The 115343-nt window shown below is 59.2% G+C and carries 116 protein-coding genes and 2 pseudogenes (2 of these 118 only partly in view); 77 read left to right on the top strand and 41 right to left on the bottom strand.

All coding sequences use genetic code 11. From position 1 onward, the window contains the following. Nucleotides 1-1928: the 3' portion of a DEAD/DEAH box helicase gene (locus IEW73_RS01500; RefSeq protein WP_188670005.1), read on the top strand. The gene continues 1234 nt to the left of window position 1, outside the view; 1928 of the gene's 3162 nt are visible here — the last part of the coding sequence; its start codon lies beyond the left edge, outside the window; it ends in the stop codon at nt 1926-1928. 21 nt (nt 1929-1949) lie between these two features. Here IEW73_RS01500 and IEW73_RS01505 read toward each other — a convergent pair whose 3' ends face one another. Beyond that, nucleotides 1950-2492: a hypothetical protein gene (locus IEW73_RS01505; RefSeq protein ID WP_188670007.1), complete on the bottom strand. Its 543-nt coding sequence runs from the start codon at nt 2490-2492 to the stop codon at nt 1950-1952. Nucleotides 2493-2850: 358 nt separating this feature from the next. Here IEW73_RS01505 and arc point away from each other — a divergent pair, with 358 nt between their 5' ends. The 5 genes from arc to prcA all read left to right on the top strand — a co-directional run bounded on the left by arc (nt 2851) and on the right by prcA (nt 8164). After that, entirely contained in the window at nt 2851-4605 is a 1755-nt protein-coding gene (arc, locus tag IEW73_RS01510) for a proteasome ATPase (RefSeq protein ID WP_188670009.1), read from the top strand. Between the two features lie 48 nt (nt 4606-4653). Continuing rightward, entirely contained in the window at nt 4654-6153 is a 1500-nt protein-coding gene (dop, locus tag IEW73_RS01515; RefSeq protein WP_188670011.1) for a depupylase/deamidase Dop, read from the top strand. A gap of 222 nt (nt 6154-6375) precedes the next feature. Further along, a complete protein-coding gene (locus IEW73_RS01520) occupies nt 6376-6570 on the top strand; it encodes a ubiquitin-like protein Pup (protein ID WP_188672704.1) in 195 nt (64 codons plus the stop codon). Next, entirely contained in the window at nt 6567-7442 is an 876-nt protein-coding gene (gene prcB / locus IEW73_RS01525) for a proteasome subunit beta (RefSeq protein ID WP_188670014.1), read from the top strand. Before IEW73_RS01520 ends, prcB begins: the two co-directional genes overlap by 4 nt. Nucleotides 7443-7447: 5 nt before the next feature. Continuing rightward, complete coding sequence (gene prcA, locus IEW73_RS01530; protein WP_188670015.1) at nt 7448-8164, top strand: proteasome subunit alpha; 717 nt, start codon at nt 7448-7450, stop codon at nt 8162-8164. Here prcA and IEW73_RS01535 read toward each other — a convergent pair. After that, entirely contained in the window at nt 8148-8789 is a 642-nt protein-coding gene (locus IEW73_RS01535) for a phosphatase PAP2 family protein (RefSeq protein ID WP_188670018.1), read from the bottom strand. The two genes, prcA and IEW73_RS01535, sit on opposite strands and share 17 nt — an antisense overlap. Before the next feature lie 111 nt (nt 8790-8900). Here IEW73_RS01535 and pafA point away from each other — a divergent pair, with 111 nt between their 5' ends. From pafA to amaB, 7 genes are all read left to right on the top strand, one after another. Continuing rightward, nucleotides 8901-10259, top strand: coding sequence for a Pup--protein ligase (gene pafA / locus IEW73_RS01540; protein WP_188670020.1), 1359 nt, complete (start codon nt 8901-8903; stop codon nt 10257-10259). Between the two features lie 81 nt (nt 10260-10340). Then, entirely contained in the window at nt 10341-11333 is a 993-nt protein-coding gene (locus tag IEW73_RS01545; RefSeq protein WP_188670023.1) for a helix-turn-helix transcriptional regulator, read from the top strand. Further along, on the top strand, nt 11330-12379 hold the full coding sequence (locus IEW73_RS01550) for a helix-turn-helix transcriptional regulator (RefSeq protein ID WP_188670025.1): 1050 nt from the start codon (nt 11330-11332) through the stop codon (nt 12377-12379). Before IEW73_RS01545 ends, IEW73_RS01550 begins: the two co-directional genes overlap by 4 nt. Beyond that, nucleotides 12379-12669, top strand: coding sequence for a Sec-independent protein translocase subunit TatA (tatA, locus tag IEW73_RS01555; RefSeq protein ID WP_188670027.1), 291 nt, complete (start codon nt 12379-12381; stop codon nt 12667-12669). Before IEW73_RS01550 ends, tatA begins: the two co-directional genes overlap by 1 nt. A 79-nt stretch (nt 12670-12748) precedes the next feature. Next, nucleotides 12749-13651 carry a twin-arginine translocase subunit TatC gene (gene tatC / locus IEW73_RS01560; RefSeq protein ID WP_188670029.1) on the top strand — a complete coding sequence of 301 codons (903 nt, stop codon included), beginning with the start codon at nt 12749-12751 and terminating at the stop codon, nt 13649-13651. After that, the gene (locus IEW73_RS01565) at nt 13648-16377 is read left to right on the top strand and encodes a DEAD/DEAH box helicase (RefSeq protein WP_188670031.1); all 2730 of its coding nucleotides are present in this window, start codon (nt 13648-13650) and stop codon (nt 16375-16377) included. Before tatC ends, IEW73_RS01565 begins: the two co-directional genes overlap by 4 nt. An 81-nt stretch (nt 16378-16458) precedes the next feature. Then, nucleotides 16459-18021, top strand: coding sequence for an L-piperidine-6-carboxylate dehydrogenase (amaB, locus tag IEW73_RS01570; protein WP_188670032.1), 1563 nt, complete (start codon nt 16459-16461; stop codon nt 18019-18021). A gap of 7 nt (nt 18022-18028) precedes the next feature. Here amaB and IEW73_RS01575 read toward each other — a convergent pair whose 3' ends face one another. Further along, nucleotides 18029-18976 (bottom strand): 5'-3' exonuclease, encoded by a 948-nt coding sequence (locus tag IEW73_RS01575; protein WP_188670034.1) that lies wholly within the window; start codon nt 18974-18976, stop codon nt 18029-18031. Nucleotides 18977-19032: 56 nt separating this feature from the next. Here IEW73_RS01575 and IEW73_RS01580 point away from each other — a divergent pair, with 56 nt between their 5' ends. Together IEW73_RS01580 and IEW73_RS01585 are read left to right on the top strand one after the other, a co-directional pair. After that, the gene (locus tag IEW73_RS01580; protein WP_188670036.1) at nt 19033-20175 is read left to right on the top strand and encodes a M24 family metallopeptidase; all 1143 of its coding nucleotides are present in this window, start codon (nt 19033-19035) and stop codon (nt 20173-20175) included. A gap of 17 nt (nt 20176-20192) precedes the next feature. Then, nucleotides 20193-20924, top strand: a complete 732-nt coding sequence (locus IEW73_RS01585; protein ID WP_188670038.1) for a DsbA family protein — start codon at nt 20193-20195, stop codon at nt 20922-20924. A 105-nt stretch (nt 20925-21029) separates the two neighbouring features. Here IEW73_RS01585 and IEW73_RS01590 read toward each other — a convergent pair whose 3' ends face one another. Then, on the bottom strand, nt 21030-21449 hold the full coding sequence (locus tag IEW73_RS01590) for a TIGR03618 family F420-dependent PPOX class oxidoreductase (protein WP_188670040.1): 420 nt from the start codon (nt 21447-21449) through the stop codon (nt 21030-21032). Nucleotides 21450-21480: 31 nt separating this feature from the next. Between IEW73_RS01590 and dprE2 the strand changes: the two genes are divergently transcribed. From dprE2 to IEW73_RS01615, 5 genes are all read left to right on the top strand, one after another. Beyond that, nucleotides 21481-22269: a decaprenylphospho-beta-D-erythro-pentofuranosid-2-ulose 2-reductase gene (gene dprE2 / locus IEW73_RS01595; protein ID WP_229675654.1), complete on the top strand. Its 789-nt coding sequence runs from the start codon at nt 21481-21483 to the stop codon at nt 22267-22269. A gap of 2 nt (nt 22270-22271) precedes the next feature. After that, complete coding sequence (gene cbiE, locus IEW73_RS01600; RefSeq protein ID WP_188672707.1) at nt 22272-23489, top strand: precorrin-6y C5,15-methyltransferase (decarboxylating) subunit CbiE; 1218 nt, start codon at nt 22272-22274, stop codon at nt 23487-23489. Further along, nucleotides 23486-24235, top strand: coding sequence for a precorrin-4 C(11)-methyltransferase (gene cobM, locus IEW73_RS01605; RefSeq protein WP_188670043.1), 750 nt, complete (start codon nt 23486-23488; stop codon nt 24233-24235). Before cbiE ends, cobM begins: the two co-directional genes overlap by 4 nt. Further along, a complete protein-coding gene (locus IEW73_RS01610) occupies nt 24235-24984 on the top strand; it encodes a cobalt-precorrin-6A reductase (RefSeq protein ID WP_206050430.1) in 750 nt (249 codons plus the stop codon). The genes cobM and IEW73_RS01610 overlap by 1 nt, the downstream gene beginning before the upstream one ends. Nucleotides 24985-25131: 147 nt before the next feature. Next, a complete protein-coding gene (locus IEW73_RS01615) occupies nt 25132-25839 on the top strand; it encodes a DUF1906 domain-containing protein (protein WP_188672713.1) in 708 nt (235 codons plus the stop codon). A gap of 22 nt (nt 25840-25861) precedes the next feature. Here IEW73_RS01615 and IEW73_RS01620 read toward each other — a convergent pair whose 3' ends face one another. After that, nucleotides 25862-26416 carry a carboxymuconolactone decarboxylase family protein gene (locus IEW73_RS01620; protein ID WP_188670046.1) on the bottom strand — a complete coding sequence of 185 codons (555 nt, stop codon included), beginning with the start codon at nt 26414-26416 and terminating at the stop codon, nt 25862-25864. A gap of 110 nt (nt 26417-26526) precedes the next feature. On the opposite strand from IEW73_RS01620, the gene IEW73_RS01625 reads away from it, so the two are divergent. The 4 genes from IEW73_RS01625 to IEW73_RS01640 all read left to right on the top strand — a co-directional run bounded on the left by IEW73_RS01625 (nt 26527) and on the right by IEW73_RS01640 (nt 30509). Then, nucleotides 26527-27783 carry an MFS transporter gene (locus IEW73_RS01625; protein WP_229675656.1) on the top strand — a complete coding sequence of 419 codons (1257 nt, stop codon included), beginning with the start codon at nt 26527-26529 and terminating at the stop codon, nt 27781-27783. Between the two features lie 156 nt (nt 27784-27939). Further along, a complete protein-coding gene (locus tag IEW73_RS01630) occupies nt 27940-28458 on the top strand; it encodes a hypothetical protein (RefSeq protein ID WP_188670048.1) in 519 nt (172 codons plus the stop codon). A gap of 27 nt (nt 28459-28485) precedes the next feature. After that, nucleotides 28486-29475, top strand: coding sequence for a COG1361 family protein (locus IEW73_RS01635; protein ID WP_188670051.1), 990 nt, complete (start codon nt 28486-28488; stop codon nt 29473-29475). Then, entirely contained in the window at nt 29475-30509 is a 1035-nt protein-coding gene (locus IEW73_RS01640) for a hypothetical protein (protein WP_188670052.1), read from the top strand. The genes IEW73_RS01635 and IEW73_RS01640 overlap by 1 nt, the downstream gene beginning before the upstream one ends. Here the strand turns inward: IEW73_RS01640 and IEW73_RS01645 are convergent. Next, nucleotides 30490-31725, bottom strand: a complete 1236-nt coding sequence (locus IEW73_RS01645) for an RsbRD N-terminal domain-containing protein (RefSeq protein WP_188670054.1) — start codon at nt 31723-31725, stop codon at nt 30490-30492. The genes IEW73_RS01640 and IEW73_RS01645 overlap by 20 nt on opposite strands. A 135-nt stretch (nt 31726-31860) precedes the next feature. Here IEW73_RS01645 and IEW73_RS01650 point away from each other — a divergent pair, with 135 nt between their 5' ends. Together IEW73_RS01650 and IEW73_RS01655 are read left to right on the top strand one after the other, a co-directional pair. Beyond that, nucleotides 31861-32688 (top strand): SDR family oxidoreductase, encoded by an 828-nt coding sequence (locus IEW73_RS01650; RefSeq protein WP_188670056.1) that lies wholly within the window; start codon nt 31861-31863, stop codon nt 32686-32688. 33 nt (nt 32689-32721) lie between these two features. Beyond that, complete coding sequence (locus tag IEW73_RS01655; protein ID WP_188670059.1) at nt 32722-34275, top strand: succinic semialdehyde dehydrogenase; 1554 nt, start codon at nt 32722-32724, stop codon at nt 34273-34275. Between the two features lie 55 nt (nt 34276-34330). On the opposite strand, the gene IEW73_RS01660 is transcribed toward IEW73_RS01655, so the two are convergent. Then, nucleotides 34331-34999, bottom strand: coding sequence for a hypothetical protein (locus IEW73_RS01660; RefSeq protein WP_188670061.1), 669 nt, complete (start codon nt 34997-34999; stop codon nt 34331-34333). A 201-nt stretch (nt 35000-35200) separates the two neighbouring features. Here IEW73_RS01660 and IEW73_RS01665 point away from each other — a divergent pair, with 201 nt between their 5' ends. Further along, on the top strand, nt 35201-36061 hold the full coding sequence (locus IEW73_RS01665; protein ID WP_188670062.1) for an alpha/beta fold hydrolase: 861 nt from the start codon (nt 35201-35203) through the stop codon (nt 36059-36061). Between the two features lie 108 nt (nt 36062-36169). On the opposite strand, the gene IEW73_RS01670 is transcribed toward IEW73_RS01665, so the two are convergent. Beyond that, complete coding sequence (locus IEW73_RS01670) at nt 36170-36799, bottom strand: hypothetical protein (protein WP_188670064.1); 630 nt, start codon at nt 36797-36799, stop codon at nt 36170-36172. A 189-nt stretch (nt 36800-36988) separates the two neighbouring features. On the opposite strand from IEW73_RS01670, the gene IEW73_RS01675 reads away from it, so the two are divergent. Continuing rightward, complete coding sequence (locus IEW73_RS01675; RefSeq protein ID WP_188670066.1) at nt 36989-37516, top strand: pyridoxamine 5'-phosphate oxidase family protein; 528 nt, start codon at nt 36989-36991, stop codon at nt 37514-37516. Here IEW73_RS01675 and IEW73_RS01680 read toward each other — a convergent pair. From IEW73_RS01680 to IEW73_RS01695, 4 genes and pseudogenes are all read right to left on the bottom strand, one after another. Beyond that, a pseudogene (locus IEW73_RS01680) lies at nt 37491-38758 on the bottom strand (multidrug effflux MFS transporter). The gene IEW73_RS01675 and the pseudogene IEW73_RS01680 overlap by 26 nt on opposite strands. 109 nt (nt 38759-38867) lie before the next feature. Further along, the gene (locus IEW73_RS01685) at nt 38868-40688 is read right to left on the bottom strand and encodes a neutral/alkaline non-lysosomal ceramidase N-terminal domain-containing protein (RefSeq protein ID WP_188670068.1); all 1821 of its coding nucleotides are present in this window, start codon (nt 40686-40688) and stop codon (nt 38868-38870) included. Between the two features lie 21 nt (nt 40689-40709). Continuing rightward, entirely contained in the window at nt 40710-41441 is a 732-nt protein-coding gene (locus IEW73_RS01690; protein ID WP_188670070.1) for a TauD/TfdA family dioxygenase, read from the bottom strand. Between the two features lie 6 nt (nt 41442-41447). Next, entirely contained in the window at nt 41448-42512 is a 1065-nt protein-coding gene (locus tag IEW73_RS01695) for an alkene reductase (protein ID WP_188670072.1), read from the bottom strand. Nucleotides 42513-42620: 108 nt separating this feature from the next. Between IEW73_RS01695 and IEW73_RS01700 the strand changes: the two genes are divergently transcribed. After that, the gene (locus IEW73_RS01700; protein ID WP_188670074.1) at nt 42621-43037 is read left to right on the top strand and encodes a MarR family winged helix-turn-helix transcriptional regulator; all 417 of its coding nucleotides are present in this window, start codon (nt 42621-42623) and stop codon (nt 43035-43037) included. A 144-nt stretch (nt 43038-43181) separates the two neighbouring features. Beyond that, nucleotides 43182-44027, top strand: a complete 846-nt coding sequence (locus IEW73_RS01705; RefSeq protein WP_229675660.1) for an NUDIX hydrolase — start codon at nt 43182-43184, stop codon at nt 44025-44027. Nucleotides 44028-44029: 2 nt separating this feature from the next. Here IEW73_RS01705 and IEW73_RS01710 read toward each other — a convergent pair whose 3' ends face one another. Genes IEW73_RS01710 through IEW73_RS01725 form a run of 4 tightly spaced genes read right to left on the bottom strand, consistent with a single transcriptional unit; the run spans nt 44030 to nt 48218 of the window. Next, complete coding sequence (locus tag IEW73_RS01710) at nt 44030-44491, bottom strand: SRPBCC family protein (protein WP_188670076.1); 462 nt, start codon at nt 44489-44491, stop codon at nt 44030-44032. A 14-nt stretch (nt 44492-44505) separates the two neighbouring features. After that, the gene (locus IEW73_RS01715) at nt 44506-45573 is read right to left on the bottom strand and encodes a saccharopine dehydrogenase family protein (protein ID WP_229675662.1); all 1068 of its coding nucleotides are present in this window, start codon (nt 45571-45573) and stop codon (nt 44506-44508) included. Nucleotides 45574-45613: 40 nt separating this feature from the next. Further along, a complete protein-coding gene (locus IEW73_RS01720; RefSeq protein ID WP_188670078.1) occupies nt 45614-47422 on the bottom strand; it encodes a DUF2339 domain-containing protein in 1809 nt (602 codons plus the stop codon). A gap of 43 nt (nt 47423-47465) precedes the next feature. Continuing rightward, nucleotides 47466-48218 carry a hypothetical protein gene (locus IEW73_RS01725; protein WP_188670080.1) on the bottom strand — a complete coding sequence of 251 codons (753 nt, stop codon included), beginning with the start codon at nt 48216-48218 and terminating at the stop codon, nt 47466-47468. A 238-nt stretch (nt 48219-48456) separates the two neighbouring features. Here IEW73_RS01725 and IEW73_RS01730 point away from each other — a divergent pair. Next, a pseudogene (locus IEW73_RS01730) lies at nt 48457-48642 on the top strand (pyridine nucleotide-disulfide oxidoreductase); the annotation flags it as partial. Between the two features lie 55 nt (nt 48643-48697). Next, a complete protein-coding gene (gene moaA / locus IEW73_RS01735) occupies nt 48698-49750 on the top strand; it encodes a GTP 3',8-cyclase MoaA (RefSeq protein ID WP_206050429.1) in 1053 nt (350 codons plus the stop codon). An 80-nt stretch (nt 49751-49830) separates the two neighbouring features. On the opposite strand, the gene fdxA is transcribed toward moaA, so the two are convergent. Next, nucleotides 49831-50151 carry a ferredoxin gene (gene fdxA, locus IEW73_RS01740; protein ID WP_188670084.1) on the bottom strand — a complete coding sequence of 107 codons (321 nt, stop codon included), beginning with the start codon at nt 50149-50151 and terminating at the stop codon, nt 49831-49833. A 10-nt stretch (nt 50152-50161) separates the two neighbouring features. After that, nucleotides 50162-52654 carry a molybdopterin-dependent oxidoreductase gene (locus IEW73_RS01745; RefSeq protein WP_188670086.1) on the bottom strand — a complete coding sequence of 831 codons (2493 nt, stop codon included), beginning with the start codon at nt 52652-52654 and terminating at the stop codon, nt 50162-50164. 309 nt (nt 52655-52963) lie between these two features. Here IEW73_RS01745 and IEW73_RS01750 point away from each other — a divergent pair, with 309 nt between their 5' ends. After that, nucleotides 52964-55120, top strand: coding sequence for a transglycosylase domain-containing protein (locus tag IEW73_RS01750; RefSeq protein WP_188670088.1), 2157 nt, complete (start codon nt 52964-52966; stop codon nt 55118-55120). 62 nt (nt 55121-55182) lie between these two features. Next, a complete protein-coding gene (locus IEW73_RS01755) occupies nt 55183-56925 on the top strand; it encodes a patatin-like phospholipase family protein (protein ID WP_188672721.1) in 1743 nt (580 codons plus the stop codon). Between the two features lie 7 nt (nt 56926-56932). Here IEW73_RS01755 and IEW73_RS01760 read toward each other — a convergent pair whose 3' ends face one another. Next, entirely contained in the window at nt 56933-57664 is a 732-nt protein-coding gene (locus IEW73_RS01760; RefSeq protein WP_188670089.1) for a hypothetical protein, read from the bottom strand. A gap of 187 nt (nt 57665-57851) precedes the next feature. Between IEW73_RS01760 and IEW73_RS01765 the strand changes: the two genes are divergently transcribed. After that, entirely contained in the window at nt 57852-58382 is a 531-nt protein-coding gene (locus IEW73_RS01765) for a small multi-drug export protein (RefSeq protein WP_188670091.1), read from the top strand. 129 nt (nt 58383-58511) lie between these two features. Continuing rightward, complete coding sequence (locus IEW73_RS01770; protein WP_188670094.1) at nt 58512-58673, top strand: DUF5302 family protein; 162 nt, start codon at nt 58512-58514, stop codon at nt 58671-58673. A 60-nt stretch (nt 58674-58733) separates the two neighbouring features. On the opposite strand, the gene IEW73_RS01775 is transcribed toward IEW73_RS01770, so the two are convergent. Next, entirely contained in the window at nt 58734-58907 is a 174-nt protein-coding gene (locus IEW73_RS01775; RefSeq protein WP_188670096.1) for a hypothetical protein, read from the bottom strand. A 109-nt stretch (nt 58908-59016) separates the two neighbouring features. Between IEW73_RS01775 and IEW73_RS01780 the strand changes: the two genes are divergently transcribed. The 4 genes from IEW73_RS01780 (at nt 59017) to ppc (ending at nt 62943) form a co-directional block, all read left to right on the top strand. Further along, a complete protein-coding gene (locus IEW73_RS01780) occupies nt 59017-59484 on the top strand; it encodes a QcrA and Rieske domain-containing protein (RefSeq protein ID WP_229675666.1) in 468 nt (155 codons plus the stop codon). 147 nt (nt 59485-59631) lie between these two features. Next, on the top strand, nt 59632-59823 hold the full coding sequence (locus IEW73_RS01785) for a hypothetical protein (protein ID WP_188670098.1): 192 nt from the start codon (nt 59632-59634) through the stop codon (nt 59821-59823). Between the two features lie 83 nt (nt 59824-59906). Beyond that, nucleotides 59907-60125 (top strand): RNA-binding S4 domain-containing protein, encoded by a 219-nt coding sequence (locus IEW73_RS01790; protein ID WP_372433597.1) that lies wholly within the window; start codon nt 59907-59909, stop codon nt 60123-60125. A gap of 37 nt (nt 60126-60162) precedes the next feature. Next, nucleotides 60163-62943, top strand: coding sequence for a phosphoenolpyruvate carboxylase (gene ppc, locus IEW73_RS01795; protein ID WP_372433596.1), 2781 nt, complete (start codon nt 60163-60165; stop codon nt 62941-62943). A 4-nt stretch (nt 62944-62947) separates the two neighbouring features. Here ppc and IEW73_RS01800 read toward each other — a convergent pair whose 3' ends face one another. Beyond that, nucleotides 62948-63316, bottom strand: a complete 369-nt coding sequence (locus tag IEW73_RS01800; RefSeq protein ID WP_188670102.1) for a hypothetical protein — start codon at nt 63314-63316, stop codon at nt 62948-62950. 11 nt (nt 63317-63327) lie between these two features. On the opposite strand from IEW73_RS01800, the gene IEW73_RS01805 reads away from it, so the two are divergent. Continuing rightward, a complete protein-coding gene (locus IEW73_RS01805) occupies nt 63328-64809 on the top strand; it encodes an amidase (protein ID WP_188670104.1) in 1482 nt (493 codons plus the stop codon). Here IEW73_RS01805 and IEW73_RS01810 read toward each other — a convergent pair. Beyond that, nucleotides 64802-65278 carry a hypothetical protein gene (locus IEW73_RS01810; RefSeq protein ID WP_188670107.1) on the bottom strand — a complete coding sequence of 159 codons (477 nt, stop codon included), beginning with the start codon at nt 65276-65278 and terminating at the stop codon, nt 64802-64804. The two genes, IEW73_RS01805 and IEW73_RS01810, sit on opposite strands and share 8 nt — an antisense overlap. A 189-nt stretch (nt 65279-65467) precedes the next feature. Between IEW73_RS01810 and IEW73_RS01815 the strand changes: the two genes are divergently transcribed. Next, entirely contained in the window at nt 65468-65794 is a 327-nt protein-coding gene (locus IEW73_RS01815; RefSeq protein ID WP_188670109.1) for a hypothetical protein, read from the top strand. A gap of 3 nt (nt 65795-65797) precedes the next feature. On the opposite strand, the gene IEW73_RS01820 is transcribed toward IEW73_RS01815, so the two are convergent. From IEW73_RS01820 to IEW73_RS01835, 4 genes are all read right to left on the bottom strand, one after another. After that, the gene (locus tag IEW73_RS01820) at nt 65798-67093 is read right to left on the bottom strand and encodes an ABC transporter permease (RefSeq protein ID WP_206050427.1); all 1296 of its coding nucleotides are present in this window, start codon (nt 67091-67093) and stop codon (nt 65798-65800) included. Continuing rightward, on the bottom strand, nt 67090-67701 hold the full coding sequence (locus IEW73_RS01825; protein ID WP_229675668.1) for an ABC transporter ATP-binding protein: 612 nt from the start codon (nt 67699-67701) through the stop codon (nt 67090-67092). Before IEW73_RS01825 ends, IEW73_RS01820 begins: the two co-directional genes overlap by 4 nt. 62 nt (nt 67702-67763) lie before the next feature. Then, the gene (locus tag IEW73_RS01830; RefSeq protein WP_206050426.1) at nt 67764-68954 is read right to left on the bottom strand and encodes a peptidoglycan-binding domain-containing protein; all 1191 of its coding nucleotides are present in this window, start codon (nt 68952-68954) and stop codon (nt 67764-67766) included. A gap of 60 nt (nt 68955-69014) precedes the next feature. Further along, nucleotides 69015-70070: a hypothetical protein gene (locus tag IEW73_RS01835; protein WP_188670113.1), complete on the bottom strand. Its 1056-nt coding sequence runs from the start codon at nt 70068-70070 to the stop codon at nt 69015-69017. A 187-nt stretch (nt 70071-70257) separates the two neighbouring features. On the opposite strand from IEW73_RS01835, the gene IEW73_RS01840 reads away from it, so the two are divergent. Beyond that, on the top strand, nt 70258-71445 hold the full coding sequence (locus tag IEW73_RS01840) for an FAD-dependent monooxygenase (RefSeq protein WP_188670115.1): 1188 nt from the start codon (nt 70258-70260) through the stop codon (nt 71443-71445). On the opposite strand, the gene IEW73_RS01845 is transcribed toward IEW73_RS01840, so the two are convergent. Then, on the bottom strand, nt 71442-71675 hold the full coding sequence (locus tag IEW73_RS01845; RefSeq protein WP_188670117.1) for a hypothetical protein: 234 nt from the start codon (nt 71673-71675) through the stop codon (nt 71442-71444). The genes IEW73_RS01840 and IEW73_RS01845 overlap by 4 nt on opposite strands. Nucleotides 71676-71747: 72 nt before the next feature. Here IEW73_RS01845 and uraH point away from each other — a divergent pair, with 72 nt between their 5' ends. Continuing rightward, nucleotides 71748-72071, top strand: coding sequence for a hydroxyisourate hydrolase (gene uraH, locus IEW73_RS01850; RefSeq protein ID WP_188670119.1), 324 nt, complete (start codon nt 71748-71750; stop codon nt 72069-72071). A gap of 44 nt (nt 72072-72115) precedes the next feature. On the opposite strand, the gene htpG is transcribed toward uraH, so the two are convergent. Both htpG and IEW73_RS01860 read right to left on the bottom strand, forming a co-directional pair. Beyond that, nucleotides 72116-74059, bottom strand: coding sequence for a molecular chaperone HtpG (gene htpG, locus IEW73_RS01855; protein ID WP_188670121.1), 1944 nt, complete (start codon nt 74057-74059; stop codon nt 72116-72118). Nucleotides 74060-74187: 128 nt separating this feature from the next. Further along, entirely contained in the window at nt 74188-74424 is a 237-nt protein-coding gene (locus IEW73_RS01860; protein WP_188670123.1) for a hypothetical protein, read from the bottom strand. Between the two features lie 231 nt (nt 74425-74655). Between IEW73_RS01860 and IEW73_RS01865 the strand changes: the two genes are divergently transcribed. The 5 genes from IEW73_RS01865 (at nt 74656) to IEW73_RS01885 (ending at nt 78810) form a co-directional block, all read left to right on the top strand. Continuing rightward, a complete protein-coding gene (locus tag IEW73_RS01865; RefSeq protein WP_188670125.1) occupies nt 74656-75447 on the top strand; it encodes a GNAT family N-acetyltransferase in 792 nt (263 codons plus the stop codon). Nucleotides 75448-75643: 196 nt separating this feature from the next. Beyond that, nucleotides 75644-76594: an NAD(P)/FAD-dependent oxidoreductase gene (locus IEW73_RS01870; protein WP_188672733.1), complete on the top strand. Its 951-nt coding sequence runs from the start codon at nt 75644-75646 to the stop codon at nt 76592-76594. Between the two features lie 113 nt (nt 76595-76707). Continuing rightward, on the top strand, nt 76708-77565 hold the full coding sequence (locus tag IEW73_RS01875; RefSeq protein WP_188670127.1) for a type IV toxin-antitoxin system AbiEi family antitoxin: 858 nt from the start codon (nt 76708-76710) through the stop codon (nt 77563-77565). Nucleotides 77566-77660: 95 nt separating this feature from the next. Beyond that, a complete protein-coding gene (locus tag IEW73_RS01880) occupies nt 77661-78260 on the top strand; it encodes a CHAP domain-containing protein (protein WP_188670129.1) in 600 nt (199 codons plus the stop codon). 124 nt (nt 78261-78384) lie between these two features. Continuing rightward, nucleotides 78385-78810 carry a hypothetical protein gene (locus IEW73_RS01885; protein WP_188670131.1) on the top strand — a complete coding sequence of 142 codons (426 nt, stop codon included), beginning with the start codon at nt 78385-78387 and terminating at the stop codon, nt 78808-78810. A gap of 45 nt (nt 78811-78855) precedes the next feature. On the opposite strand, the gene IEW73_RS01890 is transcribed toward IEW73_RS01885, so the two are convergent. The 3 genes from IEW73_RS01890 to IEW73_RS01900 form a co-directional block, all read right to left on the bottom strand. Next, a complete protein-coding gene (locus IEW73_RS01890) occupies nt 78856-80070 on the bottom strand; it encodes an MFS transporter (RefSeq protein WP_229675670.1) in 1215 nt (404 codons plus the stop codon). 178 nt (nt 80071-80248) lie between these two features. Beyond that, nucleotides 80249-81307, bottom strand: coding sequence for a beta-ketoacyl-ACP synthase III (locus IEW73_RS01895; protein ID WP_188670135.1), 1059 nt, complete (start codon nt 81305-81307; stop codon nt 80249-80251). A 132-nt stretch (nt 81308-81439) separates the two neighbouring features. Continuing rightward, nucleotides 81440-81937 (bottom strand): DUF4442 domain-containing protein, encoded by a 498-nt coding sequence (locus tag IEW73_RS01900; protein WP_188670137.1) that lies wholly within the window; start codon nt 81935-81937, stop codon nt 81440-81442. 120 nt (nt 81938-82057) lie between these two features. Between IEW73_RS01900 and IEW73_RS01905 the strand changes: the two genes are divergently transcribed. After that, a complete protein-coding gene (locus IEW73_RS01905) occupies nt 82058-82444 on the top strand; it encodes a VOC family protein (RefSeq protein ID WP_188670139.1) in 387 nt (128 codons plus the stop codon). 4 nt (nt 82445-82448) lie between these two features. Here the strand turns inward: IEW73_RS01905 and IEW73_RS01910 are convergent, their stop codons facing one another. Next, nucleotides 82449-84065 carry a glutamate synthase-related protein gene (locus IEW73_RS01910; RefSeq protein WP_229675672.1) on the bottom strand — a complete coding sequence of 539 codons (1617 nt, stop codon included), beginning with the start codon at nt 84063-84065 and terminating at the stop codon, nt 82449-82451. Between the two features lie 172 nt (nt 84066-84237). Here IEW73_RS01910 and IEW73_RS01915 point away from each other — a divergent pair, with 172 nt between their 5' ends. After that, entirely contained in the window at nt 84238-84678 is a 441-nt protein-coding gene (locus tag IEW73_RS01915) for a DoxX family protein (RefSeq protein ID WP_188670143.1), read from the top strand. Between the two features lie 115 nt (nt 84679-84793). Here the strand turns inward: IEW73_RS01915 and IEW73_RS01920 are convergent, their stop codons facing one another. Continuing rightward, nucleotides 84794-85714 carry a HEAT repeat domain-containing protein gene (locus IEW73_RS01920; RefSeq protein WP_206050425.1) on the bottom strand — a complete coding sequence of 307 codons (921 nt, stop codon included), beginning with the start codon at nt 85712-85714 and terminating at the stop codon, nt 84794-84796. Nucleotides 85715-85769: 55 nt separating this feature from the next. Here IEW73_RS01920 and IEW73_RS01925 point away from each other — a divergent pair, with 55 nt between their 5' ends. The 6 genes from IEW73_RS01925 to IEW73_RS01950 all read left to right on the top strand — a co-directional run bounded on the left by IEW73_RS01925 (nt 85770) and on the right by IEW73_RS01950 (nt 91828). Further along, a complete protein-coding gene (locus IEW73_RS01925) occupies nt 85770-86537 on the top strand; it encodes a MerR family transcriptional regulator (protein WP_188670145.1) in 768 nt (255 codons plus the stop codon). 333 nt (nt 86538-86870) lie between these two features. Continuing rightward, nucleotides 86871-88031: an AAA family ATPase gene (locus IEW73_RS01930; protein ID WP_188670147.1), complete on the top strand. Its 1161-nt coding sequence runs from the start codon at nt 86871-86873 to the stop codon at nt 88029-88031. Next, entirely contained in the window at nt 88028-89206 is a 1179-nt protein-coding gene (locus tag IEW73_RS01935) for a MarR family transcriptional regulator (protein ID WP_188670149.1), read from the top strand. Before IEW73_RS01930 ends, IEW73_RS01935 begins: the two co-directional genes overlap by 4 nt. A gap of 90 nt (nt 89207-89296) precedes the next feature. Continuing rightward, a complete protein-coding gene (locus tag IEW73_RS01940; RefSeq protein WP_188670151.1) occupies nt 89297-90670 on the top strand; it encodes an NAD(P)/FAD-dependent oxidoreductase in 1374 nt (457 codons plus the stop codon). Nucleotides 90671-90680: 10 nt separating this feature from the next. After that, complete coding sequence (locus IEW73_RS01945; protein ID WP_188670153.1) at nt 90681-91109, top strand: VOC family protein; 429 nt, start codon at nt 90681-90683, stop codon at nt 91107-91109. Then, nucleotides 91106-91828 carry an alpha/beta fold hydrolase gene (locus IEW73_RS01950; protein WP_188670155.1) on the top strand — a complete coding sequence of 241 codons (723 nt, stop codon included), beginning with the start codon at nt 91106-91108 and terminating at the stop codon, nt 91826-91828. Before IEW73_RS01945 ends, IEW73_RS01950 begins: the two co-directional genes overlap by 4 nt. A gap of 10 nt (nt 91829-91838) precedes the next feature. On the opposite strand, the gene IEW73_RS01955 is transcribed toward IEW73_RS01950, so the two are convergent. Next, nucleotides 91839-92495: an HAD family hydrolase gene (locus IEW73_RS01955; RefSeq protein WP_188670157.1), complete on the bottom strand. Its 657-nt coding sequence runs from the start codon at nt 92493-92495 to the stop codon at nt 91839-91841. 218 nt (nt 92496-92713) lie between these two features. On the opposite strand from IEW73_RS01955, the gene IEW73_RS01960 reads away from it, so the two are divergent. Further along, nucleotides 92714-93436, top strand: coding sequence for a lysophospholipid acyltransferase family protein (locus IEW73_RS01960; RefSeq protein ID WP_188670159.1), 723 nt, complete (start codon nt 92714-92716; stop codon nt 93434-93436). 53 nt (nt 93437-93489) lie between these two features. Beyond that, nucleotides 93490-94215, top strand: coding sequence for a DUF998 domain-containing protein (locus tag IEW73_RS01965; protein ID WP_188670161.1), 726 nt, complete (start codon nt 93490-93492; stop codon nt 94213-94215). Here IEW73_RS01965 and IEW73_RS01970 read toward each other — a convergent pair. Next, nucleotides 94170-95156 carry an SRPBCC family protein gene (locus IEW73_RS01970; protein ID WP_188670163.1) on the bottom strand — a complete coding sequence of 329 codons (987 nt, stop codon included), beginning with the start codon at nt 95154-95156 and terminating at the stop codon, nt 94170-94172. The genes IEW73_RS01965 and IEW73_RS01970 overlap by 46 nt on opposite strands. 20 nt (nt 95157-95176) lie before the next feature. Next, a complete protein-coding gene (locus IEW73_RS01975) occupies nt 95177-95539 on the bottom strand; it encodes an ArsR/SmtB family transcription factor (RefSeq protein WP_188670165.1) in 363 nt (120 codons plus the stop codon). 116 nt (nt 95540-95655) lie between these two features. Between IEW73_RS01975 and IEW73_RS01980 the strand changes: the two genes are divergently transcribed. The 16 genes from IEW73_RS01980 to IEW73_RS02055 all read left to right on the top strand — a co-directional run bounded on the left by IEW73_RS01980 (nt 95656) and on the right by IEW73_RS02055 (nt 110949). After that, nucleotides 95656-95886: a hypothetical protein gene (locus tag IEW73_RS01980; protein ID WP_188670167.1), complete on the top strand. Its 231-nt coding sequence runs from the start codon at nt 95656-95658 to the stop codon at nt 95884-95886. A gap of 12 nt (nt 95887-95898) precedes the next feature. Next, the gene (locus IEW73_RS01985; protein ID WP_188670169.1) at nt 95899-96633 is read left to right on the top strand and encodes a hypothetical protein; all 735 of its coding nucleotides are present in this window, start codon (nt 95899-95901) and stop codon (nt 96631-96633) included. Nucleotides 96634-96724: 91 nt separating this feature from the next. Further along, nucleotides 96725-97009 (top strand): hypothetical protein, encoded by a 285-nt coding sequence (locus IEW73_RS01990; protein ID WP_188670171.1) that lies wholly within the window; start codon nt 96725-96727, stop codon nt 97007-97009. Between the two features lie 65 nt (nt 97010-97074). Then, a complete protein-coding gene (locus IEW73_RS01995) occupies nt 97075-97740 on the top strand; it encodes a HEAT repeat domain-containing protein (protein WP_206050424.1) in 666 nt (221 codons plus the stop codon). Between the two features lie 13 nt (nt 97741-97753). Beyond that, entirely contained in the window at nt 97754-98752 is a 999-nt protein-coding gene (locus IEW73_RS02000) for a MerR family transcriptional regulator (protein WP_188670173.1), read from the top strand. A gap of 51 nt (nt 98753-98803) precedes the next feature. Then, nucleotides 98804-99379: a hypothetical protein gene (locus IEW73_RS02005; RefSeq protein WP_229675674.1), complete on the top strand. Its 576-nt coding sequence runs from the start codon at nt 98804-98806 to the stop codon at nt 99377-99379. A gap of 18 nt (nt 99380-99397) precedes the next feature. Beyond that, nucleotides 99398-100399, top strand: a complete 1002-nt coding sequence (locus IEW73_RS02010) for a helix-turn-helix transcriptional regulator (RefSeq protein ID WP_188670175.1) — start codon at nt 99398-99400, stop codon at nt 100397-100399. A 34-nt stretch (nt 100400-100433) separates the two neighbouring features. Then, complete coding sequence (locus IEW73_RS02015) at nt 100434-101294, top strand: VOC family protein (RefSeq protein WP_188670177.1); 861 nt, start codon at nt 100434-100436, stop codon at nt 101292-101294. Continuing rightward, nucleotides 101291-101872, top strand: coding sequence for a GNAT family N-acetyltransferase (locus IEW73_RS02020; protein WP_188670179.1), 582 nt, complete (start codon nt 101291-101293; stop codon nt 101870-101872). The genes IEW73_RS02015 and IEW73_RS02020 overlap by 4 nt, the downstream gene beginning before the upstream one ends. Before the next feature lie 94 nt (nt 101873-101966). After that, a complete protein-coding gene (locus IEW73_RS02025; protein ID WP_188670181.1) occupies nt 101967-102416 on the top strand; it encodes a PaaI family thioesterase in 450 nt (149 codons plus the stop codon). A gap of 7 nt (nt 102417-102423) precedes the next feature. Then, a complete protein-coding gene (locus tag IEW73_RS02030; RefSeq protein WP_188670184.1) occupies nt 102424-104931 on the top strand; it encodes a molybdopterin-dependent oxidoreductase in 2508 nt (835 codons plus the stop codon). Between the two features lie 8 nt (nt 104932-104939). Continuing rightward, nucleotides 104940-105629 carry a DNA alkylation repair protein gene (locus tag IEW73_RS02035; RefSeq protein ID WP_188670186.1) on the top strand — a complete coding sequence of 230 codons (690 nt, stop codon included), beginning with the start codon at nt 104940-104942 and terminating at the stop codon, nt 105627-105629. Nucleotides 105630-106164: 535 nt separating this feature from the next. Next, complete coding sequence (locus IEW73_RS02040; protein WP_188670188.1) at nt 106165-107724, top strand: ABC transporter substrate-binding protein; 1560 nt, start codon at nt 106165-106167, stop codon at nt 107722-107724. After that, on the top strand, nt 107721-108680 hold the full coding sequence (locus tag IEW73_RS02045; protein ID WP_188670190.1) for an ABC transporter permease: 960 nt from the start codon (nt 107721-107723) through the stop codon (nt 108678-108680). The genes IEW73_RS02040 and IEW73_RS02045 overlap by 4 nt, the downstream gene beginning before the upstream one ends. Continuing rightward, the gene (locus IEW73_RS02050) at nt 108677-109513 is read left to right on the top strand and encodes an ABC transporter permease (RefSeq protein WP_188670192.1); all 837 of its coding nucleotides are present in this window, start codon (nt 108677-108679) and stop codon (nt 109511-109513) included. Before IEW73_RS02045 ends, IEW73_RS02050 begins: the two co-directional genes overlap by 4 nt. Then, nucleotides 109510-110949, top strand: a complete 1440-nt coding sequence (locus IEW73_RS02055) for an ABC transporter ATP-binding protein (RefSeq protein WP_188670194.1) — start codon at nt 109510-109512, stop codon at nt 110947-110949. Before IEW73_RS02050 ends, IEW73_RS02055 begins: the two co-directional genes overlap by 4 nt. Nucleotide 110950: 1 nt before the next feature. Here the strand turns inward: IEW73_RS02055 and IEW73_RS02060 are convergent, their stop codons facing one another. Next, nucleotides 110951-111217 (bottom strand): hypothetical protein, encoded by a 267-nt coding sequence (locus IEW73_RS02060; RefSeq protein ID WP_188670197.1) that lies wholly within the window; start codon nt 111215-111217, stop codon nt 110951-110953. Between the two features lie 53 nt (nt 111218-111270). Here IEW73_RS02060 and IEW73_RS02065 point away from each other — a divergent pair, with 53 nt between their 5' ends. Both IEW73_RS02065 and IEW73_RS02070 read left to right on the top strand, forming a co-directional pair. Beyond that, nucleotides 111271-111714, top strand: coding sequence for a GNAT family N-acetyltransferase (locus tag IEW73_RS02065; protein ID WP_188670200.1), 444 nt, complete (start codon nt 111271-111273; stop codon nt 111712-111714). Continuing rightward, nucleotides 111711-112415, top strand: a complete 705-nt coding sequence (locus tag IEW73_RS02070) for a hypothetical protein (protein ID WP_188670202.1) — start codon at nt 111711-111713, stop codon at nt 112413-112415. Before IEW73_RS02065 ends, IEW73_RS02070 begins: the two co-directional genes overlap by 4 nt. A 12-nt stretch (nt 112416-112427) precedes the next feature. Here the strand turns inward: IEW73_RS02070 and upp are convergent, their stop codons facing one another. The 3 genes in view from upp to IEW73_RS02085 are tightly spaced (at most 13 nt apart) and all read right to left on the bottom strand, a layout consistent with a single transcriptional unit that may run on beyond the window. After that, nucleotides 112428-113057, bottom strand: coding sequence for a uracil phosphoribosyltransferase (gene upp / locus IEW73_RS02075; protein WP_188670204.1), 630 nt, complete (start codon nt 113055-113057; stop codon nt 112428-112430). A 13-nt stretch (nt 113058-113070) separates the two neighbouring features. Further along, entirely contained in the window at nt 113071-114255 is a 1185-nt protein-coding gene (locus IEW73_RS02080; protein WP_188670206.1) for a URC4/urg3 family protein, read from the bottom strand. Beyond that, nucleotides 114248-115343, bottom strand: the 3' portion of a protein-coding gene (locus IEW73_RS02085) for a GTP cyclohydrolase II (RefSeq protein ID WP_188670208.1). It continues 188 nt past the right edge of the window; the window shows 1096 of its 1284 coding nt (coding positions 189-1284); its start codon lies beyond the right edge, outside the window — the gene reads right to left on this strand; the stop codon is at nt 114248-114250. The genes IEW73_RS02080 and IEW73_RS02085 overlap by 8 nt, the downstream gene beginning before the upstream one ends.

Raw genomic sequence — 115343 nt, forward strand, 5'->3', positions numbered from 1 at the left:
CCGAAACGATGTCTTTTAATGCCATCACTACCGTCAATTTCATCACCGAAGTGCTGCCGGAGTTAAAGCAGCATCCAGGGATAAAAGTGACTATTGTCGGCGAGGAACCCGATTTTCACGATGCCAATGACGCTGTCACCATCACACTCGCCACAGCCCACCTCACGGGCCAGTCGGACTGGTTCGATCTGAATGTTGCACTGACGGTGGGAACCACAGTTGTATCCTTCCCCGACGTGTTCCGGGCACTCGATGGCGGCGAAAGTCATATGGTGCTCCCCACCGGAGCGTTCTTTTCCCTCGACAATCCGGAACTGACAAAGCTGCGCAACCTCATCACCGAGGCGAAAATGCTTGATGATTCGCCGGGCGATGATGCGCAGGACCGTTTGCGCATCAACAGGTATCAAGCCACTTTGTGGGAGGAACTGGTGGGCCTCGGGGTCGTCACCGACCAGGCTGCCGAATGGTCGCGACAAGTGGACGGCCTGCTCAATTACAACCCCGTCGACATCCCACCGCCTCCGCGACTCCACGCAACATTGCGGCCGTATCAACACGACGGGTACTCGTGGCTGACTTTCCTCTGGGAACACCGACTGGGGGGAATACTCGCTGATGACATGGGGCTTGGAAAGACGATTCAAACACTGGCCATGATCAGCCAGGCCCGAACCACAAATCCGGGTGGGCCACCGTTCCTCATCGTCGCACCCACCAGCGTCGTACCAAACTGGGCGCACGAGGCTTACCGGTTTACCCCGGATCTCACCGTTGTGACCCTCAGCGACACCCTGAAAAAGCGCGGCGCCAACCTGGCGGACACCATCGCAGGCGCCGACATTGTCGTCACCTCGTACACCTTGTTTCGGCTCGACTTCGACGCACACGAAGCCAACACATGGTCAGCGCTGTTTCTCGACGAAGCGCAGATGGCCAAAAATCAACGATCCAAGATTTACCAATGTTGCCGACGCCTCCCGGCACCGATGAAAGTCGCCATTACAGGCACTCCCATCGAAAACAACCTGATGGAGTTATGGGCACTACTCTCCATCACCGCGCCGGGCCTGTTTCCCAATCCCAAACAGTTCAAACAGCTCTACGCCGAGCCCATCGAAAAGCTGGGCGACAAGGAGCTTCTCCACCAGCTCAAGCGACGTATCGCACCGCTCGTGCGTAGGCGCACCAAAGAAATGGTCGCCGACGACCTACCTCCGAAGCAGGAGCAGGTCCTTGAGATTGACCTGCATCCCAAGCACCGCAAAGCGTACGAAACTCAACTGCAAAACGAACGCCGCAAGATCCTCGGACTTGTTGACGACATCGACAAGCACCGCATCACTATCCTGCGGTCGCTCACAACGCTTCGACAACTAGCACTCCACGCCGGACTGGTGGACGACACCCACGCGAGTGTGCCGTCGGCAAAGATCGACGCACTCCTTGAACACCTCGAAGATGTCGTGGCCGGCGGGCACCGAGCGTTGGTGTTCAGCCAGTTCACCGGGTTTCTCCGCCTAGTACGCGACAGGCTTATGTACGACGGCATCTCTTACAGCTACCTCGACGGCAGCACCCGCAACCGGGCCGAAGTGATCGACGGATTCAAAAACGGTTCAGCACCCGTTTTCCTGATCAGCCTCAAGGCGGGCGGGTTCGGGCTCAACCTCACCGAGGCCGACTACGTTTTTATTCTCGACCCCTGGTGGAACCCCGCCACGGAAGCGCAGGCCGTTGACCGCACGCACAGAATCGGTCAGAACCGAAACGTCATGGTGTATCGGCTTCTGTCGCACAACACCATCGAACAAAAAGTTAATGCACTCCAGCAACGTAAAGCGCAACTCTCCAGCAGCGTCCTAGACGATGGCACCACCTTCGGCAGCACCCTCACCGCCGACGACATCCGCGGGCTATTCGACTAACAACGCACACACCGACCGCAGCTACGGCACTGTTCCGTTGACATCGAACATCACCGCTGCGGTACACACCAATGTTTCGCCCTGCTGCGGCTTCAACGCCTTTCGTATCGCAGACAAAACCAGCGCCCACTCACGATGCTCGGCATGGTGCTCAACCTCTTCCCGCCACGCACGAGGCTGCTTGCCCAACGGGGCCAAATGCTCGAATGGCCCAGATGAACCCGGCCCATCATGGTCGAATGCCTGCCACGCCAACCACCGCTCGACGCCACGGACAAGCAACGGAGTGGTGAGCGTGGTCGGTGCCACGATGACTGAATCCATGTGCCCGTCATGGGCTCGCTCGGGAATCTCAATGTGGACGCGCTGGCCTTGGGTCAAGATCAGGACCATCGACAGGCACTGATCATCCCAAGTGCAGTCCACGATGATGGAGTCGTGCGTCGTTTCGCCGTCGTCGTTGCGAAAGGTGGCAGTGACACGTTCGCTACTGCCGGGGGTGTAGCGCAACGCCGCCGCGCGGAACACTTCGGGTGGGGTTAGACATGAAACGGTGAGGCCCATTGGTTTCGCCAACCTCCTTGGCGGTGATAGCGGCAACGACCTACTTTGGTCGCATCGAACAATCACCGTGCTCAGCGTTTAAGGTCATTTTTATACTCCGCGTGGTGCTTTGTGTCCTGTTTGAGGTAACGAAACTGATAAGACGGTGCGAACAAAGTCCCAGAATGTTGGAGAAAACTAGGGCGTATCGAATACAAGCGTAGGGGGCACGCCGAGCGGTATCTGTGATGATCCTGAGGAGATCTTGAGTATGGAATCTTGTATGACACAACGTCGTTATACGAAGTAGACCCGCGTCACACCCCAGACTGGGTGAATCGCCGGTAGCGTTGAGGGTTCAGATCGGGAGGAGACGCCCATGAGTACGTCAGAACGTCCCCATGACAGGGAAGAACTGACCCGTGAGATCACGGCCCTGCAAACAGAGGTCGGCTCATTGCGCCGTCAACTCGCTAACGACCCTCACAAGGTGCGCGAACTTGAGGTGCGCATTGAGGCGCTAACAGCGAGAAACGCCAAGCTTCTAGAAACCCTTAAAGAAGCCCGCCAGCAATTGTTAAACCTCCGCGAGGAAGTTGACCGTCTCGGCCAGCCACCGAGCGGATACGGCGTGGTAGTTGGTCTCCACGATGATGACACCGCTGACGTCTTTACCTCGGGCCGTCGGATGCGGCTGCAATGCTCACCCAATGTTGAGGGTGCATCGCTGCGCAAAGGTCAAACAGTGCGCCTCAATGAAGCGCTTACGATCATCGAAGCCGGATCATTCGAGCAAGTCGGCGACATTTGTTCGCTGCGTGAACTGCTCGATGATGGTCATCGTGCGCTGGTCATAGGCCATGCGGATGAAGAACGAGTGGTGTGGCTCGCGGAACCGTTGGTTAACCCTCCACAGACCGACCCCCAATTGCCGCCGCGGAAACTGCGGCCAGGCGACTCTCTCCTTGTTGACGTCAAGGCGGGCTACGCATTCGAACGAATTCCCAAGGCCGAAGTCGAAGACCTGGTTCTCGAAGAAGTGCCCGACGTCGATTACCACGATATTGGTGGCTTGACTCGGCAGATCGAACAGATCCGTGATGCTGTGGAATTGCCATTTCTCCACCGAGATTTGTTCCTCGAATACTCGTTACGTCCACCCAAGGGTGTTTTGCTTTACGGGCCTCCGGGGTGCGGTAAAACGCTGATCGCTAAGGCTGTCGCGAATTCGTTGGCGAAGAAAATCGCTGAGACGCGCGGTGAAGACACCAAAGAGGCCAAGTCGTTCTTCCTCAACATCAAGGGCCCCGAGCTCCTGAACAAATTTGTTGGAGAGACTGAACGTCATATTCGACTGATCTTCCAGCGGGCGCGAGAAAAAGCATCCGAAGGAACACCCGTGATCGTCTTCTTCGACGAAATGGACTCGATCTTCCGCACCCGCGGTTCCGGTGTTTCGTCGGACGTCGAGACCACCGTGGTGCCTCAGTTGCTGAGCGAAATCGACGGCGTTGAGGGACTCGAAAATGTCATCGTGATTGGCGCTTCCAACCGCGAAGACATGATTGATCCCGCAATCCTTCGCCCCGGACGACTCGACGTCAAAATCAAGATCGAACGCCCCGACGCCGAAGCAGCTATCGACATCTTCTCCAAGTACCTCACCGCATCGCTGCCCATCAGCGACGACGATATCGGCGAGTTCGGCGGTGACCGTGAAGCATGCATCAAAGGCATTATCGAGCGTGTTGTCGAACGCATGTACGCCGAAAGCGACGACAATCGCTTCCTCGAAGTCACCTACGCCAACGGTGACAAGGAAGTTCTTTACTTCAAGGATTTCAACTCCGGTGCCATGATTCAGAACATCGTGGACCGTGCCAAGAAATTCGCGATCAAAGAACAATTAGATACCGGTAAGCATGGGCTGCGGGTGCAGCACCTGTTTGACTCCATCGTCGACGAGTTCTCCGAGAACGAGGACTTGCCCAACACCACAAACCCGGATGACTGGGCGCGAATCTCAGGTAAAAAGGGCGAACGCATCGTCTACATCCGCACGTTGGTGACAGGAAAGAACGCGAGTGCAAGCCGCGCAATCGACACAGAATCGAACACGGGGCAGTACCTGTAGACGCTGCGGCGGGCGCCAAACCCGCAGCGTCGCCTAGGCTTGGTTTCTATGCAACGCATCATTGGCACCGAAGTGGAATACGGGATCAGTTCGCCGGACGACAGATCGGCGAACCCCATCCTGACGTCGACGCAAGCTGTGCTGGCCTATGCGGCAGCGGCGGGTGTCCCACGTGCGCGGCGCACACGCTGGGACTACGAGGTCGAATCCCCACTGCGCGACGCTCGAGGGTTTGACCTCGGGCGTTACGGCGGCCCCGCACCCACCATCGATGCGGACGAAGTGGGTGCGGCGAACATGATCCTCACCAACGGTGCTCGCCTGTACGTCGACCACGCGCATCCTGAGTACTCAAGCCCAGAAGTGGTTGATCCTCTCGATGCCGTGATCTGGGACAAGGCAGGCGAACGGGTCATGGAGGCCGCAGCGCGCTACACCGCTTCCGTGCCAGGCAACCCACGGTTGCAGCTGTACAAGAACAACGTCGATGGCAAGGGCGCCTCCTACGGCACCCACGAAAACTATTTGATGAAGCGTGAAACTCCCTTCGCGCACGTCATCTCGGGTTTGATCCCCTTTTTCGCGTCGAGGCAAATCATCAGCGGACAGGGGCGCGTGGGAATCGGCCAGCACGGTGACCGCGAAGGATTCCAGCTGTCACAACGCGCTGACTACATCGAAGTCGAAGTGGGCCTTGAGACGACGCTGAAGCGCGGGATCATCAACACACGAGATGAGCCCCACGCAGATGCCGATAAGTATCGGCGCTTGCACGTCATCATCGGCGATGCGAACCTAGCTGAAACAGCCACGTATTTGAAGCTCGGCACCACAGCACTAGTCCTCGACATGATTGAAGCGGGTAACGACTTTGGCGACCTGCAGTTGCGCTACCCTGTCGATGCGGTTCACGAGATCAGTCACGATCCGACGTTGCAGAAGAAGGTGGAGTTGGCTGACGGTCGGAACTTCACGGCCGTAGAACTGCAACAGGCATATGCGGAGAAGGTGGGCACCTTCCTTGAGCGTCGCGGCGACACCGATGAGCGTGCGCAGCACATTCTGACCCTGTGGCGTGAGGTTCTCGAGAAATTGAGCCGCGATCCGATGGAATGCGCCGACATCCTTGATTGGCCCGCCAAGCTTCGGCTGCTAGAGGGGTTCCGGCGGCGGGAAAACTTGTCGTGGTCGGCTCCTCGCCTGCATCTCGTTGACCTGCAGTATTCGGACGTTCGCCTCGACAAGGGGCTGTATAACCGTTTGGTGGCGCGCGGTTCGATGAAGCGGCTTGTCACTGAGGAGCAGGTGTTGCATGCGATGACTAATCCGCCTGAGACTACGCGTGCCTACTTCCGCGGTGAATGCCTCCGGCGTTTTGGTGCGGACATTGCTGCGGCGAGTTGGGATTCGGTCATTTTCGATCTCGGCGGGGAGTCGCTCGTTCGCATTCCTACACTTGAGCCGCTGCGGGGCACTCGGGCGCATGTCGAAAAGTTGCTCAACTCAGTGACGTCGGCGCGCGAACTGGTTACCAAACTGGGTTCGTGACTGTCGTTTGCTGACGCTCCCGGTTTTGCTGTTCGCTCCCGCTTTTTCACTGCAAAAGTGGGAGCGTCGGGACAAAGTGGGAGCGTCGAGCAAAAACACACACAGCGCCAGTTCCAGAGGTTCATCGCCCCCAATGTCGGTGTGTGGCGGTACTGTTGAATTATCGCTTCGGCTCACCGTAGGTGCGCGTGGCGACGCGAACCCAGCGAGGAGGTGGTCATGATGGCGCAGGAGCAGGTCAAGCGTGGCGGTGGTGGCGATGAGGACGATGCCACACAAGGTCCTGGTGCAGGTGGTCAGGAGCGCGTAGAGAAGATCACTGACGAAACTGACGATCTTCTCGACGAGATTGATGACGTGCTGGAAGAAAACGCTGAAGACTTCGTGCGCGCGTACGTGCAGAAGGGTGGACAGTGAGTTCGGATGAGTCGTGGCGTTTGACGCATCGCGAGAGTGCGCCACATCTGCGTTTTTCGCCATTGTCGTCGTTCACTGACTATTTGCGCACGCAGGCCCCAGAGTTGTTGCCAGGGAATCGCAGTTTTGTCGGTTCGCACACTGAGATTGCGCCGCATGGCACAACGATCACTGCAGTGACGTTTGACGGTGGTGTGCTGATTGCTGGCGATCGGCGAGCGACGATGGGCAATGTTGTGGCGAGCCGTGACATTGAGAAGGTGTTCATCACTGATGAGTATTCCGCTGTAGGGATTGCTGGCACTGCCGGCATTGCGGTGGAGCTGGTGCGCCTGTTCACGGTCGAACTCGAACATTACGAGAAGATTGAAGGCGTCGCGCTGACGTTGGATGGCAAGGCGAATCGGCTGGCAACAATGGTGCGGGGCAACCTTGGTGCGGCCATGCAAGGCCTGGCCGTGGTCCCGCTGTTTGTCGGGTTTGACGAGCATGCCGCTGATCCGAGCGGGGCCGGACGGATTGTGTCGTTTGATGTCACCGGCGGCAGGTACGAGGAACACACCGGGTTCTACGCAGTAGGTTCTGGTTCCTTGTTTGCGCGCTCGTCTCTGAAGAAGCTCTACCGGAAGGGCCTTTCGCAATCCGATGCGGAACGAATCGCAGTGGAGGCCCTGTACGACGCGGCTGACGACGACACTGCCACCGGTGGTTTTGACCAGATGCGTGGTTTGTACCCGACGATGGCGGTCATAACTCGGGAGGGTGCCGCGTTTGTCGATGAGGGACGGTCGGCTGAGATCGCACGCGGCATTGTGCGAACCAGGACTGAACTAGAACAGCACGGGGCGCCGCCACACGAGGGTAAGGAATAGTGTCCATGACTTTCCCGTACTACGCATCGGCCGAACAGGTGATGCGGGATCGCTCCGAGCTTGCTCGTAAAGGCATTGCTCGTGGGCGCAGCGTCGTGGTGCTGACCTTCGCCGGTGGTGTGGTGTTCGTAGCGGAAAACCCTTCGACTGCATTGCATAAGGTCAGCGAATTGTACGACCGTCTTGGTTTTGCTGCGGTAGGTAAGTACAACGAGTTCGAAAACTTACGGCGTTCCGGAATTTTGCATGCGGACATGCGTGGTTATTCGTATGACCGTCGTGATGTGACTGGTCGGGCATTGGCGAATGCGTACGCGCAGCTGTTGGGCACAATTTTCACGGAGCAGCCGAAACCGTATGAGGTGGAACTCTGCGTCGCCGAGGTAAGTGCTCCGACGTCGGTGAAGCCCCCGCAGTTGTACCGCATTTCGTACGACGGCTCCATTGCCGACGAACGCAACTTTGTTGTGATGGGTGGTTCGACCGAACCGATCGTGAAGGCGTTGAAGGAAACCTTTGAACCGTCGCTGCCGATGGATCGGGCTGTGTCACTCGCGGTCGCAGCGCTAAACAAAGCTCCGGCCGCTGGCGGACAGAATGAAACACGCGTTCTTGGTCCCCAGGCGCTAGAAGTTGCTGTACTGGATCAAAGTCGGCCGCGCCGGGCGTTTCGGCGCATCCGCGGCGACGAACTTGAGGGGCTGCTTAGCAGTCAGTCGTAGCCGGTTCGTTGAGGGGCGCGCTCCATAGCTGTCGAGTTAAGAGCGCGACACTCACCCCAACAACCCCGCCAGCGACAACATCGGACGGCCAGTGCACTCCAGTGTGAACCCGTGAATAGGCAACTGCGGCGGCGAGCGGGGCGATGAAATATCCAGCGATTGGTGACTCGATTGCGACACCTGTAGCGAATGCGGCGGCGAGCGCTGCGTGCGCCGACGGAAATGACGGTGTTGTGGGCAGTTCCCCGAACCGTCGGGTGCCTGGAATGGAGTGTTCTGGTGGGCGATTGCGGGGAAATAGCGGTTTGAGCAATCTGCTTGCCACCAAGGTGCTAGCGCCAAGGACTATTGCACCGCGTACCGCACCTCGTCGGGCATTGCCGCCGGACGCAACAAGTATGGCTGCGACGCCAATCCAGAGTTGACCTTTGTTGGCGGATCGGCTCAGGGTGATCATGGCACGGTCCATCGGTGTGGGACGCCACTGTGCAGACCTGGCGACAAAACGACGGTCGACCTGCCCAACAGCTCGACGCACGGCGCGGGGAGCCGCGACGTGGCGTGGCACACTCGCGTCGTGTACGTGGTGTTCTAAATCAGCCTCGGCGGGGCCTGCGGCATCCATACCCCAAGAGTAGGCATTTGCGCGCGCGGTGCAACGTGAAACCCGCGAGTAGTGATCATTTGTTGATCGAGATACCGCAGCATGATCGCTGATCCCGGTAGTGTGGCGAGAGTGCAGCGACGAATCATGGGGATCGAAACTGAGTTTGGTGTCACGTGTACTTTTCACGGGCATCGGCGGTTAAGCCCAGACGAGGTGGCGCGGTATTTGTTCCGCCGCGTGGTGTCGTGGGGCCGAAGCTCCAATGTGTTTCTCCGCAATGGCGCTCGGCTGTATTTGGACGTGGGTTCACACCCGGAATACGCCACCGCTGAGTGTGATGGGTTGCGCCAACTGGTGGCCCATGACAGGGCTGGGGAGCTTATTCTCGAGGATCTCCTCCTTGATGCGGAGCGTCGACTCGTCGACGAAGGTATCGGCGGCGACATTTACCTGTTTAAGAACAACACTGACTCGGCTGGTAATTCGTATGGGTGTCATGAAAACTTCCTGGTCGCGAGGGTGGGGGAGTTTTCACGCATTTCCGATGTGCTTTTGCCGTTCTTGGTGTCGCGTCAGCTGATCTGCGGTGCAGGGAAGGTGCTCAATACCGCCAAAGCGCCGATATTTTGTTTGTCGCAGCGCGCTGAGCACATTTGGGAAGGTGTGTCGTCGGCGACGACGCGTTCACGACCAATCATCAATACTCGCGATGAGCCTCACGCGGATGCCGAGAAGTACCGTCGCCTGCATGTGATTGTGGGCGATTCGAACATGGCCGAAACGACGACACTGCTGAAGGTGGGTTCGGCGGCGCTGGTGTTGGAAATGATTGAGGCCGGTGTACCGTTCCGGGATTTTGCTCTCGACAACCCGATTCGTGCTATTCGAGAAATCAGCCATGACACGACAGGCGCAAAGTTGGTGCGCCTAGCGGGTGGTCGCCAGGCAAGCGCACTGGATATTCAGCGCGAATACCATGCGCGCGCTGTGGAATACATGGCGACCCGTGAGCCGAATGCTGACCTAGATCGGGTGGTGGATCTGTGGGGTCGCATGCTCGATGCTGTCGAGTCGCAAGATTTTTCATCCGTGGACACCGAGATTGACTGGGTTATTAAACGCAAACTTTTCCAGCGGTACGAAGAGAAGTTTGGGCTTGACCTGGGTGATCCGAAGATCGCACAGATTGATTTGGCGTATCACGACATCAAACGTGGTCGAGGGGTGTTTGATGTGTTGCAGCGCAAGGGTCTTATTGCCCGGGTGACAACTGATGAGGAGATCGTGGAGGCCACTTCGACGCCACCTCAGACGACTCGGGCGAAGTTGCGCGGAGATTTCATTACTGCCGCACAAGATGCGGGCCGCGACTTTACTGTGGACTGGGTGCATTTGAAGCTCAATGATCAGGCCCAGCGGACGGTGCTGTGTAAGGACCCTTTCCGGTCGGTGGATGAACGGGTAGAACGGCTCATCGCAAGTATGTGACGAGCAAGTATGTGACGAGCAAGTTTGAGACGCGCAAGTACGTGACGGCAGGACCATGCTGAAGGCGGGAGGTGTGATCAAGTGGCGGTGGCGCGTGCGGAACGACTCGTTAACCTGGTGATCGCCTTGCTGTCGACGCGGCAGTTTTTGACGGCGGACCAGATTCGGGACACGGTTGCGGGGTATCCCAGGTCGGGGTCAGACGATGCGTACTACCGCATGTTTGAACGCGACAAGTCAGAGTTGCGGGACTTGGGTATTCCGCTGGAGACGGGCCGCGCGTCGTGGCATTCGACGACGGAGGGCTATCGCATCAATCGGGATGCCTACGAACTGCCCGATATTCAGCTTGATCAGGATGAAGCTGCCGCCGTGGCGGTGGGTGCTCAGTTGTGGAGGTCGCCTGAGCTGAATTCGGCGACGCAGACGGCGCTGCTGAAGTTGCGGGCCGGTGGTGTCAATGTGGAGGAGCATTTCCCGGTGGTGTCGGTGCCTCAGCGCACCCGCGGCTCCGAGTTGGTGTTAACCAAATTGCTAGCGGCCATCGATGCCGGGAGTGCCGTGCGCTTTTCGCATCGTCGCAATCCTGGTGAGGATTATCGCGAACGTGTAGTGGAACCGTGGGGGATTGGTACCTGGAATGGCCGCTGGTATTTGGTGGGTTTTGACCGCGCCAAGGATGACATTCGCACATTTCGGCTGTCCCGCATAGGCGATGACGTGTCTACGGTGGGGCGCCCCGGATCCGTGGTGAAACCTGAGGATTTCGACATTCGTGAACATATTGAGCGTGCCGTCGCTAGCGACGGGTCGGTCCAGGGGACAGCGCGGGTGTGGGTGGCGGACGAGCGGGTACATGAGTTGCGGAGGATGGCGACTGCTCGCATCCCAAGCGAGCGAGACGGTGTTGCTGGTGATGAATTGACACTGCCGGTGAACTCGTGGGAGTGGCTTGCGCGGGTGATCGCGGGGCACGGCCCCGATGCGGTGGCGTTAGGACCTCCCAACCTCGTTGACCATGTTGTTGATGTGTTGCGTGGTGCGTTTGAGGCTGCCCGCGGGGGTGGGTCATGAGTGGCTCTCGACTATCAAATCAGCTAGTGCGGCTACTGAACTTGGTGCCGTATGTGAAAGCGAACCCCGGGATTTCCAAGGCTGCTCTTGCCGCGGAACTAGGGGTGACAGAGAAGGAACTCGTTCGCGAGTTAAATCTCTTGTGGATGTGTGGTTTACCTGGTTATGGGCCGGGTGACCTCATTGACTTGTCGTTCGATGGCGAGACTGTGTCTGTCGTGTACACGGCGGGAATGGAACGCCCGTTGAGGTTGACGTCCCCGGAAGCGACAGCGTTGCTCGTGGCGCTGCGTGCGTTGTTAGATCAACCGGGGATGGCGGATCCGGCAGCGGTTCAGCGCGCTATTGCGAAAATTGAGGCTGCTGCTGGGATCGCGGCCAAGGCGGTAGCACCGGCGACGACTAACGTGGTTGAGGATGCGCAGTACTCGGTGGTTCGCGAGGCCGTGCAGCAGCAGAAAGCTGTCCAGCTGCGGTACTACTCGGCTTCGCGAGATGCTCTGACTGACCGTGTTGTTGACCCGATTCGTCTCATGCTTGTTGATGACCACACGTATTTGCAGGCATGGTGCCGCATGGCTGAGGCCGTTCGACTGTTCAGGCTTGACCGCATTGAAAATGCAGACATCACTGGTGAGCCCGCGCAGATCTCCGACAGGGTGCGCTCGGAGGTGGTGGACGGATTGTTCAGTGACGCCGACGATATGCGGGTGGCCGTGTTAGAGATTGATCCATCGGCTGCGTGGTTCATGGACTACTACCCGGTGGAGAATCCGCAGCGAGACGATGACACCGGTTGGATTCGCGGTGAGATGACCTACGCCTCGACCGAGTGGATGGCCCGACTGCTGCTCGGATTTGGAGGCGGTATTCGTGTGTTGTCTCCACCGGAACTTGTTGAGGCCATTCATTCTCGCGCCCACGCAGCGTTGGTCCGCTATGTTGGCCAAGGTGAAGCCGAGGTGAACGGCGTGTTCTCACGTGACAGTTCTGGCGGGAACTCGGGTAGCATCGAAGGCGTCAACAATGTGGGAGGCAAATCGTAATGGGATTCACAAGCCCGTGGCACTGGTTAATTCTGCTGCTCGTCATCGTGGTGTTGTTTGGTTCAAAACGGCTCCCGGACGCTGCCCGCGGTTTGGGTCGTTCTATGCGCATCTTCAAGAGTGAGATCAAGGAGATGGGCAACGATGGCGACGAATCGCCGAAGCGGGAGTCCACGCCTCCTCAGCAACTCGCTGCTCCGCCGCTGTCGACACCAGCGCCTGAAGCGCAGCCAGGAACTGGGCAACCACAGGCACAGGGCCAAGGCGATACACAGTCTGGCCAGTCATAGTTGGTGATGTCCCCAGCGTCACCCGTGGGTGGCGCAGTAGTGCCGCGACTGCGTGGCTGAAGTGAGAAGACAATCTGCGGTGCGTATTCCTTTAAATCCGCGGCGCCGAAAGCGCAGGCTTAACCCAGACGGAACCATGCCGCTCGTGGAGCATCTTCACGAGTTGCGCACTCGGCTGCTGGTCTCGATGGCTGCGGTGGTCGTGACCAGTATTTTCGGTTTTATTTGGTACTCGGTGGAGATTCTTGGTATCGAATCACTGGGTGAGCTACTGCGGGGCCCATACTGTGATCTGCCTGCGGAAAGCCGAGCGTCGATAACGCAGGATGCTGAAGAATGTCGCCTGCTCGCCACGGGGCCGTTTGAGCAGTTCATGCTCCGACTTAAGGTGGCGGTGACAGCCGGAATCGTGCTCGCTAGCCCGGTGTGGCTATACCAAATCTGGGGATTCATCGTCCCCGGGCTGCACCGCAACGAACGTAAGTTCGGGATCACTTTCGTCGCCATCGGAGCTTTCCTGTTCATGCTCGGTGCTGTGATGGCGTACGTCCTGGTGTCGTTCGCTTTGAGCTTCCTCCTCACCATTGGTGACAATGTCCAGATCACTGCTCTGAATGGGCAGGAGTATTTTGGCTTCATCATCAGCTTGATCGTGATTTTTGGTGTGAGTTTCGAACTGCCACTGGTGGTCGTCATGCTCAATGTGGTGGGCATTTTGCCGTACGAGAAGCTGAAAAGCTGGCGTCGGGGAATCATTTTCTCACTGTTTGTTTTCGCGGCCTTCATCACACCGCACGACCCGTTTTCAATGTTGGCGCTTGCGTTCGCCCTAACCTTGCTGTTTGAGCTCGCCATCCAGTTCACCCGTCTCAACGACAAGCGGCGAGCCAAGAAGCAATCTGATCAGTGGGGACACCTCGCTGATGATGAATCTGAACCGTTGGAAACACCAACACCCGTAGCCGACGACAGGAAAGAATGACCCAGTTTGGCGAAGTTGCGGCGTTTGCCGAGCAACTACCGTTCCCCATGGACCCGTTTCAGATACGGGCATGCGAGGCGTTAGAAGCCGGCCACGGCGTGCTGGTATGCGCACCTACTGGGGCTGGAAAAACAATTGTGGGTGAATTTGCCGTTCACCTAGCGTTGCGCGCCGGGCGCAAATGCTTCTACACCACACCCATCAAGGCGCTGTCGAATCAGAAGTTCAACGACCTTGTGAAACGGTACGACACCGACACAGTCGGGTTGCTCACAGGCGACCAGAGCATCAACTCGGACGCGCCGATCGTGGTGATGACCACCGAAGTGTTGCGCAACATGTTGTACGCCGACTCCGACCGTCTTCGCGGGCTGTCACATGTTGTCATGGACGAGGTGCACTTCCTCGCCGATCGATTCCGCGGCGCTGTATGGGAAGAAGTCATCCTTCATCTCGCAGAAGACGTCCGTTTGGTGAGCCTGTCGGCCACAGTCAGCAACGCGGAAGAGTTTGGTGCTTGGATGGAAACGGTGCGCGGTGACACCACCGTCATCGTGGACGAAACTCGTCCCATCCCATTGTGGCAACACATGCTCGTGGGGCGGAAGATCTTGGATCTCTTCCCGAGCCGCATCACACCCGGAAAGTCTGGGCGCAAACTTAATCCCGATTTGCTGATTCACATCAAGAAGCGGTTAGCGATCGACGCGGCTGAACGCGGAAGTTCACGTTTCGAACCTCCTCGGCACAGGCGGGGCGGGCGCGGGCCGCGCGGCAACATCCCTGGTAGATACAGGCCACCTTCTCGGCCAGAAGTCATTATTCAACTCGACAAAGCTGGGCTGCTCCCGGCGATCACATTTGTGTTCAGCCGGGCTGGTTGTGACGCCGCGGTTGCGCAGTGCGTGCGGTCTGGCTTGTTCCTCACCAGCGAGGATGAGGCGAAGGAGATTCGCCGAATCATCGCAAAGCACACCGGGGAACTGCCCGAAGCGGACCTGAAGGTGTTGGGTTTTGACCAATGGCGGACCGCATTGGAACGGGGCATCGCCGCGCACCACGCAGGGATGCTGCCCGCGTTCCGGCACACGGTCGAAGAACTGTTCGTCAACGGGTACGTCAAAGCAGTGTTCGCGACCGAAACGCTTGCCCTCGGCATCAATATGCCTGCACGAAGTGTGGTGCTTGAGAGCCTTGTGAAGTTCAACGGCGATACGCACGCCGACTTGACACCCGGCGAATATACGCAGCTCACAGGAAGGGCAGGCCGTCGCGGTATCGACGTTGAAGGCCACGCTGTGGTGTTGTGGCAACCCAACCTTGATCCTGAGGCCGTCGGCGGTTTGGCGTCCACCCGCACATTTCCGCTGAGAAGTTCATTCGCCCCCGGTTACAACATGGCGGTGAACTTGCTGCGGCATATGCCGGCTGCAGAAGCACGCGCACTGCTTGAGCGTTCGTTCGCGCAGTTTCAAACTGACAGGTCCGTTGTGGGTGTGGCTCGCACCGTTGAACGCAACGAACGTGAATTGGCAAAACTGGCGGGCAGCGCGAACTACAACTTTGCGGAGTTCGCTGAGTATGCCGCATTGCGACGCGCAATCAGCGACCGCGAACGCACGTTGAAACACGGGGCAACGCTGCAACGCCGTGACTCTGTAGCGGAATCGCTAGTCCGGTTGAAGCGCGGTGATGTCATTGTGGTTCCCGCAGGTCGGCGCGCAGGGCCCGCAGTAGTACTGGAACCCGACCGCGACTTCACCAACCCACAGCCGCTCGTTATCACGGCGGGTGCGTGGTCCGGCAGGTTGTCGGTGAAAGATTTTGTGGACCCCACAGAGTCGGTGGGGTCAATTCGGCTTCCTAAACACGTAGATTTCCGCGAAGCGCCGGTGCGTCGAGATATCGCGTCGACGCTGCGCAACCTGGGGTATGCACCCCGTAACCGCCAGAATCCCAAGGGCAAAAAGAAGTCCGATGCGGCATTTGACAAGGAACTCGCCCGCTTGCGTCGAGAGCTCAAGCGTCACCCCTGCCATAGCTGGCCGGATAGAGAAGAGTGCGCCCGCCGTTTTGAACGATACGACCGGCTCAAGGTAGAAACCGACCGCCTGCGCAACCAGATGAATGCGGCCTCCTCTTCTCTGGGGCGGAACTTTGATCGCATCGTTGAGTTGCTGTCCGAACGCAGCTACATCGAACTTGGCAGCGACCCCGTCGTCACCGAGGAAGGCGAATGGCTGCGCCGGATTTACAGCGAAAGCGACCTGCTCATCGCTGAGGCTTTGCGCCGTGGAATCTGGAAGGGCCTGAGCCCCGCCGAACTCGCGGCAGTGGTGTCGGCTGTGGTGTACGAGGCTCGTCGTGACGGCGCACCAGCAGGAACCGTTCCTACCGGGCCGCTGCGCCGTGCGCTTGCAGATACGCAGCGGATTTGGGAAGAAATCTTCGCCGACGAAACACGGCACAAACTTCCCACCACCAGGGAACCTGACAGCGGATTTGTCCATGCGATTTTCGTGTGGGCTCAAGGCGCACCGCTACTTGACGCGCTCCTCGCCGCAAATGAGATCCCGCCTGGTGACTTCGTCAGATGGTGCCGCCAGATCCTTGATCTGCTCGAACAGTTGCGCATTGTCGCCCCTGACCCGCAGGTTCGTTCCGCGGCAGGCAAAGCTGTGACGGCAGTAAAACGTGGGGTTGTATCGGTTGATGCGACCGAGTAAAAATCGGCGGAGTGAAAAACTCTGTCAGATTTGACCGTCAGAGGCCTGTTGCCCTTGCTGCATTAGCGGCATGATGGGGTCATGACAGCATTCCCCTCGGCCGAAGAGTTGCACGATCGCGCTGTTCAGGCGTTGCACAACTGCGGAGTCGATGTGACGCCGGAGTCGGTGTTTACGGGCACGATCATCCCTGCCGGGTCCGGTGATCCGATGGAGGCTCGGAGCCCCATCATTGGTGAGGAACTCCTTATCGTCACCACGAGCAGCCCAGCTGACGTTGACGAGGTTGTAGCGGCGGCGACTGATGCGTGGACCGAATGGCGCAACACCCCGGCACCGGTGCGGGGCAATGTTGTGCGTGAGCTCGGGAATCTACTACGCGAACACAAGGAAGACCTAGCGACTTTGGTGACGCTTGAGGCGGGCAAGATCACCTCTGAAGCGCTTGGTGAAGTACAAGAGATGATCGACATTTGCGATTTTGCTGTCGGTTTGTCGCGCCAACTGTACGGACTGACGATGGCCTCAGAACGCCCCGGACATCGGTTGATGGAAACGTGGCACCCGGTGGGTGTCACTGCGGTGGTGACGGCGTTCAATTTCCCAGTTGCCGTGTGGGCGTGGAACACAGCGGTGGCGTTGGTGTGTGGCAACACCGTGGTGTGGAAGCCTTCAGAGCGGACTCCACTGACTGGGTTGGCGTGTGATGCCTTGCTCGCGAGGGCTGCCGCTGATCTAGATGTGCCAGACGCGATTCATAGGGTGGTGCTGGGGCGGTGTGAGGTAGCCGAATTGCTGGTCGATGATGACCGCATCGCGTTGGTAAGTGCAACGGGTTCTGTGCGGATGGGCCGTGAGGTTGGTCCGCGGGTGGCGGCACGGTTCGGACGCAGCTTGCTCGAACTTGGGGGCAACAACGCGGCAATAGTCGCGCCGTCGGCGGATCTTGACTTGGCTGTGCGAGGCATTGTGTTCTCAGCTGCGGGCACGGCTGGGCAACGATGCACCACGTTGCGGCGCCTCATTGTGCACGAATCGCTCGCTGATGATGTTGTTGACCGCATCGTGACGGCGTACCGGTCGTTGACTCTGGGCGACCCGGAAAGTGACGGGGTGCTCGTCGGGCCGCTGATCAACGAGTCCTCCTACGTCGCAATGCAGGCCGCGTTGGACAAAGCTCGTGCTGATGGTGGGGATGTGTTATGCGGCGGTGAACGAGTCTTCGCGGATGAGGCTCCCCATGCTTTCTACGTCACGCCCGCGGTGGTACGGATGCCTGCGCAGACTTCGATCGTGTGCGAAGAAACCTTCGCCCCAATTCTGTACGTGATGACTTACGCGGACCTCGCCGAAGCGATTGCGTTGAATAACGCTGTGCCGCAAGGGCTGGCGTCCGCGTTGTTCACAACAGATCTTCGTGAGGCGGAAACTTTCCTCTCCGCGGCAGGATCTGATTGTGGCATCGCCAATATCAATATCGGCACGTCAGGCGCTGAAATCGGTGGCGCATTCGGTGGCGAGAAACAAACCGGAGGGGGCCGGGAGTCCGGTTCGGACGCGTGGAAAAACTACATGCGACGAGCAACCAACACGATTAACTATTCCCGCGATCTTCCCCTGGCCCAAGGAGTGCGGTTTACCTAGCCGCTATCTAGCTACTGACTGCGCCGGTATTTTCAGCCAACGCAGCAAGAAGACGCTTAACGGAGTTCTCGATGCCGTAATGCTGTGACAGGTCCGCGATTTCGTGGCGATCTGACGGCGCAGTGGGCAGAAGATCTGACCGTGACAGCGAAATGGGTGCGTCCGTAGCCACCGCCACTACGTTTTTCGCAGCAGCGATGTAGTCAGTAGCAGCCAATAGTTTCGCACGAAGCCCACTCGCGAGGGCGCTGCTGTTGTCGTGTGCTGCCGCGATGATCCCATCGAGCGAACCATATTCGGTGAGCAACCGCGAGGCCGTCTTCTCGCCCACACCGGCGACACCCGGCAACCCATCCGACGGGTCACCCCGCAATAACGCAAACTCGGCGTAGGCAACTCCGGCCCGCTCGATCGGAAGGTCAAACTTGGCCGCAACTCCGGCGGGATCAAACAATTCGGCCTTGGCCAAACCGCGTCCGACATACAGGACCTGCACCGGAACGACGCCGTCATCGACCACCTGCAGAAGATCCCGATCGCCACTCACAACAATTACCGGATCGACTGATTCACGGGCTGCAAGCGTTCCGAGCACATCGTCTGCCTCAAACCCGTCTGCACCTGCGGTGGCGATTCCGACGGCATCAAGAACATCGAGGATCATCTCGACCTGAGCGGGCAGAGATTCAGGTTCGTCTTCGCCGCCGGATTCGGCAACTCTGTGCTCTTTGTAGCTTGGGATAGCGTCGACTCGAAACGAGGGCCGCCAATCGTTATCCAGACAAACGACGAGGCGGGACGGCTGGTGAGTTCTAATAAGTGAAGCGATCGTGTCCAAAAAACCGCGAACAGCATTCACTGGGCGCCCATCAGGTGCCGTAAGCGACTCCGGTAGGGCGTGGAACGACCGATACCAGAGGCTTGCGCCATCAAGGAGGAGAATGGGTGCCTGCATGATCTTGTATTTTGCCAGGCGAACATTGCCGACTGCACGGGGGATAGGCTGAAACCATGTTTGAGGATGTAAAAGCGCCAACCTCTGAAGCGTTCGAAGCGTATAAAGCCAGGTTGACGGCAGTTTCGCGCCGCGCTGCGGAAGAGGGGGTGGACGCACTACTCATCACACCAGGGCCCGATCTGCAGTACCTAACAGGGTCGACAATGACGTCGTTTGAGCGACTCACATGCCTCATCATCCCCGCGCACGGCATGCCGACGATGGTGGTTCCACGCCTGGAAGTTGCCGCATTGCGGGGTTGCATCCTTCACTCACCCGCTGTCGTGTTGGCTCCGTGGGTGGACGGCGACGACCCGTACTTACTTATTGGCAGAAGCGTCGGCCGATCCGCTCGGGTAGCGGTGTCGGAATCTACACAGGCATTGCACCTCATACCGCTGATGCAGCACTTCGATCCTCCCGTTCGGCTCGCAACGGACGTACTTCGCGAGATTCGGATGATTAAGGACGACGCTGAGATTGCGGCGCTGCGCGCTGCCGGTGCGGCGATTGACCGTGTGCACGCACGTATGGGCGAGTTCCTGCAAGTTGGACGCACCGAAGCTGATGTAGCAGCCGATATCACCGCAGCCATCATCGCCGAAGGGCACACGCGGGCCGCATTTGTGATCGTGGGATCCGGGCCACACGGGGCGGACCCTCATCACGAAGTGTCCGACAGGGTCATTGAGCCTGGCGACATCGTCGTCATCGATATTGGCGGTCCAGTTCCTGAAGGATATTTTTCGGACTGCACCCGCACCTACAGCATGGGTGAGCCACCCGCTGATGCGGCGGAGAAGATTGCACTGCTGGAGGAGGCGCAGCGGCGAGCCGTCGAACTGATCCGGCCTGGCGTCGCTGCGGGCGACGTTGATGCGGCGGCGCGCAACTACCTCGCTGAGCACGGACTTAGCGAATACTTTGTGCATCGCACGGGCCATGGCATCGGATTGTCGGTGCACGAAGAGCCATATATCCTGGCAGGTAATAATCAGACATTGCGGGCAGGGATGGCGTTTAGTGTCGAGCCGGGCGTCTACCTGCAGGGCAAGTGGGGTGCCCGCATCGAAGACATTGTGGTCGTGACGGAGTCCGGTTGTGAACCAATGAACCGCCAACCGCACGGACTCACTGTGTTGCCGATTGCCGGGTAGTGACGCGGAGGTGTGGGGTGAGTGACGATCCAACGACTGGGCACTCGCGATACCCGCGTTTGCGTCGGGTAGGTGTCATCGCGGTTCTTGCCTTCTTTGTGCTTGTCGTGTTCATTGTGTTCACGCGAGGTGATGAGCAGGTTGCCGAGCATTCGCAGGCGAACCCGACGTTGCCCCCCACGGGTACCCCTGCGCTGTTTGCGCCAGCCGGTGGTCCACCAGGAGTGATTCGGGTTGCGAGCAGTGATTCGTCTCTAGCACCCGATGTGGTGGTGACCGTGGTGGAAGATTACCTTTGTGAGAACTGCGCGGAGTTTGCGCAGCAGTATCGGTCAGTATTGAGGGAAGTCGCTTCTGTTCCTGGTGTGGTGTTGGAGTTCGTTCCAATCGCTGGAAGTGGGACGGAGGATGCCCGCAGGGTTGCGAACGCGTCGCTGTGCGTTGCGGCTGACACTTTGGAGAATTGGGTGGCGTATCGGACGGCATTGTTCGCAGCTGCGCCGCTGTCGGCCTCACATGATGGCTTAACTGACGACCGTTTAGTTGAGATCGCACATACGACTGGCGCATCCCATGCAGCGGCGGAGTGCATTCTCGGTCAAAGCTTCATCGATGACGTTGATGCCAACACCCTCGACTGGGTCAACGAACAAGACCTCCCATTGGTATTGCTCGACGGCAGTCCGTATCCATTGCAGACCCCCGACGTGTTTGCTGAGGACGTGCGTGACGCCGTTCGCGACAGCTAGACCACATGAAAGTTGGAGTGCTTCAAAAATGGAGTGGCCGGGCGCTTCCCTCGCCCGGCCACGGCACGACTCTATCACAGAATCGAACACATGTTCGAACAAATTTTAGTCGGTTTTTGGGGCACTGACGAACAGTGACTTAGACCCGAGAACTCGTTCAACCGCAATCTCAATCACCACGCGGGTGGGGTTTACGCGAGGAACGCGATACCTCAGCGCGTAGCGCTCCTCAGCGTCGGTGACAGAGTCGCGGTCACGTCGCACCACAGCTTTGCCTTCCAGTGCGAGCCACCGTGCGCCATCAACCTGAAAAACAGTGGCATAGCCCGAACGGTCCACATTGGTGACCTTCTGACTTCCCTCATTAGTTATGACACGCACAACGCCAGCGCCATCATCCCAGGTGAAACCCACAGCAACGACGTGGGGAAGCCCGTTTCCGCGCAGGGTTGTCAGGGACGCCAGGTGGCGTTCGCGGAGAAACTCGAGAGCTGAAGCGGAAAAATCTGCGGGGGTGTATGCCATGTTTTCCACCGTAGTCGAGCACACTATGAGTGTGAGTGATGCAGCAGTACCAGACGGAGCCAGCCAACTTGCGTCCCGTTGCGACCCTGGCGCAGTGGTGATCCTTGGCGGACGCAGTGAAATAGGACTAGAAGTGGCGCAACGTTTCGCCCCTGGTCGCACAGTGGTGCTGGCGGCCCGTCGCAGCAATGAGCTCGATGCCGAAGTGGCGAAGGTGAAGGCAGCCGGGGCGACTCGCGTAGTCACGGCTGAGTTCGACGCCGACGACATCTCCTCGCACGACGCATTTTTTGCCGACCTCACCACCAATGTTGGTCAGATCGGCGCTGCGGTGTTGTGCTTCGGAATCTTAGGCGACCAGGACCGTGCAGAGTCAGACCCCCACCACGCCGTTCAAGTAATCCACACCGACTACGTGGCGCAGGTCAGCGTCCTAACCCACCTTGCCCAGATCATGCGCGCGCAGAAGTCCGGACACATCGTGGTGTTCTCTTCTGTCGCAGGCGTTCGAGTTCGGCGCGCGAATTACGTTTACGGTTCAGCGAAAGCGGGCCTTGACGGGTTCGCGAACGGTTTGGCTGATGCCCTGCACGGCACAGGGGTGCACTTGCTTATCGTGCGGCCCGGTTTCGTTATTGGTCGGATGACTGAGGGCATGAGTCCGGCCCCGTTCTCCTCGACACCTCCACAGGTCGCTGATGCCGTTGTGCGCGCAGCGGCGAAGAAGCGTCGTGTGGTGTGGGTTCCCCTACAACTGAAGCTGCTGTTTATGGCACTACAACTGGTGCCGCAGTGGGCCTGGCGGAGGATGCCTCGGTGACGGTGCTACCCCCAATCGCTGTGGTGGGGATCGGCGCCGACGGGTGGGGTGGGCTCACCACTGCCGCACAGGACGCGATCTCAGCCGCACACACCGTGCACGGTTCGCCTCGTCAACTAGCCCTGATTCCGGACCACGTCACGGCGGAGCGGCACCCGTGGCCGTCACCCATGATGCCCGCATTGCCTACCGTCATCGCTGAACACCGTCCCGCAAGGATGTGTGTTCTTGCCAGCGGTGATCCGATGTTCTTCGGCATTGGTGTGACGCTCGCCCGCACCGTGGGTGCTGCGAACCTGCGTGTTTTTCCGCACGTATCGAGCGCATCGTTGGCGTGCGCCAGGCTGGGATGGGCCCTGCAATCAACCCCCGTGGTGTCAGTAGTCAACCGTGCCGTCGAAACGGTACTTCCTGAACTCTCCGAGGGCCGAAAGCTGTTAGTGCTCAGCGAGTCTGAGCGCACCCCGGCGGTTATCGCTCAGTTGCTGCACGAGCATGGCTGGCACGACACCGACTTGACGGTGCTCGAACAATTAGGCGGCCCCGGTGAGCGCATCATCACCGGCACTGCGCACACATGGACGCATCCTCCGGGGGACCCTCTGAACGTCGTCGCTATCGAATGTCGCACCGCCGCACAGCCTCGGCTCACCCGCACTCCAGGGCTGGCTGACAGCAACTACGGAACTGACGGACAACTCACAAAGAACGAGATGCGCGCGCTAACGCTGAGTGCACTCGCCCCGGCACCAGGTGAACTGCTCTGGGATGTTGGCGCTGGCTCGGGAAGCATCGGCATCGAATGGATGCGCACCCATCCCGACTGTGTCGCACTCGCATTCGAAACTGATTCGGAGCGACACCCGCGCATCGTCAGCAACGCCGCAAGGCTCGGTGTTCCGGGTCTGCGCCTGCTGGGCCGGGCCCCAGAGTCGTTTCCACAACAAGGGGACAATCACTCGAGCCCCGATGCCATCATGGTCGGTGGTGCCGTCACACAACCAGGCCTGCTCGATGCCTGCTGGCAACGGCTGACCCCCGGCGGCCGGATGGTTGTTAACGCAGTGACCGCAGAATCAGAAGCGCTACTGCTGTCGTGGCACCAGAAGCATGGCGGTGACCTTCGCAAGCTGCAGGTGTACCGCGCGGGTGCGCTCGGTGGCTTCACCGCGTGGCGGCCACATCTGCCAGCGGTGCAGTGGAAAGGAACAAAGGCGTGACAGTCTATTTTGTTGGTGCAGGACCTGGCGCTGCTGATTTGATTACCCTGCGCGGCAGGGACGTCATTGCCCGATGTTCGGTGTGCCTCTATGCGGGCTCACTCGTTCCGGTCGAATTGCTGGACTATTGTCCTGAGGGCGCCGAATTGATCAACACGGCCCGAATGCCGTTGGCGGAAATCGTCAAACATATGGTTGACGCCGATCGAGCTGGCAGCGATGTGGCACGTCTACATTCTGGTGACCCGTCCTTGTATAGCGCCGTGGCGGAGCAGGTTCGCCAACTCGGCGCCCACGGTGTCAATTATCAGATCGTCCCCGGGGTGCCTGCGTTCGCGGCGGCCGCCGCAGCTCTGGGGCGGGAATTGACTGTGCCGGGTGTGGGGCAATCTGTTCTTATTACGCGCATTGCGGTGCAGGCTTCGGCGATGCCTCCAGGGGAGGAACTGGCTCAACTTGCCGCAACGGGTGTGACGTTGGCTTTGCATCTCGCCGCAGCCCATATGGACAAGGTGGTGGAGGCTATCGAGCCGCACTATGGCGCCGACTGTCCTGCCGCTGTCGTGGCGTTCGCGAGTCGGGAGAACGAAGTCATTTTGCGCACCACTGTCGGGATGTTGAGGGACCGCATGGCTGAGGCTGGAGTGACAAAAACGGCGGTAATCTTTGTTGGTCGGGTTCTGTCGGCGGAAGGTTTCCCGGACAGTTACCTGTATTCAGCGGCTCGAAACCGCACGTCGCACTGATGCGCGTCCTCTTGCTTGGTGGAACTGCGGAGGCCCGTGATCTTGCCGACAGGCTTGACGGGGTATGCGAAGTTGTATCGTCGTTGGCAGGTCGCGTGCGTCGCCCATTGCTCCCGGCTGGAGAAGTGCGCGTGGGTGGTTTTGGTGGGGAACAAGGTTTCCGTGACTTCGTTCAAACAGGTCACATTGATGCTGTTATTGATGCGACGCATCCGTTCGCTCGCGCCATGACAGCTACCGCAGCGAAGGTCGCAAGCGAACAAGGTATCCCATATGTGCGGGTACAACGTCCTGCGTGGGAGCCCTCTAGCCACGATCACTGGATTTCCGCACTCGACGTACGAGAGGCTGCCCAACACCTCGTGCGCCGCTACGAAGGTGGGATTTCAGCACGGGCGCTTGTGACTATTGGGCGGCAAGAATTGGCCGCACTATTTGATGCACCGATTCCGATGGTGGCTCGCATGATTGACCCGCCCGCCGTCACGCCGCCGTCACACGTCGAGATCTTGTGCGCACGTGGTCCTTTTGCGTTGGCTGACGAGCTTTCGCTTCTAGAACGCATCGGAGCCGATGTGGTTGTCACTAAGAACAGTGGGGGAAGTGCGACCTACCCCAAGATTCTTGCAGCGCGACGCCTTCAGATTCCTGTCGTCATGATTGATCGGCCGCCACTTCCAGCCCGAGCCCTCGTGGTGCCGTCGGCGGTGGAGGCGATCCGATGGGTAACTGGTCTGCAAACTCTGTGATCATTGTGAAACCTGAGAATTATTGAGGTTAACGGTTACTAATGTGGTTCGGTTTTTTAACATGGTGAACCAGAACCCTCTACATCAGGAGAAACATTGGCCACCCGACGCACTTTCCTACGCAATACCGCCCTCGGCGGGCTCGCCATGGGTGCCCCCGGCATCTTCTCCTCGCTAGGCGATCTCACCAACAATGTTCGCCCAGCGCCGTCGCCGAGCCCTTCACCCAGTCCCAGTCCGTCACCATCGAACGACGTCGGACAAATACTCATCGACTACGCCGCTGGTGTCCCGTCGGCTGCGTCGATCAAGCGCGCAGGTTTTCGCGGAGTCATTCGATACATGTCGGAACCACGTGCGAGCTGGATGATCGGTAAGCCAATGCGGGCATCTGAAGTGCAAGACATGAAGTCTCAAGGCCTCGCCATTGTGTCGTGCTACCAGTTCGGAAAGGGCACGACCTCTGATTGGCGTGGTGGGTATTCGGCAGGGCGTACTCACGCAGCAAAGGGTGTCAGCCTTCACAACGCGGCGGGCGGTCCATCGAATGCCGTCATCTACGCAGCAATCGATGACAACCCCACCACTGCCGAACTTCAGCTTGTTGTCAGCTACCTCCAGGGGTGGGAGTCCGTCATCGGCCGAAACCGAACCGGTGTGTATGCCAACTATCCAACGATCGAGCATCTGCGCGCCCGCGGGATTGGCAGCTACTTCTGGATGCACAACTGGGGATCAGGTGGACGGATTCACCCCGCGGCCCACATCCATCAGTTCGAAATTGATCGTCAGTCTGTTGATGGAGTGGGCATCGACCGCAACCGCATCCTCAAAGCGTCATACGGGCAGTGGTGACAGGGGGCTAGTGCTCCGAGTCCTACTGGGCGGGTGGTAGCGCGCAGGAGTCTCGGAAACCTTGCGGTGCGAGGCCTAGGGCACTGTTGAATCGTGCGCGTTGGTTTTCCACCGCAATCACCATTGTGAGTTCTACAATTTGATCCTCCTCTAGATGCTCGCGGAGTGTTTTCACCATGTCTTCGGTCACTGTGACGGGGGAGTCTGTCATCGCTTCTGCATATGCGATTGCCGCCCGTTCAAGATCGGTGTAGACGTCACTGTCGCGCCAATGTGGCAACTCGTCGAGCTTGCGTGGGTCGATGCCGTCCATGCGGGCAATCCAGTACCCAAAGTCCATGCACCATGCGCATCCGAGGCGTGCAGCGGAGGCTGCGACTGCGAGTTCCTTCACGTGCGAGTCGAGGCGGTCCCACTTTTCCACGGCCATCTCCCAGCGTGCATTCGCCCGCAAAATGGCGGGTTGGTGGCCCATGGCGAGCGCTGGGGCCACAACCTTGCCGAACCTGCGTTGCGAGTACCACGATGCTATCTTCAGCGTGAGTGATCGTTTCGGCGCAAGCGATATGTTGGCCATCGTTGATAGTCCTTCCTTGGAGGCGACACAATGTGATGCCGCTACATATACGACGCCGCGCAATGGCCCCAATGTGACGTTATGTGACCTGAATCACATTCTAGCGGCGATTGGGTTCAACGAAGGGGGTCGATTTGCATACGCAGGCGGTTCCACAACGTCGGATACTCACCATTCTCGTAATCGCGCAAATTCTGAGCGGTGCGGGGCTCGCGGCCGGAATTACCGTCGGCGCGCTTCTCGCCCAGGATGTGCTGGAATCAACCAGTCTCGCCGGAGTCCCTGCCGCGCTGTTCACCGTCGGAGCTGCACTATCAGCCGTCGCGGTGGGCAGAATATCCCAGCGCCGAGGTCGGCGAGTCGGGTTGTCCGTTGGTTACGCCACGGGCGCTGTGGGTAGCGCCGGTGTAGTTATCGCCGCAACAATCGCGTCGACGCCATTGCTGTTTGGCGCCCTCCTAATCTATGGCGCAGGAATGGCAACAAACCTTCAGGCGCGCTACGCAGGCGCCGACCTCGCTACACCTGAGCGGCGAGGCACCGCGATCAGCATCGTCCTTGTGGCCACCACTGTCGGCGCGGTGATCGGACCAAACACCGTTACACTCACCGGCGATCTTGCGCAATTCTTCTCTATCCCACCGTTGGCGGGTCCTTTCCTTCTCGCGACCGTCGCCTATGGGGTGGCTGCACTCGTGCTGTGGATTTGGCTGCGTCCTGACCCGTTACTGCTAGCGCGCACTTTGCCAGTGGAGGACGAACCACCATCAGGTGCTGCAGCGAGTGTTTCGTGGCGAGGAATGGTGATCCTCGGCGCTGCTGTCATGGCTGTGACTCAGGCGGTGATGATTGCGATCATGACCATGACGCCGATTCACATGCAACACCACGGGCATTCTCTCGGTGCGACGGGAGTGGTTATTGGGTTGCACGTTGCCGCGATGTATCTGCCTTCGCCAATCTCGGGTGTGTTAGTGGATCGCTACGGCACACGCCCCATCGCGGCGCTTGCGGCAGTGACGTTGGTTGGAGCCGGAATCGCGGCCGCCTTGTCGACATCGGTCGTGGGACTGGTAGTGGCGCTCATGCTCCTTGGCCTCGGATGGAACCTGGGTTTGGTCAGTGGAACCACCATGATCACTGCGTATTCTCCGCTTGAGTCACGGGCTCGAATTCAGGGGAATGTTGACCTTTCCATCACTCTTGCTGGCGCGGGAGGCGGATTTGCCTCCGGCGCGGTTGTCGCAGCGACGAGCTACACCCTTCTTTCAGTGGCCGGTGGGATCTTGGCGATGCTAGTCATTCCGATGCTCATCTTCACCAAGGCGCGGAACCGTTCAATCCCCACTTCAACGCGTAGGGTCTAAAGCCCTCTCGTGAGTGTCCGAAATGCCCTCCTTTTTGGGGACGAACATTTCTCACAATGTGTTGTAGATCACGCTAAGCTTGTGGGGCATCTTGACGACAAGCTGCGTTGAAATGGGGACAGCAACGATGCATCCCCACGATGAGTGGAGCACCACATGCGGTCATCAACAAAGGTCGGCGCAGCAGTATTCGCCACCGCAGCACTATTACTCCCCGGTGCTGTTGCACAGGCACAACTCGATTCCGGAAATACCATCGTTACTGCCGAACTGCTCGCGGGGGCGCTCACCATTACGCCTCCCGTAGCCGCCACGCTAGTGCCCGAACTCGACGGCCTTTCCGCAAGCGGTCCAGTGCTAGCCATTCTCGTATCTGACTTGAGGCTTTCCAACGCGGGCTGGTCAACAACAGCGGTCATTACCGACTTCACGGACTCGCTACTAAGCCAAACGATCACCGCAAGCAACGTGACGTACACACCGGACTCGGCCATCACTACGGGCGTTGTCACCGTCACCCCATCCGGCACGGAGACCATCGATACCGCCAAAACAGTGCAATCGGCAACAGCATCAGGCGCAAACACCGCAACCTGGAATGCTGACCTCGTACTCAATACGGCAGGAGCCGCAGCAGGCGTCTACCTTGCAACATTGACGCACTCCGTTTTCTAACCTCCACCACCAACCTGAGAGAGTGCCGTGCGTAAGCTTCTCCCCGTCGCGCTTGCCGCGGCACTAGTCCTACCGGTGTCGGCTGTGTCAGCACAGCCGACACCGGAACTCGATCGGGTGGAAAACCCCGGACTCGGAATCAGGCTTCTCGAAGCCCCAGAACACCTCAAAGACGATCCGCGTGCGCAGGTCTATGTCATCGACAGAGTCGATGCCGGGACCTCCTTTGATCGGCGCATTGAAGTATCCAACCGCACCGGAGCCGACCAGGCCGTCGATGTGTATGTAGGCGCGGCCGATATCAACAGCGACGGTGCATTCACCGTGGGTGATGCCGACGCCGCGAACGAACTGACCGGCTGGATGGAACTCGATACCAACCAACTGACTCTGGACGACCGAGAAACCGCAGAGGTGACCCTGACTATCGACGTTCCCGAGGATGCCGAGGACGGCGAACGGTATGCAGTCGTCTGGGCGCAAATCGCAAGCGGCTCACCGGACGAAGGCGGCGCCATCGTCGTCAACCGGGTCGGGATCCGCACGTACCTCGCGGTGGGTGACGAGAACGCCCTACTACCCGACTTCGCCATCACCTCAGTAACACCACAACGCAATGACGACGGCGTCGCTGAACTCGTCGTCTCATTCGACAACACCGGCGGGCGGGCTGTCGATGTCTCAGGTGAAGTCGAACTATCTGAAGGCCCAGGCGGTGTCAGGGCAGGACCATTCAACTCAGACCCAGTAACTGTGGCCCCTGGCGGTCAAGGCGCATCAGTCTTCACCCTCACGGCTGGTCTACCAAATGGACCATGGCAAGCGGAGATCACGCTCCGCAGTGGCCTGCTTGAACGCACGTATAGCAGCGCAATCACCTTCCCCGACACAGGTGTGGGCGATGCAATAGCGACAGACGAATCTCGACCAGCGTGGCTATGGGTCTCGATTGCGCTGCTGACTCTCGCTATCATCCTTGCCGCGGTCGTGGCATGGCGTAAGACAAGAAGCGAATGATGAAGCGCACGAAATTGGGGATGGGGATTGCGATCTGCGCAGCCAGCGCGTTATTCGCTTCCACATTCGCGGCTGCAGAACCAATCGGTGACGTGCCATGCCCACCCGGTACCGCCACCGTTGTTGACGGTACCGGTGGCGCGGAATGCGTAACGGAAACACCACCAGCACTTGAACCCGAGCCGGTGGTGGAACCCGAGCCGGTGGTGGAAACAGAACCCGTGGTGGAACCAGAACCCGCACCACCGCCACCCGAACCCACAACGGAAATCGCGCCGGAACCCGAACCGGATTTGCCACCTGAGCCTGAGCTACTGCCACAACCGGAAACTGAGCCCGAACCAGAAACAACGCCGGAACCAACCTTTGAGCCAGAACCAACACTTGAGCCCGAAGCGGCAGTCGAACCTAATCCTGAACTTGAGGCCGAAGACACCTCGGAAGATGAAGGATTGGCGCTGAATGAAGACGCCGAAACTGAAACCGACGATGTCAACGACGACGAGTCCCGCGACACTGACGCCGCCACGGAGGACAGTGACGCCGCCGTAGATGACCCCGCAGACGAAGCTGTTAGAGACGAGGACGAAGCTACCGAGGACGAAGCTGCTGACGAGGCAACTACCGACGACGAACCAGTCGAGGACGAAGCGTCCGGTTCGTTGACGATCGCGGTCGGCCCGTTCGTGGCGTCGGGGGTCATGCGTATGGGTGATGTCTATCGGGGACGAGTTGCGGTCGAGGTCGCCGACGCGCGGACGGACAGCCCCGGGTGGACGGCCTATGCGCGGCTCCAACCTTTTGAAGGTAGGTCAGGCTCGTCGTTTGCGCCGGTCAGTGCTACTTACAGGTCGTCTGACACGCATTGCAGCAGTTCGACCGGCCCCCAGAAGCTAAGCGACGCAAACTCGGCGGTGCATGTTGCGACGCAGCCGTGCACCGCGACCTGGGACGCCGACGTCGCTTTCCTGATTCCTAGCGACGGACTGGTGGCTGATACCTACACCGCAGTGATTAGTCACTCGGTGTACTAGATAGCAGCCAGTCGATTCCGAATGTGTCGAGGCACCGCAATGCGAGTTCAATGGCGACGTGATCGGATCGCCGACCTGGGTTGATCAGGTTGAATGCTTGTTCGACGCGATATCGAACAGTGTTTTTGTGCACGTGCAATTCTTCGGACGCGCGGGCTGGACTCGCGCCGCACATGAGGTACGCCCGCAGTGTTTCGCGTAGGCGTTCAGCGGTTTCGGTGTTGTCGGCGAGCCCGCCTAGTGTGCGACGAATGAACCGACGGCACGCTGTGGCGTCGCGTCCCAACAAGTAGGCCGTTTCGACGTCAGCGAATGACGTCACTGCAATGCTTGGTCGTGACATGTTTGCCACGTGTTGTGCGGCGATTGCTTCGTTATGTGACTGCCGGAAACCGTCGCGGCCGCGTAGGCACGTGCCCAGTGCAACATGAACCCCGGGCTGGGTGCTGAGTTCGGGTAGTCGAGTGATCTCGGCCGGAGTGGAAATCCAAGTCCATAGTCCACGTGCTCCTGACGGGATGCTTAAGGATCCCGATCCGCGAATGGCGTGCGTGAGTCGCGCGGCGATCGCCTCCATGTTGGTGAAGGATCGTAGATCATCTTGGTCACTCCAGAGGACTACTGCTGTGTGCCACCGCCGGAGGGAATATTCCAATCGTTGTGACGCCGTGTCAGTGTCAATGGAGTCGCCAGCAAGAATTGCATGTGCCGTTTCTGCGCGACGGGCACTGGTGCCGCGGAGAAGTGCTTCGCGTTCTTGTGTGAAGGCACTGAGGAGCACGTCGGTCGATAGTTCTAGCCATTTCACAGCTGATTCCCACAACTGCACGAGAGCGGCCATTTTTTCTTCGGGATCGACAGGTGCGGATTGAACGATCTCGTTGAGAATGCTGATCGCGGTGGTGCGCCCCGAGCCGTACACGCGCAGCAGAACTTGGACATCCATGCCGCGTCGGGCAACGGTGCGCGCTAGCGCTACTGCCTCGGCGGGCGGCTGATACGCGGTGTCCTCGGTGGTGGCTGCGGCAATGAATGCCCTGACCTGCCCTCGGGTACTGGCGTCGAGATCGCGCCTAAACTCGTCGTCACTGCTCAACTCAGGTAATGAATCAATGATTGTGGTGTTTATTCGCTCGACGATGGCGGACATCGAGGCGGGTGTGAGCATCTGCGAGGTGATACGTCCGATCCAATCAGAGAGCTCATCGGCTTCCATCACAACCCACCTCCAACGATGTTTTTGTATTCAGAGTACAAAGATTGACGAAAACTTCGGCACCGAATACCTATCCGCAGTCTGCCACCGAAGGCCATAGTTGAGGTACTTCAACATCTGGACTTTAGGAGCATCATGGGACACTCACTCGCCGGCCACGTCGTCGCGATCACAGGCGGTGCTCGCGGCATCGGTCTTGCTACAGCAACTCACCTTGCCGGACTTGGCGCAAAGGTAGTCATCGGCGACATCGACGAGGCGCAATTGCCAGAGGCAGCGCTACAGTCAGGCGCAGTGGGGTTCATCCGAGTTGACGTCACCGATCCCGCGTCGTTCGAGGAGTTTCTGGAGTTCACCGAACGTACCGCAGGCCCACTTACTGTCCTGGTAAACAACGCGGGAATCATGCCCGTTGGGCTGATCGTTGATGAGCCCGAAGCAGTGGCGCGACGGATGTTCGAAATCAACGTATTCGGAGTCATTACCGGTACCAAACTTGCCCTGAAGCGGATGATTCCGCAGCGCCGCGGCCACATCATCAACATTGCGTCACTCGCCGGCGAATATCAGTTCCCCGGGCTCGCTAGCTATTGCGGCACGAAGCATGCAGTTCTTGGTTTCACCGACGCCGTACGCAAGGAAGTGCGATCCGAAGGCGTCCACGTTGGTGCCGTCCTCCCAACATTGACGAACACGCAGCTCGCATCCGGAGCCAAAGGAATCCGTGGCGTACGCACCCCGGAACCTGAAGAGATCGCAGCTGCTGTGGCGCGACAGATCACCCACCCCACACCACGCGTTCGCGTGACGTTGCTGGCCGGTTTGCTTGTGCAGTCTCAACACTTCCTGCCCCGGTTTGTGTTCGAAAACATCAGCAAGGTCCTTGGCGCAGAAACACAGTTCGTCAGCGAACTCGACGCGGAGGTTCGCAGCGCATACGAGCAGCGCGCCCGCACCAGCTGACAACATCCCACCAACTACAGAGGAGTACCAACTATGGCTGCGCCATCCACAGAAACTTTTGACCGTCTAGCGAAACTCATCGCGATTGATGACGTCGATCAGCGTGAAACCCGCGAAATCCGCGAAATCTTCACCGGGCAAACCCTGGCCAAGATCCCCATCGGCACCGCAGCCGACGCACGTACCGCTGTTGACCGCGCCCGAATCGCCCAAAAGGCGTGGGCCGCAAAACCTGCCGCGGAACGAGCTGCGGTGTTCTCGGAGTACTACAAGCTTGTACTCAAGAACCGTGAAGCCCTGATGGACATGGCCCAGGCCGAAACCGGCAAGGCGCGCGTGTCAGCCCAGGAGGAAGTACTCGACATCGCACTGAACGCCCGTTATTACGCCAAACGTGGCGCCAAACTTCTCGCACCACGCGCCGCGCAAGGAATCTTCCCGGGACTGACAAAGACGATTGTCCGCCACATCCCCAAGGGTGTTGTCGGTGTCATTTCGCCGTGGAACTACCCGATGACGCTGGCTGTTTCGGATGCCATCCCAGCGCTTATTGCGGGCAACGCCGTCGTGATCAAGCCTGACAGCAATACCCCGTACTGTGCTTTGGCCTGCGCGGACCTCCTGTATCAAGCGGGTCTGCCCAAGGAACTCTTCGCAGTCGTGCCCGGACCTGGCGCGGTGGTGGGTGGCGAACTTCTCGCCAGCACCGATTACGTCATGTTCACAGGCTCCACCGAAACAGGTAAGGCACTCGCACAACAAGCAGCTGAGCGACTCGTTGGGTTCTCCGCTGAACTCGGTGGGAAGAACGCCATGATTGTCACAGAGGGCGCAGACCTCGCCAAGGTGGCAAGCGCGGCGACTCGTGCGTGCTTCTCCAACTCAGGGCAACTGTGTATCTCGATTGAACGCATCTACGTTGAACAAACTGTTGCCGACGAGTTCATGGCACTGTTCGCCAAAGAGGTGAACGCGATGAAACTCGGCGCCGAGTACAAGTTTGGTTACGCGATGGGCAGCATGGTGTCTCAACCCCAGCTCGACACAGTGCGTTCGCACGTCGAGGACGCCGTGTCCAAGGGTGCGACCGTCGTCGCTGGCGGCAAGCCGCGTCCCGACCTCGGACCGCTGTTCCATGAGCCAACCGTGCTCACCGGCGTTACCGAAGACATGGTGTGCGCCAACGAAGAGACCTTCGGACCACTCGTGTCGATTTACCCTGTCGCCACCGTCGATGAGGCGATCGCCCGGGCAAATGACACCGAATACGGACTCAACGCAAGTGTGTGGGCTGCCACCACCAAAGAAGGTGAAGAAATCGCTGCCCGGATACATGCGGGGACGGTCAACGTCAACGAGGGTTACGGTCCGGCGTTTGGTTCGACTGACGCACCGATGGGCGGAATGGGCACCTCCGGTATGGGGCGTCGCCACGGAAGCGAAGGCCTCTTGAAATACACCGAGGCGCAGACTGTCGCGACCCAGAGGTTGATCGACCTTGGCGGACCATCCTGGCTTCCCTCAGCGGCATGGTCAGCGGTACTTCCACACGCGGTACGGGCACTTAGCCTGCTTCCAGGCAGGTAAACAACCGAAAAGCGGGATGCACCTCACTCATGAGGCGCATCCCGCTTTGTGGTTTCTAGTCAGTCTTGTGGAGTGCGAAGAAGCCGATCTTCAAGTATTTGCCCTTGACCCGGAACAGGATCTTGCCGAGGTACACGCCGGGAACAAGTTCGACGAGTTCGTCACGCACACTGCGGATGAGGAGGCGCGGGTTGGTCTCGATCGACTTGTAGTCGATGACCAACACTTCCTGATCCTGGCCATCTTTGTCGCGGCTAGCCTCAACGTGGGTTTTGAAGTCAAAGGCCAACTTGCCATCGTCGGTTTGCGTCATGTTGTAGAGCGGCCACAGAAGACGTAGCGGCATGGATGCGCGTGACGAGATGCGGTTTGACCCTGTTCCCGCGGACCCGAATCGTTTGCCCTCCCACGGCATCCAGAGGTCTGTGACGGCGGTGACCGTCCGGTCAAGGATGGGTAGCGTCGTCGTCATGACAAGCAGACCCTCAGTTTGGCCTTCCAATGACGCTGGGGGAGAACTGGCGCGGAACATCGCTTCGAGGTCACTTGCTGCGCGGTCGTAATCCTTGAGATCACTGTCGCGAAGTGACTTGACCAATTCCCACGCCTCATTGGCGGCTCCGGCGGGGTCTGTTCCTGCGCGGTCGCGCAGTTCGGCAAGCCTCTGGGCTGTGTCAGCAGTGGTTGCAGTTACGTCGGACGTTGTGTCGTCATTCGGTGCCATCGCACTATCCATTCATCGGGGGTAAGCCTTAGGCAAGTCTACGACCGATCAGCGTCACATTGGCCCCTGAAGTGCAATGCGTGTCACATATTTGTGGTGGTTATTGTGAAGTTTATGGTTGACACGATTTGAGTGAACAGATGTACACTGAAGCCTGGGTTTGAACAAAGGCTCATCATCAACACTCGGGGAGACGATCCAATGACGGACTACACACTGAAAGAAGCCACTTTCCACGGTGACGTACTTCGCTACGCAGACGTCGGCAAGGGCACACCCGTCATCCTCGTGCACGGCCTCCTCGGATCCCACCAATCATGGGGCACACAAATTGAGCGACTCGCTCAAAACCACCGAGTCATCGCCGTCGACCTGTATGGCTGCGGAGAATCCGACAAGTACAGCGGCGACTACTCGCTCAGTGCGCACGCAGCGAGCCTCCGCGACCTCATGGACCACCTCAAGATCACCACAGCAACCTTCGTAGGACACTCCTACGGCGGCGGCGTGATCATGCAATTCACCTACCTCTTCCCAGACCGAGTTGCGAAAATCTGCCTCGTCAACGCTGGTGGGCTCGGCCCCGAAGTGAGCGCACTTCTCCGCGCAGCCACCCTCCCAGGTAGTGAACTCGTCCTACCAGTCTTGGCATCAAACGTGGTCCGCAAACCCATCGAAAGCCTCTGCCGCGCCATCGCCGCCGGGTCACCGCTTCGCCTAAGCGAAAGCACCATCGAAACCTGGCGGACCTTCGGCACAGTGTCCGACCGCGACACCAGAAAAGCATTCCTCGCCATCACCCGCGGAGTCATCGGCCCCTTCGGGCAAAGCGTCAGCGCCGTTAAATTCTTCCCCGACTTCCAACACCTCGACGCCATGGTCATCTGGGGCAAACACGACAACATGATCCCCATAACCCAGGCGGAACGTCTCCGCGATGTCATGCCAAAAGCGGAGTTCATCACCATCGACGACGCCGGGCACTTCCCGCACCTTGACCAACCTCGCCAATTCCACCTCGCACTGTCGTCGTTCCTGGGGAAGGCGCAGCGAGCCGCCTGATTTCGGCGACCTGATGGCTTTCAGCTGGCAAGGATCCTGCATTTCGAACGCATTAAGGTCGAAATGCAGGATCCTTTGTGCTTGGGCGGGTGTCGACCCCGCACACCGTCACTCGAGCGTGCGGGCGAAGTTCAACACAGTGTCATACAGACGGTCGATCGTGTCGTCGATGCACAATCCCGCGCATTCCTTCGAATCGTCGGAAGCACGAGTGACACTATTTTCCTCGTCGTAGCTGTCCCACGTAAACGTCACGATTACGCTGGGGTTCACATTGTCGTCAGCCTCAGCGACTTCGTCACCAAACGAACTGGAAAATGGTGCTCCACCAGCCGCAACGATGAACTGGGAATCGCCCTCTTCCGGCAGTGTGTGTACCGCAGACGCGCCACCTTCGCCGGGTTCAGCCACAGAGATAAAAACCTCGCCCGTCGCATCAACTAGCTTGCTGATCGTCGTGGTGGCCCGGCCTAGAATTTCATTAGTTTCGTCGTCTACGAGGTGAGCGCCGGTGGCGGAAATGATCAGCGATTCAACACCTTCGGGTGCTTCAAACACGTGGCGACCTGGCTCATCGAAAATGCACATCACCACTTCGTTTACTTCTTCGCACACCTCATGGGTCTCACCAGCGGCTACGCCGGGGAATAGCACGACCGCGCCAAACGCAAGCGCACCAACTCCAGCGGACGCACCAAAAGGGCGCACTCGCTGCATCATTGCCTGTCGACCACCCACAGAAACCACACTCCACCCATGTTCGAGCACCAAACGACGACAACTCGAACGCTAGAGCACCCCCACGCCGGACCACGCCGCCGAAACCCACCCGAGACCTCATTGGGCACAACCTGCAACAAATCGCCACCGATGATTTTTCAACCCACTGTGAGTCCAATTCAAAACCCACAGTGAAAGGTCTTGGACATGGACACCGCGACACACCCCACCCCTCAACTCGACGAGCGGTTCAGCGCCCCAGGTGCCACAGAGGCCGACTGGGACAGAATCGATACCGCCCTCACTGACGCAGAGGTGTACTGGATATCGACCGTCCGGCCACCTGGTCAGCCACACGTGACACCGCTCATCGGAATCTGGCGCGAGAATGAGTACTGGTTCTGCACAGGCGCTGACGAGCAGAAGGCAAAGAACCTCGCCGCCAACGCCCGTGCGACAGTAACCACCGGAACGAATGTGCTCGATCGCGGCGTCGATGTCGTCATCGAAGGCAAAGTCCAAGTGGAGACCAACGCGCCCCTACTCCAAACCATTGCGGCGCAATACATCGAAAAATACGGGTCAGGCTGGACCTTCGATGTCGTGGACGGCCACTTCGAACATGCGGACGGTGGACGCGCAGTTGTCTACCGTTTAACACCCACCACAGTCTTCGCCTTCACCAAAGGCGCGTTCAGCCAAACACGATTTACGTTTGAACGCGCACATCACTAGCCGTTGTTTTCCGACGCGCACTGGCCATGACTGCGGTGAGTGCGATGAGTCCGATGAGTGATCCGGTGGTCATGGTGAGGGCCATGGCGGTGGCGGTGTTGCCGAGGATACCGACGACGGGTGCGACGAGTGCGCCGAGGCCGAATTGTGCTGCGCCGAGGAGTGCTGCTGCGGTTCCGGCTGCTTCGCCGTGGCGGGAGAGGGCCAAGGCTGGGGCGTTGGGTAGTACGAACCCGACTGACGCCAGGACAAACCAGAGTGGGATGAGGAATCCGATCAGTCCGCCGATGCCTGTGGTTGCGAGGATGAGCATGATTGTGCCGGCTGCGGTGGCGCTGGTGAGTCCTGCGAGGACGATTTGCCGGGGCGAGTAGCGGCTTAGAAGTGGGACGTTGAGTTGGGACGCACCGATGATGGCGATGCCGCCGATGCCGAAGATGATGGCGAATTGTTGTTCGTTGAGGCCGTAGCCGTCTTGGAGGACAAATGAGGCGCCTGCGATGTATGCGAAGAGTGCGGACATTCCTGTTGCTGCGACGAAGGCGAGTACGACGAATTGGCGGTCGCGTAGGAGTGTTCCGTAGGTCTTGAGGATGGGGATGAGTTCTGCTTGCCTGCGCCGTTCTGGTGGGAGTGTTTCTTTGAGTGACGTTACGGCCAGGATGAGGAGGAGGACTCCCATGATGGCGAGTGCGGCGAAGACCCAGCGCCATGATCCTGCGACGAGGATTGCGCCACCGATGGTGGGGGCGAAGATGGGTGCAGCTCCCATGACGAGCATGAGGCGGGAGAGGACTGTGGCTGCGGCGGTGCCGGAGAAGAGGTCACGGACGATGGCGAGGGCGACGACCATTGTTGCTGCCGCACCGAATCCTTGGAGCGTGCGCAGTGCGCCGAGGACGGCGATGTTGGGGGCAATGATGCACAGCAGTGATGCGGTGATGCGGTGATGTGGATGAGGGTTCCGGCTATGAGTGGGCCGCGTCGTCCGAGTGAGTCGGAGAGCGGGCCGATAATGAGCTGGCCTACGCCTAGCCCGATGAGGGTTCCTGTGAGGGTGAGTTGAACCATCGCCGAGGTGGTGAGTAGGTCTGTGGTGATGGCGGGGAACGCGGGCAGGTACATGTCGATGGTGAGGGGCCCGAGTGCCACTAGTGCGCCAAGGACGATGATGAGGCGTAGGCGTTCTTTGGGTGTTAGTTCAGTGCGCGTTGGTTCAGTATCAGGAACTGTTGTGGTCATGTCGCCTACTCGTCGTGGGGGGAACCTGGGGTAGTCCCTGAGAACGACGCTAGTGGGTCCCCAAATATTCCTCCCATGAATTGTGTTGTGAGGATTGCCACGTTGTTTTCTACGTAATTGAGAATGGCGGTGTTGGGCAGAGCGTATTTGTGTCCGGTAAGTACACAATGCGGTATTTACCTGCGGTGACTGTGTTGGGAATGGTCCACGCGAGCGTGACGAAGAGATCGCGTCGACGACGGTGGAACGTCACCTTGGTGTCCCAGTCGCCGTCATCGGCGATGCGCACCCAGCCTTGCTCGCGGTGTTGTTGTATTTCGCAAAAGTTTTCCAGCATGGTGGTGCGGGGATCGGTTGCGGTGAACTCTGCAGTGGCAGTGTCGCCAGGGGAGTAGCGCGGTTGAGGTTCGGCCACGAGCTGCCCACCACTGCGGTGACGTACTAGCTGTGGAGCGCGCACAACGATGCGGGGCCGTCGGGGACGAGGTTGGCTTGGCGACGAAGCTTGCCCGGGCACATGGCCCCGCGACCGAACGAGATTGCTGAACTCCTGCTGGTACGCACACAGGGTGTACCGACCGAACAGGGTTGAGCCGCCTTCGTACTGCTGGGAGTCGTACTCTTCCGGGGTAGTGACGTACTGAGAGTAAGCGTTGGAATAGCCGACGAGAAGAACGTGGTCAAGTGACACCTTGAGTTCCGTCGCAACGGTCTGGCGCAGCCGCAACCCCGCCACGATAGTGAACTCCGCTGGCGCTGCGATGAGGTAAAGCCCGCCGATTCGCATCAGTTGCAGGGGCAGAACATTTGGCGTCCAACCAAGCCTGCCCGACGGTAGTACGACGATGCGGCGGTCGTGTGCCTTATATGGTTTGCGGAGGCCTTCTGGTAGTCCGATCCCAGGGCCGTCCTCCACGCTGCCGGAAAGGGTGGGAAGGCCGATGGCGCCCGAGCGTGTGCGCCGCGTTTTCCCATCCGGAGTGAAGCAGCCGTCGACGGTGATGCGCGAGAAGTCTGCGTAACGCAGCCAGGAATCGACACCACCGCCCACGGACGCAGCTGTCTCGTATGCGGCGAATGCGCTGGCGAACTGCCGCAGGCCAATGATTTGAGTGTTGGCGTATTCGTCGTCAGCGGGTCCCGATCCTGGGCGGAGGTTCAAGTTTGGTGACATATCTCCGGCGTTGGTTTGAGGAAACGCCGCAACAAACGGTGCACTGTCGTCGAGGTACCGCACCCCGGCCTGATCGTGTTCCCAGTGGTATGCCGCATATCCCTTGTTGTCACCGCTGATGAGGCGGTTCGTGTTGGTCATGGAGGTGCCGTGGGTGGCGAAAAAGCTGATCGCCCCAACATCGGAGTTGGCCTGTCTGAATCGTAGGACCGTCATGGTGGGATCGATGGCGTTCGGGAAGTGTTTCTTGTCTGCCGCTGGATTTAGGTCGAACGCAGGCCTTGAGCGGTTGACGCTGGCGTCCCAAAGTTCGCTGTGTCCGAGTGCGATTGTGCCGGGACGCATTTGGGAGTGTGCCCTGCTGACGGCAGCGACAATGCCGTTAACTGCGGCCTGGAAGGTGTGTTGGTGGAATCCAAGCGGCGCCAAGTTGTAGACGAGATGGTGGGAAAACCCGCCGGGTCCCGCATGGGTATGTGTCGCGGTGAGCAGCACGTTTTGCTCGGTGTAGACGTCGCCAAACAGTTCGCGAAGTCTAGCCATGACTGCTTGGTGGACGGAATGGAAGATCATGCCGAGATCTGCGCAGACGAACCCAACGCGGCGGTGTCCGTCGTCGACGATGAAGGCGCGGGCACGCAACCGCAGGTGAATCCCCGACGTGCGTTGTTGGGGCATGGAGTAGCCCATCATCCCGTTGCCATACGCCTTGCCGGTGATGTCGGCGATTCCGCAACCGACCTTCATCCCCATCATCTAGTCGAGCGTATCTGTCCTCTAGACGGACTGGCGGACCGTTCGGTGAAGTGCCCCAGCAGGAACGGCAGTGATGCCGTGCAGCACTCGACTGTTGTCGACGAGAAACACATCGCCTGGGGTCCAGTGGTGTGCCACGAATGTCGTTGAACCCCTGAGCTGTGTGTCGAGTTCTCGGAGGACCTTGCGTGACTCGGCATCGTCGAGTCCGACCAGTCGAACTAGCCACGGAGGTGATGCGATATCCACTGGAAGTATCACGCGTAACGCCTGGCCTGCGGAAGTCTGCGTGAAAACCGGTCGCCGGAACCAGCTCTCGGGCAGGAACGGGAATGGGCGCCGGTCGGGGACACAGTATTCGAGCGGATGTTCGGTGAGTGTGTCCAGTAAGTCTTGGTCGATCTCGTTGATCGCACGCACAGTGTCAACAAGTTCGAGTAACCCGGTGGGTGTTTCAGGCGTTGTGTAGGACGACTGGAAACCAATGATTCGGGTCGGTCTGCCGATGAGGGCTGCGTCGCGATGCAAGGGTAGGGGGAACATGCCGGATGCCGCTTGCGGTTGCAGCGCATTTGCCTTCTCAAAGGCGTGCGGGTCGGTACGGCCCTGGTGATCGCCGTGGATTGCGCTCACCAGCGCGGCAAGTCCCGCGTCGCTAAGCCCGGCACCAGTAATCAGTGCGGCGCCGGACTCAGCGAGCGCGGTGCGTGCGTCGTGCACGACGTCGTCGGTGAAGCTGACGGTAGGGAACATGGCTAGTTATTGTTCCTTGAGTGTGGGGTAGTCGGTGTAGCCTTCTGCCGACCCGCCGTAGAACGTCGCTGGGTTTCCAGGTGTGAGGGGCGCGTTTGCCTTCAGTCGTTCGACCAGGTCGGGGTTGGAGATTGCGTCAGTAGCAATGGGGAATACGTCGGCGATATTGTTTTCCAGATCGCGTTCGATGGACTCATAGTCGCGGCCGGCTCGGACGAGCAAAAGTGGAGTGTTGAGTGAACTGCGGATCTCGCGCAGGAACTCTTCGTCGCCGAAGTAGAACAAGTGAATGTAGGCCAGCCCTAGTTTGTCGAGTTCAGCGAGAACGTACCGGTAGTTGTCCTTGTAGTTGGGGCCTTCGTCGTATCCGTTGAAGTTGACGTTCGGGGAGAGTCGAACCCCCACCCTGTCGGCGCCGATTTCGCTGGCTACCTGCTTTGTTGTTTCGAGAAGGAACCGCGCGCGGTTTTCCACCGAGCCGCCGTACTCGTCGGTGCGCTTGTTTGATTGTTCGGTGAGGAACTGCCAAAACAGGTATCCGTTGGCTCCGTGAAGTTCCACTCCGTCAGCGCCCGCCGCGATAGCACTGGCGGCGGCGTCGACAAACTCTTTCTGGACGCCCGGTATTTCCGCCAACGCCAATGCGCGTGGTTCGGGTGCGTCTTTCATTCCTTCGGGGGTGAAGACGTCGTGGCCAGCTTTGATCGCGGAAGGTGCCACTGATCGGCGCCCCTCAATGTGGTTGTCGGGGTGCGCGACGCGCCCAACGTGCATGAGCTGGATGTAGATCGACGCTCCGGCGTTGTGGACCGATTCAATGACTTTCCGCCATCCGGCGATGTGTGAATCGGTGTAGATGCCTGGTGTGTTTGGGTAGCCCTGTCCGTCGTCGGACGGTTGCGTTCCTTCGGTGATGAGCAGGCCGAGTGAGGCGCGTTGGGTGTAGTACTCGGTGATGAGCTCGTTTGGAGTGCCGTCGGCGTCGGCGCGTGATCGTGTCATGGGCGCCATGGCGAGTCGGTGTGGGAGCTCGATTCGGCCGATACGGATGGGGTTCCACATGGTTGTCATGTGTGTCCTTTCAACGATAATCCCGTGAGGTAGTTGAGATATCAACTAGTATCATCCTGGCATTAATGCTTGATGGTGTCAAGTATTGAAGTAGTGGATAATGGAGGCATGAACACCCCACCAGAATTCGACGAAGCTCGAACCCTCGGATTCAAGCTTTTCCATGTCTCCGAACGGATGTCGCAAGAATTCGACGCCATCGCCGCGTCAATGAACCTCACACCCACAAACGCCCGAACTTTGCTTGAACTGCGCGAACCAAGCCCCATGCGCGTCGTCGCCCAGGCACTCGTCTGCGATGCATCGAACATCACCGGGCTTGCAGACCGCCTGGAAAAACAAGGCCTACTCGAGCGTGTGACAGGGCAGGACCGCCGCGTGAAACTACTGCAACTCACCGACGAGGGCGAAAAGGTGCGCGAAGAACTAGCAAGCCGAATCGCCAAAGACTCGCCGGTGACGGCACGGCTTACCCAATCAGAGCGCGCCACCCTAGAAGGGCTGCTCGACAAGCTCCTGTTATGAGAACGGGTCGCCTGTCGTCAGTTGTGTGCACAAACTCGCGGTGTGGCGACCGAAATCGTGCGAGTTTGTGCACACGACCGGCAAAGGCAGCTATCACCGTTGATCTATTGTGGGTCTCAACGGCCGCGAGGGGAGTTGATTGCTGTGGCAGACAGCCCAGTAGCAGGCAGTGCGGTGCCCATTCGTGACGCGGCGACGGTGATGCTTATTCGCGATGCCTCCAAGAGGTTGGAGGTGTTTCTCCAATGTCGAACTGCGACAATGCCGTTTGCTCCTGGGATGACGGTGTTTCCGGGCGGAAGCGTTGACTCCGATGATTACCGGGCCGATGTTGCGTGGCACGGTCCGTCCACGGAGGATTTCGCGCAGTTGCTCGGTACGACGTCGGATCTTGCTCGTGCGCTTGTGTGCGCGGCGGTGCGGGAAACATTTGAAGAATGCGGCGTGCTTTTGGCGACATCACATGATGGTTCGCCGATTGAGAAGCGGTGGTTCGATGACCACATGCACCGAGCGCGCTCCGATCTTGCTGACCGGTCCATTTCACTCGCTGATTTGCTCAATCGGCACCGCTTTATTCTGCGGGCGGATTTGTTGGCACCTGTGTCTACCTGGATAACTCCGATTGGCAACGCGCGCAGGTACAACACGCGGTTTTTTCTTGCGGCACTGCCGGAGGGGCAGGAGGCGGACGGGCACACGACCGAAGCGGACCGTTGTTACTGGTGTGCGCCGAGCACGGCGCTGGAGGAATGGACCGACGGAAAAACCATTCTCCTGCCGCCGACGTGGACTCAGATACGAACCCTTGCTGGGTATTCCGCTCTCGCGGACTTACCGATCCCGTTTGATACCACAACAAATGAACCGATTCCCGTGATTGAATCAGCGCCCATGAATGACGCAACGGGGTGGCGACTGGGGTTCCCGCATTGCGAGGAGTATTTCGAAGGGCTCCCAGAAGGCGCAAAGCGTGGCCTGCGCCCGTAGGGTTATGAGTCCCATTCGGCTACTCGTTTGAGGGTGGCGAGTCCTTGGTCAAGTTCGGCGCCAATATTGCGTTCTACACGGTTAGTGAAGGGGAGACGCATTGTGCGTTTGCCGACCACAATCCATGTCACTGTGCAGGTGTCATCGTGTGCGGCGAGCGCGAATGATGTTGTGCAGCTTCCGGTGTGAAGGCCTTCTGAATCGAACGCGATACGAAGATAGTGGGATGGTTTCGCGTCGGTTATTTCCATTCGCCCCGTTCCTGCGAGTCGGTTACCTGCCCACGCGTACACGGCACCTTCGCCGCGTGCGGAGCCGCTGAATGACCGTTTGAGGTTTGCGTCGCGCCCGTCCCACGGTGACCACTGGCGCCAGGATCGGAAGTCAGCAAGCAGTGGATACACGAGTTCTCGAGGCGCATTGATGGCGATGCTGCGGCGCACGGTGTACGAACGGTGTTTCATGTTGCTCGTCCCCACTACCGCCCGCTGCGGCCCTGCACCGGCCCGCGTTGCACGTTGGCGCCGGGGATGGTGGTGAGGAAGTCTCGCCCAAAGGCCTGGGAGGGTGACCAGGCACCGTACGGGATGCCGCCAGCCATGAGCCGATGGACTGCGTGGATGGTGCTGCGCGCAGTGAAGTCGTAGGTATTGGATACGGTGAGCGAGCCGCTGACGCACCGCCCAGTGCTATCGCGCAGTTCTGCCCATGCTTCGCTGCGGGTGTTCTCCCGCGTGTGGTCGTCGGGGCCCGCGATGGTTTTCGACAGTAGTTTCATCCCGGCGGCCCGCACGGGTGACCAGGCGAACGCCCGCCCTAGGACTCTTGCTCCCGCTTTGGTGGACCGGGGTGATCCGAACTCTGTGAATGTGGTGATGGTTCCTATGCCGTAGGCCCGGTATGCACTACTGACGTCGCCGAGTGGTGCGCTGAGCACGGTGGTGTCCCCGGTGCTTAAGGGGATTGTGCGCGATGCGTGGCATGACGGGACTGTTGCCAATGCGCCGTTGATACGAATGGTGTTTCCCAGCACTAGCCCTTCGAGGGCAGCTTTTAGGGTTCCGGCACTGAAGCCGCCCCGGCTTACGACGGCAATGTCTGCTTCAGTGGCGTCGGGGAAATCGGCGACCAGTGTCGCGACGAGATGATCGGACGGAACGACGTCGAATCCAACTCCTGGCACGAGGGTGATGCGCGCCGCTCGGGCGGCGTCATGGCATGCATAGATCGCTTCAAAGACGTCGATCTCCCCGGTGAGGTCAACGTAATCAGTGCCTGCGGCCAGGCAAGCGGCGACCATGGGTGCGGCCGTCGCCGAGAATGGGCCCGCACAGTAAGCTACAACGTCCACGCTTGTGAGTGCGTGTTCGAGGTCAATCTCGTCGTTGAGGTCCAGGATGCGGTAGTCGAGGCCAAGTTCGGTGGCTAGTTTTTCGATCGCTGCTGCGGAACGGCCAGCGAGCAGCGGTGTGTCACCCATTGCTGCGGCCATGCGGGCAATCAGTTCTCCGGTGTACCCGTTGGCGCCGTAGATCATCCAACTCATACTGCAAGCATCTCAGGTGGGGTGAAGTCTCCTGGCAACTTCAGCGAATATCGCTTTGCCGCTTCGCCTGTTGGTGAGTGGAGTAGTACTGGGCGTATTTAGTTCCAGCGAACAGTAGAAGCAAGCCGACGAGAAGGAACGCAACCACTCGGTAGGCGCCGTCAAGGGCGGCGAGGTCGAAGATGAGCAGCTTCAGTACTGCCGCAGCTGCGAGGACAAGTCCGATGACCACGATGCTTGGTGTGCGCTGCCCGCTTACTCCCTCGAGGAGTAGAGCTATTGCCGTGATCATCCATCCCACGGTGGTGACGGTGTGACCTGCGAGGAAGCCGATGCTTTCGCCGGCGATCAGAATCCCTGCGGTGACTGTGCCCATGCTGAATGCGTAGAGGCCGACAAGTCCGCACACGGTTCGCACAATTTCGACGTTCTCCGACGAAGCGTTGGTGCTTCGGATGACCACGCCTATGGTTACCACTACCGCTAGCAGGATTGCGGCAGCTACTACGACTGGGGTGCTTGCGAAGGTCAGTGCGCGACTCGGGTTGAGCAGTGCGGAAGGCGGACTTGCATCCATCAGGATGATCGTACCGACCACCGTGTACACCCCACTGATTGCGAGAATTCCACCACGTACGCGACTACCGTCGGGGGACACTGCCGCCGCAGCGACCAGCACCAAGGCGAGGCTTAGGATCACCGCGGGACGAAGGCTTTGCGACGATGCCACTAACGCGGCTGCGAGAACTAATGCGGCACCGACACCGCCGAGCGCGACGCGTGCGTGGGCGGGTACACCGCGAACCAGCAGAGCAGCAACTACGCAAGCAACAGCAAAACTGAGGCATACAGTGACGTACATTTCATCCGGTAGCGCATTAGTCGAGGCGAGTACGGGGAGTGCTACCGCGATGATGACGCCTGTGGGAGCGGCGCGGTGTGCGTGCGCAGTGCTGCGCATCAGCGCAAGTGAGGTGCCTACGCCGACGGCAAACAGGAATGCCAGGAGGGCGACGATGATGTACGACTCCGCGATGGTGCGTCCAGGTTCGGCGACTGCGATTGTCATAGCTAGCGTTGGAGGGGCGACTCGTACGACGTGGAGCAGAGGCCAGTCGCGCTGATGTTGGACGACATAGCTCGCGGCCATCAACGTGATGAGGAATGCGATCAAGGTTGCCGACAGTCCACCGGTGACGATCGGTGCCAAAATTGCTGTGCCGAGTAGAACGAAGACTGCCAGCGTGAGGGATTCCCATCGCAGTGCGAGCCCCAACCCGATTGCGGCGATAGCGAATCCGACGGCAAGCCCGACGATTGCGGGAACGAACTCATAGAGCGCTGTGGCGGCGATGACGTCGAGGCACAAACCAGCTAGGCCTGTCGCGGCGAGCGCGACTGCACCTACACGGCCGCCGGGTTTACTCGCCACCTTCCACGCGACTCCGAGAAGCGCTGCACTGAGGAGGCCTCCGACGACGACCCGACCAAGCGGACCGAGCATGCCTGCCTGAATTGCCAAAATCAGGAGAAGTGCGACACCGACGAGGGTTACAGCCGCGCCGGTGACGGCCAGGATGCGTCCGACTACGCCCTCGCGTTCAAACCACGCTTCAGGCTGGTCGTCAACTGACGCTGGTTGACCGGCTGGCGGCTGCATAGGTGGCGGCTGCACTGGTTGTTGTACGCGCGGCGACTGGTGTGGTTGCACCGGCGCGGGTGCGTCGTTGGCTTGGATTGAGCGTTGCAGCAGGTCTAGCTCTGTCCGGGCATACTGCACTTGTGTGCTGAGCTCCTGCAGTCGTGCTGCGAGCCGTGCCGCAAGCTCGCGATCACTTGGTGGGTACACCACTACATTGTCGTATACCGGCGCCGTATGGGTGACTTAACGGCTACTGCGACATGTAGCGAGCGTGTTGTACCTGATAGACGCGCCGAGTCAGGACTTCTGCGAACACAAACATGAGCAAAGCTGCGATGAGCACGTTGGTGGGGGCGACGGAATCGAATGCGAGTCCTGCCGTCAACACAAGTCCGACGATTACGCGGTAGCTGACGTACACGACTGCGCCCCAGAATCGAAACAACAGTGTCGCGCATACAGCTACGACACCCACAGCGATGCCCGCCACGACAATAGGTAGCGGCAACAGGCCGATGATGATGTTGCGTGGTTCGGGGTCCATCGCCGCCAAGGCGCCAACGAAGAGGATTTCCGTGGCGAGGAGGAACCCTGCAAGTGTACGAATGCGCAATTCATCGGCGTGTTTGACCGGTACGGACCTGGTGACGGAGTAGTCGCGCATTTTCGACGCCATTAGTCCGGCAAGTGCAAGTATTGCTAGGGCGATGCCGAAACCAACATCGCTTCCTTCAATGAGGTAGCACATTAGTAGGAACATGCGCACCGATACATAAACGTGTGCGGCCCACAACTTGTCGAAGAGAACGAAAAGCAGCAGCACCAGCGACATTGCGTATGTGGCAAGTTCGGTTACCAGGAGCCAGGATGCTCCACCGTCCGGCCAGGATGTGAACAGCACCATGGCGATGAGCGCTTCGATGGTGAGAAGCACAACGACCAGTACGACCGGTTTGCGGCTGGTCGCAGCAGGGGATGAAGCGTGCGGGGGAGTTGCCGCCACCGAAGGCCTTTCGATAGGTGCGAGGCTGTCTGGTTCGGCACGAGAGTATCAGTGTTCAGTGGCCGCCGTAACTAGAGTGCGGGCGCAATTGGTTCTCAATCAGGCGCCCGATATCGAGTATGTTAGAGTGCATACTAATGTCGAGGGTGGCGCCACTCCATGAACGCTATGTTTTGCCGTGACCCCGCCACAGCGTCTGTCGATGCACCACAAAGCATGACGAAAGAGCGGTGAAATTATGGCTGAGAGTTCACTCCGGGTGGGAATCGCTGGTTCCGGTCCGGCCGGAATTTACGCCACTGATGCGCTTACGAAGTCCGATGTATGTACCGAGCATGGTGTCAGCATCGACATCTTCGAGCGTATGCCCGCACCGTTTGGTCTCATTCGTTACGGCGTGGCACCGGACCACCCCCGCATCAAAGTCGTCGAACGCGACGAAATGCTCCGCGCTTCTTAGGGCAAGTAAGGACACTGCCGTGCCCATCACCCCGCTGGGTCTACCAAGCGTGACCCCCCACATTGCTGAGCGGCCCCGCGCGTCTGAACTTATCGACCGCTACGGTCGGGTCGCCAAAGACCTTCGGGTATCGGTGACTGATCGATGTAACCTCCGGTGCACCTACTGCATGCCAGAGGAAGGGCCAGGTTGGCTGCCCGGCGGACAACTCTTGTCCACCGATGAACTTGCGCGCCTGCTCACGATCGCGGTGCGTGATCTCGGAATCACTGAGATTCGCTTCACCGGCGGCGAGCCCCTGTTGCGCCCAGACCTACCGGATCTCATAGCTACTGCGGCCTCGCTGCTGCCCCGGCCCGAGTTGTCTATCACCACGAACGGAATCGGCCTCGCGGAGAAGGCGCACGCTTTGGCAGTCGCAGGTCTTGACCGCGTGAATGTTTCACTTGACACTATTGACCGTGAAACATTCAGGGTAATTAGCCGCCGTGATCGCCTTGCTGACGTGCTGCGCGGCCTCGAATCGGCCAAGCATGCGGGCCTTAAACCCGTCAAAGTTAATGCCCTGCTGCAACGAGGAATCAATGATGCACATGCGGCAGACCTCCTCGAATTCTGTCTCAATCACGGATACGAGCTCCGAATAATCGAACACATGCCACTCGACGCTGGACATCTGTGGCGTAGCGACGAGATGGTCACTGCCAATGAGATTCTCGCGTCCCTGGCAGAGCGTTTCAGTTTGACACCTGACCCACAGCTTCGCGGAGCAGCCCCCGCACAGCGCTGGCTGGTTGACGGAGGCCCAGCTACTGTCGGAATTATTGCTTCGGTGACGAAACCATTCTGTGGTGACTGTGACCGTGTCCGGCTGACGGCGGACGGCCAGGTCCGCAATTGCCTCTTTGCCAGCGACGAGACAGATCTGCGGTCCTTGCTTCGAGGATCTGCCGACGACGAAGAGATCGCTGATCAGTGGCGCATGGCCATATGGAATAAGAAGCCGGGTCACGGGATCAACGATCCTGATTTTCTTCAGCCATCCCGACCGATGAGTGCAATCGGCGGCTGAAGACACCGTTCGCCGGAGGCTAGTGGCACGAAAAAGCAGCCCCTCGGTACCGTTTCCGAGGGGCTGCTTTCACACGTCTTTCACTCGGCCTTTTGGGGCAGTGCGGCGACAAAGGGTGCGTCGTGGGAAGTTTTGCCTACCTTCGCGGCGCCTCCTGGTGAGCCGAGTGCGTCAAAGAAGTCCACGTTCGCCGCGATGTAGTCCGCCCACTCCTCCGGGGTGTCATCTTCATAGAAGATCGCCTCGACCGGACAAACCGGCTCGCAGGCTCCGCAATCGACGCACTCGTCTGGATGGATGTACAGCATTCTGTCGCCCTCGTAAATGCAGTCGACAGGGCATTCTTCGATACATGCCTTGTCAAGAATGTCGACGCACGGTTCGGCGATGATGTAGGTCATCGGTTTCCTGTCAGGTAGTGAGGGGTTCGAGCCGGGCGGGAACATACTTGTGCCACGGGGTTCCAGCGAACTCGTCCCTAAGATCGGCAGTGGTGAGTTCGTTGGGGGCGACACCGGTGATCGCGGTGCCGTCGGCATCAGGAAAGTCCACACCAAGGCCGTTAGGCAGTGCGATGTTGCCGGGTTGCATCATGTCGCTGTATTCGACGAGGACTTCCGCAGCACCACCGCTGGTAACCAATCGTGCGCGATCGCCGTCTGCAATCCCCAGTGTGGAAGCATCGCTGACGTTCACGCGGAGTGCACCGTCGCGGTCTCGGCGACGCCAGTCTGGGTTGCGGATGATTGTGTTCGCGGTAAATGCCCGGCGTTCGCCAGCAGCGAGTACCAACGGGAATTCGTCAGTGGTCCAGGAGGACCGTGCGGTGGCCAGGTTGCGGGTCTGCTCCAGCAATTCGTCGATAACAATGGTGAAACGTCGGTCTTTGCGCGTCACGTAGTTCCACACGGTGTCCCAGGTGTCAGATGTGAACACCACGCCGGAGTCTGATTCGAGGATCCGATCAAACAGTGCGTTACCGGGTGCCAGGCCAACTCCGGTGAATCCCGCTCGGGCGACAGCCTCGGGGTTGGCGGCAGCACACATTTGGGCAGCTCCCCAGAGCACCGCTGCTCCGCGCATGTTTTCTGGCAGAGTGTCGCCGAGGGTTTCGTACAAAATATATGGAGCGAGCTGAGCGAACCGCGGTTGCGCCAGGGTAAGTGCCATAAAGGTGGCACCAAAAGTGTTTCGACCAGTGTGAGCGGCGGTCCGCAGTTTGGCTAGCGTTGCCTTGTCGATGACGTCCATGCGGCGGATGATTTGAGCATAGATTTCCGGTTCGGCAAGCGTTCCCGGCAACGGTTCAAACACTGGTTTACGGAGGTGGAAGACGTTGTGGGGGAACTCGAAGTTGAAAAAGGTTGCTTCAGGCTTTTCGAACTGGCTTGCTGCGGGAAGTACGTAGTCCGCGTTACGTGCGGTTTCAGTGAACGCGACATCCACAACAACAGTGAGGTCGAGTTGCCGCATCGCCTGACGAAATCGTTTCGAATCGGGGAGTGAATGGGCCGGGTTGGTGCTGTCGAGCCACATCGCCCGGAACCGTTTGGGGTGGTCGGTGAGGATTTCCTCTGTGATCGAGTTGCACGGGATGAGCCCGCCGATGATGCGTGCACCAGTGACGGGTGTTCGTCGAGCTCCACCGGCTGAGTTGCTCACCTTGGGTGGGCCACCAACTAGTGGGGAAAGTACGTCGACGAGTGCGCGGGAGCCACGTTCGACTCCTTTGCTCATACCTGGTGTTCGTGCGGCAGTGGGAATCAGGTCCGCAGCGGTTGCCGCAGCTATCTGCATTGCTTTTGCGATCACACGTCTTTGTGCACGCTGCATCGTTGTCGGGTTTTTCTTGCCGCCTCCCGAGCCACCTCCGGCTAGAGGCACAAAACTTGAATGCAGAAACATCGTTCCTGGACGGGCGAAGTTGCCGGTGAGCATCCACAGCATTTTGTTGAGGTATGACACCAGAGTGCTGTTGGGTGCCTGTTGAATACCAAGGTCTTCGTAGACACATACGCTGCGCGCGGTGCCAATTCGCCGTGCAGCTGATCGTATCTGCTCCTCGGGCACACCACAGATGTCGGCAAAGGCGGGAACATCTATGGTCGAGAACACCTCCCGAACCTGTTCGTATCCTGTTGTGTGTTCATTGATGAACTGCTGATCGACGAGGTTCTCCTGCACGAGAACAGCAACCATGGCAGCGATCAGCCAAGCATCACCACCTGGCCTGACTTGTAAGTGGTGGTCAGCGAGAGCGGCAGTTTCGCTAACCCGGGGATCCACAACCACCATCGACTTGTTCGGATCCTTCGACACTGCCTTCAGCAGGGGTCGTGCGCGCGGAAAGCTGTGTGACTGCCACGGGTTTTTACCGATAAACACCAGTACTTCAGCGTTCTCGAAGTCGCCTTTGGTGTGGCCGCCGTAAAGCTTGCCGTCCACCCACATCTCGCCCGTCTTTTCTTGGGCGAGTGCGTTTGAGTAGAACTTCGATCCGAGCGCGGCGCGTAGTGCCACAGCGTTCGCCGAGCCAAGGTGATTTCCTTGCCCACCGCCGCCGTAGAAAAAGATCGTCTCGCCACCATGCTGTTCCTTGATCCCGAGAAGCTTGGCGGTGATTTCGTCGAGAGCGGTGTCCCAGTCGATTTCTGCGTAGCTGCCATCAGGCTCGCGCCGCATGGGGGTGGTGATTCGGTGTGGGCCATTTTGGTAAAGGTCGAGGCGCATTGCTTTTTCGCAGGTATACCCCTCTGACGCTGGATGATCCTTGTCGCCACGAACTTTTGCGATCCGTCCTCCGTCAAGGTCGAGGATTACTCCGCAGTTGCATTCGCACAGAATGCAGGCGGATTTCTTCGACAGAACCGGAACGCTCCGGTTTTTCGTGTCACCAGGATTCATTTCTTCTCCTCACCGCCGAACCCACAAAAGCTTCGGGACTATGCTAGATAGCATATTGGTGGACCTAACAATGTCAATGGCAACACGGTCAAAATGGGAGCATCGGCAATTACCGCCAAATGCCCAACGCTTATCCGTCACGACGAAATCTACGGGGCGTCAGGTTCCCATTCATCAGCGCGCCCGGCGACACGCATTAGTGTGATGTGAGCCGTCGGGGTGGTCGAAACCGCGACGGCGGCGTTACCCTTGGCGGTGAATCTAATTTTGCGACCTCGGCATCGAACCGGGCTCTGAAGGAATGTGACTGTGAGTTCTGACCACACCGGGAAGCCGAAGAGATCCGGCGCTGGACAAAATAAGCAAAACGGTGGAAAACGGCCGCAGGGGCGCAAGCGCTCACGTGGCCGTGTCATTAGACGTACGTTGTTGCTGCTCCTGATCGTTTTCCTGGTGGTCCCCGCAGCATTGTTTGGGTACAGCTATTACAACTCGGAAGTGCCGCATCCGGCTGATTTACGGAACAGCCAAATCGCCACAATTGTTGCTGCCGATGACGCGACCGTAATCTCGCGGATGGCATCTGCTGAGGGCAATCGAGTCAATGTGACACTGGATGATGTTCCGGTCCACGTGCGTACCGCGATCCTGGCCGCAGAGGATCGAACCTTTTACGAAAACCCTGGCTTTTCGGTTCGTGGCTTTGTGCGCGCCGCGCGCGACAACATTACTGGCCGAGAAGACGCCGGCGGTGGGTCGACCATTACTCAGCAGTACGTCAAGAACACGGTCGTGGGTTCAGATCGCAGCCTTGAGCGCAAATGGCGGGAACTTGTCCTGGCAGCTCGGATGGCACGAGAATGGTCAAAGGACGACGTGTTGCTGGCGTACCTCAACACCATCTACTTCGGTCGTAACTCCTATGGGATCGCGACCGCTGCGCAGTCGTATTTTGGAAAGCCTCTCGCTGATCTCACCGTGGAGGAAGGCGCCGTCATTGCCGCGGTAATTACTCGGCCATCTGCGCTAGACAATGCCAATGACTCTGACGCTCTTCGGGCCCGATGGAACTATGTTCTTGACGGCATGGTGGAAATGAACGCACTGCGACCGTCTGAGCGCAGTGACATGGTTTTCCCCACCATTCTGCCGTTCGACCAGGTGCCAGACCCCAACGCTGCCACCGGCAACGAGGGTTTGATTCGTGCCCAGGTGGTGCGGGAGCTAGAGCGTGTCGGGGTGGATCAGGAAGCGTTGGATACTCGTGGCGTCCGAATCGTCACCACCATTGACCCCAAGGCGCAGGATGCCGCGTTGACCGCCGTGAGCGACATCATGACCGGGGAACCAGAGCGATTGCGCACTGCCGTGGTGTCGATCGATCCCCAAAGCGGCGCAGTCAAGGCGTACTACGGTGGCCCGCAGGGCCAAGGGTACGACTTTGCGCAAGCTCCGCTGCAAACAGGATCTTCATTCAAGGTGTTCGGACTTGTCGCGGCGTTGCAGGAGGGCATTCCACTGTCTGCTCGCTACGACAGCTCACCCGTCAACATTGGCAATTTGCGCATCACCAACGTGGCAGGCGAATCGTGCGGGGTGTGCAACATCGCGGAGGCCCTGAAACGGTCGCTGAATACAAGCTATTACCGTCTCACGTTGTCGATGAGCAACGGCGCACAAAAGATCGCTGATGCCGCGCACGCCGCGGGTATACCCGCGGAGATCCCGGGCCTACCGGGCAAGTCACTCTCTGAGGATGGCGGGGCACCGGAAACAGGCATTGTTCTCGGCCAATACCAAGTTCGCCCCATCGATATGGCGTCCGCATATGGCACACTCGCCGCGTCGGGTATTTACCACGAGCCGTACTTTGTGCAACGCGTCGTCGCCGCAGATGGCGAAGTGCTCTACGAACGCGCAGCATCTGAGGGTGAGCAACGTATCGAGAAAGCCGTCGCGGAGAACGCGACGCAAGCGATGCTTCCCATTGCGGCTTACTCCCGTGGAAACAGCCTTGCCGGAGGTCGTCCGTCCGCAGCGAAGACGGGTACCACCCAGCTCGGCGATACGGGTCTGAACAAGGATGCATGGATGGTGGGCTACACCCCATCGCTGTCGACCGCTGTGTGGGTTGGGTCGGAGAACTCGGAAGCGATCCTCAACCGCTGGGGGTCAAGCATCTACGGCTCAACATTGCCGTCGTCGATCTGGAAAAACACCATGGACGGCGCACTATCTGGCACTGAAGTGGAATCCTTCCCGTGGCCAGATCCCATTGCAGGCCAGGCTGGTGTGCCCACCTATGAGCCGCCAGCGCCTGTGCAGCGGGCACCGCAGCGTCAATCTCCGTCGCAACCAAGTCCAGTGTCGCCGCCGCAAGTTCAGATTCCGCAACTACCTCCGCCGCCGCAATTCCAGGAGGTCGAAATCTTTCCAGGCATTCGTATCCCACTGCCGGTGCGGTAAACCTGCTGCGTTTTTAATGAACTGGCTCACATACTGTGGTGAGCTCAGCGACACTTGCCATCATGGCGAAACGTGGCGTGATCCGAATCCGGCCCGGTGATGGGGATGAGAACGCACCGGAAGCACTCGGATTTGATCCGGAATCCCTCGATGATGTTGTCGAAGCCCCGGAAGATGTGAGCCTGCCAAGCCGAAACCCGGTTTTGGCATTGCAGCATATGGAAGCCGCTCTAGCCCGAGGCGACGTTGAACACCCTGAAGTTCTCACTCGGCGCGAGTTTCGTGAGCTGCGATATCTCGTGTCGTTTGCGCGCCTTACCGTCTTTGAACCTGGCGCGGCAGGCCCTGGGGGTTCGAAGGGGCGCGGCGACGTGGATGTCACTGACGAAGTGCGGGGGTTCCGCGCTCGCGTCCTTTCGCAACTTCATGATGCGCTGCGGACAGAACCGGACACGAAAAAGCGGTTGATCAATGCGAAGCAGGCTCTCCCGGCGCTGAAGGATCACCTCGATGAGGCCAGGGAGTCGCTTGTCGAACGGTTTAGCAATGATTTTTCACGTGAAGAACTGGACGCCGAGGTGGGCTACAAGGCGCTGGTTTGCGTGATGGGTGGTGGTGGCGGCGCTGGGTACGTGTACCTCGGCGGGATGCGCACCCTCGTTGAGAATGACCTCACGCCTGATTACATGCTGACGACGTCGTTTGGGAGCATCGTTGGCAGTGTTGTTGCACGCTCATTGCCGGTTCCGGTCGACGACTACATCGATTGGGCTAAAACTGTCACCTACCGAGGGATCCTTGGCAAAGCGAGATTGCGTCGGCGGCACGGTTTGACGGGACTCTTTTCGCTGCACTTCGACCAGTTCGCTGACGACCTGTTTCGCCGCGAAGACGGTGAGCCCATGCAGTTGCGTGATCTTGACATTCCGTTCGAAACGGTAGTAGCCGGAGTGCGTAAGCAGTCTTTTGATCGGTTGCCTGCCAGGTTTCGTCGCACCGAGCTTGATGCGCTTCGCACCCGAACGATGCCACGCACTCGGTGGGGGATCGGCAATGCAGTTGCGGCACGGATGTGGCAAGCTGCCGCCTTCTTCGACACACGAGTTGTTAAGCCGATTGTGCTCGGCGCCGATGATCTGACAGCGGGACTGAATGTGGTGGATGCGGCGAGCTTCTCCTCCGCGATCCCGGGGGTGCTCCACCACGAGTCGAGTGATCCGCGCATGGTGCCGCTGCTCGACGAGTTGATGGCCGTTAAAGATGTAGGTGCGTTGATCGACGGTGTCGCTGCGAGCAATGTTCCAATCGAACTGGCTTGGCGTCGGGTTCAGGACGGAAGGCTTGGTACCCGGAACGCGTGCTTTTACGGTTGGGATTGCTTCCATCCGCAGTGGAACCCGAAACATTTGTGGATGGCTCCGATCACTCAATCTATTCAAGTGCAGATGGTGCGCAACGCACCGTACGCCGATTGCGTGGTTCGTTTCAGTCCCACCCTGTCAGCGTTGACGTTGGCGGCATCGTCAGATGCGATGGATCGTTCCATCGGCTGGGGTGCGGCGTCGGTGCGACAAACATTGCCGATGATCAAGCGTCTCACTGAACCGGTGTGGTGGGACGGTGATGGTCCGCCGAAGGTTATGCGTGGACCGGTGACGATCACTTCGGAATCACGGCCGCGTGCTCGATCGATGTCGAAGGTCCTCGCTCGCACTCGGGCGGTGGCAGCCCGGTTGTCGGATAAGGCGCGGAGGAATCGAACGGATATGTTCGCACCGCGACCCAGGATGGTCGAGGACGAGTGACCGAACGCTAGTTCTGGTGGCTGATGCGTATGGCTTGTGTGCGCGTCGCGATCTCAACGATGAGGTCGTCGCCCCGCGTTGCTGCCTCGAATGTCACCGATTGGCGCGTGGTGTTGTGCCGCAATTCGATGTTGATGGTTCGGGAATTGCCACGGATGTCGTGCCCTCGTGCGGTCCAGTCATCAGCCACGCTGACGGTGGTGGCGGTTAGGCGTCGGTCATCAACTTCCACAGTGATGGACCCTGCTCCGCCGAGGGGATAGGTTTGTGGTGCGTCGGGGGCAGGGCCTCGGAGCGTGAGGTCTGTGTCGAACTGCCGGTCTTCAACTTCAATTTCGAAGGTGATGGTGCTGCTGTCGCTTCGAATTTCGATGTCGAATTCATTTCCGTCTTCGTCGAAGTCGTGAATGCTCCAACCTTGATTTAGTGCAGTGCTGTGCAGGGTGATGTTGTCCGGTGCCACGTCGACCGTGATGGTGCCTGCGGGGCCGACCGACAGTGTGTAAGTGCCTTCGAAGACTACTTCGTCAAGGGGTGGTTCGACAGGGGTGGTCGGGGCCGTTGGCGCGGTTGTGGGTGGTGTGGTCGGCGGGGTCGGGACTTCGACAGTCGGCGATGGTGTAGCGGGTTCGGTGGGTGACGTATTGGGCGCGGAACATGAAGTAGTGGCAATTGTGACGGCGAGGACTGCGCCGACAAGCGCTGTGTGTGCGGGTGGTGTTGGCTTGGATATGCGCATGCCGTCCTCGTGGTGCGAATGGAAGTGTGTGGTGTGCCTGCCATTGTGATCCTACTGAGGGGCACCTGACGGCGAGGGTCACCGGTCGGCGAGGCTCAGTGTTGGGCGGGGCTCAGGGTTGGGCGGGCGACTAAGCTCACATTGTTGTTAACCGTCTGGTCGGTATAGTTTGCGGTGGAGGTTAACAATGTTGTGGACAGAATTCGCCGCGATCGCCGGTGTCTTTATCGGTGGTGCGGCACCATGGCTCGAAGCAATCATCGTCATTCCTGCCGCCATCGTCGCAGGCATGAATCCAGCGGTGGCATTCATTGCGGCAGTGACGGGCAATCTCCTCACCGTTGCTATCGCCGCATGGTTCGGGGAAAGCCTTCGCGCATGGTGGGTTGCCCGCAAAGAACGGCGTAGGGCCCACCAGGCTGCTAGCGACCCCGGTGACTCCGCAAGCGCACCCGACAGGGGGTCCGCTGAAATGGATCATCCCGTTAAGTCCCGCCGCCGCACCCAGATCGAGAATGTCATCAACAGATGGGGGATGCCTGCGCTCGCCGTGCTGGGGCCCATCGGGCTCGGTACCCAACTTTCGGCAGTTGTTGCCGTCGGAATGGGTGTCACAGCGCGGGTCGCATTCTTGTGGATTGGTGTCGCCACCGTTGTGTGGTCGATCATCGCCGTAGCGGTCACCCTTGGTGGGCTCAGCGCGTTCGGCGTCGGGTAATCGTGGAGCTTGCTGAGCCGTGGTCTGTGGAGTTGGAAAATAAGTAGCTAAATTCCGTCCGATAGTGGAAGACTCACATCATCACTTCCTTACGGAAAGTAGGAAATTATGGCGGCACAAGGCAAAAAGATGAGCGACGAACAGCGCAAAAAGTTTGAAGAAGCACTCGCGCACAAAGACGCCCACAACTCTGATCCGCATCGCAACAGTCCACACGGTTCAGGCAAAGCGAATGAAGCACATCGGGCGGAAGGCACGCGTTCGATGTTCCGCCGCAAGAGCGGTGGATAACCCAACAAAACAGCACTGGCCGCAGCGTCTTCAACGCTGCGGCCAGTTTTTTTTGTCAGATTACGGGATCAGCATCATCAATGAGTCAAGGTCAACATCGGTGAGCAGTGGCAAGATGGCTTCGAGCACCTGCGGGCCAGCAAACCCACCGGCGATGCCGAGGAACAGCCCACCAAGTCCGAGTGCCGTGCCACCTAGGCTTCCGGCAAGAATGTTGGCAAGAAAGTCAGGCATTAAGGCTCCTAGGGTTCTGCACGAATCAGGCGTGAGCGCTCTGTGCGCTTCACGTAATTGAAACACACCGTTTGTGGTCGCACTCACAATGTGTCGTTACTGTTGTGCTGTGGGCGCGGGCACAACATCGGAGGTATCGGGCATGGATCGACGGCAAGCGATCAAGACTGCATGTGTGTTGTGCGCCGGAACTATGGTGGCAGGCTGTGGCCGAACTGGCAGCGGAGCCGACGACGTTGAATCACTTCCCCCGGCGACCTTCGACCCTGACGGGCAAGCCGAGGAAAACGGGTTCGCTATCGCAAATGTCGAGGACGTCCCTGTTGGTGGTGGCATCGTCCTCTTCGCTGAACAAGTCGTAATTACGCAGCCTTCAGAAGGAAACTTTTTCGCTTTCTCTGCGGTATGCCCCCACCAGGGGTGCATGGTCCAAGAACCAGAAGACGGCCGTATCGTCTGCCCTTGTCACGATTCCAGGTTCGAACTCGACGGCAGCCGGATCGCGGGCCCCGCAACTTCCGGGTTACGGCCTCGTCAGATTTCGCTGAATGGCACATCGATCGTCCTGGCCCAATAAAGGTGGCCCTTTAGGTCGGTGGCCCAGAGATAACTGTAGGCATCGCTTTGGTCGCGATTCGAGTGCACCACTTTCGACATCGTGCGCAGTGAAGTGTTGTGGCCTACAGTAACTGCGAACACGATAGCCACAACAAGGAGACACAGCATGGACATGCCGGAACTTGCGATGCTCGACACGATGGGCATGATCTTGCCAATCTGGTTGGAGTTTTTCTTCCAGGAGCAGGTTGACCTCATCAACAGCCTGACAGTCCCGTATGGCTCAGCGCCAATCGCTGACGTCGACTTTGGTTTGGACTACGACCTCGACAACCTCGAGAGCGCCAGCATTATCTAGCCGATAGCCGCAGGATGACGGGCCTTCCTTGTGCGCAGTTCGCCGTGCAGGGAAGGCCTGTTTTGTGTGACATGATGACGCCCATGCGTGATGTAACTATTAGAGACGAATCGATCCGTCTCGGCCAGTTCTTGAAACTCGCCAACCTGATTGATTCTGGGGCCGACGCGAAGGCGAATATCAGCGACGGTGAAGTGGAAGTCAATGGGGAAATCGACTTCCGTCGTGGTCGGCAATTGCGGCACGGTGACCTCGTGCGAATTGGGGACGAAACTGTACGAGTCGTGTCCGAGATCGCCTAGCAACCAAGCAGTACGGTGATTTTGCGGCAATACTGTGATGATGGTTGCCGCGACAGAAAACTCGAAAACCCCGCGCGAAGCGACAGAACCGCTTCGGGAAGATATCCGCCTGTTGGGCGGCATTCTTGGCGATGTTGTGCGTGAACAAGCGGGCGATCGCATATTCGATCTCGTGGAAAAGGCCCGCACTGAGTCGTTTCGATTGCGTCGGTCTGAGATTGATCGTGCCGAACTCGAGGAACTCTTTGACGGGATTGACCCTGCCGACGCTATCCCTGTAATCCGGGCGTTCAGCCATTTTTCGTTGCTCGCAAATCTTGCTGAAGATCTGCATCGCGAACGTCGCAGGCAGATTCATCGCAGGGCAGGCGAGCCACCACAGAACAGCACTCTTGCGGCAACGTATCGCAAACTCGACAACGCAGACATCTCGGCAGAGAAGGTCTCCGAGCTGCTCGATGGGGCGTTAGTTTCGCCCGTCATCACTGCGCATCCGACGGAGACGCGGCGCCGCACAATCTTCGAGGTCATCAAACGCATCACGGCTCTCATGCGGGAACGCAACCGCACCGGACTTGAGGATGACGAACGCGACGACATCGACTTAGCGTTGCGGCGTCAAATCCTGACGTTGTGGCAAACAGCGGTGATCCGGTTGACGCGTCCCCGGCTGGAGACGGAAATTGATGTTGGGCTTCGGTACTACGACATGTCGCTGTTTGATGTCATTCCCGATTTGAATGCTGAAATTCGAACGGAACTGCGGCGTCGGTGGCCCAACGCGGAGTTACTCGCGCAACCAATCCTACGAACAGGGTCTTGGGTGGGTGGTGACAGGGACGGCAACCCGTTTGTCACTGCTGACGTTGTGCGGACTGCGACGCGGCGTGCCGCCTTCACCGCCATGTCGTACTACTTGGCGGAGCTTTCCGATCTGAAACAAGAATTGTCGATGTCGGATCGTCTCGTCACGGTCACCCCTGAGGTGGCGGCGCTCGCCGACGCATCGGGCGACGATTCGCCGTTCCGGTCAGATGAGCCGTACCGCCGCGCCATCAACGGCATAGCGGCCCGCCTAACAGCCACCGCCCGCCAGGTGTTGGATGAGATTCCGCCGCACAGTCGTGACTCGAACCTCCCGCCGTACCTACGGCCTGAGGAGATGCTTGCAGACCTCTCCGAGATCAGCGCGTCGTTGCGTGGCCACAGTGATGGGATTCTTGCTGACGATCGTCTGGAAAAGCTACGGGAAGCAGTGCAGGCGTTTGGGTTTCACCTCAGTGGGCTCGATATGCGGCAAAACTCGGACATTCACGAAACCGTCGTCGCTGAACTGTTGGCGTGGTCCGGTGTGCACGAGAACTATCGTGGCCTGTCCGAATCCGAGCGGGTTGATGTTCTTGTTGCGGAGCTGTCGACGAGACGGCCACTGACCCGACCAGATGCCACGCTATCTGACCTCGCCACTAGCGAACTTGGCATTGTGCGTGCCGCAGCAACGGCCAATCAAGAACTTGGCCCAGATGCGGTTCCGCACTACATCGTCAGCATGTGCTCCTCAGTCAGCGACCTGCTCGAAGCTGCGGTGCTCCTCAAAGAAGTCGGCATCTTTGACCCCGGCAACGCTGACGAAGGTCCGACCTGCAGCATGCAGATAATCCCGCTGTTCGAAACGATCGACGACCTTCGCGGCGGTGCCGACATTCTCCGCGAAATTCTCGCAATACCGGTCTACCAACAGGTCGTGCGGGCGTGGGGCAACCGGCACGAAGTGATGTTGGGTTACTCCGACTCCAACAAGGACGGCGGCTATCTCACCGCCAACTGGGCACTGTACAAAGCCGAACTGGACCTCGTCGCCGCGGCCCGTGATACCGGAATCCGGTTGCGGTTATTCCACGGGCGCGGGGGTACGGTCGGGCGCGGCGGCGGACCGAGTTACGAGGCCATTTTGGCACAACCTCCCGGGGCAGTGCGGGGATCGTTGCGCATCACCGAACAAGGCGAAGTGATCGCGGCGAAATATGCCGAACCTGGCCTGGCTCGTCGCAATTTGGAAAGCTTGCTCTCGGCAACGCTCGAATCGACACTCCTTGACGTCGAAGGACTGGGCGACGACGCTGACGACGCCTACACGATTCTTGATGAACTCGCAGACATGTCCCGCGATGCGTACGCAGACCTGGTGCAACGCACACCCGGGTTCTTGGAGTATTTCCGCATGTCCACACCGCTGGCGGAAATTGGATCCCTCAACATCGGTAGTCGCCCAGCGAGCCGGAAGGCAACGAACTCGCTCAGCGACCTACGCGCCATTCCCTGGGTGCTGTCGTGGACTCAATCACGTGTCATGTTGCCCGGCTGGTACGGCACGGGCACGGCACTGCAGCAATGGGTGGGCGACAGTGACGAACGACTAGCACAGCTGACAGATCTGTATCGACGCTGGCCGTTTTTCCATTCCGTCCTATCAAACATGGCGATGGTTCTGGCCAAGTCCGACATTGGGCTAGCTGGTCGATACGCGAACCTTGTGCCGGACACTGCAGTGCGCGACCTGGTGTACGGAAAGCTACGAGACGAGCACGCACGCACCGTGGAGATGTACAAAGCGATCACCGGCTACGACGATCTTGCTGGCGATAACCCTCAACTTCAGCGTTCAGTGCACAACCGGTTTCCCTATCTCGAACCGCTTAATCACCTGCAGGTGGAATTACTGACGAGGTATCGCTCGGGAGATGACAGTGCGCTGGTTCGCCGGGCCATCCACATGACGATGAACGGTTTGGCGACGGCGCTACGCAACAGCGGGTAATGCACTAATGGGTAGTGATTTTTTCTCGCAGTAGAGCGAGAACCCGCTGTGGGTCCGCAGGGCTGAATGCAGGCTTGATTAGATCGTCAACGTCGAGAATCACGAGAGTAGATTTTCTGCGGCGGTCAGGGTCGAAAGGCATCCACACGTTTGTGCCCCCGGAACCCCACCCGCGAGCCTTCCCTGTGAGCCAACCCATGCGCCGCGAACCGACCCGAACAATGCGGGTATAGGGAATGTATTTGGCAGCACCGGTGGGGAAGTAGTAGCGGCGTAAAGTCACTCCCGTGTCACTGAGCTGGACCAAGCCATCGTCGTACAACAGTTGTTCGGCCATGATGGTGAGTACACCACAGTTAGTGCGACATGGCATGAGGAGACTTTGTGCAGTTTGAGGACTACCGTCGCCACGATGCGACATCCTTGGCCGCTCTTGTTCGGGCGGGAGAGGTGCGCCCGCGCGAACTGCTTGACGTGGCAGCCGCGCGCGCAGATACCGTTGATCCATCGCTTGGGGCATTGCGCCGCACCATGATGGGTATCGCGAGGCGACGCTGCACCGAACGCCTCACCGGTACGTTTGCTGGTGTTCCTTTCCTCATCAAGGACCTGATGCAGGAGTACGCGGGGATGCCGTCAGGAGAGGGGACTAGCGCTTTACAGGACAAAACAATCGATGAGCACAGTGCGATTGTGAAGCGGTGGCTCGACGCCGGGCTGGTGATTTTTGGTCAAACGAACACCCCAGAATTTGGGCTGAAGGGCGTCACCGAACCCAAAACAGGCGGCATTACCCGCAATCCATGGGACCTCTCGCGCACCCCCGGTGGTTCGTCGGGCGGTTCCGCGGCCGCCGTAGCTGCCGGTATCGTGCCGGTAGCGGGTGCCAATGACGGCGGGGGTTCGATTCGGATCCCGGCTTCTCTGTGCGGCCTCTTTGGGCTCAAACCAGGCCGTGGGATTGTTGCCGACGGCCCCTACTACGACGAGTACCTGCACGGGGCGTCCGTCAACGGTGTGGTCTCACGATCCGTCCGTGACTCTGCCGCGATGCTCGACGTCATGTCCCGACCAACGGATCCACGCAGGTCCTATAAGGTTTCGATTCCAGACACACCGTTTGCCACACTCGCCGCGCAAGCACCGCGACCACTGCGTATTGGTTTCAGCGTCGACTCACCGATTGGTACCCCCGTTGACCCAGAAGCGGTAGCCGCCGTGATGGATGCGGTAGAATTTCTCACCGCCTTAGGGCACCAGGTGGAACCGGCCCGTCCGAGCGTCGACGGGCATCAACTTGCCCGGGACTTCCTCACCTTGTTCGCAACTCACGCCGCAGCCACAATGGCGAATATTCGGACAAAGACTGGTGCATCAACAGCAGAATTTGAACCGGACACACACGTTCTTGCTGCGGTCGGCAGGAACATCAGCGCAGCCGAATACCACCAAACACTTGACCGGCGCGGAGCACACGGGCACGCACTCGCTGAGTTTCACGGCAAGTACGACTTGCTACTGACTCCCACCACGGCGCGTCCAGCCTGGCCGATAGGGGAGTTTGACACCCCGCGCGCACTCGAGGCTGGTGTGAAAGCGCTGGTGCGTTTAGGCCAGGTCGACAGGGTAGCGAAGACGTCGCTGTGGCGTAAACACGCATTGGAAAGCATGTCCGCCGTCCCCTTCACACAGCTAGCGAACGTTACCGGCAGGCCCGCGATGACCGTACCGACGTACTGGACCCCGCAAGGGTTACCGCTGGGTGTGCAATTTGTGGGGGACACCGGAAGCGAAGGGCTACTACTAGCCTTAGCAACCCAGATTGAGCACGCACGGCCCTGGGCGCACAAAACGCCACCTATATAGAAATAAGCCACACAGCCAACGCTATTGCTCCGATTCCGAAAATGGCGGCAGTGACCACCAACGAACGCGGGCTTGAGGTGGTCAAACCGAGACGAACAGCCAGCATCACGGCGACACCGCCGAGCAGGCCGCCACCGACGGGGACGAGCATCGCGAACACACACGCAACCACGCCGATGATGATGGCAAATTTGGCCGGTGCATGAATGGGTGCGCTCTTCGGGCGCTTCGACACCTCAGGTGCAGACAGGCTGTCAGGGTTTGACTGTCGTAACACAGCCGCGACGGCCCGGTCATCGTCAATATCAACACCGCTGCTGGCGACAACTTCACACACCCTCTCGGCCTCATCGAGAAGCATCTCCGCACGTTGGGATTCGTCCACACCGGCCAACGCGTGGCGAAGTCGCTGCAAATGTCCGCGCACCACAGCAGACCGCAGTACCTCTTCGTCGCGGGCATTCGGCATGGTCCATCCCTTCTGGCGTCCGCTTTCTGGGGGCCGCAGTCAACCTATCTGACGCGCACCACCGTCATGCTCAAACCTAGCCGATACGACCATGTGACACATGCTGCCCGCATAGGGACTTTAGTCCCTATAGCCGTTGCGGATTCACTGGCTTAATAGGTCGAGAAACCTCGTCTGATGGGAGCGACCATGGCAGTTACTAAAGAGAAGTCGACGCAGCTCACGTCGCCGTGTGAATCGTGCGTAGCTTGCGCACAACGACTCAGCGTCGATTTCAACGTCGACTTTTCGCCACGGGTCATAGCTCGTGTCCTCAGCGGTTGCATTTCAGATCTTGCAGGCACGCCTCGTGATGATCTACCAGAGTTGAGCGAACGACTGGCTCGTTATCGCCTGGAAGACGCGCAAAAAAACCACAGCGTCGGGACAAGCTGGGTACGTGCCGACGATGGGTTGTGCCCCGTCATCACCCGTGTCAATGATGAGCTCTCAGCTTGCGCGCTGCGTCGACGATAGAAACTACCCGCGCAAGGCATCAATCGGTTCCACTGCTGCGGCCCGCCACGCCGGGTACGCCCCGGCTATCGCTCCCACAGCCGCGCCGATCAGAGGTGCTGCGAGCGCTATCCGCATATCGAGCAACGGCGTCCAATCACGGACCGCCGACACCGCCACAATGCTCAGCACAGCCACAGCAGACCCAATCAGACCCCCCAAAACTCCGACAATCACCGATTCGCATAGGAACTGGCCAGCGATCGAGCGTCGCGTTGCTCCCACAGCGCGACGCAAACCAATCTCGGACGTGCGCTCAGCCACCGAGAGGAGCGTTACGGCCGCGATCCCGACTGCGCCGATAAGAAGCGCCACAACTCCAAGTGCAAGAAACAGGGCGTTGATGTCCGTCGTCACCCCAGCACGGAGTGCGCTCGGGGAGGGAGGAGCACTGACCTGAACAAGCGCTGGATCATTCGGGTTGATAGCGACGCCCGCTTGTTTACCAACCTGATGGGCGGCACCAAGCTGAGTTCGGATCTCAACGGCTGCGGGTGCGCTGATATCAAATTCACGCTGCGCCGTACTGTGCGGGATGATCACCGAATCTTGCAGATCAGCCCGCCCAGACACAGTGTCAATGATGCCCACAACGGTGAACGGGCGTTCCCCGATAAACAGCGCAGGTTGAGTGTCGACCCGATTGATGCCCAACCGTTCCGCCGCATACTTGCCGACAACAGCGATATCATCGGCCCGCTCGTCGTGACCCGAATCAAACACTCGACCAGCAGACACCGACACCTGCATGGCGTCAAACAGACCCGCGGACGCAGCGACGACAGGAAGAGCCGTCATCGGGGGTGCGGACGGATCCACAATCGGAACGCTCCGGATGGTCTCGTCACCGATATCAACCCGCGTGTACAGCCCTGCAGACTCCACACCGGCGAGGCGCAGAACGCGCTGTTCACTATCCGAAGGGAGGACCATCGCCTGCACCTCACCGCCGCGCGAGGGCCGTTCCATGGGTTCAACAACCACGCGCGTAGCCGTTGCCGCGTCGAAGCGTTCCGAAATCTGCCCCGACGCTGTTTGGCCTAGTCCAATCGTCGTTACGAGAGCCGCGATGCCAACCACAGTGCCAAGTGTCGTGAGTGCAAACCTGCCAGGCCGTGCGGCAACCCCGGCGACAGCCTCGTCCAGAAGATCACGGACCGCAATCCCGGTGTGACGGCGACGAGCCAGCCTAGATGTGAGTCGATTCCACCGACTCGGTGGTCGAACACGTTCCGTCGCGAACATGTCATCAACGGTCATGCTGCCACCTCATGCAGGGTGCCGTCGGTGATCTGCACCCGTCGTTGCGCCCGTGCACTCACGCTCTCGTCGTGAGTAATCACCACCACCGTCAAACCAGCGGTATGGAGTTCGTCAAACAGCTCCATCACAGCGTGCGCATTGTCGCCATCGAGGTTGCCGGTGGGCTCATCCGCCAGCAGCAAACTCGGCTGGGTTACCAGCGCCCGCGCGATTGCGACGCGTTGACGCTCGCCACCCGACAACGTGGTCGGTTCAGCGTGCATCCGGTGCGACAACCCCACCCGCTCCAACGCTGCTTCGGCGCGACTGAGGCGGTCAAGACGCGGGATGCGCTGATACAGCATCGGCATGACCACGTTTTCAGTCACCGAGCGGCGAGGGATCAGGTGGAAGCTCTGAAACACGAACCCAATCCGGTGACTACGCAGCGCAGCCCTCTCGCCCTCAGAAAGGCCGCCAGCATCAACGCCATCAAGCCGATACGTGCCAGTCGTAGGGCGGTCAAGCAACCCCAACAGATTGAGCAAACTCGATTTTCCAGCACCCGACGGACCCACGATGGACAAATATTCGCCTTGATCTACACGCAGTGTCACCTCCCGCACGGCGACCACCTCCGGCGGGCCCGGAAATGAGCGTCCCACCGAGTCCATATCCACCACCGGAGTCACCGGCCGACCACCACAAGATCACCAGCGTCGAATCGTGGTTCGCCCTCAGCTGGTGTGACTTCGGCGAAGCCCTGTGCCGACAAACCAACATTCACTCGAACTAACGTGGTGACACCGTCATCGTCCTGTAGTTCAATGCGGGACTCTCCACCGGGTCCGGCTGTGAGCGCAGCCAACGGCACCACGAGCACCTCACCTTCGGTGCTGGCCACCGGGATAGTGACCCGCACGTTGCTGCCGCGCAATGCATCTACCTGCTCCGGCGTCAGCTCACCAGGTTCAATTGACACCTCGTAGCCGCCACTCCCAGATGCGTCCCGAACATCAGTGACGGTACCCGTGGCTGTTCCACCTCGCGGAAGATCAAAAATCGCCTCGTCACCCTCCGCGATGAGTTCACCCGACACGTCATTGATGCGAGCAGTGAGCACCATGTCCGCCCCGCTGGCCGTCATCACTGGGGCCGATTCGAGAACGTCGCCGCGCCGCACCTTCACGTCGTCAACACGGCGGGGCAGGGTGGGGAAGTACTGCACCTCCGAGATAGGCAACGGAGTCCCAGCCTGGGCCTGAGCTTCGCCAAGGCGCGCACGAGCTTCGTCCAAGACGTCGCCCGCATCCTCCATTCGTTCCGCCTCACGAACAGCCTGCCGGGCTGCGTCGAGTTCAGCTTCGATATCCGGACTCATCGGCGGCGCTGCGTACCCGATCCTTTGATACATACCAGCGACAGCCCGGGCGGTGTCACCGGTGTACACATTGTCGATATACCCGGGATTCAAACCAAGGCGTGACAATGCTTGCTCCAGTTGCAGCACATCTGGCCCCCGCATACCAGGGCTCAAGGTCCGGTACATAGGAAGTTCACCCTCAAGTGCAATGACGGGACGCCCCACAACCTCCAGGACAGCGGCACCTTCATTAAGTTGATCGCCGGCCTCCGGCACCTGGCCAGTAACGACTGCCTTGGCGCCGGCCTCGCCCGGTTCGATCAGTACGTCGATGGCCCCCTCAAACGACGCATCAGCCCGTGCGACAACCTGATTGACCAGTGCGCGGCGCTCCACCGGTACCGCAACGTCGGTTGCGTCCGGAGGTGCCGTTCGGCTCGCGGCATCAGCAGGAGACGTAATCTGCATGCCTGCCACGAGCCCGACGACCAGCGCTAGGACCGCGATTGAAGCCACGATTAATACCGTATTTTTACGTGAGCTTCCCACGTTCTTCCCCCCGTGTAGCCGACTTGCTTAGTTGACACCGAGTTGTTCGCGAAGCTGGTCGAGCTGCTCACTGTTAGCGGCGATGAACTCTTCCTCAACCTCAAGCTGAGCTGCACGAAAATCGTCCTGGACGTGCTCGGTGTAGCAGTTCAGATCTGCGCGGGCAACATCGATTTCGAACTCTTTCAGCTCTTGCAATTCAGCCTCGTCTGGTTCTGAGCCGGACATCTGGGCATCAAACGCTTCAGGATCAAAGGACTCAACGTCGAAGCTCTCGATGTCAGGCATTCCGCTGGCGGCTTGGAATCGTTGCTGCACATCATCGGATGGATCATTGAGCTGTGAATACTCCGGGAAGCCCGCATCAGCCATACACGATGCCCATTCGCGTTGTGCCTCAACAATCTCGGGTCGGGTCAGGATCCGTTCGTTGAGATTCCACATTTCAGAGCCGAGTTCGTCAAACGCCTCCATGTCACCAAACTCGCTGCTCAGAGCGCGGCCATGGCAGCTTTCCTTGAATGCTTCATCTGCCGCATCCGATGCTGCTGGGTCGTCGAGCATGGCTGGATCAGGCATGTCCATCGGACCAAAAAGTGCCTCGTAATAGGCTTCAGTTTCCGATTCTGACAGCGAGTCCACAATCGCCGTGTTCGGGTCTTGGGCCATCGCCTCATCCATGTCGAAATCAACATCAAGCGTGGTAAACCCATAACCGTATTTGTCGACAAAAGCAGCGGTGTCAAGCGAAAATGCGTCCTGCAGTTCAGGTGGCATCATCTCGGTATAGTCCTGGGCGTTTGGAATATATTCGAAACCCTCTTGGGACATACATTCCGCGATCGCATTTTCAATAGCTTGCTGCTGCTGAAGATCGGACTCGGACATTTCGAACGTGCCACTTCCCGTGAACCGAAAAGAGGGGTGGCCGAACTGCGGTGCGAATTGTCCCAACTTGTCCGCTAGCGGCGAATCAAATTCTGCGGCAACATCATCACTACTGTTAGAGCAAGCGCCAAGAGCTAGTGTGCCCACGATCAGAAATGTGGGAACGGTGAACTTACGAGTGCGAAAGGAAGTCATTTCATATTCCTAACATGGCCAATGGCATTGTGCAGCGCAAGCAAAACACCCAAATCGCCCGTGTGTTTAAGAAAATGAATAGCGCTTTACGGTGTGCACGAAATACGGGGTCGTTGAGAGTTGAACAACAGAGCAATCCAGAAGCCCCTAAGCGCAGGTAATATTGCCCCAAAAAGGAGTGATCACAGTGGCCAAAGCGCTAGTGGTAGGCGGGGGAATCGGCGGTCTAGCTACCGCGGTCGGACTCTATCGGTTGGGCTGGGACGTCAAAGTCTATGAAAAGTCGCAACACCTCGGCGAAGTCGGCGCTGGCCTCAGTCTGTTCCCCAATGCGCTGACCGCCCTTGAGTACCTCGGCGTGCTGTCCGCGATGCCTGTCGCGCACCGGACAATATCTGGGGGCATACGAACCGACACTGGGCGATGGCTTGCCCGCCAAGACATCTCAGACGATGGCCTTAACGGCAAGGAGTTCCGTGCCGTACACCGAGCGGAACTGCACAATGCCTTGAGGGGTGCATTGCCTGAAGACGTTATCGTCACGGGCGCTCGAGTCCTGCACCTCAGCCCAATTGGTGGCGCAACCATCGAGATAGGCGGGAACACAACTCGCGTAGACAGAGTCGAAGAAACCGCCGATGTCATCATCGCCGCCGACGGCATCCACTCAACTGCGCGCCGAATCCTCTGGCCGATGGTCAGTCCGCCGGAGTACACCGGCATCACAGCGTGGCGCGGAATCTCAGCTACCCGGCCCGGACACGACTATCCCCTCACACAATCGTGGGGTCGAGGATCAGAATTCGGGATCGTCCCACTCGCGGACGGCCGCACCTATTGGTACGCAGCCACTCACTCGGTACCAGGGATAACCTATCCGAACCATCGCACCGAAGTGCTCACCCGGTTCGGAAGTTGGCACCAACCGATCCCAGACATCGTGACTGCCAGCGCGCCCGACGACATCGTGCATCACGACCTTTTTCACGTTCGTCAACAACCGCAGTCGTTTGTGTCAGGGCGAGTTGTGCTGCTGGGCGATGCGGCCCACGCGATTCCGCCATTTTTAGGGCAAGGTGCCTGCCAGGCGCTCGAAGACGCGGCCACACTTGCCGCACTGCTTGGTCCGGCCGATACGTCTGCAGGTGCGTCAGTGGAGAGTGCTTTGCGGACGTATGACACCCTGCGGGTCCCGCGGGCGCGGCAGATTGCACGAGCCACCGCGCTGGCGGCGCAAATCGGCATTCGCGCCCGCGGTCCAATCACAAACCGTGCACGCAATGCCGCTGTGTGGCTCACCCCGCCAATCCTTGCCCAACGCGCGATGTCACGGATTGCACAATGGGAAGTACCGAGGGACGTACCAACGCGTTAGAACGGCCAGACGGTGCCCGGAGGTAGCAAGAACCGGAAGTCGCCCCACGGGGTGTAGCAGGCGATGGTCGTTGGCGGCGGCGGGTATATCAAAATCATCGGCAGCATCTCGCAGTACGGCAACGGCCGATTTGGTTGATGATCTGCTGCAGCAACACCTGGAACCGTAACTGCCAGCGCGGCCGCGACCATTCCCGTGACCGCCGCACGGCGTAAACTACTTCGCTTCATGGAGCCCCCTGCGTGGTGTCGTCCGTTACTGTGTGAGTTTAATTCTAGTTCGTGACAGGAAGGTGACTACCGGTGGCGACGATCAGTACTCACGTATTAGACACCACACAGGGGCTACCAGCTACAGGGGTCACTGTCGTTCTCCAAGCGCAGGACGGCGCCGAAATCGCCTCCGTTGTCACTGACGGCGACGGCCGCGTCAGCGACATAGCAGGCGATGATTTACCGACCGGCGTTTTCCGCCTCGTATTCGGAACGGGGCCGTACTTCTCCGCACGCGGGGTGCAGGCATTTAACCCCGAAATTGTGGTGTCAGTGGTGCTTCCCGAACACAAGCACTACCACGTACCACTTCTCGTATCGCCGTACTCCTACACCACTTACCGAGGAAGCTGACCGCTGGCCCCGCCGCATAAGGCGGGACCAGAACTCCAAGGCCGCTAGCTTTCGCCGCCGATGGTGTTCGCGAGTGTGTCCGCAAGCACCTTCGTGAACCCGGCTGGGTCCTTCAACTCGCCACCCTCAGCTAGTACCGCCATACCGTGCAGCAACTCGGCGGTCGCCTTCACATTATTGCCCTCCGCGTCGCGGGAGTGGAGAGTCCGCAGCGTCGTCACCAACGGGTGGTTGGGGTTGATTTCCAGAATCCGCTTGATGTGCGGTACCGGTTGACCGGAGGCACGGTACATCCGCTCCAGCGCAGGGGTGATGTCAAAGTCATCACCAACGAGGCAAGCTGGCGAGGTCGTCAAGCGTGACGACAACCGAACATCCTTGACGTCCTCAGTCAAGGTTTCCTTCATCCAGTTGAGAAGTTCAGCAAAATCTTTTTCGCGTTGTTCGCGGTCGGATTCGTCGGCCTCCTTCTCTTCCTCGGAGTCGAGATCAACGTCACCCTTGGCGATGGAGTGGAACTGCTTGCCGTCGAACTCCCGGACCGACTCCACCCACATCTCGTCGACAGGGTCCGTCAAGATCAGCACTTCCAACCCCTTGGCCTGGAACGCTTCCATGTGCGGTGAGTTTTCCACCAGCTGACGAGTTTCCCCCGTCATGTAGTAGATGCGGTCCTGGCCGTCCTTCATACGGTCGACGTATTCGCGCAGTGTTGTCCACCGGTTCTGCTCGTCTTCCGTGTCTTCTTGTTTGCGCGTGGACACGAACGACGACACCTCAAGAAGTGTCTCGCGGTTGTCTACGTCAAACAGCAGCCCTTCTTTGAGGACTCGGCCGAATTCACCCCAGAACGTGCGGTACTTCTCGGGTTCATTCGCCATCATGTCCTTGATGGTGGACAAGACCTTTTTGACGAGTCGCTTCTGAATCCGGGAGATTTGCCGGTTCTGCTGGAGGATCTCACGCGACACATTCAACGAGAGGTCCTGCGCATCAACAACTCCCTTGACGAACCGAAGGTACTGCGGCATCAGTTCTTCGCAGTTGTCCATGATGAACACGCGTTTGACGTACAACTGAACACCGCGCTTGTGTTCGCGGGTGAACAAGTCATGCGGCGCATGCGTAGGCAGGAACAGCAGCGCCTGGTACTCGAAAGTGCCCTCCGCCTTCATGGAAATGACCTCAAGAGGCTCATCCCATGCGTGGCTGACGTGCTTGTAAAACTCCGCGTACTCCTCGTCCGTCACTTCACTCTTGGGGCGAGCCCACAGAGCCTTCTGCGAATTGAGGGTGACTGTTTCGGTAACGGTCTCCTCATCGACGGTAGATTCTTTGTCCATCCGGACTGGCCAGGAAATGAAGTCCGAATAGCGTTTGACGATCTCGCGAATTTTCCACTCGGCTGTGTAGTCAAAGAGATGATCGTCGTCGTCACTGTCCTTCAAGTGCAACGTGATCGACGTACCCTGCGGAGCGTCCTCTACGTCTTCGATGGTGTAAGTGCCCGCGCCTTCGGACACCCAACGCGTTGCCGTCGTCTCGCCAACTTTCCGCGTCACCATGGTCACCTTGTCCGCAACCATGAATGTTGAATAAAACCCAACACCGAACTGACCAATCAATTCGCTGGGGACTTCGCTGTTCTTTGCTTCAGCGAGAGCGCGGCGCAACTCGGCGGTGCCGGACTTGGCGAGTGTGCCAATCAAAGTGACCACTTCGTCCTTGGACATACCGATGCCGTTGTCACGCACGGTGAGAGTGCGTGCGTCCTTGTCCGGCGTGATCTCGATATGCAGATCAGAGGTGTCAATGTCGAGATCTTTGTTGCGGTATGACTCCAGGCGCGCCTTGTCGAGTGCATCCGACGCATTCGAAATGAGTTCCCGAAGAAACGTATCTTTGTTCGAGTAAACAGAGTGAATCAACAACTCGAGAAGTTGACGCGCCTCTGCCTGAAACTCACGTTCTTCAACCTGGGTGCTCACGGACGAATCCTTTCCACACGTTATACGGGCAACAACGGCAAAATTTTACAATCTGTGCCCGACAAAAACGCACACCAACTTAACGCCGTGCGCGAAACGGTGGAATCACGGTTCGTACAAGTCAACCCTCACCAAGGGCGCGAGAACGTCAGATCACCAAAAAGCGTGTGGCAAATAATGATTGGACCGAAGAACGGCAAGGATGACTCCTCGCAGTACGGGATCAACACCATGTGCGCCGGTGTCGCGCCAGGAAGGTCGCGGGCGGGGGAGTTGGCCGAAGCCATCGCCGGTGCTGCCATTCCGAGACCCAAAGCTAGTGCTGATCCGGCGATTGCCGTCACGATTCGTCGTTGGATAGCCATCAGATTCTCCTCGCGCCGTGGTGTCGTACCAAGATGATCGTTCCACAGCCCACGCAGTTGCGGAAGAGGGTTTCGCTACCTTCATTTTGTGTCCCGTTAACTGAGGTGAAGTACCCCGCGGAACCGCAGGTAAACGGCGTGATCTGCGACAAGGGTAAGAACTCCGCGGCGCGTCAGAAAAACACGCCGTATTGGTCTTGTTTTTTGATGCGGAGATTGCATACTAATCGCATGATTTCTCCGTTCGTGCCGGTGGCTGATCCACGGCCGGTGGACACTCCGTGGCCCGACATGGTCTGGCCATTGCCGAGTGGCACACACCTACACGGGGCAGTGGTTCAACTGTCCCCGCTACGTCCCGACGTAGATGCTCCGGCCCTGTTTGCGGCGCTCGACCATCAACACGTGTGGAACTTCATGCCCATCGCACGACCACAAACTGCCAACGACCTGGAGGCCCTACTCCGTGCCCGCGCCGAGCTCCCGAACTGGCATCAATGGGTTGTTCGCACTGTGCAGGAATACCGGGGTGTACTCGCCGGGTCAGTCGTCGGAATGACCTCATTCGTCAACGCTTCCGTCTCCGACGCAAGGGTCGAGATCGGCGGAACGCTATACGCCCCCGAAGTGTGGGGTAGCGCGGTGAACCCGGAAACGAAGCTATTGCTGTTGTCGACCGCATTCGACCACCTCAATGTTGGCCGCGTCGAACTGCGCACCGATACGCGCAACACCCGCTCACAGCTTGCGATCACTCGACTCGGCGCGATGTACGAAGGCACTCAGCGGCGGTACGCCCGCAGGCCTGATGGCACGGTACGCGACACAGTGCTGTTCTCCATCGTCGCCGAAGACTGGCCAACAGTCCGGCACAACCTGGTGAACCGCGTTTCGGCATTTGACAGCCAGGCAGGCGGGGCGCTTGAGGTACGCCACCGTCCACATCCTGATCCATCTCAAACCTCCAGCAACATCACCTCCAGTACAGCCGAGGTGATTCCCCAATCGCAGACCTGCGGCTAACCGGCTGGGCGGGTGCACGCGCCATCCGCCCTGCTCACTGTCATGCCCGGGGCTTCCGGTAGGTAAGTCAGAGTTGTGTCCCCTTGTTCAAACGCGGGGTCTGCCGCGGGTTCAGGTTGCCATAACAGCAAATAGTGTTGCCGTATTGGCTAGGGCTCCCTCACAATCGAGAGATATTCGATATGGGGAGGAAATGATGGGAAATCAGGTGCTCGACCGCTACGACGTAGTGGTCATCGGTGGAGGTGCCGCTGGGCTCAATGGGGCACTCATGTTGGGACGAGCGCGCCGCTCAGTCGTCGTGATCGACGCGGGCGAACCACGAAACGCACCCGCGGACGGCATCCATGGCCTACTCGGGCGCGAAGGAATGCCGCCCAGCGACCTGCTCGCCCTGGGGCGCGCTGAAGCGGAACAGTACGGCGCCGACATTGTTTCGGCAACAGTCACCAGGGTTCAACGCGATAACGAGGATTTTGTTGTCGAACTGTCGGACACCAGGTCGGTCCGAGCCAGCCGAATTCTGCTAACCACAGGATTGACCGACGAGCTTCCCGATATACCGGGCCTGCGGCAACGATGGGGCCGCGACGTTATTCACTGCCCGTACTGCCACGGCTGGGAAGTGCGCGATCAAGCAATCGGGGTATTGGCAACCAGTCCGATGACAGTGCACCAAGCATTGATGTTCCGCCAGCTCAGCGACGACGTTGTCGTCTTCCTCAACGGGACGCAACTCCCTGCTGAACAGGCCGAGCAGCTCGCGGCGCGCGGGATCACTACGGTGCCAGACCTCGTTGCCGGGGTAGAGGTTGTTGACGACGCGATCTCGGGCGTGCGACTCCACGACGGCACAGTCATCAAACGCCAGGTAGTAGTCGTCGCGACGCGCATGGTGGCGCGGGCGAATTTCCTCGACGCGTTGGGGCTGCAACCTCAAGAACACCCGTCAGGCATGGGCGAGTTCATTCCGACGGATGCGATGGGCCGAACCGAGGTCCCCGATGTGTGGGCTGCGGGAAACGTCACCGATCTGATGGCGCAAGTGGGCGCATCGGCCGCGGCAGGGGCGGCGGCAGCAGCGCAGATCAACGCTGACCTCGTTCACTCGGACACGCTCGCAGCTGTTGCGCAGTACAGGCGCTAGAACCCGTCGGTCGTGTGCACAAACTCGCGGTTAAGCACCCGTAATTGTGCGAGTTTGCGCACACAACTGAGCGCACGGAATCCCTAGCGGCGTCGCATGCGTCAAAACGGGGCATGACACATTTCGACCCGCGGACACCATTCAAGTCGGCCTGTCGTTCCATCCCGCACTACGCCGCGGGGCGCAAGTACCGGCGGCTGTTTGACGGTGTGTATGCCGACAAGTCGGCCCCGGTGACGCAGGAGTTGAAAGCCCGTGCGGCTTGGTTGTGGGCCGACGGCAACTGTGTCCTGTCAGGTGTTTCCGCCGCGGCGGTATGGCGGGTGAAGTGGCTACCAGAAGAGGCACCACCCGAGATCGTGGTCAATAAGGTTGTGCGAGTTAAGGGCCTCATCGCGCATAGAGACTTGGTGGTGCCGCAGGATGTTGCCGTGCGCTCCGGAATGCGGGTGACCACTCCCGCGCGCACGGCGTTTGATCTAGCACGCCGACTCAGTGAGGCCGAAGCAATTCCGTTGGTTGACGCGCTATACCAGGCCACGAATCTGTCCCCAGCTAGCTTGCGCACGTGGGCTGAGTCGCGGCCGGGATACAAGGGAATACGCAGGTTGCGCCGGGTAATCGAACTGTCGGATGCCGGTGCAGAGTCACCGCGCGAAACTCACCTTCGACTTCTCATTATCGACGCTGCACTGCCTCGCCCGGTGTCACAGTATGTGGTTCTCGATCACCGAGGCGGATTCATCGGCCGTGCGGATCTGGCTTGGCCGCATTGGAAGGTGGCCCTCGAATACGAAGGTGCGCACCATTTCGACGACCCGGTGCAGGCGCGGCGTGACGCGTTGCGGGCGAACGCGTATATGCAGGCTGGGTGGCTGGTGATCCGTGTAATCAGTGGGATGGTTCGGCAGCCAGACATGTTGCTGAACCAGATCACTAGCACGCTCCGTGCCGCCGGCGCTCCAATCTGATAGCGGTTGTGTGCACAAACTCGCGGTGTATTCGCCGCAATTCCGCGAGTTTGTGCACACAACCGACGAACCCATATCCCGCTAGACTCGCGAGAGTGCGGACGACGCCGAAAGACCAAGCAAACAGAGCCTCCCGCCGCATCCCCGCTCTGGCGGCATCGCTCGTCGTCATCGTAGGGCTGGCCTGGGCTGTGGTTGCCTATTTCGACTTGTGGAACATGGTTGGCCCCCGCGAATTCCCCGCCGTTGAGACTGCCGAGCTTGACGACCGGCAGGCCGCAGTGATCGAGGTGCTGCGCCGAGAATTCGCGGAAAATCCGCCGGGAGAAAAATATTCGGAAGGCTCAGACGAAGCATGGTGCGCCAACTTCGTCAGCTGGGTGATGCGGGAAGCCGAAATGCCTCTGGAGAATCCGAATTCCGGCTGGTGGCGAATACCCGGTGTGTACACGCTCGAGGAGTACTACCGCGCTGACGGACGATTCGAATCGCGTGAGTCAGGGTACGAGCCGAAAGTTGGCGACGTTATCCTGTACGCACCGAGGAGCAAGTTCACCCAACACACGAGCATCGTTGTGCGCAACGACGATGGCGTTTTGACGACTGTCGGCGGCAACGAGTTCCTTCGCGGCGAAGTTGCTGCACGAAACGTCCGTACAAGCCACTCAGGAATTGTTGGTTATGGGGTGCTGTGACGAGGCAAAGTCTGACGCCCTAGGTGTAAACGGCCGTCCTTACGGGTAACCAGATGGAGTAAGGCGCGATGCGCAGCGACGACAAGCGGACCGTGCAACATCATGCGAGCGTGAGGAACCATTAATGGACACCACAACGATCGTTACCATCGTCATTATTGTTGTTGCGGTGCTCGCAATCGCTGCGATCATCGGCGTGGCTTTGCGAAGTCGAACCGATCGACGGCATCGCAGGGCGGAAGAACTACGACACAAGGCCGTGGCCCACCAACACGAGGTCGCTGAGCAAGAAGCTGAGGCGGAAGCCGCTGCCGCTCGGGCACGCGAGACAAAAGCGCGCGCTGAAGCGCAGGCCGCGGAGGCCGAAATGATGCAGCATCGCGCGACCGAGCAGCGCACTGAAGCGACCACCGAACGCGCGAAATTGAATAAGGAATTTGAGCGCGCCGCTGAACTCGATCCAGATTCGGCGCGTAACCGGCCGGGTTCGCCTAACACGCCACGCTCAACACACACCCGTGATGAAGGACCGCCGCGCGGAAAAAAGTGAGCCGCGCAAGCAAGCTCCACAGAAGTGTGCACAAACTAGCAATATTTATGGTGCTGAGCCGCTAGTTTGTGCACACAACCGGGAGCGAGCGGACGAGCCCATCACTAGTGCAAGAGAAACCAAAACGTATGGCACAGCGAGCGCCGCGAAAGCTACCGAGTGGGACGAGACGGTAAAGACCCCGAGGTAGCTCAGTAGCACCACGAGTGTCATCACTTCGGCGCCGACGCCTGCGGCGGATGTCACTGTTGCCCGCGATTCCCCGCTGATTCGGTGCTGCAACCGTGCATCTGCGGCGACGCCAGCCGCCTGCAACGCCCCGAATGCAACGCCGAGCGCGATCCACCCGGCAGGCCCACCGGCGAGGGCTCCCACCGCCATCAAGGACGCGGCGACTGCTAGTAGTGCGCTGAACTGTCTCGACGATAGTCTCGCCGCAGGTCCGGAGAACAGGCCACCACCGGCAACGCCCACCCACACGGTAAGCACAACCCAGGGGATCGCTTCGGTGTTTACTCCATGCTCGGATGCTAGCAGTGGCACATATTCTTCGAGGTTCTCCCAAATGGCCGGGATGATTGCGGCCAAGGCGACAGCGGCGAGTACGGCTTTGCTTCGAAAGACCTCTCGCATCCCAGCGCGCATTACGGTCCTAACCTCGTGGTCATCACGAGGCGCGGGTAACCGTAGTTCGGGCAACAGTAGGCCGATTGCGGAGCACACTACACACGCGAGCACGCTGCCTACTCCCACGGCCACGTAACCCCCGAGGGTCATCACTGGGATGGCAACAATGGTGGACAGTCCTACTGCGCAGACCTCATAGGTTCGGGCGATGCCCATGACGGTTGCGTATTGCGGGGCTGCACCCCGGTGGTCTAGTTCGGTGAAAACGAGCGCTTCGAGTGCACCGGAGGAGAGGGTTCCCCCGGCGCCCCAGAGGATAAAGCCGAGGGCGAACGCCCAATAGTGCGGGAACAGTAGCCACAGGGAGAATGCGGTTCCTGCGAATAAGGGGGCTGCCGCGAGGAGGTAACGGCGGGGCACGATGTCTGCTAGCACTCCCGAGGGGACCTCTAGGAGTACTGACGCGAGTGACCAGATCGCGAAGAGCGACGTAATCTGCGCGACGGATAAACCCGAGTCGGCGAAAAAGATCGCATAAAACGGGTAGAGCAGGACGAACTCAGAGCTCAGCGAGTAGGCGTATAGCGGCCACGAAAGCCTGCGGACTTCCCTTGAGCGGGACTTGATCGGCATGGTGAACATGGAGGTCTTCTGGTTGTGCGGACAAGGGGTTCGGGGATGCCGATCCGGTGGGGGACCCCGAACTTGTGCCGCGCAACGACCTCTACGCAGGTATCAATGTCGCCAATGCATACTTCAAAGTTTAGCGGCCCCTCCCGGAAACGGAAGAGGCCGCTAAATGTTGAGGGGACTAGAAGCTTGTTTCTGTCGGTGCGGGTGGTAGGCGCACGACCTGGCCCGCGTAGCTGAGTCCAGCGCCGAAGCCCAACAGGAGTGCGATTTGCCCACTCTTCGCCTTGCCGGTGACCAGCATTTCTTCAATCGCCAAGGGAATTGAGGCGGCGGAAGTATTGCCAGTGTTCTCAATGTCGTTGGCGACGGGGACGTGGTCGGCGAGTCCGAGGTTCTTCTTCATTAGTTCGTTGATTCGCGCGTTGGCCTGGTGGGGGACGAACACCTCAATGTCGTCGATGGAGACACCTGATTCGGTCAACACGTTGGAGAGCGCCTTCGGCAAGGTGATGGCAGCCCACCGGAACACGCGTGGCCCTTCCATGGTCACGACCATGCGGCCGACTTCTTCATCGTCCGGGTCCTTGCCTTGGAGTTCTTGGGCGCGGTCCATGTAGGCAGGCACGTCAAAGTTCTGGGTGATGGCGTCGGAGTTTTCACCGTCGCTGCCCCACACAGTGGGGGAGATGCCATTTTCTTCGCTTGGGCCGATTATTACGGCACCGGCGCCGTCACCGAAGATGAATGCGGTGCTGCGGTCGTGTGGGTCCAACACGACCGACATGGTTTCTACGCCGATGAGGAGTACGTATTCGGCGGCACCTGCGCGAATCAGGTCGGAGGCTACTGCTAGGCCGTACCCGAAGCCGCCGCAACCCGAGTGCAGATCGAATGCGGGGATGCCGTTGATGCCGAGGTCGTAGGCAACTGCGGGGGCGCCGTGCGGGATAACTGTGCGCCAGCTACTTGTGGCGAGCAGGATGAGGCCGATTTTTGACTTGTCGATTCCGCTGTTGCGGATTGCCCGATCAGCTGCTGCTACAGCCATGCTGCGGGCGGACTCGTCGCCACTAATCCATCGGCGGTTGCGGATGCCGCTGCGTTCGAAGATCCACTCGTCTGACGAGTCGAGAACCTCGCACACTTCGTCGTTGCTGACCAGTCGTTGGGGTCGGTACGCACCGATGCCCAGCATCGATACGTTGGGTGTCCCAGTCTTGGACGCGATTGTCACCATTGGATCCGCTCCTTATTGCCTTGTGGTCAGCACTCTTACCTTAACGCGGCATCTCGCGCATTGAAGCCGTCATGACAGGCTCGTTTGTGCTATTCAGGGCAAATACCAGCCACATCGCGCATCGCTTTTTAGTTAATGTGAGATAACCGACATCGCGGTCTCGGCGTTGGATTTGCGGGCATGGGGTTGAAGGCGGACGTAAACCTGGCGGCGAACATGGGCAACGACGTCACCTGATTCGTCGGTGATGTCGCACTCGAACCAGGTGAGGGTGCGATCGCCGGAGGCGGCGCGGGCGCGAATGTCTTCCACCGTCGAGGCGGGCACGTGCATAACGGCGGTGAGTTTGCCTCGCCCTCGTTTGACGAAATCTATTTCCGCTGAAGCGTCCCATACGTAGTAGTCCTCGCCGAGTTGTGGCATGAGGAGCAGTACGTAGAAGGGGTCGGTCATGGATGACAGTGATCCGCCGAAGGCGGTACCGAGGGCGTTGCGGGTCAGTGAGTTCACGCGGAGGGTTACTTCCGCTCGCGACCAGTCGTCGGCGATGTGGCGAACGCTAATGCCAGCGCCGAGAAATGGCGGCCAGGCGCGCATGCCGAGTTTGAGGGTTCGTGGTGTGAATTTCATGGTTCTCCTTTGAATCATTTCCTCACACAATATCCACTATGACGGAATGCATAAAACTAAGTGTGGCCCGACTAACATGACCCGCGATGAGTTTTCACTCCTGCGCGAGTCAGTACCGGCATGAGTATTCCCACAATCAATAGCGCCCTACTGTCGAGCACCAACCCCGAACGGTTGCGTGACTTTTACGCCGCCTCGTTTGGTATTGCACCGGAAGCCACCCCCGACGGCGGCTACCACGTCATAACCTTCGGTGGCTTCTATCTGATGTTCGACAGCCGCGACGACGTCAGCGATACCGCCCCCGAACCAGGCCGCATCATCTTCAACATCGAGGTCGAAAACGCGCCGACAATCGCACAACGGCTCACCGACAATGGCGCCCGATGGCTGTCCCCGCTCGAAAACCGCGAAGGCAGTTGGTTCGGCACCGCCATCGACCCCGATGGAAACTACGTGCAAATCATTGAACCAAGCGATGAAATGCGCGCCATGATGAGCGAATAGGAAATTACAGTGACACGCCGCCGAAATTCACGCCGGACAACTCCGACATATCCCGTTTCCATGTAACGAGGTCGTTGTGGCTGAACCCTGACAGGCTGTCGTGTCCGCATGCGCGCGCCATGATCTTCATCAAGTCCACGGAGGAATCGAAGAATCGTCCGAGACGCTCTGCCGCTTCATCGACAGGGAGGCGTTTGCGCAGTTTTTCGTCCTGGGTGGCGATTCCGACTGGACACTTGTTGGTGTGGCAGGCCCGCATACCGAGGCACCCGATTGCCTGCATGGCCGAGTTGGAGACAGCCACGACATCGGCACCAAGGGCGAGGGCTTTGACAAAATCGGCGGGCACGCGAAGTCCGCCGGTGATGATCAAAGTGACGTCACGAGCAGCGGAAGTGTCGAGGTGGCGGCGTGCCCGAGCGAGTGCGGGGATGGTTGGGACTGAGATGTTGTCGCGGAACAATGTGGGTGCGGCACCAGTTCCGCCGCCGCGGCCGTCGAGAATGATGTAGTCCACGCCGATTGCAAGAGCTGCGTCAATGTCGCGTTCGATGTGCTGGGCGGACAGTTTGACGCCGATGGGGATTCCGCCGGTGTTTTCACGCACTTCGTCGGCGAATTCGCGAAAGTCTGCGGGTGTGGTCATGTTGAGGAACCGAGATGGCGATACAGCGGATTCGCCGGGGGTGAGGCCACGAACTTCAGCGATCCTGCCGCGCACTTTGTTGCCGGGCAGGTGCCCTCCGGTGCCGGTCTTTGCGGCTTGTCCAAGCTTGAAGTGGAACGCTCGGCTAGCGGCAACGATATCCATGGAGAAACCGAACTGGGCGGATGCGAGTTCGTAGAAGTAGCGGCTGTTGGAGGCCTGTTCTTCAGGCAATACGCCGCCTTCGCCGGAACAGATACCTGTACCTGCGAGTTCGGCGCCTCGCGCGAGCGCAATCTTGGACTCTTCTGACAATGCGCCGTAACTCATGTCAGACACCATCAGTGGGATCGCGAGCTCGAGGGGACGTTTCGCTGCGGGGCCAACCGTGACGCTGGTGGTGACCGGGTCGTCGTCGAGCAGCGGTGGGGTGGCTAGTTGGGCGGTGATGATCTGGAGGTCGTCCCAGCTTGGCAGTTGCGACCGGGGGACACCCATGGCCTCCATCTGGCCGTGGTGGCCAGTGCGGGAGAGGCCTCGAGATGCCAAGTGCGAGATTGTGCCGACGTGCGGTTCGTCGGGTGTTCCTTTGAAGTCGGCGTAAAGACCTTGATACGAGTCGCGTGAGTACTTTTGAGGGTTCGCGCACTCCCACTGGGTGATCTCATCTTCGTCCACCCATACTGCGCCGTCCTCGACCCAGGAGTGGAATTTATGAAGGTCGGCACCCTTGAAGTGGATATTCTTGCCAGTGCGTGAGTCATAGGTGGATCCGTGCAGGCTGCAGGACAGGCGATCACCGTGGACTTTGCCGTCGGAAAGCAGTGCGCCGCGGTGCTGGCAGCGTCCGTACATGACTGTTGCCTCGTCAGATTCAGGGTGACGTAACACGATGAGATCAACATTGGCGACGAGCGCGTATCCGGGCTGCGATGGTGTGAGTTCGTCGATGAGAGCGACTTTGTTGGCTCGCACGTGGGGGGTTCCTTCGGCTAGCGGGATCGGTCCGGGGCCCCGGCGGGCACCGGTGCGATTGGGGCGTGCTGACATCTTCAACAGGCCGCTAACTAGTTTAAACGTCAACCAATTGGTAATGGCTGTCCCGCCGGCCTAGTAACGGGAACCGCCATCGCCCATACTCGACTATATGAAACCTGAGGCGCGCAGTCCGATAATCCGTACAGTCGCCCGCTGGATCCTCGGCGCGTTCCTGATCTCCGCTGGCATTGCACACCTCACGTGGGCGCGAGCAGAGTTTCTCGCTCAAGTCCCCGATTGGGTACCGCTTGATGCTGACTTCGTGGTCATCGCCTCTGGAGTTGTCGAGATCGCCCTAGGGGCCGCGTTAATCCTGCTTGTGCGGTTCCGAGTGATCGTCGGGTGGGTAGTTGCAGCCTTCTTCGTAGCAATTTTCCCGGGAAATATATCCCAGTTCGTCACCCAAACCGATGCCTTCGGTCTCGACTCAGATCTCGCTCGTGGGGTTCGGCTGCTTTTCCAGCCAGTACTTATTGTGTGGGCGTTGTGGGCTACTGAGGCGTGGAAGTACCGGCCGTTCGTTCGTAACCCACGTCGCGAAGAGCATTGAGCACCCACTCAGACCCGGCAAGGAACTGCGACACAGTCAACGCAGGAACGGCGATGTACCGATAGACAAAGTCGGGACTGAAATCTCCAAATGTGCTCGCGGTGCGGTGGGGCGCTTATAGCTCGTGAGTCGTGCGCACCTGCGCTCGGTTCGCGATGGCGCGTAAGCGTGGGTCCGCCGACTCGGTTAAGCGTGCGAGGGCTATCTGGGATGTTGGTGTGGCGAAGTCAAAAAGGGCCATGGCTGCCGATAAGCGAACCTCGTCGTCGCTGTCATTGAGCGCCTCAGATAGAGCATCGGTGGTGGAGTCTGCGTCCGGGCCAAGTCGGCAAAGAACTTCGGCGGCGTGGCGGCGCAAGTGTGGCTCGCCCTTTGTCAGCGCCGCGAGAAGAGTGGGCACAGCGGCTTCACCAAAGGATGCTAGATCGCGGGTAAGGCCATTTCGAGTACTGTCGTCGCCGACTCCGAGGTGGGCCGCGAGGGCAGGGATTGCTCGAGGGTCGCCGATGCGAGTGAGCGCCCACCGAGCCTTCGCTGCGACATCGAGGTCGTCTGACGACGCCAACGGCAAAATTGCGTCCGTGGTCGCAGGGTCCGCGATCTTGCTCAGGACGTGAAGCGCTTGAACGCGGGCAGACGTGTCTGCTCCCGCCAGAGCGTTCAACAAAAGTGGCGTGGCTGCGTCGGCGACACGAGTGACCGCCCAGGAAAGCGTCTCGCGAACAAAGAAGTCCTGTTCGGTCCATAGCCGAGCCACTAGTTCCGGTGTGGCAGCACGGTGAGCCAGTTTGCCAAGGGTCAGTGCCGCGGCCTGACGAACGTCGCGGTCTGCGTTAACGAGGCCGAGGAGGGCATCGTCCACTTCGGCGCTGCCGGTGGGCTCGAGCGGATCGGTCTCGAGTCTTGCAGCGTTAGGGCCCACGGCACGGTCTTCGATCCACGCGCCGCGGACTCGGGCGGTGTCAGAAACTATCGCGCGGGGGTTGTCGTCGAACATTCTGTTGGCCTTGATGCAGGAGTGTTGTGCGTTACTCATGCCTCTGAGGCTAAAAGTTTCCGTAGCGAGAAGGTCAAGATGCTACTTTTGGGCCGTGCAGTACTCGATCAGCCAGGTCGCCAAGATGGCCGGCGTCTCGGCCCGTACTCTGCGGCATTACGACGAGACTGAGTTGCTGCAACCGGCTGCGGTCTCATCGAATGGTTACCGCTGGTACGGTCGGCGAGAGCTACGTCGGTTACAACGAATCTTGCTGCTGCGTGACCTCGAAGTTCCGCTTCCTCAGATCAAAGCCATCCTCGCTGGGGATAACGACGAGGCCTCTGCGCTGCGGCGACACCTCATGCTTATTACCGCTGAACGCGACCGTCTCGACCGGATCGCCACCACAATCCGGCGCACCCTGGACGACCTTGAAGACCGTCACCGCCTGCCCGACGAGGAGTTCTTCCGAGGACTGCACGAGGGGCGCGCACAACTTGCCACCAGTCTTCAGGAGCGATTCGGCAACGCCGCTACCAACACCCTTGGCGCGGCTACCGACAGAACGGCACATTGGAGCAGAAGTCAGTACGACCGAGCCGCAGCCGAAGCGCAGGACCTCTACGGGCGACTATCCCGAGCGCGCCAGTCGGGTGTCGACCCCGCCTCGCCCGAAGCGCTCGACCTCGTCGCAGAACACTATGACGCCGTCCGTGCCATGTGGCCCGCCGATCCTGCGGCCTATCACGCCCTCGCTGATTTGATAGAGACCGACGAACATCAGCGAGGCACCGTCGCGGTCTATGATCCCGACCTTCCCTCATGGCTGGCGGCAGCTATTCGTACCTACGCCACGCAGCGTCTTGCATACCGCAGATGACCCGGGGGATTTGACGAGTTCCCCGCCAGCCTGGGTCTCCCAACTTGCAGCCACTTCGATATTTTCGACGAAAATCGACTGATGCAGGTTGGTGGGGGCTGAAGCGCCTTTCGTGGTGAGGTTGAGTCGAATGCCTTCTGTATCGCCAAGTTTCACAATCTACCTATGACACGTTTGACCACCCGTGAACGCTGCAGTGGGTGTCGATACGGTTTGTTTTGGCGCAGTTCGTTCATCTCGCGTGGGCCCATCCGCGCAGTCGAAACATAAACCTGACAAATGGGTCACCTAACAACCCTGTCACATGACAGACCTGTCATCTACACTTAAGCAATGGACACACCACTTCTGCGCCCCATCCCGCTCACCGTGGGAAGTGTCCCCGCCTTGGGTGACATTATCGGCCGTGACGCACAGGTTGGCCGCGTCCTCCGCCTGCTAGATACTCGGCAAACAGTGCTCCTGACGGGAGATCGCAGAGTCGGCAAGACATCAATTGCCCGACTCATTGAAGCGCAACTTGCCGCGCAAGATCGCCGTTTTGTACGCACCTCAGCTGAACGAGTCAATTACGACGGGTTCGTCGCTGAACTCGCTCGAGCACTCGGTCGCGCAGTTCCGGCCGGAGCGGTTCGGGAGGAACTTCACCGCTGGGAGCTCACACTCAAAGCCGGGCCAGTGGGACTGAAGCGATCAGGGGACGAGCGGACTCTGGATGAACTTGTTTCCCTCGCGCTCCCACCCGAAGGGGATCCACCGCTCATCCTGATCATCGATGAAGTTCCGGTACTCGCTCTTGAGATGGAGCGGGAACAACCCGGTGCGGGAAAGGAATTGCTCGTCACTCTTCGCCGCATCCGACAGCAGCACTCCACCAGGCTCGCGATGCTGCTTCTCGGCTCAATCGGCTTCCATCACGTCAGTGATGCTGCACCCGGAAGCGTCAACGACGTGGCACCCGAACCTGTTGGGCCTCTCAGCGAACCCGATGCGGTGTACCTCGCACGCTGCCTGCTGCTCGGCGAAGAAGTGGAAACACCTGACCCACTCGGGGTGGCGATCGCTATCGTCAACGCTGCCGAAGCGGTGCCGTACTACATCCAACACCTCGTCAAGGCTTGCCGCGACACCGCCGATGCCACCGGCCCAGTGGTGGCAACACAGATCCCTGAGCTGGTGAACGAAGCGATGACGGACCCACACGACCCCTGGAACATGCGGCATTACCGCGAACGCATCGCCCCGTACTACGGCAGGGCCCAGGCCGAACTCATCGAAACCGTCCTCGATCTGTACGCCGATCAGGGATCACTCACGGTGGACGAACTTGCACGGTTAATACCTGGCACCGGCATTGCAGAACCGCAGAACCGGCGTGCGCTCATACGGCTCATTGAGGACCTCGAACGCGATCACTACCTCACCAGAAGTGGCAAGGCCAGCAGCTTCCGAAGCTCACTTGTACAAACATTCTGGGAAACGAGCATGCGGTGACAACCCACTATGCTTACTCGCCAGAACTGCACCCGACTGAGTACCTCGACGAGATGACTGTCGGCGATGGACGCCTGGTCAAACGAATCGCCGAACGCATCCGTCTCGCCGCACGGTCCGGCACTCGCGCGCACACCTTGATCACGGGAGCGCGCGGAACAGGAAAAACACACACCCTCGCCGTTGCCGTAGGACGGGCGTCTGCCAGCAGAACCGTTGCGAACAAGGTCAGTGTGGTGTGGCTGGGTGATGGTGCATTGGAAACCAATTCCTACACGGACTTTCTTGTCAACGCGATTACTCAGATTGACCCTCTAGTGGCGTCCGACATCGTCCTCCGCCGCGCCGACTACAACGCTGCGGCGTTGGAAGAAATGCTCACCACCGCGTTAAACGGCCGGGTACTTGTCCTGGTCATCGAATCGTTAGACGCGGTGTTTGATCGCATCGGAATCGCAGGAACTCGAGCGTTGCGCGGTTTCGTGGAAACACACAGCGACACACTCGTTCTCGCCAGTGCGCCCACACTGTTTCCGGCAGTGAGCTCCCGAACCCAACCGTGGTTTGGCAACTTCGACATCGAACGAACCAGGCAACTCACAGTGCGTGAATGCACCGAACTTCTCCGTCGACGAGGTAATGACACAGCACTGGCCGCCTATCTTGACGGCGCCGAAAGTCGGGACGCTATCGATGTTGTGTACCAAGCACTCGGTGGGGCTGCAAGGGTCTGGCACCTCATCGCAGATACGGCAACACCAGAAACACTCAGCGACCCTGCCGAAACAATAAACAAAGCACTCGACATGCTCACGCCTTCGTACCACGCAATTTTGAGCGAGCTACCCAATGTTGAACGCGCCGTTATCGTGACCCTTGGGCGGGGCAACGGTGACGCACACGCCTTCACCGTCGGGGAACTCGCCGCACACTCAGGCATCACTGCTAATACGGCTGCCGTCACGTTGCGGCGCCTTACCGAACACAACTGGGTGGTGGGCGCCAAGCGGCCTGGAGCAGATCAGCGGCGAACCTACTACCACCTCACCGACCCGCTTCTAGAAACGTACATTCGGCGGCAAACACCCCACCGCGCGGCAAGCACCAGTCGAGGTAATGATGAACAATTGCCCCATTCGTTCAGAAATCAAAAACCAACTGTGACAGGTCGCTAAGGTGAGACGTGACACTCGGCGCGCGTTCGTCGCGTGTTGCACGAGTCGAATGTTCGACTGCGCCCGCACTGCACGCTAAGGGGACACACTATGTCGCGTTCTACCACGACCGCACGCCACCACGTCGTTATTGTCGGCTCGGGGTTCGGTTCGATGTTTGCCGCCAGGCAACTCAAGAACGCGGACGTGGACGTCACCGTCATAGCCCGAAGCACACATCACCTTTTTCAGCCGTTGCTGTACCAGGTGGCAACAGGAATCCTGTCTGTTGGTGAAATTGCGGTACCGAACCGTGTGATTCTGCGCCGCTACAAGAACACCAGGGTGCTTCTGGGTGATGTCGTCGATATTGACGTACGCAACCAAACAGTGACATCTGAAGCAGCAGACCACGCCATCGTCACTTCCTACGACAGCCTTATCGTCGCAGCGGGTGCTGAGCAGTCGTATTTTGGCAACGACCATTTCGCCAAGTACGCGCCCGGAATGAAGACCATTGACCACGCGCTAGAGTTGCGCGGCAAGATCATTGCGGCGTTCGAGCACGCGGAGTTGTCGCATGACCCCGAAGAGCAAAAACGCCTCCTCACCTTTGTTGTCGTGGGTGCTGGGCCGACAGGTGTTGAGATGGCCGGGCAGATCGCCGAACTAGCTAAACGCACCCTGACTGACGCGTTCCGCAACGCCGATCCTGCATCAGCGCGCATTATTCTGCTCGACGCCGCCCCTCAGGTTCTCCCACCGATGGGCAAGAAGTTGGGCAATAAAGCGCAGAGGAAGCTCGAAAAAATGGGCGTCGAAGTGCTGCTTGACACTTTCGTCACCGACATCGATGAAGGCGGATTTGTTGTCAAAGATAAGGACGGCAACCAATACCGCATCCCCGCATACTGCAAGATCTGGGCCGCCGGCGTTTCTGCGAGCCCATTGGGTAAACAACTAGCTGATCAGACTGGCACCGAGCTAGACCGCGCTGGGCGAGTAAAGGTCAATCCTGACCTGACAATTGAGGGGCAACGCAACGTTTTTGTTGTGGGCGACATGATGGCCCTCGGCGATGTTCCTGGAATCGCGCCCGCCGCAATTCAAAGTGGAACGTATGTAGCCAAACGCATTAAGGATGACGTCAAAGCCGAACTCAACGGTGAAGCCCTACCTGATCGCAAGCCCTTTAAGTACCTCGACAAGGGCAGTATCGCGGTCGTATCGAAATACAACGCCGTCGGCAAAGTTATGGGTGGAAAAGTCCCGGTCAGTGGTCTCATCGGGTGGCTCATGTGGCTTGGTGTCCACCTCTTTTACCTCGTGGGCTTCAAGAATCGCTACACCACACTCATGTACTGGTTGATCACGTTTATCTCCAACTCGCGAACCCAACTTAATGTCACCGAACAATGGATGAATGCCCGCGTGGCACTGGAACAAGTCGAAGAAGAAAAACAGAAAGAACTAGACGCACGGTAAGGAACACGACATGGCCGATCAAGACAGCCCTCAAATCCCACTCCCACCTGTGGCCCCACACCTCGTTGTGCACGGTGCAGCGCAGGCGATTGAGTTCTACACAAAAGCATTTGGTGCTGTAGAAGTGTTTCGAGTACCCGACGATGACGGCAACCGCCTCATGCACGCGAGTATCACCATCAACGGCGGATTGATCATGCTGGTCGATGACTACCCCGAATACTGCGACGGGAAGAGCACCACACCACAAGCTCTCGGTGGAAGCCCCGTGACCATTCACCTCAACGTCCAGGACGTCGACGCCGCCTGGAAGCAAGCCGTCGATGCTGGGGCAACAGTGGATATGGAACTTGCAGATCAGTTTTGGGGCGACCGGTACGGCAAGCTCACCGACCCATTCGGGCACAGTTGGTCGCTCGCTTCCCCTAGCAAAACATGACCGATAAGCGATTACCGATCGTTTTCGTTCACGGAATCCGGCTTAGTCACGCGGAATGGTCTGCCGAAGTTGATTTACTGCACACTCGCGGTTACCAAGCCACGGCTGTCGACCTTCCTGGGCATGGGCTTCGGCGAGGAGATAAATTCACCCTCGACGGCGCCACCGGCATCATTGCGGACGCCATCGACGAACTCGGTGGTACCGCGCTGCTCGTAGGCCATTCGCTAGGCGGCTATGTTGCCCTCGCTGCCGCAGCGCAGTTCCCCGACAAACTTGCAGGACTCGTAGTTACGGGTTCGACGGCCACACCAAATCGATACCTTGGCTTGCCGTTTCTCGGCGCTCACCAGGCCCTCACCCGGCTGCCGAACAGCGGTGATGCAGTGAGTCGGTTCGCAATGCAACGTCTCGCTCCACCACGAACCGGGCAGGCCATTGTGGAGCGTGGTATCGCGACGGAAGTAATCCCTGATGTTGTGCGTGAAGTTGTCGGTTTTAACCCGCTCGCAGCTGCGGCGCAATTCACCGGCCCAACCTGGTACATCAACGGGCGCCACGATCATTTCAGGCTGCACGAAAAACGCTTCCTGAACGCCAGCGCCGACGGTCGGTTGCACGTTGTGCGTGGGGCCGGACATTACTTGCCTATCACCCACGCCGACGAGTTCACTGCCATTCTTGAGAACATCGTTGAGGAGCTCACAACAAGCGCGTGAGGGCGGGGGATTAACGCCCGGATTTGGCGTGGATCATGGAGATCGCAACCGCCGCCGTCGAAGCGACGAGGGTGGGGACGAACTCGTGGTTAAACCATGCTCGACCATGTGAGACCCACACGCTGTTAAGACCCATATTGTGGGCGCCACCAATATCGGCGAGTGGGTGGTCACCCACCATCCAACCGTCCCGCAACGGCATGCCCACGGATTGTGCCGCGGCGTGGAATATCAATGGGGATGGTTTCGCGTACCCCACTTCCTCGGAGATGACGCACTCATCTATATGTGCTCCAAGGCCCGTGGCCGCGAGTTTCGCCTCCTGCTGCCGCACCGTTCCATTGGTGACGACGACGAGCTTCCATCCACGCGCACGCGCACGCGCGACGTCAAGGTTGTCCAGGACTGCGTCTTCCACCGTCACATAGTTGACGTGCTGCATCAGCAAGACCTCCACCAGAGCGGGCACCGAACAGCTGAGTTGATAGCGGCGGCGCAGCTGTTGTGCCAGCGACGAACGTGGGGTGTAACCATCGGCGTCTGCTTCCATGAGCCAAGCAAGGTCACCTGCTGCACCGATGGTGGACAGGAATTCGTTTGCCCACAAACGAAATGCGGCATTCCGGTCGATCAGGGTGTTGTCGAGATCAAGCAACAGTAGCGGCATAGTGAATTCATCCTGCTATACGCGCACTAAGCGATCCAGGGAAAGCGTCAGGTCGTCACATATAACGGAGGAACGTGACGTGCGCTACTCTAAGTCCAAACAGATGGCCCAAACAGATCGCGGGGCCACTGTTGCGGCATCAACAACAACTAGGCGCGCTCGTGCGATATCCCCAGTGGTTCGCTACTGGTGAAGCCAAGAAGGAGACTGGGACGACAATGGCTGACAGCGACGCGGTCAACCAACACCCCGACTTCTCAAGCAACCAAGCGTTCTATTGGTTGCTGAAGTTCGCGCTCATCGGACCCTTTATGCGGGTATACAACCGGCCGAAGGTCGACGGCCTCGAGAACATACCTAAAGAAGGCCCAGCTGTGATCGCGGGCAATCACCTTTCCATCGCTGACTGGCTCTTTGCGCCTCTCGCATCGCCGCGGAGGATCTCCTACCTCGCGAAGAATGAATACTTCACGACTCCTGGAATCTCAGGAAAGTTGCAGCGTTTCTTCTTTGTTCAAACTGGCCAGGTTCCGATTGACCGAACTGGCGCTAGTGCAGCGGAGAATGCATTAAATACAGCCAAAAGGCTGCTCCGTGAAGGACGCCTAGTTGGCCTATATCCAGAGGGCACGCGTTCACCTGATTCCCGGTTGTACAAAGGCAAAACGGGTGTGGCGCGAGTAGCTCTAGACACTGGTGTGCCGATCATTCCTGTTGGTGTGACGGGAACTGAAAAGGTGTGCCCTCCGGGCAAGATGACCTGGGGGCACCACCAGGTGACGGTGAAGTTCGGCAAACCCATCAATCCTGCCGAGTTCGGCGAAAGTGGCGACACCAAGGCCGAACGCACCTTGACTGACCACATCATGAAAGAGATTCAGGCACTGACTGGGCAGGAATACGTCGACGAGTACGCGCCCCGCGGAAAGAAGAATAAGTAAGTCTAGAACTGTGGTCAATCAGGTTGTGTAGGTGTACGACCTAGACTGAGCGCATGCCTCGAACCGGTGTTCGCGAACGCAGACATACTCGGCTCACCACGGCGGGTGTGCTTTTTGTGCTCGCCGCAGTGTGGTACCTGGGTAGCGAAGCTATTGCAGCGGCCGCGTTTGCTGGGTACAGCTACTCGCACAACTACATTAGCGATCTTGGCATCCCCGGCCTGGGGACGTCTGGCGGGCGCGACATCGACTCACCGCTTGCGCTCGTGATGAATGTTGGCTTCGTCGGACACGGGATCCTCTTCGTGGCAGCGGCGTATTTGTTGGTGACTGCACTTCCTGCAACTCGGCTTCGGTGGGTGTATTTTGGGTTCGCTGTCGTACACGGCGTCGGCATCACCATGGTCGGTATATTTCCCGCGGCGCTTGATGCATCTGACACCAACGGCATGGTGTTGCACGTCATTGGTGCCGGGATGGCGATCGTGGGCGGAAACCTCGCGGTGATCACCGGCGGATTCATTGTTCTACGCCGGGTTGTGCCACCGTGGGTCCCCAGCGCCAGTGTGGCACTGGGGATGACGGGCCTGGTGTGCCTAGCGATGTTGATGCTTAGTCAAAACGCAGGTAGCAGCATTCTTGTCGCCCACGGAGTGTGGGAGCGCGGCGCGGTGTACACAGTGCAGGCGTGGGAGCTTTTGGTCGCCGCGGTGATCCTTGTGGGGGCGGTTCGTCAAAGTCCCGCAGGAGCAAGCACCTCCCGTTCGAGCCGCTGGTAGCTGGTTTCCATCCCGTCGGTCATCCCGGTGCCGAGGACGATGTCGCGCAATTCAGTTGTGGGGTAAGTGATGACGAGGGATAGCAGCGTGCCTCCCTCGACGGGGGTCAGTGTTAATTCATTGATTGTGCCTTCCCCCTCCATGCCGATCATGCGTTCGGTGGTCACCGCGCGATAAGGGGGAGTGTTCTCCAGCAGTTCGCCTTCGAAGCCGAAGCCGCCTTCGCCGCCGCCTTCTGGTGCCCACTCGTACCGGTAGGAGTCGCCCACTTCGGTGGCGAGTTCGCAGACGGGCATTGTCCAGCCGTCAGGGCCAAGCAACCAACGGCGGATTAGTTCTGCGTCGTTGTGGGCACGCCATACGTCGTCGACAGAACCGCGGATGACGCGACTGATCCGCACTTGGGTGTCGTTGAGGATCTGGCTCGCTGTGGCTCGGTCATGGGCAAACGATGTGAGGTCGGCGAGGACGTCATCGATTTGTCCCATCGCTTCTTGGAGTCCTTCTTCCATGCCCATTTCAAGCAGTTTCTCGAGATCTTCAAGGGACGCGAAGGTGGTTACGGTGGTGACGCGTGATCCGTTGTCGACGGTTTCGAATGTGAAGGCTGTGCGGGAGGTGGGCAACTCGTCGTGTGGTGTGCCGTCAGGGTTAGCGAATCCATCAACGACTTCGAATGATTTTTCCGGTGTGACGGCGACCCACTTCCAGTAACCGTGGTAGCGCTCGTCGTTGGGGCCGGTCATGTAGTAGGCGCTGGTTCCGTTGGGTGAGCCGTCGTGGCGTGTAAATGTCGCGGGGTAGCCGGGGGGTCCCCAGAATCGTTCAAGTTGACGGGGGTCGAGGTAGGCGTCCCAGAGTCGGCGTAGTGGGGCGGAAAACTCAGCGACTACGGTCAACGTGAGAGCTTCGGTGTCGCGGGTTACGGACGTGACAGGCATGGTGATCGCCTTCCTGGTGGTCAGTGTTGCGGGGGTTCTTCGGAGAGCAGTGCGTCGAGGCGCTCGATGCGGCCTCGCCAGATCTGTTCGTATCGGTCGAGCAAATGTTGGGCGCGCTGGATCATCTCGGGGTTGCCGCGGATCTGGCGCTCACGGCCTTGTCGGTGCTTGGACACAAGGCCTGCTCCTTCCAGTACGGCGACATGTTTTTGCACGGCGGCGAAGGACATGTCGTACAGCTGTGTGAGCTCTGAAACCGTGGCTTCTGCAGTCAGGGTTCGGCGCAGGATGTCACGCCGGGTTGCGTCGGCGAGTGCGCGGAAAATCCGGTCGACCTCGTCGTCGGATAGCTCGGTGTCGCGTGAACCAGAATATACAACCATATGGTTGTATATTAGTCCGAGTTGGTCGGAAGTCAAGGGTTTGGCAGGCGCCCCGACTGGCCGCGCGGCATGATAGAACCGTATAAGTACACACGCGAACAGAAACGGACAACGCTATGCGCTCACGCCGATGGTACGAACTGACAATCGTTCAGAAATTACTCGTCGTGTCGCTAGCATCGGTTCAGGTCTCGCTGGCTGCCGCAGCCTGGGCCGACCTCGCTCAGCGCCAAGAAGGCGAAGTACAAGGATCGAAAAAGAAATGGGCGGCAGTCATCGCGATCAACTTCATTGGGCCAATCCTGTACTTCACGCGAGGGCGCACACCCGCAGGGGACACGGTTTAGCGCCACGTCGCCATGAAACCTCAACCATCACCGAGCCTCTTGGGACAAGTGGTGCGATGCTCGTTCCTTCTCGTGATTGCGTTCGTCATTGGTGCGACGTTCTGGCCGCGCGGTGTTACAGCTTCAGCGCAGGATTTGATAGACGACCTCAACAACGGGGCAGTCGTCGCGGTCGAGCTTGGGCGAGAATCTACATTCGGCGGGATTATCAGGCCAGCAAGCAATGACCCAATCCGTGTCCGCTGGAAAACCGAGTCCGGTGGCACGTGGCACACATTCCGCACTGAAGACGTCTCCAGCTATGGAGTGACGCGCCCTACTCCGGAAGAAGCTGCTAACGAGACCATCCTTTTCGAGGGTACCGACCGCATCACCAATGTCCTCACTGGGCAATTGGCCCGGCATCCCGATGTTCCCGTAACGCTCCGGGGCATGTCGGGGGCGAGCCTGGCAAATGTTCTGTTGTTGTTCATTGGGGTGTGGATCGTCGCTGAGCTCGTGTGGGGTAAGCAACCACGCATAGCGACCAAGTGGGGGTGGTTCTGGTTCCTGTTCATACCCGGCGGAATCGGAATGGCCTGGTACTTGCTTTTCGAAACGCAATGGTCGACGAAAATACGCCGAAAGCCCAGGCCATTGCCTCCAACAACGCAAACTACTACGGCGGATTCCCGCATCAACGGAATGTTTGCCTTCATCGTCGCGGTCGTACTGGGCGTAGTCATTACGCACTTCGTTGTGTTGTAGGGAAACGCCACAACGAATCTACGGCGACTGAGCGCGAGCGACCTTATTGCCACCGACGTAAAACACCTCCTGGGGGACTAGAATCAGCGGTGTGAGCCGCCTTCCCGCAGTGGTGATTCTTTTCGTTCTTGCTCTGGTCAGTCTGCCCATATCTGCGTCCTTCTTAGATGGGGAGCGCACTGAGGACATCGTTTTGCCAGTCCATTTCCTCGTGATGGCAGTAGCTGGTGCGGTTATTGCCCAACTGTTGCCTTTGGCGAATGCAGGTGCTTCGGCAACCAGGAGGACCGTTATCGGTGTCGCAACAGGGCTCGGTATGGCAGTCCTTGGCATGGCAGTTTTCTGGTTCCTCCTCAACGGGCTTGGTGGTGCATAGGACAAGGTGTGACGAACCGCTTGACATTGACATCGTGACAAGGTTTTGACTGTCAATGTAAGGAGGTGGTTGCCATCAACACGATCGACCACAACACACCAGGCAATTCGCTCGTCACGGCATTGAGCAGTCCGAATTCCTCTACGAGACTTCAAGCTGCGCTGATGGCAGGCACACACCCTGCAGCAAGTCGTTGCGAAAGTCTCGTCGCACGGTGCAGCGTAGAACCGGACTTTTTCGTGCGGGACATGTTGACCTGGGCTTTAACGCGTCACCCCCGTGACATGGTTGTGCCATTACTCGTGCGCGAACTCCGATCGGAGATTGCCCAAGCACGCAGCCAATCGCTGCACACGCTCTCGAAGATCGGCGACAAAGAGTCCTGGGCCGCGATCACGTCGGACTTATTGCACGACGCGGATGACGAGGTAGCGCGCAGTGCCTGGCGAGCCGCAATCATCCTTGTGCCGACGGGGCAAGAAGATTGGCTTGCCGCCGAGTTGGCAAATGAACTCGGTCGCGGAGACCTAGACACCCAACTAAGTCTGAGTCGAGCCCTCATCGCGGTTGGGGGACAGGTTCCACTATCACTCAACGCTGCGACAGCAAGTGCTGACCAGAAGGTGCAGGCACACGCGATTGCCACCGAGAAACTTTTGGCAGATCCCGACGCTGAGTTCGCGCAGGCACTCAAGGACGCTAAACGTGTCATGATCACTGGAGTTATCTAAGGGGGGGATCGCAGTGCTTATCGGGGAGGTATCGCAACGCTCGGGTGTGAGCACTCGCATGCTTCGGCATTACGACTCCCTCGGGCTTGTGCGGCCGACCGGGCGCACGTCGGGCGGATACCGCGCGTATTCAGGGAACGATATTGAGCGGATCTTTCACGTCGAATGCCTACGCTCGCTTGGTTTAACGCTGCGCGAAATACAACGCGCGTTGGACGATCCAGAGTTTGCGCCAGAGGCTCTCGTCAGCGACCTCGTCCGGCAGGCAGAACAGCGAATAGCGCGTGAAAAGGAACTGCTGACCCGACTCAACCGAGTCACTGTCGCTGAACCTACTGATTGGGCGGACGTCCTGCATGTAGTCAAGCTGCTGCGTGCTCTGGATTCGAAACACGCTGCGCTGCGTCAGCGAGCGATCCTGTCCTCCTCCGATGGTGAATCGCTTCCCGCCGAAATTCTCGCTGACGCAGCGCTTTCCGAGACCGATCCGAATGTGGCTGGCGCTATTGAGTGGGCCCTTGCGCGTGCGGGCGATGTCGGGTTGGAACGTGTGGCGGCAGGCCTGCAATCGGAGGACGTCGAAGTGCGGTTGCGAGCGGTCTCTGCGATAGTGGCAATCGAGAGTACTGCTTCGACAGAGATGCTTCGGGGGCTGCTGACCGACCCTGACGACAACGTGCGACGACGAGTCGCACTCGCGCTAGGTTCGCGGGGGTGCCTTGATTCAGGACCAGCCCTTATCGACATGGTGGTTTCGGGAGCAAACGATGTTGAGGCTGCTGAACTCCTGGGAGCGATGTCGTCGAGCGATGACGTTGCTGACGGAATTGTCCGCGCTCTCGTAAACAGGCTGGGAAGCGATGCAAAACCGCGTGCACGACTCCGTCTTGCCCAGGCACTCGCGGAGATTCCAGGTTCGGCGGCGCAGGAGGCACTCACGGTAATGACACGCGATGTGGACCGCACCGTAGCGCTCACAGCAGAATCGATCATGGTCAAAAAATTGCGTTGACGGCAGATTCAGGGAAATGGGCGCGCTGCGAAACATTGAGGGGTTACCGACGTGACGACATCATCTCGTGCGACAGCTACTAGGTATCGGCCGGATTTGTCGTGGGTTTCACTCGTCGCGCTTTCTGCAGGTATTTTGATGGTTGCCGCTGTAAGTGCGGCTAACAGCCAAACGGTGATGGCCAGTTGGGGAGCGTCAATCGCCGTTGCTGCCGCGCTGATTGGACTGTTGATCGCACAGCGGCGAATAGCGAAGCGCTTCGGTGCACCTGTTCATCGCGTCGGCTACGGTCTCGCTGCGCTCATAGCGCTCATGGCAGTGCCGACTTTGATGCCGGTGGCTGCCTACCACTGGGGATACCTCACATTTCTCGGCGCAGCGTTTGTGGTGCTGGGCTTGCGGTCGCGTCAGCAGCTGACGTGGATCGCCGGGGCGGTCACGGTGGTGGTCGGATCTTTAACTGGATCTTCGATATTGCGCGACAGCATTTTTGGCTTGAGAGAGGCGTCAGCGGCTTTCGGTGCATCTGTGTCAGCTCAGGTCTTACTTGGCGTTGGTGTGTTGTTGCTCGCGGCGTGGTCGCGTGGGCGGGACCGGCATGCAATTAGGCCAGAATCGTTCCGCTAAACCTGTCATGGTGTAGGGATGAGCAACACGACAGAGCGGGTGCTGCGACTGTTGTCGTTGCTGCAGGCTCAGCCGGTGTGGACGGGCGAAGCGCTGGCGGAACGGCTTGGTGTCACTGCGCGGTGCATTCGCCGGGACGTCGATCGTTTGCGTGAACTGGGGTATCCCGTCAACGCTACCCAAGGGGTTGGTGGTGGGTATCGGCTTGGCGCGGGTAAAGCGTTGCCGCCGTTGCTTCTTGATGACGGGGAAGCGGTGGCGGTTGCAGTCGCGCTTCGGCTCACGGCTGGTGTCGCTCTGACGGGTGCGACTGCGGTGGGTGCAAGTGAGTCCGCGTTGGAGGCGCTGACCAAGCTGGATAAAGTCATGCCCCCGCGGTTGAGGGCTGAGATTCGGGCGATTCAGGACTCGATTGATGTGCTCGGCGGACCCGTTCACATGGAAGTCAGTGCCGAGTGCCTGCTCACTCTCGCCCGGTGCTGCCAAGATCAGTGTCAGGCCCGATTCGCCTATGGCGACCGCGATGGCAAGCGTTCCTTTCGGCGAGTCGAACCAGTGCGATTGGTGTCGGCGCAGCGGCGTTGGTACCTGATGGCGTGGGATCTTGATCGCGACGACTGGCGGACCTTCCGGCTAGACCGAATGACCGACGTCGTTGCGTCTACGTTTCGGTTCCGGCCTCGTGAACATCCCGATCCTGCCGAATATGTCCGCAGGTCTGTGACGACTTTTCCGCACCGATTCATGGTTCGTGTCGTTCTGCATTGCTCCCTTGTTCAAGCTAGGGCCATGATTCCGCAGACAGTGGGCACGCTCACCGAGCGGGAAGGCAGGGTGCTTCTTGAATTTAGTGCTGACGACTTGCGCTGGTCCGCGATGCATCTGAGCTGTCTCGACGTGGGGTTCGAAGTCCTTGACCCGCCAGAGATGTTTGACGTGATGCGGGGCTTGGCAAAAAAGTTGACCTTGGCGGCAGATAGCCGGTTGATTGCGGACCGAAATGAGCCTATATCGGGTTGATCATGACTTTGTCACACACGTTAAGGAGACAATCATGAGCACTCTTGATCGTTACATTCCAGGCGTCCCTTGCTGGGCAGACACGGAACAACCCGACCCCGCCGCTGCCGCCGCGTTCTATTCCGGCCTGTTTGGCTGGGAATGTGAGAACGCTATGCCCTCAGACGAGGACACGCCCTACTTTGTCGCTCGCCTCAAGGATGGCGATGTTGCAGCGATTTCCGGGTTCTACGACGGGGCTCCGCAACAGCCGACGTGGAATACCTACATTTGGGTCGAGAGCGCCGACGAGACAGCAACGAAATTGACTGAGGCAGGTGGACGGGTTCTACAGGCGCCATTTGATGTCATGGATCAGGGACGTATGGCTGTGTGCGCGGACCTTGAAGGTGCCACGTTCATGGTGTGGGAACCTCGTGCGCATCGAGGCTCTGCTGTCGTCAATGAACCCGGTAGCGTGAACTTCAATGACCTTTACACCCGTGACCCCGAGTCGGCCCGGCGGTTTTACAATGCTGTTTTCGGTTGGGAGATATTAGATCTCGGCCCCGGCGGGCAGATGTTTACCTTGCCCGGCTACAGCGACCACCTCGACCTGCTGTACCCCGGTAACACAGCGGAAATGGTGGCGATGGGCGCTCCCGCTGGTTTCGAGAATGTCGTTGCGAGCCTGTCGTTGATCGACGCGGACTCCGATATTCCTCCGCACTGGGGAATTACCTTCGCGGTTGCGGACGCTGATGAGGCAGCGGCGCGGGCTGCAGAGCTTGGGGGAGCTGTGGTTGCGGCACCCGCAGATGCACCGTGGACGCGCGTAACAGTGTTGCGTGACCCAGCGGGCGTTGTGTTCACAGCCGGTCAATTTGTCCCCGAAAACGCTAGCGTCACGTCGTGACCTTCGAAGTTCGGCCTGCTACGTCGTTTGACGATGTGTGCGCGCTCGTGGGCCCCAAACGCCCTGATGCGAATGTGTGCTGGTGCTTGAGTTATCGCATCAGTTCGAAGCTGAACAACGAGCTCCGGGGACCAGCGCGTGGCGAATACGTTGCGAAGCTCATGGAGACGCGTGGGCCTCTCGGCGTGCTTGCCTACGACGGTGATACGCCGGTGGGGTGGGCTGCCGTCGCGCCACGAGCTGACACTGCTTTCGCTCGCAATCGGAAGATTCCGTGGATCGACGACCTGCCTGTGTGGTCGCTGTGGTGCATTCGCGTCCGCCCAGGGCATCGAGGGAACGGGGTGTCTCACGCATTGATTTCCGGCGCGGTGGAGTACGCAAAAACTCATGGCGCACCTGCGATCGAGGCGTATCCGCTCGACAACAAGGGCGCGAAGGTTGATCTCACAATGGCGTATGCCGGGATTCGTAAGAACTTTGAGGCCGCAGGTTTCTCCTACGCCGCTGACACAACGTCCACGCTGAGTGGTTTTCCACGCGTCATCATGCGGAAAGAGTGGCAATTGAAGGGTTAATGCCGTTTTCCCATTGCACTATGTATGTGATCTGTCATACGGTGTACTTGCCGAGCCTGTGGTTCGGCCAGGTCGCACTCAATGTGGAGGAAACATGGCCAATCAAACACCAGACCTATCAGCGATGTCGGGACTCGAACTACTGCGAGCGATGATGCCCATGCTGAATGACGTACCCAACATTGGGCGCACCATTGGCATGGAAGTGGGCACGCTGGAGGACGGCAAGGTTGAGTTTCACCTGACCACTAAGCCAGACCACGCGAACCCGCTCGGTTCCGTGCACGGTGGCGTCTGTGCGACACTCCTCGACTCAGTCATGGGGTGCGCGGTTCACACCACCCTCGACCCTGGGGTTGGTTACAGCACGCTAGAACTGAAGGTGAACTACATCCGCACAGTTCCCACAGACGGTGTTCGACTCACCGGAACCGGAACTGTAATCCACCGGGGACGCTCAACAGCGACAGCAGAGGGGACGGTGCACGATGACCAAGGTCGCCTCGTCGCGCACGCCACCACCACCTGCCTGATCCACAGTTGATTCACGTATGACCACACGACACACACCCCCGCCGGATCCCAGCGCTGGTAGCTGGGGCAAAACCGCCTGCATCCTCTGCGAATGCAACTGCGGCCTCGAAGTTCTCGTCAAAGACCGTGAGCTCGTGAAGATCCGCGGCGACAAGGACCACCCCGGTTCAGCCGGGTACACCTGCGAAAAACCGCTCAGGCTCGACAAGTACCAAAACGGCGCACACCGTATCGATACGCCGATGCGACGACGCCCCGATGGGACGTACGAAGCAATCGACTGGGACACCGCACTCGATGAGATTGCCGCAAAGCTCGCCAACATAAAAGCCCGGCACGGCGGTGACACGATCTTCTTTTATGGTGGTGGCGGCCAAGGCAACCATCTCGGCGGCGCCTACGGCCGCGCCCTGTTTCACGCGGTGGGCGCGCAATACATGTCGTCTGCCTTAGCGCAAGAGAAAACGGGAGAGGGCTGGGTCGATTCCCTGCTGTACGGCAACCACACCACCGGAGATTTTGAGAACACAGAGGTTGCCGTGTTCATCGGGAAAAACCCGTGGCAATCGCACGGTGTGGCCCGCGCCCGGCCAGTGCTGCGTGAGATTTCTCGAGACCCAACCAGAACGATGATCGTGATCGATCCACGCCGATCCGAGACTGCGGAGATCGCCGACATTCATTTGCAGGTCAAGCCAGGCACCGATGCGTGGTGCGTCAGTGCTCTGGCTGCCACGATCACCCAAGAGGGCCTGACTAACAACCCGTGGCTCGACGAACACACCACGGGCGCCGATGATGTCATTGCACAACTCAATGACATCGACATTGAGGACTACAGTCGGCGGTGTGGTGTTCCTGAGGAACTCATCAGGATCGCGGCGCGGCGAATTGCCACTGCCGAAAGTGCAGCGGTCTACGAAGACCTTGGGGTCCAAATGTCCCCAAACAGCACACTTGTGTCATACCTCAACAAGATGTTGTGGATGCTCACGGGTAACTTCGCCAAACCAGGCGGCATGCACATCCACTCCTGGATGTTCCCCATCATGGGACGGTGGCACCCCATACCGACCGACGAGCCGATACGCGCGAAAGCACTTCGACGCCTGGTGGGCACGGCAGCGATGCAGTCAGGTGCGACCCCTCTGCGTAAAGCAGTCGCGGCGGCATCGAGAATCCGCATCACGCGAACGGTCGCGGCAGCCACCTCAGATGCCGCGCTGACAGCATTCTTCCCAGCGGTAGCAGTGCCAGTCGCACGTCACATCGCCAATGTGCTCTCGGTGGCAGATGGCCCCGCAACTACACCCGTGACACAAGCGCGAATATTCAGCGGCCACATTCCCTGCAACTCGATTACCGAGGAGATCCTCACCGATCATCCACGACGATTCCGAGCGATGTGGATTGACAGTTCGAACCCTGTGCATTCGCTGTCACAGTCGCAGCGGTTCCGTGAGGCAATGGCTGAACTCGAACTGTCCGTTGTCGTTGATGTCGCCATGACGGAGACCGCGCGTTGTGCCAGCTACGTACTACCCGCAAGCAGCCAGTTCGAGAAGTACGAGGCAGCGCTGTTTACGCTTCACTTCCCGCATAACGCATTCCAATTGCGTGCACCGCTGATGAAACCGCTGGCTGGCACCCGGCCGGAGCCGGAAATCTACGCTGGGATCATTGACCGGCTCGGCGTGGTCGACGGCACGCTGATAGCGGACCTCACCGCAGCGGCGCAGGTCAGCCGGGGAGCCTTCGCGCTGGCATTTTTCTCCGCGATCAAGAACCGCCCACAGCTTGCTGGACTAGTTCCGTACCTGCTGTATCGCACCCTCGGGACCACACTCCCCGAAGGCCAGCAGTCCGCGGCGCTGATCTGGGGACTTGCGCACCTGTGCGCGATTGCACAGCCCGACGGTGTCGCCCGTGCTGGATACAAAGCGTCCGGGTTCGGACAGGGCGAAGCCTTGTTCGAGGATATTCTCGCCCGCAAAGAGGGCGTGACCTTCACCGACGACCGATATGAGGACGCGTGGAAGTACATCCAACACCCGGACGGGAAAATCCACATTGCGATTCCGGAACTCCTGGCAGAACTTGATCGAATCGATCGAGTAGAGCCCTCGTACACTTCTGACGAGTTTCCTTTTGTCATGTCAGTCGGTGAGCGTCGGTCCTTCACTGCGAACGTCATCATTCGTAATCCCGAGTGGCGACGCCGCGATGCCGAAGGCGCGTTGCGCATCTCCACCGCCGATGCTGAGGAACTCGGAATCGGCAACGGCGCGCAAGTGCGCGTGACCACCGAATCCGGCAGTGCACAGACCGTAGCCGAAGTCTTCGATGGCATGCAGCGTGGCCACATATCGCTACCAAACGGGTTCGGTGTGAGGTATCCGGACGGGCAAGGCGGCGAATCGGAGACCGGTGTCGCGCCGAACAACCTGACGTCCCTCTCTCGGCGAGACAGATTTTTCGGGACGCCGTGGCATAAAAACGTGCCAGCACGTATCGAGGTGGTTTAAATAGAGGGATGACAGCTCAGGACGTCGTCGACGCATTGTGGGACAACCGGTCCGAGGCTGAACTGACCAATATCAGAAAGCGCCTGAAACCCGAGGAAGAATCCTTCGGGGTCCGCATGCGCATTCTGTTCGACACCGCAAAAGCACATGTGAATCTGCCGCTAGCAGACGTTCGAACACTACTCGGGCACCCCGCGTATGAACCGCGCATGGCGGCGTTCTGCATCCTTGATTTCAAAGCCCGCGCACGCAAGATCAGTCGCGACGAGCGACAAGCGCTGTATGACTGCTACATGGACAACCACGACCGGATCACAACCTGGGACATGGTGGACCGCTCGGCGCCGCGGGTGGTGGGCGGGTACCTGGCCGGTGGCGATCCCGCGCCGCTGATGGAACTCGCAAAGTCACCCAACCCACTACGGCGACGAACGGCGATGACGGCACCTCTGTACTTCGTGCACTCAGGGTCTGACACGGACGTAGCTACGGGGTTTGAGATTGCGACAATGCTCGTCGCCGATCCGGACCCCTTAGTGTGCAAACCGGTGGGGATTTTTCTCAAACACGCAGGGGAGCGGGATCGAGCTTTGCTCCACAGGTTCCTAGCGGACCACGCGTCATCAATGCCGCGGGTTGCTCTACGGATGGCGATTGAGAAGCTTTCGGCAGAGGAACGCGGTCAAATCTTGCGTTGATCTCTGCTATTTCCTCTTCCGAGGGGACTCGTCGGAGATTGCTAATCAAAGTCTGCATTGACGCCAGGGCTAGAGCCCAGAGTGCGATCGGACTTCCAACCAAGCTGAACAACGCTGAAAGCGGCAAGATTTCTAGGGCGACAAGTGTGCCAAACACGAGTAGCGCCACCTGCAGTGCTGCGGTCATCCACACGATTCGAATGTGGAGGTAGACGACCGGGGCTAGGCAGAGCGCGACTGGCACTGCAAGCACGACAATGAGCCAGGGTCCAAGTCGCGACAGAGTAGTTCCAGTACAGAGGAAATCGGCGTACAAGACTTGGCACATTCGGTCGCTCGCCCTATATGGCGCTTGAGCTATCAAGATTGCTGAGTAAGTGATTAATCCTGCGAGCGCGAGCCACGCCAGGCGTACGAAGACCATTACTGAAGTATCGCTTCTCCCGAGTTCTGCGCGGCAGTCAGGTTTCAACTATGCACCGCACTACCGTACTATCGCTAACGGTAATCATTGCAGTTAATGGTGGGGAGAGAAATGACACGGCTGTCGCGCAGAACAATTGCGGCGAGTATCGCAGGGGTTCTGATGCCAGGGGTGCTGATGCTCAGTGCCTGCGGCTCGCAAGATCGGGAATCTGACACCGACGCCCTCCGAATCGTCGGCCCGTTCGAAGTGCACAGCCTCGTCCCGGCCGCGAGTAGTGCGGTCTTCAACCGACTACACATCATCGAAACGCTCGTCGGCACCGATATGGATGGTGACATCGTCGAGGGCCTCGCCACGGCTTGGTCATCGTCAGAAGACCAAAGCGAATGGACGTTCGAGCTGCCCACCGGCGTAACATTCCATGACGGCACACCATTGACCAGTGAGGCGGTAGCCAACGCATTGACGTGGGCGGCGCAAGAAGCAGGAAGCCCACTGGCAACGGCAGACATTAAGCACATTGAGCCACTAGATTCGGCAATCCGGATCGAGCTCGAACAGCCGCTTCCGACATTGCCCGCGATTCTGACTCACTACAGCACCGCAGTCCTGGCTCCCGCCGCATATGGCGACAACGGTGAAGTTCTTAACGTCATCGGCACTGGCGCCTACCAGGCTTCCCACATCGAACTTCCCGCCTCGATTCGCACCACCAAATTCGACGACTGGCGCGGTGCAGAACCACAAATCGAACGAGTGGAGTTCCAAACTGTTTCGCGCGCTGAATCTCGTGCGCTAATGGCCGCAAGCGGGCAGGCCGACGTGATCTTCCACCTCGAACCGTCCGGTCGCCAGCGTGTGGAATCGGCCAATAACGTACGGCTAGTTAGTAGCTTGCAGCCTCGCACCCTCTACATGAAAGTAAATGGTGAGCACCCCGTCCTCGGCGACAAGCGTGTTCGCCAAGCGATAAGCAAGGGCATCGACCGCGCCAGCATCGCCGATGCCGTCCTGCGCGAACGCGAACTCGGTGCGACACAACTGTTCCCACCATCACTTGTAGCCTGGCACAACGACGATCTCGCGCCACTAGACCACGACCCCGAGGGTGCCATCGATCTGCTTGCCGACGCCGGCTGGACCCAAGGCGCAAACGGGCTGATGCAACGTGATGGCCAACCCTTGACCGTCACGCTGATGACGTACCCAGATCGCCCTGAACTTCCCGCATTGGCCGCAGCCATCCAAGACCAACTCCGTCAGATCGGCGTCCAGGTTCGGGTCGACGTCACCAACTCCAGCGAGATTCCAGTCGGGCACGAAGATGGAACCCTCGAGCTTGGTCTGCTCGCCAGGCACCTAGCACTCGTATCTGATCCCCTTGTCACCGTCGCGGATACGTTTGGTCCGGAAGGCGCCGACTGGGGGGCCATGAACTGGTCCAACGACGAAGTTCTCGCAGCCATCGACGAGCTACTCGCAGGTGCCGATGACGATCGTGCCGACGAACTTCGGGCGCGTATCGCAGAGATCGCGCAGGACGAGCTGCCTGTCATTCCGATCGCGTGGTACCGAATGAATGCGGCAGTGTCGGACCGCGTTGAGAACTTCGAACTCGATCCACTCGAGTACACCTGGCGGATCACCGACGCAACGCTAGTGCGATGACAGGAACTCTGCCCTCCATTCTGTTGCGGCGGTTAGCCCAGGCAGTGAGCGTCGCCATCTTTGTCTCCGTGCTGTGCTTCTTCATGGTGAGACAACTACCCGGCGACCTGGCGTACCGTATCGCTGCAGGTAGATACGGCTACGACCTGGTGGATTCACGGTCAGCCGAAGCTGTGAGGCAAGAACTGGGTCTAGACCGTCCGGTCCTGACCCAGCTTCGGGACTGGCTCCTGTCAGTGGCACAGTTCGACCTCGGTCAATCCCTAGTCACCGCTCGGCCCGTCACCAGCGAGATCAGCTACTACCTGCTAGGCACCTTGCAACTCACCGCTGTTGCCCTCACACTGGCGATAGCGATCGGTGTGGCCGTCGGTGTATTCGCCGCACGTCACCCCGGAGGCGTTGTCGACCGGATTACCGATGTGTGGGTCGCTGCCGTTCGAGCATTGCCGCCATTCCTTCTTGGACTGCTCCTCATCACCGTCTTTTCGGTCCAACTCGGACTTCTCCCCGCCGTAGGGCACGGGAGCGCCACCAGCATCGTTCTGCCCGCCGCCACTCTCGCCGTCGGCCTCTCAGGGCTTTTCGCCCGCGTGACCCGCGACGCAGTCGTGGAAGTACAAACGAGTGAGTACGCACAGTTCGCGCGAACCAAAGGCCTCAGCGAGCGCCTTGTCCTCGTGCGCCACGTCGCCCGGAACGCAGGAGTTCTCGTCGTGCCGTACATCGGCGCTCAAGCACTCGTGCTCATCGAAGGTGTGGTTGTTGTCGAAAGCCTCTTCGGCTGGCAAGGCCTCGGCCATGCACTGGTGCACGCAGTTTTCTGGCGTGACATCCCCATGCTGCAGGCCACGGTACTCACACTCGCGCTAATAGTCGTCGCCATCAATACCGTCGTCGATGTGACAATGGCCCGGCTCGATCCCAGGCCGAGACGGGAGTCGATCCAAGCATGAGCTCACTACTGACACTGGATGCCTCAGCAGCAGACTTCCGCCCGAGGCGTTCGTTCGTGCGCATCGCTGCGGCCTCAGGACTGGTCATCCTCGTTCTGTTCGCGCTGGTCGGTCCCTTTCTGTGGGGGGATCCGGCAGCGCAGAACCTAGCACGATTCCTCGAAGGGCCCAATGCCGCAGAACCACTGGGTCGCGACGAATTCGGACGGAGTGTGCTAGCAAGGGTCGCCCACGCCACCAGACTCTCACTTGTCCTTGGTGCCGCAAGCGTCATCACAGCACTGCTGCTCGGATGCGTAACAGGAGTCCTCGCCGCGTGGTGCGGCGGATGGGTCGATGCTGTGCTGCGCGGCATTTCCGAAACCTTTGTGGCGCTACCCGCACTGCTGATCGTCCTGCTGTTTGCAGCAATGTCGCCCGGCGGCGGACTGCTCACCCTCTACATCGGGCTGGCGTTGGCGCAGTGGGTGGAGTACTTCCGAGTGGTGAGAGCCCGTAGCTCGCAACTACTCGGTTCGAGCGCTGTGGAAGCCGCAGGTCTGCTCCAACTCGGCCCCGTGCACATCGTGCGCCGTCACCTGTGGCCAGAACTTAAACCGATTCTCACCACGCTGGCATCGCTTGGCATGGTCACGTCAATTCTCGCGATGTCGACGCTCGGATTCATCAAAGTCGGGCTCGAGCCACCCAGGGCAGAACTAGGACTCATGATCGCCGAAGCATTCCCACACTACGACGCCGCCCCGTGGATCGCACTGGCACCAATTGTCGTGCTGTTCTCATTGACACTATGTTTCCTTGGTCTGCGGCAACCGGAGGTCAAACGATCATGAGTAGCGACGTCCACATTCCCCACCTCATTGTCCGACATCGAGGCACGGCCCTAGCTGACGTCTCGGACATCCGACTCGAGCCCGGAACACCGACGACGATCATCGGCGAAAGCGGCTCCGGCAAATCCATCCTGGCCCACGGCATTATGGGGTCCCTCCCGCGCACACTCACCGTCGAAGGGGAGCTGCACTTCGACGGACGAAAATACAACCTCCGTGCGCGGGCCACCCGAAAACTCTGGGGGAGGCGATTTGCGCTACTCCCACAAGAACCGATGTTGGCTCTCGATCCCACGATGCGTGTGCGCAGGCAGGTTGCGGAAGGCGCGCAGGAATTCCGATCCTCGGCAACACAAGCACTAGCCAAAGCAGACGCCTCGCTTACCCACCTAGGGCTCGCCCACACCGCGCAGTCATATCCACACACACTGTCCGGCGGCATGGCGCAACGAGTGACGTTCGCCGCAGCCTCGATCGGCGGCGCGGAAGTGCTCATCGTGGACGAACCCACCAAAGGCCTGGACACAGCCGCCGTGGATCGCCTTGCCGACTTGCTCATCGAACATGCGGACCGCGGTGGCGTCCTCTTGACCATCACCCACGACCTTCGCCTCGCACGGCGGCTCGGCGGGCAGGTCCTCGTGATGAAAGACGCCTCGGTCGTTGAACGCGGCCCGGCAGACCAAGTGCTGTCATCACCCGACCACCCTTACTCTCGGAGGCTGGTCGGCGCAGAACCATCGCATTGGCAGTACCCATGGCAAGTCACACCACCCCCGGCATACGCAGAAGAACTGGTCAACGCACGCGAGATCAGCAAATCCTACGGGGATATGACACTGTTCGAATCCCTGAACATTCACATCAGAGCCGGTGAAAGACTCGCGCTCACAGGCCCTAGCGGCGCCGGAAAAACCACCCTCGGCAATGCTCTAGTCGGGCTCACCCCAGTCGACCACGGGGACGTCACCCTGTCGCCCACCGTCGAGGGCGTTCGTCGGCAAAAGCTCTACCAAGACCCAGCCGTGTCCTTCCCACGTCGCGTCCGGCTCGAACTCGCATTGAGAGACGTGTGTAAACGTCACCACATCCCCGAACACCGCCTCGAAACGCTCCTCGCGGAAGTCGGACTCAACACCGCGATCGTTAGCCGTCACCCAAATGAAGTGTCCGGAGGCGAACTCCAGCGCCTCGCAATCGTGCGGGCGATGCTCGTGGAACCAGCACTGATCTTCGTCGACGAAGCAACCTCGCGACTCGACCTCATAACGCAGGAAACCACCATCAATTGCCTCATGACGGAACTAGAACGCACAAGGTGTGCACTCCTACTAGTCACCCATGACCACGACCTCGCCGAAGCCACCACACACAGGCGGCTCGAACTCGGTGCCACTCCTGAAGTACGAGCTGAGGTCGGCGCGACTGCCCAGTGATTTATGGCCGACGCAAGCGCCAACCTGCAGCACCGAGCGCCGTGGCGGCCCCAACACCAAACAAGGAACCAACCAATGGCGGAACGGCGAGATGAATCCGTGGGTACTGTGGTAGCTCAGATGGGTCCGCGACCTCAGCGGGATCCACATGATACTGGACATACTGGCTCACAATTACGGGGCGAGGGTGCAAGAGCGAATACCCAACGGATGCAACGCACCCGAGAAGCGTTCCGAAAATTACGAGGGAAACCAGGAGACCGCGCATCGGGTTATCGTAGCGTCGTCGACATTGGCTGAGCTGCTACGGAAGGATTTCCAGTGCACACCATCCGAGAAATCCATGGGGACACACAAGTAGGGGCGACAGCGCTTCTCCATCTGCGCCCCCAGTGGCACAACAAAGACGAACTCGCCAACTTCATTGATGTGGACCTGAGACCTCGTGGCTACAGGTTGGTTGGTGGTTTCACCGACGGTGTGCCATCAGCGGTGGCAGTTGCGGGCTTCCGCGAAAACTGGTCAACAGCGTGGGGACACCACCTCTACATTGACGATCTCAGCACATCTCCTGCAGAGCGCGGAAAAGGCCATGCTGACAAGCTGTTGACGTGGGTGAAGGAAGAGGCGATTCGTTTGGGCTGCGGCGCAATTCATCTCGATTCAGGAGTAGGGGAAGAACGGGCAGCCGCGCACCGGCTATATATGCGACATCAATTTCGAATCGCGTCCCATCACTTCACCTTGCCCCTAAACACCCAATGAACCCATCCTGGCGTGACTCCGAACTGCAGCACACTGTTGCTGCTGGCACGTGGATCGAGCGACAGCTCGGCCGTTTCCCGACGACAGCCGTTGGGTCGTTGGTTCCTCTCGGCTACGAGGCGTATGCGCGGATAGTGAGGCCCGCCGAATCAGTTGATGAAAAGGGCAACACACGCTGGGTTCGATGGTCTGATATCGCGCGTTCACGGGGCACGATAGCTCACGCCGCGATGGAGTGGTCCGGGATCACAGCTGGTGCGCCACAAGGATTTCTCCGTACAGATCCTCCAGAACCAACGTCGCTTGTTTCGTGCTGGGAGGATCAGGTTGTTGAGTTGGCCGCACTCTCACGACACTTCACAGAGACGGCCGACGACTGCTGGTTCGCGTTCTGGGAAGGCAACACGGCATTCGAAGGAATCTCGCCCACGGTGCCTAAACTGCAGTTCGGTTCATTCAATCACTACCTGTTTCGTGGCGCAGTCGAGCGGGCATCTGAGGACTTCAGAGGTTTGTCACCGAATGCATGGTGGCCGGAGGACCGGTCGTGGTTTGTTTCAGCACACGTCGACTTTCCGTCCGTCTACGTTGGTGGGTCCGAGGCGTACATCCGTGCGGTAGTCAACAATGTCGAGTTCGAAGCGTGGACGGTAGCAAGTGATCAACCGATTACTTCAGACAGCGATCACCTGAATATCTGACCGGAGGTTGCGTTATTTTGTCCCGAAGATGCGGTCGCCTGCATCGCCTAGACCAGGTCGGATGTATCCGTGGTCGTCGAGTTGGCGGTCAACCGCTGCGGTGTAGATAGGAACATCTGGGTGCGCTCGGTTCATGGCCTCGATTCCTTCGGGGCAGGTCAAGAGGCACACAAATTTGATGGATTTCGGGTGAAACTCTTTGAGTCGCTCCACTGCGGCGATGGCGGTATTGCCCGTCGCGAGCATGGGATCAACCAGCACGATGTCACGTTCGGGAAGATTGTCTGGCAGCTTGAAGTAGTACTCGACAGCGACGAGAGTTTTCGGCTGCCGGTACAACCCGATGTGACCCACGCGCGCGCCTGGGACGACGCGGAGCATGCCGTCGAGAATGCCGTTTCCTGCTCGCAGGATGGACACGAAAACGACCTTCTTACCGTCGATCATCGAACCAGTCGTCGCCTCGAGCGGCGTTTCGATATCGACGTCATGTACCGGACAATCGCGTAAGACTTCATACGCCATCAGCGTTGATATTTCGTCAAGTAATTGGCGGAAGTTCTTGGTGGATGTTTCCTTCTTGCGCATCAATGTCAGCTTGTGCGCAATGAGCGGGTGGTCAATTACCTGGAGTTCAGCCATCGTTGCTCCCTTCCTAGAACACTGAGCCGTCGCTGGCTATCGACAGTGGAGGCAAGCCACCACGCAGTTGTTGCGCCAACTTGCGACCGGCGGCCCATGTGCCGCCTTCGAGCACACACGCCAATGGCATCTGATCGGGCTGCATGCCGAGGCGGGCGCGCACCAGTGGGGCGAGTTCATCCAACAATGCGACCGTTAGGGCGCGCCATTCGACGATAAGTTCGTCGCCGACCTTCCATTCGCGTTGCGTGCACTCTGGGTCACGAAGTCGCAGCACACCGGTGTCGAGTAGCAGGCCACCGTTGCGGTACTCGGGGAGCCCGGTCAATTCGTCCAACCCCGTCACCTGCACGCCAGACCATTGCAGCGGTTCGATAAGTGAGTACGTAAGCCATTGCGACAGCTTGTGCAGTGGCAACCAGCCTTGTGTGAGGCCTTCGCCGACAACCGCGTCATGCCACCAGCAGTCACCGAGTCGCTCGTCGCCGAGGGTGTTGTCTGCGAGCCAGATTCGCGAAAGCCCCGTCAGTAGTCGATCCAGAATGTCATGTGCCGTCACCGAGGTGAGACCGGTGAAGAGTTCAGAAGGTCGCCCCACTGTGGATATCGCAGCTCCAAGTCGGCGCAGCAGTTGCACCCGGCCTTCGACTCCAATGAGCGGATTGTCAGGTGAAACTTGGAACGCTTCGGAAAGTTGGGCCGTCGTGAGGTTCTGCAAGCCTGTCGCGTCGGCTTGCAGCGGATGAGCTGAGTCGCTGGAGAACACCCCGTTGAGGAAGGCATGCCAACTCGCCACCCCGAGTCCCTCTGATCGCGCGAAGGTGAGCCCGCTCTGATGTTCGGTGTAGCTCCATTGCGGCCCGGCGCCCGCATCGAGGAGCACGCTGACAACGGTGAGGTCGATTAGTGTCGCTACGCGAGCCTGCTGGTCGGTAAGCCGTGTGTGCAGCTCACCGATTCGATCAACGCCGCCAGCTTCGAAATGACGCCAGCGGCTGTGGTACGGAATCTTCAAATCGGGATAGCGCTCGCGCGTCACTGCCTCCACTAGGTCCGCTGCCTTCTCCAGCGCACCGTCATCGACGGCAAACCACGACGATTGATCGTCACGGGCCCGTCGCAGTAGTTGGTTTGCGCGCTCGCGGATAGTAGAAGTGGATCGCAGCGTAGCGGCCGCCGCAAACGGGGTGTTAGTCATCGGTTAAGCCCCTACCTTTGACCCGTTTAAGCGCCTCTGCATCAGGAACCGGCCCGGGTGTGAAGTACCCCGCGGCCATTTTCGCGTCGATCTCCACACGCGCATCCAGCGGTATCAGCGACTCCGGGATATTCACCCGTTCGCCGACCTCAATACCGGATCCAACGATGGAGTCGTATTTCATATTGCTCATCGATACAAACCGGTGAATCTTGCGAATACCCAACCAGTGCAGGACATCCGGCATGAGCTCCTGAAAACGCATGTCCTGCACACCGGCCACGCATTCGGTGCGGGCGAAGTATTGGTCTGCGGTGTCGCCGCCTTCCTGACGTTTACGGGCGTTATAGACGAGGAACTTGGTGACTTCGCCCAGCGCACGGCCCTCCTTCCTGGAATAGGCCACCACACCGACACCGCCAGACTGCGTCCCCCTAATGCACTCTTCGATCGCGTGTGTGAGGTACGGACGACAAGTACAAATGTCTGAACCAAAAACATCAGAACCGTTGCACTCGTCGTGGACCCGCGCCGTCAGTTCCACGTCCGGATTCGCTAGATCGGTGGGGTTCCCGAAAATGTAGACCGTCTGCCCGCCGATCGGGGGGAGAAACACTTCAAGGTCCGGCCGGGTGACGAGCTCGGGAAACATTCCGCCGGTTTCCTCAAACAGCACCCGGCGCAGTTCCGTTTCAGTACACCCGAACCGGGAAGCGATCCCGGGCAGAAACCACACTGGTTCGATCGCCACCTTCGTCACGACAGCAGCGCCGCTGGGGAGCAGGACGCGGCCGTCGGGCACGAGTCGGCCACGCGTGATTGCTTCGGCGATTTCAGGAACCGAGACGTGAGCCTTCGTCACGGCGATTGTGGGCCGAATGTCCAACCCGGACGCCAACTCTGCGGAGAACGCTTCGGCGATCATGGCGCCCCACGGATCGATACTGACGATGGTGCTCGGGTCACACCATTGCGGATAAGGGCCAATCGAGTCCGTGGGTGCGGTGTTCGTCAGGTCTGCGCGATGTTCGCGGGACAGCGCACCGGCGGCGACTGCCAGTGCCCGGTACACACTGTAAGAGCCACTG

This window comes from Hoyosella rhizosphaerae (assembly GCF_014643175.1).
GTDB lineage: Bacteria > Actinomycetota > Actinomycetes > Mycobacteriales > Mycobacteriaceae > Lolliginicoccus > Lolliginicoccus rhizosphaerae.

Excerpts from the sequence above, each read along its gene's own strand:
- IEW73_RS01505 (WP_188670007.1), bottom strand. The coding sequence starts at position 2,492 with ATGGGCCTCACCGTTTCATGTCTAACCCCACCCGAAGTGTTCCGCGCG.
- arc (WP_188670009.1), top strand. The coding sequence starts at position 2,851 with ATGAGTACGTCAGAACGTCCCCATGACAGGGAAGAACTGACCCGTGAG.
- dop (WP_188670011.1), top strand. The coding sequence starts at position 4,654 with ATGCAACGCATCATTGGCACCGAAGTGGAATACGGGATCAGTTCGCCG.
- IEW73_RS01520 (WP_188672704.1), top strand. The coding sequence starts at position 6,376 with ATGGCGCAGGAGCAGGTCAAGCGTGGCGGTGGTGGCGATGAGGACGAT.
- prcA (WP_188670015.1), top strand. The coding sequence starts at position 7,448 with ATGACTTTCCCGTACTACGCATCGGCCGAACAGGTGATGCGGGATCGC.
- IEW73_RS01535 (WP_188670018.1), bottom strand. The coding sequence starts at position 8,789 with ATGGATGCCGCAGGCCCCGCCGAGGCTGATTTAGAACACCACGTACAC.
- IEW73_RS01550 (WP_188670025.1), top strand. The coding sequence starts at position 11,330 with ATGAGTGGCTCTCGACTATCAAATCAGCTAGTGCGGCTACTGAACTTG.
- tatA (WP_188670027.1), top strand. The coding sequence starts at position 12,379 with ATGGGATTCACAAGCCCGTGGCACTGGTTAATTCTGCTGCTCGTCATC.
- IEW73_RS01565 (WP_188670031.1), top strand. The coding sequence starts at position 13,648 with ATGACCCAGTTTGGCGAAGTTGCGGCGTTTGCCGAGCAACTACCGTTC.
- amaB (WP_188670032.1), top strand. The coding sequence starts at position 16,459 with ATGACAGCATTCCCCTCGGCCGAAGAGTTGCACGATCGCGCTGTTCAG.
- IEW73_RS01575 (WP_188670034.1), bottom strand. The coding sequence starts at position 18,976 with ATGCAGGCACCCATTCTCCTCCTTGATGGCGCAAGCCTCTGGTATCGG.
- IEW73_RS01580 (WP_188670036.1), top strand. The coding sequence starts at position 19,033 with ATGTTTGAGGATGTAAAAGCGCCAACCTCTGAAGCGTTCGAAGCGTAT.
- IEW73_RS01590 (WP_188670040.1), bottom strand. The coding sequence starts at position 21,449 with ATGGCATACACCCCCGCAGATTTTTCCGCTTCAGCTCTCGAGTTTCTC.
- IEW73_RS01610 (WP_206050430.1), top strand. The coding sequence starts at position 24,235 with ATGCGCGTCCTCTTGCTTGGTGGAACTGCGGAGGCCCGTGATCTTGCC.
- IEW73_RS01615 (WP_188672713.1), top strand. The coding sequence starts at position 25,132 with ATGGGTGCCCCCGGCATCTTCTCCTCGCTAGGCGATCTCACCAACAAT.
- IEW73_RS01620 (WP_188670046.1), bottom strand. The coding sequence starts at position 26,416 with ATGGCCAACATATCGCTTGCGCCGAAACGATCACTCACGCTGAAGATA.
- IEW73_RS01630 (WP_188670048.1), top strand. The coding sequence starts at position 27,940 with ATGCGGTCATCAACAAAGGTCGGCGCAGCAGTATTCGCCACCGCAGCA.
- IEW73_RS01640 (WP_188670052.1), top strand. The coding sequence starts at position 29,475 with ATGAAGCGCACGAAATTGGGGATGGGGATTGCGATCTGCGCAGCCAGC.
- IEW73_RS01645 (WP_188670054.1), bottom strand. The coding sequence starts at position 31,725 with ATGGAAGCCGATGAGCTCTCTGATTGGATCGGACGTATCACCTCGCAG.
- IEW73_RS01650 (WP_188670056.1), top strand. The coding sequence starts at position 31,861 with ATGGGACACTCACTCGCCGGCCACGTCGTCGCGATCACAGGCGGTGCT.
- IEW73_RS01655 (WP_188670059.1), top strand. The coding sequence starts at position 32,722 with ATGGCTGCGCCATCCACAGAAACTTTTGACCGTCTAGCGAAACTCATC.
- IEW73_RS01660 (WP_188670061.1), bottom strand. The coding sequence starts at position 34,999 with ATGGCACCGAATGACGACACAACGTCCGACGTAACTGCAACCACTGCT.
- IEW73_RS01665 (WP_188670062.1), top strand. The coding sequence starts at position 35,201 with ATGACGGACTACACACTGAAAGAAGCCACTTTCCACGGTGACGTACTT.
- IEW73_RS01675 (WP_188670066.1), top strand. The coding sequence starts at position 36,989 with ATGGACACCGCGACACACCCCACCCCTCAACTCGACGAGCGGTTCAGC.
- IEW73_RS01685 (WP_188670068.1), bottom strand. The coding sequence starts at position 40,688 with ATGATGGGGATGAAGGTCGGTTGCGGAATCGCCGACATCACCGGCAAG.
- IEW73_RS01690 (WP_188670070.1), bottom strand. The coding sequence starts at position 41,441 with ATGTTCCCTACCGTCAGCTTCACCGACGACGTCGTGCACGACGCACGC.
- IEW73_RS01695 (WP_188670072.1), bottom strand. The coding sequence starts at position 42,512 with ATGACAACCATGTGGAACCCCATCCGTATCGGCCGAATCGAGCTCCCA.
- IEW73_RS01700 (WP_188670074.1), top strand. The coding sequence starts at position 42,621 with ATGAACACCCCACCAGAATTCGACGAAGCTCGAACCCTCGGATTCAAG.
- IEW73_RS01710 (WP_188670076.1), bottom strand. The coding sequence starts at position 44,491 with ATGAAACACCGTTCGTACACCGTGCGCCGCAGCATCGCCATCAATGCG.
- IEW73_RS01715 (WP_229675662.1), bottom strand. The coding sequence starts at position 45,573 with ATGAGTTGGATGATCTACGGCGCCAACGGGTACACCGGAGAACTGATT.
- fdxA (WP_188670084.1), bottom strand. The coding sequence starts at position 50,151 with ATGACCTACATCATCGCCGAACCGTGCGTCGACATTCTTGACAAGGCA.
- IEW73_RS01745 (WP_188670086.1), bottom strand. The coding sequence starts at position 52,654 with ATGAATCCTGGTGACACGAAAAACCGGAGCGTTCCGGTTCTGTCGAAG.
- IEW73_RS01755 (WP_188672721.1), top strand. The coding sequence starts at position 55,183 with ATGGCGAAACGTGGCGTGATCCGAATCCGGCCCGGTGATGGGGATGAG.
- IEW73_RS01760 (WP_188670089.1), bottom strand. The coding sequence starts at position 57,664 with ATGCGCATATCCAAGCCAACACCACCCGCACACACAGCGCTTGTCGGC.
- IEW73_RS01765 (WP_188670091.1), top strand. The coding sequence starts at position 57,852 with ATGTTGTGGACAGAATTCGCCGCGATCGCCGGTGTCTTTATCGGTGGT.
- IEW73_RS01770 (WP_188670094.1), top strand. The coding sequence starts at position 58,512 with ATGAGCGACGAACAGCGCAAAAAGTTTGAAGAAGCACTCGCGCACAAA.
- IEW73_RS01775 (WP_188670096.1), bottom strand. The coding sequence starts at position 58,907 with ATGCCTGACTTTCTTGCCAACATTCTTGCCGGAAGCCTAGGTGGCACG.
- IEW73_RS01785 (WP_188670098.1), top strand. The coding sequence starts at position 59,632 with ATGGACATGCCGGAACTTGCGATGCTCGACACGATGGGCATGATCTTG.
- IEW73_RS01790 (WP_372433597.1), top strand. The coding sequence starts at position 59,907 with ATGCGTGATGTAACTATTAGAGACGAATCGATCCGTCTCGGCCAGTTC.
- ppc (WP_372433596.1), top strand. The coding sequence starts at position 60,163 with ATGATGGTTGCCGCGACAGAAAACTCGAAAACCCCGCGCGAAGCGACA.
- IEW73_RS01800 (WP_188670102.1), bottom strand. The coding sequence starts at position 63,316 with ATGCCATGTCGCACTAACTGTGGTGTACTCACCATCATGGCCGAACAA.
- IEW73_RS01810 (WP_188670107.1), bottom strand. The coding sequence starts at position 65,278 with ATGCCGAATGCCCGCGACGAAGAGGTACTGCGGTCTGCTGTGGTGCGC.
- IEW73_RS01815 (WP_188670109.1), top strand. The coding sequence starts at position 65,468 with ATGGCAGTTACTAAAGAGAAGTCGACGCAGCTCACGTCGCCGTGTGAA.
- IEW73_RS01820 (WP_206050427.1), bottom strand. The coding sequence starts at position 67,093 with ATGACCGTTGATGACATGTTCGCGACGGAACGTGTTCGACCACCGAGT.
- IEW73_RS01835 (WP_188670113.1), bottom strand. The coding sequence starts at position 70,070 with ATGACTTCCTTTCGCACTCGTAAGTTCACCGTTCCCACATTTCTGATC.
- IEW73_RS01845 (WP_188670117.1), bottom strand. The coding sequence starts at position 71,675 with ATGAAGCGAAGTAGTTTACGCCGTGCGGCGGTCACGGGAATGGTCGCG.
- IEW73_RS01860 (WP_188670123.1), bottom strand. The coding sequence starts at position 74,424 with ATGGCTATCCAACGACGAATCGTGACGGCAATCGCCGGATCAGCACTA.
- IEW73_RS01865 (WP_188670125.1), top strand. The coding sequence starts at position 74,656 with ATGATTTCTCCGTTCGTGCCGGTGGCTGATCCACGGCCGGTGGACACT.
- IEW73_RS01870 (WP_188672733.1), top strand. The coding sequence starts at position 75,644 with ATGGGAAATCAGGTGCTCGACCGCTACGACGTAGTGGTCATCGGTGGA.
- IEW73_RS01875 (WP_188670127.1), top strand. The coding sequence starts at position 76,708 with ATGACACATTTCGACCCGCGGACACCATTCAAGTCGGCCTGTCGTTCC.
- IEW73_RS01885 (WP_188670131.1), top strand. The coding sequence starts at position 78,385 with ATGGACACCACAACGATCGTTACCATCGTCATTATTGTTGTTGCGGTG.
- IEW73_RS01890 (WP_229675670.1), bottom strand. The coding sequence starts at position 80,070 with ATGCCGATCAAGTCCCGCTCAAGGGAAGTCCGCAGGCTTTCGTGGCCG.
- IEW73_RS01895 (WP_188670135.1), bottom strand. The coding sequence starts at position 81,307 with ATGGTGACAATCGCGTCCAAGACTGGGACACCCAACGTATCGATGCTG.
- IEW73_RS01900 (WP_188670137.1), bottom strand. The coding sequence starts at position 81,937 with ATGAAATTCACACCACGAACCCTCAAACTCGGCATGCGCGCCTGGCCG.
- IEW73_RS01905 (WP_188670139.1), top strand. The coding sequence starts at position 82,058 with ATGAGTATTCCCACAATCAATAGCGCCCTACTGTCGAGCACCAACCCC.
- IEW73_RS01915 (WP_188670143.1), top strand. The coding sequence starts at position 84,238 with ATGAAACCTGAGGCGCGCAGTCCGATAATCCGTACAGTCGCCCGCTGG.
- IEW73_RS01920 (WP_206050425.1), bottom strand. The coding sequence starts at position 85,714 with ATGAGTAACGCACAACACTCCTGCATCAAGGCCAACAGAATGTTCGAC.
- IEW73_RS01930 (WP_188670147.1), top strand. The coding sequence starts at position 86,871 with ATGGACACACCACTTCTGCGCCCCATCCCGCTCACCGTGGGAAGTGTC.
- IEW73_RS01940 (WP_188670151.1), top strand. The coding sequence starts at position 89,297 with ATGTCGCGTTCTACCACGACCGCACGCCACCACGTCGTTATTGTCGGC.
- IEW73_RS01945 (WP_188670153.1), top strand. The coding sequence starts at position 90,681 with ATGGCCGATCAAGACAGCCCTCAAATCCCACTCCCACCTGTGGCCCCA.
- IEW73_RS01950 (WP_188670155.1), top strand. The coding sequence starts at position 91,106 with ATGACCGATAAGCGATTACCGATCGTTTTCGTTCACGGAATCCGGCTT.
- IEW73_RS01955 (WP_188670157.1), bottom strand. The coding sequence starts at position 92,495 with ATGCCGCTACTGTTGCTTGATCTCGACAACACCCTGATCGACCGGAAT.
- IEW73_RS01960 (WP_188670159.1), top strand. The coding sequence starts at position 92,714 with ATGGCTGACAGCGACGCGGTCAACCAACACCCCGACTTCTCAAGCAAC.
- IEW73_RS01965 (WP_188670161.1), top strand. The coding sequence starts at position 93,490 with ATGCCTCGAACCGGTGTTCGCGAACGCAGACATACTCGGCTCACCACG.
- IEW73_RS01970 (WP_188670163.1), bottom strand. The coding sequence starts at position 95,156 with ATGCCTGTCACGTCCGTAACCCGCGACACCGAAGCTCTCACGTTGACC.
- IEW73_RS01975 (WP_188670165.1), bottom strand. The coding sequence starts at position 95,539 with ATGGTTGTATATTCTGGTTCACGCGACACCGAGCTATCCGACGACGAG.
- IEW73_RS01980 (WP_188670167.1), top strand. The coding sequence starts at position 95,656 with ATGCGCTCACGCCGATGGTACGAACTGACAATCGTTCAGAAATTACTC.
- IEW73_RS01985 (WP_188670169.1), top strand. The coding sequence starts at position 95,899 with ATGAAACCTCAACCATCACCGAGCCTCTTGGGACAAGTGGTGCGATGC.
- IEW73_RS02010 (WP_188670175.1), top strand. The coding sequence starts at position 99,398 with ATGAGCAACACGACAGAGCGGGTGCTGCGACTGTTGTCGTTGCTGCAG.
- IEW73_RS02015 (WP_188670177.1), top strand. The coding sequence starts at position 100,434 with ATGAGCACTCTTGATCGTTACATTCCAGGCGTCCCTTGCTGGGCAGAC.
- IEW73_RS02025 (WP_188670181.1), top strand. The coding sequence starts at position 101,967 with ATGGCCAATCAAACACCAGACCTATCAGCGATGTCGGGACTCGAACTA.
- IEW73_RS02030 (WP_188670184.1), top strand. The coding sequence starts at position 102,424 with ATGACCACACGACACACACCCCCGCCGGATCCCAGCGCTGGTAGCTGG.
- IEW73_RS02035 (WP_188670186.1), top strand. The coding sequence starts at position 104,940 with ATGACAGCTCAGGACGTCGTCGACGCATTGTGGGACAACCGGTCCGAG.
- IEW73_RS02040 (WP_188670188.1), top strand. The coding sequence starts at position 106,165 with ATGACACGGCTGTCGCGCAGAACAATTGCGGCGAGTATCGCAGGGGTT.
- IEW73_RS02045 (WP_188670190.1), top strand. The coding sequence starts at position 107,721 with ATGACAGGAACTCTGCCCTCCATTCTGTTGCGGCGGTTAGCCCAGGCA.
- IEW73_RS02050 (WP_188670192.1), top strand. The coding sequence starts at position 108,677 with ATGAGCTCACTACTGACACTGGATGCCTCAGCAGCAGACTTCCGCCCG.
- IEW73_RS02055 (WP_188670194.1), top strand. The coding sequence starts at position 109,510 with ATGAGTAGCGACGTCCACATTCCCCACCTCATTGTCCGACATCGAGGC.
- IEW73_RS02060 (WP_188670197.1), bottom strand. The coding sequence starts at position 111,217 with ATGCGCGGTCTCCTGGTTTCCCTCGTAATTTTCGGAACGCTTCTCGGG.
- IEW73_RS02070 (WP_188670202.1), top strand. The coding sequence starts at position 111,711 with ATGAACCCATCCTGGCGTGACTCCGAACTGCAGCACACTGTTGCTGCT.
- upp (WP_188670204.1), bottom strand. The coding sequence starts at position 113,057 with ATGGCTGAACTCCAGGTAATTGACCACCCGCTCATTGCGCACAAGCTG.
- IEW73_RS02080 (WP_188670206.1), bottom strand. The coding sequence starts at position 114,255 with ATGACTAACACCCCGTTTGCGGCGGCCGCTACGCTGCGATCCACTTCT.